At 49.6% G+C, this 115044-nt stretch carries 113 protein-coding genes, 4 tRNA genes, 1 rRNA gene, 1 other RNA gene, 1 pseudogene and 1 other annotated feature (1 of these 121 only partly in view); of the genes and pseudogenes, 65 read left to right on the plus strand and 55 right to left on the minus strand.

The features are described 5' to 3' along the window. From ACXAJH_RS07150 to tadA, 8 genes are all read right to left on the minus strand, one after another. Window positions 1-191: ribosomal RNA gene (locus tag ACXAJH_RS07150) — 16S ribosomal RNA — on the minus strand; the annotation flags it as partial. 421 nt (window positions 192-612) lie between these two features. Then, complete coding sequence (locus ACXAJH_RS07155) at window positions 613-876, minus strand: pro-sigmaK processing inhibitor BofA family protein (RefSeq protein WP_474970182.1); 264 nt, start codon at window positions 874-876, stop codon at window positions 613-615. A 71-nt stretch (window positions 877-947) separates the two neighbouring features. Continuing rightward, on the minus strand, window positions 948-1163 hold the full coding sequence (locus ACXAJH_RS07160; protein ID WP_474970181.1) for a YaaL family protein: 216 nt from the start codon (window positions 1161-1163) through the stop codon (window positions 948-950). 15 nt (window positions 1164-1178) lie between these two features. Next, a complete protein-coding gene (recR, locus tag ACXAJH_RS07165; protein WP_027955826.1) occupies window positions 1179-1775 on the minus strand; it encodes a recombination mediator RecR in 597 nt (198 codons plus the stop codon). Between the two features lie 11 nt (window positions 1776-1786). After that, window positions 1787-2104, minus strand: a complete 318-nt coding sequence (locus ACXAJH_RS07170) for a YbaB/EbfC family nucleoid-associated protein (RefSeq protein ID WP_474970180.1) — start codon at window positions 2102-2104, stop codon at window positions 1787-1789. 24 nt (window positions 2105-2128) lie between these two features. Beyond that, window positions 2129-3853 (minus strand): DNA polymerase III subunit gamma/tau, encoded by a 1725-nt coding sequence (gene dnaX / locus ACXAJH_RS07175; protein WP_474990705.1) that lies wholly within the window; start codon window positions 3851-3853, stop codon window positions 2129-2131. A gap of 187 nt (window positions 3854-4040) precedes the next feature. Beyond that, an RNA gene (gene ffs, locus ACXAJH_RS07180) (signal recognition particle sRNA large type) lies at window positions 4041-4306 on the minus strand. 50 nt (window positions 4307-4356) lie between these two features. Continuing rightward, window positions 4357-4836 (minus strand): tRNA adenosine(34) deaminase TadA, encoded by a 480-nt coding sequence (tadA, locus tag ACXAJH_RS07185; protein ID WP_474970178.1) that lies wholly within the window; start codon window positions 4834-4836, stop codon window positions 4357-4359. A gap of 133 nt (window positions 4837-4969) precedes the next feature. Between tadA and ACXAJH_RS07190 the strand changes: the two genes are divergently transcribed. Then, window positions 4970-6259, plus strand: a complete 1290-nt coding sequence (locus ACXAJH_RS07190) for a glycosyl hydrolase family 18 protein (RefSeq protein ID WP_474970462.1) — start codon at window positions 4970-4972, stop codon at window positions 6257-6259. A 13-nt stretch (window positions 6260-6272) separates the two neighbouring features. Here ACXAJH_RS07190 and ACXAJH_RS07195 read toward each other — a convergent pair whose 3' ends face one another. From ACXAJH_RS07195 to acsA, 5 genes are all read right to left on the minus strand, one after another. Then, the gene (locus ACXAJH_RS07195; protein ID WP_474970622.1) at window positions 6273-7058 is read right to left on the minus strand and encodes a DUF3891 family protein; all 786 of its coding nucleotides are present in this window, start codon (window positions 7056-7058) and stop codon (window positions 6273-6275) included. 146 nt (window positions 7059-7204) lie between these two features. After that, complete coding sequence (locus tag ACXAJH_RS07200) at window positions 7205-7717, minus strand: type 1 glutamine amidotransferase domain-containing protein (RefSeq protein ID WP_027955832.1); 513 nt, start codon at window positions 7715-7717, stop codon at window positions 7205-7207. 93 nt (window positions 7718-7810) lie between these two features. After that, complete coding sequence (locus tag ACXAJH_RS07205; RefSeq protein WP_474970176.1) at window positions 7811-9130, minus strand: lysine N(6)-hydroxylase/L-ornithine N(5)-oxygenase family protein; 1320 nt, start codon at window positions 9128-9130, stop codon at window positions 7811-7813. Window positions 9131-9169: 39 nt separating this feature from the next. Continuing rightward, window positions 9170-10468, minus strand: coding sequence for a purine/pyrimidine permease (locus ACXAJH_RS07210; protein WP_474993482.1), 1299 nt, complete (start codon window positions 10466-10468; stop codon window positions 9170-9172). 102 nt (window positions 10469-10570) lie between these two features. Beyond that, entirely contained in the window at window positions 10571-12280 is a 1710-nt protein-coding gene (gene acsA / locus ACXAJH_RS07215; protein WP_474970174.1) for an acetate--CoA ligase, read from the minus strand. Window positions 12281-12624: 344 nt separating this feature from the next. Between acsA and queF the strand changes: the two genes are divergently transcribed. Beyond that, a complete protein-coding gene (queF, locus tag ACXAJH_RS07220; protein WP_474970625.1) occupies window positions 12625-13119 on the plus strand; it encodes a preQ(1) synthase in 495 nt (164 codons plus the stop codon). A gap of 72 nt (window positions 13120-13191) precedes the next feature. Here the strand turns inward: queF and aldA are convergent, their stop codons facing one another. The 4 genes from aldA to ACXAJH_RS07240 form a co-directional block, all read right to left on the minus strand. Continuing rightward, on the minus strand, window positions 13192-14643 hold the full coding sequence (gene aldA, locus ACXAJH_RS07225; protein WP_474993483.1) for an aldehyde dehydrogenase: 1452 nt from the start codon (window positions 14641-14643) through the stop codon (window positions 13192-13194). A 118-nt stretch (window positions 14644-14761) separates the two neighbouring features. Continuing rightward, a complete protein-coding gene (locus tag ACXAJH_RS07230; protein ID WP_160890095.1) occupies window positions 14762-15013 on the minus strand; it encodes a hypothetical protein in 252 nt (83 codons plus the stop codon). Window positions 15014-15111: 98 nt separating this feature from the next. Beyond that, window positions 15112-15216, minus strand: coding sequence for a YjcZ family sporulation protein (locus ACXAJH_RS07235; protein WP_084163164.1), 105 nt, complete (start codon window positions 15214-15216; stop codon window positions 15112-15114). Between the two features lie 104 nt (window positions 15217-15320). Then, on the minus strand, window positions 15321-15977 hold the full coding sequence (locus ACXAJH_RS07240) for a M50 family metallopeptidase (protein ID WP_474993485.1): 657 nt from the start codon (window positions 15975-15977) through the stop codon (window positions 15321-15323). Window positions 15978-16052: 75 nt separating this feature from the next. Here ACXAJH_RS07240 and modA point away from each other — a divergent pair, with 75 nt between their 5' ends. From modA to ACXAJH_RS07260, 4 genes are read left to right on the plus strand one after another with little or no spacing between them, the layout of a single operon-like run. Continuing rightward, window positions 16053-16832, plus strand: a complete 780-nt coding sequence (modA, locus tag ACXAJH_RS07245; protein WP_474970169.1) for a molybdate ABC transporter substrate-binding protein — start codon at window positions 16053-16055, stop codon at window positions 16830-16832. Next, on the plus strand, window positions 16832-17512 hold the full coding sequence (gene modB, locus ACXAJH_RS07250) for a molybdate ABC transporter permease subunit (RefSeq protein ID WP_474970461.1): 681 nt from the start codon (window positions 16832-16834) through the stop codon (window positions 17510-17512). Before modA ends, modB begins: the two co-directional genes overlap by 1 nt. Window positions 17513-17548: 36 nt before the next feature. Further along, window positions 17549-18160 (plus strand): NAD(P)-dependent oxidoreductase, encoded by a 612-nt coding sequence (locus ACXAJH_RS07255; protein WP_474970168.1) that lies wholly within the window; start codon window positions 17549-17551, stop codon window positions 18158-18160. A gap of 23 nt (window positions 18161-18183) precedes the next feature. Then, a complete protein-coding gene (locus tag ACXAJH_RS07260; RefSeq protein ID WP_474970167.1) occupies window positions 18184-18636 on the plus strand; it encodes an NUDIX hydrolase in 453 nt (150 codons plus the stop codon). Between the two features lie 59 nt (window positions 18637-18695). Here the strand turns inward: ACXAJH_RS07260 and ACXAJH_RS07265 are convergent, their stop codons facing one another. Beyond that, window positions 18696-19379, minus strand: coding sequence for a deoxynucleoside kinase (locus tag ACXAJH_RS07265; RefSeq protein WP_027955844.1), 684 nt, complete (start codon window positions 19377-19379; stop codon window positions 18696-18698). Then, window positions 19376-20017, minus strand: a complete 642-nt coding sequence (locus ACXAJH_RS07270) for a deoxynucleoside kinase (protein WP_027955845.1) — start codon at window positions 20015-20017, stop codon at window positions 19376-19378. Before ACXAJH_RS07270 ends, ACXAJH_RS07265 begins: the two co-directional genes overlap by 4 nt. Before the next feature lie 216 nt (window positions 20018-20233). On the opposite strand from ACXAJH_RS07270, the gene ACXAJH_RS07275 reads away from it, so the two are divergent. Continuing rightward, window positions 20234-20306, plus strand: a tRNA-Arg gene (locus ACXAJH_RS07275). Window positions 20307-20452: 146 nt separating this feature from the next. Here ACXAJH_RS07275 and ACXAJH_RS07280 read toward each other — a convergent pair. The 6 genes from ACXAJH_RS07280 to guaB form a co-directional block, all read right to left on the minus strand. Next, window positions 20453-20545, minus strand: a tRNA-Ser gene (locus ACXAJH_RS07280). Window positions 20546-20741: 196 nt separating this feature from the next. Then, complete coding sequence (gene serS, locus ACXAJH_RS07285; RefSeq protein ID WP_474970165.1) at window positions 20742-22016, minus strand: serine--tRNA ligase; 1275 nt, start codon at window positions 22014-22016, stop codon at window positions 20742-20744. Window positions 22017-22060: 44 nt separating this feature from the next. After that, window positions 22061-22274, minus strand: a binding site (T-box leader). Window positions 22275-22309: 35 nt separating this feature from the next. Further along, on the minus strand, window positions 22310-22900 hold the full coding sequence (gene pdxT / locus ACXAJH_RS07290; protein ID WP_474970164.1) for a pyridoxal 5'-phosphate synthase glutaminase subunit PdxT: 591 nt from the start codon (window positions 22898-22900) through the stop codon (window positions 22310-22312). A 17-nt stretch (window positions 22901-22917) separates the two neighbouring features. Beyond that, entirely contained in the window at window positions 22918-23802 is an 885-nt protein-coding gene (gene pdxS / locus ACXAJH_RS07295) for a pyridoxal 5'-phosphate synthase lyase subunit PdxS (protein ID WP_027955848.1), read from the minus strand. 119 nt (window positions 23803-23921) lie between these two features. Then, the gene (locus ACXAJH_RS07300; protein WP_474970163.1) at window positions 23922-25253 is read right to left on the minus strand and encodes a serine hydrolase; all 1332 of its coding nucleotides are present in this window, start codon (window positions 25251-25253) and stop codon (window positions 23922-23924) included. A gap of 94 nt (window positions 25254-25347) precedes the next feature. Then, window positions 25348-26817: an IMP dehydrogenase gene (gene guaB, locus ACXAJH_RS07305; protein WP_206934994.1), complete on the minus strand. Its 1470-nt coding sequence runs from the start codon at window positions 26815-26817 to the stop codon at window positions 25348-25350. 53 nt (window positions 26818-26870) lie between these two features. Here guaB and ACXAJH_RS07310 point away from each other — a divergent pair, with 53 nt between their 5' ends. Further along, complete coding sequence (locus ACXAJH_RS07310) at window positions 26871-27704, plus strand: YaaC family protein (protein ID WP_474970630.1); 834 nt, start codon at window positions 26871-26873, stop codon at window positions 27702-27704. Window positions 27705-27722: 18 nt separating this feature from the next. Here ACXAJH_RS07310 and ACXAJH_RS07315 read toward each other — a convergent pair whose 3' ends face one another. The 8 genes from ACXAJH_RS07315 to dnaA form a co-directional block, all read right to left on the minus strand. After that, window positions 27723-28823 (minus strand): HD-GYP domain-containing protein, encoded by a 1101-nt coding sequence (locus tag ACXAJH_RS07315; RefSeq protein ID WP_474993487.1) that lies wholly within the window; start codon window positions 28821-28823, stop codon window positions 27723-27725. 74 nt (window positions 28824-28897) lie between these two features. Then, window positions 28898-31438: a DNA gyrase subunit A gene (gyrA, locus tag ACXAJH_RS07320; RefSeq protein WP_474970160.1), complete on the minus strand. Its 2541-nt coding sequence runs from the start codon at window positions 31436-31438 to the stop codon at window positions 28898-28900. 72 nt (window positions 31439-31510) lie between these two features. Then, complete coding sequence (gyrB, locus tag ACXAJH_RS07325; protein WP_474970159.1) at window positions 31511-33433, minus strand: DNA topoisomerase (ATP-hydrolyzing) subunit B; 1923 nt, start codon at window positions 33431-33433, stop codon at window positions 31511-31513. 63 nt (window positions 33434-33496) lie between these two features. Continuing rightward, a complete protein-coding gene (gene remB / locus ACXAJH_RS07330; RefSeq protein WP_027955855.1) occupies window positions 33497-33781 on the minus strand; it encodes an extracellular matrix regulator RemB in 285 nt (94 codons plus the stop codon). A gap of 10 nt (window positions 33782-33791) precedes the next feature. Next, on the minus strand, window positions 33792-34910 hold the full coding sequence (gene recF, locus ACXAJH_RS07335; protein ID WP_027955856.1) for a DNA replication/repair protein RecF: 1119 nt from the start codon (window positions 34908-34910) through the stop codon (window positions 33792-33794). A 12-nt stretch (window positions 34911-34922) separates the two neighbouring features. Then, window positions 34923-35144, minus strand: a complete 222-nt coding sequence (gene yaaA, locus ACXAJH_RS07340) for a S4 domain-containing protein YaaA (protein WP_474993489.1) — start codon at window positions 35142-35144, stop codon at window positions 34923-34925. A 260-nt stretch (window positions 35145-35404) separates the two neighbouring features. After that, window positions 35405-36544, minus strand: a complete 1140-nt coding sequence (dnaN, locus tag ACXAJH_RS07345) for a DNA polymerase III subunit beta (RefSeq protein ID WP_474970158.1) — start codon at window positions 36542-36544, stop codon at window positions 35405-35407. Between the two features lie 174 nt (window positions 36545-36718). Then, window positions 36719-38074, minus strand: coding sequence for a chromosomal replication initiator protein DnaA (dnaA, locus tag ACXAJH_RS07350; protein ID WP_027955859.1), 1356 nt, complete (start codon window positions 38072-38074; stop codon window positions 36719-36721). A gap of 671 nt (window positions 38075-38745) precedes the next feature. Between dnaA and rpmH the strand changes: the two genes are divergently transcribed. From rpmH to ACXAJH_RS07390, 8 genes are all read left to right on the plus strand, one after another. After that, window positions 38746-38883: a 50S ribosomal protein L34 gene (rpmH, locus tag ACXAJH_RS07355; RefSeq protein ID WP_084163166.1), complete on the plus strand. Its 138-nt coding sequence runs from the start codon at window positions 38746-38748 to the stop codon at window positions 38881-38883. A gap of 169 nt (window positions 38884-39052) precedes the next feature. Next, entirely contained in the window at window positions 39053-39406 is a 354-nt protein-coding gene (gene rnpA, locus ACXAJH_RS07360; RefSeq protein WP_027955860.1) for a ribonuclease P protein component, read from the plus strand. A 104-nt stretch (window positions 39407-39510) separates the two neighbouring features. Continuing rightward, complete coding sequence (spoIIIJ, locus tag ACXAJH_RS07365) at window positions 39511-40272, plus strand: YidC family membrane integrase SpoIIIJ (protein WP_474970157.1); 762 nt, start codon at window positions 39511-39513, stop codon at window positions 40270-40272. Then, window positions 40269-40883, plus strand: coding sequence for an RNA-binding cell elongation regulator Jag/EloR (jag, locus tag ACXAJH_RS07370; protein WP_474970156.1), 615 nt, complete (start codon window positions 40269-40271; stop codon window positions 40881-40883). Before spoIIIJ ends, jag begins: the two co-directional genes overlap by 4 nt. Window positions 40884-41144: 261 nt before the next feature. After that, the gene (gene mnmE, locus ACXAJH_RS07375; protein ID WP_474970155.1) at window positions 41145-42521 is read left to right on the plus strand and encodes a tRNA uridine-5-carboxymethylaminomethyl(34) synthesis GTPase MnmE; all 1377 of its coding nucleotides are present in this window, start codon (window positions 41145-41147) and stop codon (window positions 42519-42521) included. A gap of 59 nt (window positions 42522-42580) precedes the next feature. Beyond that, window positions 42581-44470, plus strand: coding sequence for a tRNA uridine-5-carboxymethylaminomethyl(34) synthesis enzyme MnmG (mnmG, locus tag ACXAJH_RS07380; RefSeq protein ID WP_474970154.1), 1890 nt, complete (start codon window positions 42581-42583; stop codon window positions 44468-44470). 17 nt (window positions 44471-44487) lie between these two features. After that, entirely contained in the window at window positions 44488-45204 is a 717-nt protein-coding gene (rsmG, locus tag ACXAJH_RS07385) for a 16S rRNA (guanine(527)-N(7))-methyltransferase RsmG (RefSeq protein WP_474970153.1), read from the plus strand. Window positions 45205-45258: 54 nt separating this feature from the next. Further along, a complete protein-coding gene (locus tag ACXAJH_RS07390) occupies window positions 45259-45750 on the plus strand; it encodes a metallophosphoesterase family protein (RefSeq protein WP_474970152.1) in 492 nt (163 codons plus the stop codon). Here the strand turns inward: ACXAJH_RS07390 and nei are convergent. The 5 genes from nei to ACXAJH_RS07415 all read right to left on the minus strand — a co-directional run bounded on the left by nei (window position 45747) and on the right by ACXAJH_RS07415 (window position 49193). Further along, complete coding sequence (gene nei, locus ACXAJH_RS07395) at window positions 45747-46577, minus strand: endonuclease VIII (RefSeq protein WP_474970151.1); 831 nt, start codon at window positions 46575-46577, stop codon at window positions 45747-45749. The two genes, ACXAJH_RS07390 and nei, sit on opposite strands and share 4 nt — an antisense overlap. 16 nt (window positions 46578-46593) lie before the next feature. Next, window positions 46594-47463, minus strand: a complete 870-nt coding sequence (locus ACXAJH_RS07400; RefSeq protein WP_474970150.1) for an SDR family oxidoreductase — start codon at window positions 47461-47463, stop codon at window positions 46594-46596. Between the two features lie 75 nt (window positions 47464-47538). Beyond that, a complete protein-coding gene (locus ACXAJH_RS07405; RefSeq protein ID WP_474970149.1) occupies window positions 47539-48006 on the minus strand; it encodes a hypothetical protein in 468 nt (155 codons plus the stop codon). Between the two features lie 22 nt (window positions 48007-48028). Further along, window positions 48029-49015: a DUF3231 family protein gene (locus ACXAJH_RS07410; protein ID WP_474970148.1), complete on the minus strand. Its 987-nt coding sequence runs from the start codon at window positions 49013-49015 to the stop codon at window positions 48029-48031. Continuing rightward, window positions 48987-49193 (minus strand): hypothetical protein, encoded by a 207-nt coding sequence (locus ACXAJH_RS07415; protein WP_474970147.1) that lies wholly within the window; start codon window positions 49191-49193, stop codon window positions 48987-48989. Before ACXAJH_RS07415 ends, ACXAJH_RS07410 begins: the two co-directional genes overlap by 29 nt. Before the next feature lie 105 nt (window positions 49194-49298). Here ACXAJH_RS07415 and ACXAJH_RS07420 point away from each other — a divergent pair, with 105 nt between their 5' ends. The 3 genes from ACXAJH_RS07420 to ACXAJH_RS07430 are packed head-to-tail and all read left to right on the plus strand — an operon-like array spanning window position 49299 to window position 52996. Beyond that, window positions 49299-50810 (plus strand): spore germination protein, encoded by a 1512-nt coding sequence (locus ACXAJH_RS07420; protein ID WP_474970146.1) that lies wholly within the window; start codon window positions 49299-49301, stop codon window positions 50808-50810. Then, entirely contained in the window at window positions 50803-51918 is a 1116-nt protein-coding gene (locus tag ACXAJH_RS07425; RefSeq protein ID WP_474970145.1) for a GerAB/ArcD/ProY family transporter, read from the plus strand. Before ACXAJH_RS07420 ends, ACXAJH_RS07425 begins: the two co-directional genes overlap by 8 nt. Then, window positions 51908-52996 carry a Ger(x)C family spore germination protein gene (locus ACXAJH_RS07430; protein ID WP_474970144.1) on the plus strand — a complete coding sequence of 363 codons (1089 nt, stop codon included), beginning with the start codon at window positions 51908-51910 and terminating at the stop codon, window positions 52994-52996. Before ACXAJH_RS07425 ends, ACXAJH_RS07430 begins: the two co-directional genes overlap by 11 nt. Before the next feature lie 393 nt (window positions 52997-53389). On the opposite strand, the gene splB is transcribed toward ACXAJH_RS07430, so the two are convergent. Together splB and ACXAJH_RS07440 are read right to left on the minus strand one after the other, a co-directional pair. Then, on the minus strand, window positions 53390-54418 hold the full coding sequence (gene splB / locus ACXAJH_RS07435) for a spore photoproduct lyase (RefSeq protein WP_474970143.1): 1029 nt from the start codon (window positions 54416-54418) through the stop codon (window positions 53390-53392). Next, complete coding sequence (locus ACXAJH_RS07440; protein ID WP_474970142.1) at window positions 54412-54672, minus strand: transcriptional regulator SplA domain-containing protein; 261 nt, start codon at window positions 54670-54672, stop codon at window positions 54412-54414. Before ACXAJH_RS07440 ends, splB begins: the two co-directional genes overlap by 7 nt. 156 nt (window positions 54673-54828) lie before the next feature. Between ACXAJH_RS07440 and ACXAJH_RS07445 the strand changes: the two genes are divergently transcribed. The 5 genes from ACXAJH_RS07445 to ACXAJH_RS07465 all read left to right on the plus strand — a co-directional run bounded on the left by ACXAJH_RS07445 (window position 54829) and on the right by ACXAJH_RS07465 (window position 59038). Continuing rightward, on the plus strand, window positions 54829-55371 hold the full coding sequence (locus tag ACXAJH_RS07445) for a GNAT family N-acetyltransferase (protein WP_474993491.1): 543 nt from the start codon (window positions 54829-54831) through the stop codon (window positions 55369-55371). Window positions 55372-55707: 336 nt separating this feature from the next. Continuing rightward, the gene (gene noc / locus ACXAJH_RS07450; RefSeq protein ID WP_474970140.1) at window positions 55708-56571 is read left to right on the plus strand and encodes a nucleoid occlusion protein; all 864 of its coding nucleotides are present in this window, start codon (window positions 55708-55710) and stop codon (window positions 56569-56571) included. Window positions 56572-56683: 112 nt separating this feature from the next. Beyond that, complete coding sequence (locus ACXAJH_RS07455; protein WP_027955880.1) at window positions 56684-57457, plus strand: ParA family protein; 774 nt, start codon at window positions 56684-56686, stop codon at window positions 57455-57457. Further along, window positions 57438-58271, plus strand: a complete 834-nt coding sequence (locus ACXAJH_RS07460) for a ParB/RepB/Spo0J family partition protein (protein ID WP_474993493.1) — start codon at window positions 57438-57440, stop codon at window positions 58269-58271. The genes ACXAJH_RS07455 and ACXAJH_RS07460 overlap by 20 nt, the downstream gene beginning before the upstream one ends. A gap of 62 nt (window positions 58272-58333) precedes the next feature. Then, window positions 58334-59038, plus strand: a complete 705-nt coding sequence (locus ACXAJH_RS07465) for a DUF554 domain-containing protein (protein WP_474970138.1) — start codon at window positions 58334-58336, stop codon at window positions 59036-59038. A 2-nt stretch (window positions 59039-59040) separates the two neighbouring features. Here the strand turns inward: ACXAJH_RS07465 and yyaC are convergent, their stop codons facing one another. Then, window positions 59041-59667, minus strand: coding sequence for a spore protease YyaC (yyaC, locus tag ACXAJH_RS07470; RefSeq protein WP_474970137.1), 627 nt, complete (start codon window positions 59665-59667; stop codon window positions 59041-59043). An 89-nt stretch (window positions 59668-59756) separates the two neighbouring features. On the opposite strand from yyaC, the gene ACXAJH_RS07475 reads away from it, so the two are divergent. The 7 genes from ACXAJH_RS07475 to rpsR all read left to right on the plus strand — a co-directional run bounded on the left by ACXAJH_RS07475 (window position 59757) and on the right by rpsR (window position 64463). Further along, window positions 59757-60776 (plus strand): YkvI family membrane protein, encoded by a 1020-nt coding sequence (locus tag ACXAJH_RS07475; protein ID WP_474970136.1) that lies wholly within the window; start codon window positions 59757-59759, stop codon window positions 60774-60776. Between the two features lie 50 nt (window positions 60777-60826). After that, window positions 60827-61735: a mechanosensitive ion channel family protein gene (locus ACXAJH_RS07480; RefSeq protein ID WP_474970135.1), complete on the plus strand. Its 909-nt coding sequence runs from the start codon at window positions 60827-60829 to the stop codon at window positions 61733-61735. 14 nt (window positions 61736-61749) lie between these two features. Beyond that, complete coding sequence (locus tag ACXAJH_RS07485; RefSeq protein ID WP_474970134.1) at window positions 61750-61944, plus strand: DUF951 domain-containing protein; 195 nt, start codon at window positions 61750-61752, stop codon at window positions 61942-61944. 241 nt (window positions 61945-62185) lie between these two features. Then, on the plus strand, window positions 62186-63283 hold the full coding sequence (ychF, locus tag ACXAJH_RS07490) for a redox-regulated ATPase YchF (protein ID WP_474970133.1): 1098 nt from the start codon (window positions 62186-62188) through the stop codon (window positions 63281-63283). Between the two features lie 136 nt (window positions 63284-63419). Further along, window positions 63420-63713: a 30S ribosomal protein S6 gene (gene rpsF / locus ACXAJH_RS07495; protein ID WP_027955888.1), complete on the plus strand. Its 294-nt coding sequence runs from the start codon at window positions 63420-63422 to the stop codon at window positions 63711-63713. Window positions 63714-63725: 12 nt separating this feature from the next. After that, window positions 63726-64214 carry a single-stranded DNA-binding protein gene (gene ssb, locus ACXAJH_RS07500; protein WP_027955889.1) on the plus strand — a complete coding sequence of 163 codons (489 nt, stop codon included), beginning with the start codon at window positions 63726-63728 and terminating at the stop codon, window positions 64212-64214. A 21-nt stretch (window positions 64215-64235) separates the two neighbouring features. Beyond that, entirely contained in the window at window positions 64236-64463 is a 228-nt protein-coding gene (rpsR, locus tag ACXAJH_RS07505) for a 30S ribosomal protein S18 (RefSeq protein WP_027955890.1), read from the plus strand. A 56-nt stretch (window positions 64464-64519) separates the two neighbouring features. Here rpsR and ACXAJH_RS07510 read toward each other — a convergent pair whose 3' ends face one another. Beyond that, window positions 64520-64957 carry an Rrf2 family transcriptional regulator gene (locus ACXAJH_RS07510; protein ID WP_474970640.1) on the minus strand — a complete coding sequence of 146 codons (438 nt, stop codon included), beginning with the start codon at window positions 64955-64957 and terminating at the stop codon, window positions 64520-64522. Between the two features lie 179 nt (window positions 64958-65136). Here ACXAJH_RS07510 and hmpA point away from each other — a divergent pair, with 179 nt between their 5' ends. Then, window positions 65137-66360 carry an NO-inducible flavohemoprotein gene (hmpA, locus tag ACXAJH_RS07515; protein ID WP_474993495.1) on the plus strand — a complete coding sequence of 408 codons (1224 nt, stop codon included), beginning with the start codon at window positions 65137-65139 and terminating at the stop codon, window positions 66358-66360. A gap of 2 nt (window positions 66361-66362) precedes the next feature. Here the strand turns inward: hmpA and ACXAJH_RS07520 are convergent, their stop codons facing one another. After that, complete coding sequence (locus tag ACXAJH_RS07520) at window positions 66363-66995, minus strand: YczE/YyaS/YitT family protein (RefSeq protein ID WP_474993497.1); 633 nt, start codon at window positions 66993-66995, stop codon at window positions 66363-66365. Window positions 66996-67522: 527 nt separating this feature from the next. Continuing rightward, a complete protein-coding gene (locus ACXAJH_RS07525; protein WP_474994112.1) occupies window positions 67523-69172 on the minus strand; it encodes a peptide ABC transporter substrate-binding protein in 1650 nt (549 codons plus the stop codon). Window positions 69173-69475: 303 nt separating this feature from the next. Between ACXAJH_RS07525 and ACXAJH_RS07530 the strand changes: the two genes are divergently transcribed. The 3 genes from ACXAJH_RS07530 (at window position 69476) to ACXAJH_RS07540 (ending at window position 74247) form a co-directional block, all read left to right on the plus strand. Next, the gene (locus tag ACXAJH_RS07530) at window positions 69476-70636 is read left to right on the plus strand and encodes a pyridoxal-phosphate-dependent aminotransferase family protein (protein WP_474993498.1); all 1161 of its coding nucleotides are present in this window, start codon (window positions 69476-69478) and stop codon (window positions 70634-70636) included. Window positions 70637-70639: 3 nt separating this feature from the next. Further along, window positions 70640-72226, plus strand: coding sequence for a phosphoglycerate dehydrogenase (gene serA, locus ACXAJH_RS07535; RefSeq protein ID WP_474970128.1), 1587 nt, complete (start codon window positions 70640-70642; stop codon window positions 72224-72226). 503 nt (window positions 72227-72729) lie between these two features. Then, entirely contained in the window at window positions 72730-74247 is a 1518-nt protein-coding gene (locus ACXAJH_RS07540; protein WP_474970127.1) for an AbgT family transporter, read from the plus strand. 459 nt (window positions 74248-74706) lie between these two features. On the opposite strand, the gene ACXAJH_RS07545 is transcribed toward ACXAJH_RS07540, so the two are convergent. After that, a complete protein-coding gene (locus ACXAJH_RS07545) occupies window positions 74707-75522 on the minus strand; it encodes a histidinol-phosphatase HisJ family protein (protein ID WP_474993499.1) in 816 nt (271 codons plus the stop codon). Window positions 75523-75680: 158 nt separating this feature from the next. Here ACXAJH_RS07545 and ACXAJH_RS07550 point away from each other — a divergent pair, with 158 nt between their 5' ends. From ACXAJH_RS07550 to dnaB, 4 genes are all read left to right on the plus strand, one after another. Continuing rightward, the gene (locus tag ACXAJH_RS07550) at window positions 75681-76634 is read left to right on the plus strand and encodes a YybS family protein (protein ID WP_474990642.1); all 954 of its coding nucleotides are present in this window, start codon (window positions 75681-75683) and stop codon (window positions 76632-76634) included. Between the two features lie 29 nt (window positions 76635-76663). After that, window positions 76664-78637 (plus strand): DHH family phosphoesterase, encoded by a 1974-nt coding sequence (locus ACXAJH_RS07555; protein WP_474993500.1) that lies wholly within the window; start codon window positions 76664-76666, stop codon window positions 78635-78637. Further along, window positions 78634-79080 (plus strand): 50S ribosomal protein L9, encoded by a 447-nt coding sequence (gene rplI / locus ACXAJH_RS07560; protein WP_474970123.1) that lies wholly within the window; start codon window positions 78634-78636, stop codon window positions 79078-79080. The genes ACXAJH_RS07555 and rplI overlap by 4 nt, the downstream gene beginning before the upstream one ends. A 134-nt stretch (window positions 79081-79214) precedes the next feature. Then, complete coding sequence (gene dnaB, locus ACXAJH_RS07565; protein WP_035532384.1) at window positions 79215-80576, plus strand: replicative DNA helicase; 1362 nt, start codon at window positions 79215-79217, stop codon at window positions 80574-80576. Between the two features lie 140 nt (window positions 80577-80716). Here the strand turns inward: dnaB and ACXAJH_RS07570 are convergent, their stop codons facing one another. Beyond that, entirely contained in the window at window positions 80717-81571 is an 855-nt protein-coding gene (locus ACXAJH_RS07570; RefSeq protein WP_474993501.1) for a Cof-type HAD-IIB family hydrolase, read from the minus strand. Continuing rightward, window positions 81562-82344: a DeoR/GlpR family DNA-binding transcription regulator gene (locus ACXAJH_RS07575; RefSeq protein ID WP_474970121.1), complete on the minus strand. Its 783-nt coding sequence runs from the start codon at window positions 82342-82344 to the stop codon at window positions 81562-81564. The genes ACXAJH_RS07570 and ACXAJH_RS07575 overlap by 10 nt, the downstream gene beginning before the upstream one ends. A 239-nt stretch (window positions 82345-82583) precedes the next feature. Between ACXAJH_RS07575 and ACXAJH_RS07580 the strand changes: the two genes are divergently transcribed. Together ACXAJH_RS07580 and ACXAJH_RS07585 are read left to right on the plus strand one after the other, a co-directional pair. Continuing rightward, entirely contained in the window at window positions 82584-83873 is a 1290-nt protein-coding gene (locus ACXAJH_RS07580) for an adenylosuccinate synthase (RefSeq protein WP_027955905.1), read from the plus strand. A 72-nt stretch (window positions 83874-83945) separates the two neighbouring features. Then, window positions 83946-84503: an LOG family protein gene (locus tag ACXAJH_RS07585; protein ID WP_474993502.1), complete on the plus strand. Its 558-nt coding sequence runs from the start codon at window positions 83946-83948 to the stop codon at window positions 84501-84503. Between the two features lie 14 nt (window positions 84504-84517). Here the strand turns inward: ACXAJH_RS07585 and ACXAJH_RS07590 are convergent, their stop codons facing one another. Then, the gene (locus ACXAJH_RS07590) at window positions 84518-85003 is read right to left on the minus strand and encodes a hypothetical protein (RefSeq protein WP_474990638.1); all 486 of its coding nucleotides are present in this window, start codon (window positions 85001-85003) and stop codon (window positions 84518-84520) included. A 138-nt stretch (window positions 85004-85141) separates the two neighbouring features. Between ACXAJH_RS07590 and ACXAJH_RS07595 the strand changes: the two genes are divergently transcribed. The 9 genes from ACXAJH_RS07595 to ACXAJH_RS07635 all read left to right on the plus strand — a co-directional run bounded on the left by ACXAJH_RS07595 (window position 85142) and on the right by ACXAJH_RS07635 (window position 94096). After that, window positions 85142-85218: transfer RNA gene (locus ACXAJH_RS07595), tRNA-Asp, on the plus strand. A gap of 123 nt (window positions 85219-85341) precedes the next feature. Further along, window positions 85342-85414: transfer RNA gene (locus ACXAJH_RS07600), tRNA-Phe, on the plus strand. A 283-nt stretch (window positions 85415-85697) separates the two neighbouring features. Beyond that, window positions 85698-86936: a peptidoglycan DD-metalloendopeptidase family protein gene (locus ACXAJH_RS07605; protein WP_474993504.1), complete on the plus strand. Its 1239-nt coding sequence runs from the start codon at window positions 85698-85700 to the stop codon at window positions 86934-86936. Window positions 86937-87114: 178 nt separating this feature from the next. Beyond that, window positions 87115-87819 (plus strand): response regulator YycF, encoded by a 705-nt coding sequence (yycF, locus tag ACXAJH_RS07610; RefSeq protein WP_027955909.1) that lies wholly within the window; start codon window positions 87115-87117, stop codon window positions 87817-87819. A 4-nt stretch (window positions 87820-87823) separates the two neighbouring features. After that, on the plus strand, window positions 87824-89671 hold the full coding sequence (gene walK / locus ACXAJH_RS07615; protein WP_474993506.1) for a cell wall metabolism sensor histidine kinase WalK: 1848 nt from the start codon (window positions 87824-87826) through the stop codon (window positions 89669-89671). Continuing rightward, window positions 89668-91047: a YycH family regulatory protein gene (locus ACXAJH_RS07620; protein ID WP_474970116.1), complete on the plus strand. Its 1380-nt coding sequence runs from the start codon at window positions 89668-89670 to the stop codon at window positions 91045-91047. Before walK ends, ACXAJH_RS07620 begins: the two co-directional genes overlap by 4 nt. Before the next feature lie 19 nt (window positions 91048-91066). Then, window positions 91067-91978: a two-component system regulatory protein YycI gene (gene yycI / locus ACXAJH_RS07625; RefSeq protein ID WP_027955912.1), complete on the plus strand. Its 912-nt coding sequence runs from the start codon at window positions 91067-91069 to the stop codon at window positions 91976-91978. A 17-nt stretch (window positions 91979-91995) separates the two neighbouring features. Then, window positions 91996-92790: an MBL fold metallo-hydrolase gene (locus tag ACXAJH_RS07630; RefSeq protein WP_027955913.1), complete on the plus strand. Its 795-nt coding sequence runs from the start codon at window positions 91996-91998 to the stop codon at window positions 92788-92790. 79 nt (window positions 92791-92869) lie between these two features. Further along, window positions 92870-94096 carry a S1C family serine protease gene (locus ACXAJH_RS07635; RefSeq protein WP_474970115.1) on the plus strand — a complete coding sequence of 409 codons (1227 nt, stop codon included), beginning with the start codon at window positions 92870-92872 and terminating at the stop codon, window positions 94094-94096. Between the two features lie 386 nt (window positions 94097-94482). Here the strand turns inward: ACXAJH_RS07635 and ACXAJH_RS07640 are convergent, their stop codons facing one another. Further along, entirely contained in the window at window positions 94483-95187 is a 705-nt protein-coding gene (locus tag ACXAJH_RS07640; protein WP_474993508.1) for a DUF2306 domain-containing protein, read from the minus strand. Between the two features lie 369 nt (window positions 95188-95556). Here ACXAJH_RS07640 and ACXAJH_RS07645 point away from each other — a divergent pair, with 369 nt between their 5' ends. The 4 genes from ACXAJH_RS07645 to xylE all read left to right on the plus strand — a co-directional run bounded on the left by ACXAJH_RS07645 (window position 95557) and on the right by xylE (window position 100004). Further along, window positions 95557-96576, plus strand: a complete 1020-nt coding sequence (locus tag ACXAJH_RS07645) for a Gfo/Idh/MocA family oxidoreductase (RefSeq protein WP_474970113.1) — start codon at window positions 95557-95559, stop codon at window positions 96574-96576. A gap of 48 nt (window positions 96577-96624) precedes the next feature. Continuing rightward, complete coding sequence (locus ACXAJH_RS07650) at window positions 96625-97635, plus strand: LacI family DNA-binding transcriptional regulator (RefSeq protein WP_474970112.1); 1011 nt, start codon at window positions 96625-96627, stop codon at window positions 97633-97635. Window positions 97636-97667: 32 nt separating this feature from the next. Next, a complete protein-coding gene (locus ACXAJH_RS07655) occupies window positions 97668-98495 on the plus strand; it encodes a sugar phosphate isomerase/epimerase family protein (RefSeq protein WP_474993510.1) in 828 nt (275 codons plus the stop codon). 66 nt (window positions 98496-98561) lie between these two features. Continuing rightward, window positions 98562-100004 (plus strand): D-xylose transporter XylE, encoded by a 1443-nt coding sequence (gene xylE, locus ACXAJH_RS07660; RefSeq protein ID WP_202411455.1) that lies wholly within the window; start codon window positions 98562-98564, stop codon window positions 100002-100004. Window positions 100005-100225: 221 nt separating this feature from the next. On the opposite strand, the gene ACXAJH_RS07665 is transcribed toward xylE, so the two are convergent. Then, a complete protein-coding gene (locus ACXAJH_RS07665) occupies window positions 100226-101569 on the minus strand; it encodes an alanine/glycine:cation symporter family protein (RefSeq protein WP_474993511.1) in 1344 nt (447 codons plus the stop codon). Window positions 101570-101757: 188 nt separating this feature from the next. Between ACXAJH_RS07665 and ACXAJH_RS07670 the strand changes: the two are divergent. After that, window positions 101758-101865, plus strand: a pseudogene (locus tag ACXAJH_RS07670) (beta-eliminating lyase-related protein); the annotation flags it as partial. Window positions 101866-101937: 72 nt separating this feature from the next. Then, the gene (locus ACXAJH_RS07675; RefSeq protein WP_474993513.1) at window positions 101938-102513 is read left to right on the plus strand and encodes a hypothetical protein; all 576 of its coding nucleotides are present in this window, start codon (window positions 101938-101940) and stop codon (window positions 102511-102513) included. 87 nt (window positions 102514-102600) lie between these two features. On the opposite strand, the gene ACXAJH_RS07680 is transcribed toward ACXAJH_RS07675, so the two are convergent. After that, entirely contained in the window at window positions 102601-103959 is a 1359-nt protein-coding gene (locus ACXAJH_RS07680; RefSeq protein WP_474993514.1) for an FAD-dependent oxidoreductase, read from the minus strand. 147 nt (window positions 103960-104106) lie between these two features. Continuing rightward, window positions 104107-104388: a hypothetical protein gene (locus ACXAJH_RS07685; RefSeq protein ID WP_474993516.1), complete on the minus strand. Its 282-nt coding sequence runs from the start codon at window positions 104386-104388 to the stop codon at window positions 104107-104109. Between the two features lie 237 nt (window positions 104389-104625). On the opposite strand from ACXAJH_RS07685, the gene ACXAJH_RS07690 reads away from it, so the two are divergent. Continuing rightward, entirely contained in the window at window positions 104626-105750 is a 1125-nt protein-coding gene (locus ACXAJH_RS07690) for an endonuclease (RefSeq protein WP_474993517.1), read from the plus strand. Between the two features lie 220 nt (window positions 105751-105970). Here ACXAJH_RS07690 and ACXAJH_RS07695 read toward each other — a convergent pair whose 3' ends face one another. Next, window positions 105971-106207: a hypothetical protein gene (locus tag ACXAJH_RS07695; RefSeq protein ID WP_160890064.1), complete on the minus strand. Its 237-nt coding sequence runs from the start codon at window positions 106205-106207 to the stop codon at window positions 105971-105973. A gap of 334 nt (window positions 106208-106541) precedes the next feature. On the opposite strand from ACXAJH_RS07695, the gene ACXAJH_RS07700 reads away from it, so the two are divergent. Continuing rightward, the gene (locus ACXAJH_RS07700; RefSeq protein WP_474993519.1) at window positions 106542-107009 is read left to right on the plus strand and encodes an NUDIX hydrolase; all 468 of its coding nucleotides are present in this window, start codon (window positions 106542-106544) and stop codon (window positions 107007-107009) included. 55 nt (window positions 107010-107064) lie between these two features. Beyond that, on the plus strand, window positions 107065-108333 hold the full coding sequence (locus tag ACXAJH_RS07705) for a M48 family metallopeptidase (protein ID WP_474993521.1): 1269 nt from the start codon (window positions 107065-107067) through the stop codon (window positions 108331-108333). 35 nt (window positions 108334-108368) lie between these two features. Here ACXAJH_RS07705 and ACXAJH_RS07710 read toward each other — a convergent pair whose 3' ends face one another. Both ACXAJH_RS07710 and ACXAJH_RS07715 read right to left on the minus strand, forming a co-directional pair. Further along, window positions 108369-108890 carry a PilZ domain-containing protein gene (locus ACXAJH_RS07710; RefSeq protein ID WP_474993523.1) on the minus strand — a complete coding sequence of 174 codons (522 nt, stop codon included), beginning with the start codon at window positions 108888-108890 and terminating at the stop codon, window positions 108369-108371. 234 nt (window positions 108891-109124) lie between these two features. Beyond that, window positions 109125-109268, minus strand: coding sequence for a LapA family protein (locus ACXAJH_RS07715; protein ID WP_474970658.1), 144 nt, complete (start codon window positions 109266-109268; stop codon window positions 109125-109127). Between the two features lie 132 nt (window positions 109269-109400). Here ACXAJH_RS07715 and ACXAJH_RS07720 point away from each other — a divergent pair, with 132 nt between their 5' ends. The 6 genes from ACXAJH_RS07720 to ACXAJH_RS07745 form a co-directional block, all read left to right on the plus strand. Next, window positions 109401-110762, plus strand: coding sequence for a sigma-54 interaction domain-containing protein (locus tag ACXAJH_RS07720; RefSeq protein ID WP_474993525.1), 1362 nt, complete (start codon window positions 109401-109403; stop codon window positions 110760-110762). A gap of 194 nt (window positions 110763-110956) precedes the next feature. Further along, entirely contained in the window at window positions 110957-111652 is a 696-nt protein-coding gene (locus ACXAJH_RS07725) for a CoA transferase subunit A (protein ID WP_474994114.1), read from the plus strand. Between the two features lie 18 nt (window positions 111653-111670). Further along, window positions 111671-112351: a 3-oxoacid CoA-transferase subunit B gene (locus ACXAJH_RS07730; RefSeq protein ID WP_474993527.1), complete on the plus strand. Its 681-nt coding sequence runs from the start codon at window positions 111671-111673 to the stop codon at window positions 112349-112351. Between the two features lie 13 nt (window positions 112352-112364). Next, a complete protein-coding gene (locus ACXAJH_RS07735; protein WP_027955935.1) occupies window positions 112365-113141 on the plus strand; it encodes a 3-hydroxybutyrate dehydrogenase in 777 nt (258 codons plus the stop codon). A 17-nt stretch (window positions 113142-113158) separates the two neighbouring features. After that, window positions 113159-114337: a thiolase family protein gene (locus ACXAJH_RS07740; RefSeq protein WP_474993529.1), complete on the plus strand. Its 1179-nt coding sequence runs from the start codon at window positions 113159-113161 to the stop codon at window positions 114335-114337. Window positions 114338-114373: 36 nt separating this feature from the next. After that, window positions 114374-115044: the 5' portion of a GntP family permease gene (locus ACXAJH_RS07745; protein ID WP_160837508.1), read on the plus strand. It continues 613 nt past the right edge of the window; 671 of the gene's 1284 nt are visible here — the first part of the coding sequence; its start codon is at window positions 114374-114376; its stop codon lies off the right edge, out of view.

Raw genomic sequence — 115044 nt, forward strand, 5'->3', positions numbered from 1 at the left:
ACCCGGCATTAGCCCCGGTTTCCCGGGGTTATTCCGATCTTACAGGCAGGTTGCCCACGTGTTACTCACCCGTCCGCCGCTCGTTCCACGAGCTTCACCCCGAAGGGATCCGCTCGCTTCCCGCGCTCGACTTGCATGTATTAGGCACGCCGCCAGCGTTCGTCCTGAGCCAGGATCAAACTCTCCATAAAAGTAGTTTGACTTGCTCATTTGCACACCGAATGTGCTTGTTTCAAATTTCTTCATTAAAGAAGAAATGTTTTGACGTACTGGTTGGTTCGTTCAGTTTTCAAAGATCAAATGTTGTCGGCCGTTTGAAAACAGCGACTTAATCATCTTAACATGTGTTGTTTTTCATGTCAACAACTTTTTTCATTAAGTTGAGAAAGCGTTTGGCTGTCGTTTTTGGCGACAAATACTAATTTATCATGGGAAGCCGTTTGTGTCAACAACTTTTTTCATGATTCGTTTTGGCGTTTTTCAACACCGCGCCGCTCTCTTAAAGCGACAAGTAATAATTTATCACGGATACGAACCTAACGCAATAGTTTTTCGTTATTTTCTCATATTCTTTTTGTTCCACAAATAAAAGCGGCAGGAAACCCGCCGCTTTTATAAAACCCAGATATGAATGGCTGTTAACGACAGTACACCCGGAAGCCCTAAAAGAAGGGACACACCGGCTGTAAATCCATTGATTGGAATATGCAGCCCGAACTGCGCTCCAAACAGATTCACAAAAAACAGAAGAATAACGGCTACAATCAACCGCGTAAGCCCAGCCCCCAACCACTTCAACGGCTTCACAGGCATGCCGGTGATTAACAAAAGAGGTACAGCGAGACTCAACAATAATACGACCAGTATCGGATCCATAAAAAACCCCCTGTCTGATTAACTGCTCTGGGAACAGTATATGAAATCAGACAGGGGGCTAGTACAAAGGTTCAGGATAATGCGTTGATTCCTCTGTATCTTGCTTCTCTTAATAGATAGAAATACTTCGCTTTGACTAAAGCCAGATCGTTCAAACCTTCTTCACTCGGTTCAATGCTTTGTTCGATAATGGTGTTTAAGCTTTCCCATTCGTGTTTCATCTTCCTGATACGAAGGAGAAGCTCCTGATCCATTTCTTTTTTAATCTTCTTCTGTTTACCGAACAAATCCATCACCTTCTTCTATAGTTCTCTCCGACCTTCCAGCGCTTTCGACAACGTTACTTCATCGGCATACTCCAAATCGCCGCCGACTGGAAGTCCGTGGGCGATCCTTGTCATCCGAATCCCTGAAGGTTTAACAAGGCGGGAGATATACATCGCTGTGGCTTCCCCTTCAATGTTCGGATTCGTCGCCAGGATCAGTTCCTCGACTCCTTCATCCTTAAGCCGGTTGATTAGACTCTCGACATTGATATCCTCAGGTCCAATCCCGTCCATTGGTGAAATCGCCCCGTGAAGGACATGGTACTTCCCACTGAATTCCTTCATTTTCTCCATGGCGATTACATCCTTGGGATCCTGCACCACACATATCAGTTTTTCATCCCTTGATTCATCCTGACAGATGGAACATGGATCCTGGTCTGTAATATGGCCGCAGATCGAGCAGTGGGTCAGTTCACGCTTGGCATTGACGAGGGACTTGGCAAAGTCCAGCACGTCGTCTTCTTCCATCTCCAGCACGAAAAAAGCCAGGCGGACCGCCGTTTTCGGACCGATCCCTGGCAGCTTTGTAAAACTGTCAATCAGTTTTGATATTGGTTCCGGGTAATACATGAGAATTCCTCCTAGAACATTCCTCCAGGCATCCCTTTCGTGAATTGTCCCATAGTATCATTAGTCTTATCGTCCACTTGCTTGATGACATCATTCGTCGCCGTAATGATAAGGTCCTGCAGCATTTCCACATCATCCGGATCGACTACTTCCTCATCAATGACAACATCGGTAATTTCTTTTTTCCCGTTTGCCGCCACTTTAACCATACCGCCTCCTGCAGAAGCTTCAAAAGTCATCTCGTAAAGCTCTTCCTGAGCCTTCATCATTTTCTTCTGCATTTTCTGCATCTGTTTCATCATATTGTTCATGTTTCCACCACCACGCATGGGGCATTCCTCCTTGTGGGATTGTTAGTCCTGGATTTCAATCAGGTCATCCCCGAAGTGTTTTCGGGCTTCTGAAATATGCGGGTCCTCCTGGGGCTCCTGCGGCGTACTTTCTCCGTTTTCCTCCCCGTCCACTTCCGGCACTTCATCCGGAGCCTGTTTCTGCTTCCGGACATATTCCTCTCGCAGTTCCTGCCAATTCTGTTCAGGAATCGGAATGATTGTCATCGGCTTTCCTGCATACTCCGTCAAAAGGGGTTCGATCGTCTTTTGATGCTCCAGAGCCAGGGAGCAGTGAATATCATAGCGGAAAGCCAGGACGAGCGCCTTCGGTGATGCAGCCCGCGGTTTGCTGTTTAACAGTGTCGCATGAGCCGGCGCATTCTGCTGCTTGAGCGCCTCCATAAAGTCAGCCCAGCGACTCTGGATATTTTTAATCTCTTCCTTCGAAGCTTCACTCAGGACCTGCCTGATCCGCTCATATGGAACATTATACCCTTTTCTTCCTGATTTTGCAGGCGCACGTTTTTTAGCAGGCTGGGCAGAAGCCTGAGGCGCCGGTCCGCTTTCCTTTAGAGCTGCCAGCTGTTTTTCAAGCTCCTGGATTTTCCCGGACAGCTTTTCGACAGCACTGGAATCAACCGCCTGTGCTGACGGAGGACCTGCCTGTACTTCGACCATGTTCAGCATGGCGATTTCTATGAAGACTTTCGGACTTGTCGTCCATTTCATTTCCTGCTGACAGTGATTCAATTCACGGATCGCCTGCTGAATCCATCCGGCTGTGAGCTCTGTGGAAAGGTTCCGGAACGAATCATCCGGAATGGCACGTTCCAGGTTCTGTTCAAGGTCCGGAGCACTTTGATACAGCAGAAGGTCTCTTAAATAATAGATAAGATCGAAAACAAAACGGCCCGGATCTTTCCCCTGCTGGATCAGATCATCCACCGCTTCCAGAGCTGATCTGGCGTCTTGATCGTTCAAGGCTCTCAAGACAGCGGTAAGCTTCGCCTGCGATACGGACCCCGTCACAGCCAGGACATCGTCCATCGTCACTTCCTCTTCACTGTAGGAAACGGCCTGGTCCAACAGACTTAAGGCATCACGCATGCCGCCTTCTGCCGTTAGAGCAATGATTTCCAAAGCCTCAGGAACCACGGCAATCTCTTCCGCTGCTGTGATTTTCACCATCCGGTCGACCATCGACTTTTGGGAAATCCGTTTGAAGTCAAACCGCTGACACCTGGATATGATCGTCAACGGAATTTTGTGCGGTTCAGTCGTCGCCAGAATGAAGATCACGTGCTTTGGAGGTTCCTCCAATGTTTTCAAAAGGGCGTTGAACGCACCCATGGAAAGCATGTGAACCTCATCAATGATGTAGACCTTGTACGGCACCGCGCTCGGGGCATATTTGACCTTGTCCCTGATTTCACGTATCTGCTCCACCCCGTTGTTGGAAGCAGCGTCAATCTCTATGACATCAGAGATGGAGCCATCCTGGATGCCAAGACAGGCATCGCATTCATTACACGGCTCTTTCACAGGGGAGCGTTCGCAGTTGACGGCCTTTGCGAAAATTTTGGCCGCACTCGTTTTTCCCGTCCCCCTGGGTCCGGAAAATAAATACGCATGTGAAAACTTTTCCTGTACTATTGCGTTCTGCAGTGTCCGCGTAATGTGCGATTGCCCAACGACACCTTCAAAATCCCGGGGACGCCATACACGATATAAAGCCTGGTAGCTCATAAAACCGTTCTCCCTTTTTAGTTTCATTCCCATTATACCTGATAGACATTCCTGCTGTGAACCATTACCGGCAGACAAGAAGACAGTCAGGGGGATCGTCTATAAATGATAGAAAAAAGGAGCCGTTATGAACGTATCATAACGGCTCCCCTTATATGTGAATCATGTGTGTACGACTTATGTAATGCCGTGCACCCACCTTCGATGGCAGAGCCCTAAGCGTTACTTATGGTTGTGGCTCGACCCAGGCACTCCCGCGGCACACGGGAGGGTCAGCTTACTGCTGCTTCCTTCCGGACCTGACAGGGTTCACTGGTTCCCATTGCGCAGGACCTGAGTGTCAACACCACTCACATAAGGCAGACCTTAAAGCTGTGCCACCTCGGGTGGGAATTCGGCCTCGCTATAGCGGATTGCGAGTACAGGGCACCGCTACCTCCCCGCTTAGCACGGCATAAACAAGTATAGCGATTTTCAGCAGAAAATGCAATGGTTTCATACTGTTAATTATCTACAGCCGGTTTCTTTTTCTTCTTCGACCGGAGGCTGCGGAAAAAATGAGACAGCATCTCCCCGCATGCTTCTCCCAGAACACCGGGCACAACTTCAGATCGATGGTTGAAACGATTATCCTCCAAAAGCTGGTACAAGCTTCCGGCACAGCCGGCTTTAGGATCGGCCGCTCCGTATACGACCCGGGGAATTCTCGACTGCAGAATGGCTCCTGCACACATGGGGCAGGGCTCCAAGGTCACATATAACGTGCAGTCTTCCAGACGCCAGCTGCCCTCATGCTCATTGGCACGCTCAATTGCGATGAATTCGGCATGGGAAGAAGCGCGCTGGGATTGTTCGCGCTGATTGTACCCGGAAGCAATCACCTGATTGTCTTTGACGATAACAGCACCAATCGGCACTTCTCCTTCCGCCTCTGCTTTTTCCGCTTCCACCATGGCAAGCTCCATAAAGTGCTCATCTTCCATCCGGACCACCTCCTTTTCCTATAGAAAGACTGATAGAAAAAATCCTGTTCCTCGAATCCAGAAATGGATTTTAAGAATAAATCCGTTTTTTTGTTTCATACATTGATAAAGGATGAGAAAGGATGTGAGACATGTGCAGATTCATATTGTTCAAGAGGGAGACTCTGTGTATTCGATCGCCCGTCTTTATGATAGTACGCCAAACGACATCATCGAAGCAAACGAATTAGAGACGCCGGGAGAACTTGTCATCGGTCAGGCTCTTGTGGTTCCTATCGTCGGACAATACTATTTTGTTCAGTCGGGAGACAGTTTATATACGATTGCTGAACAATTCAATATGACGGCGGATCGCCTGGCAGCCGTCAATGGACTGAATACGGACAGCGCTCTCGCTGTCGGGCTGCGGCTTTATATTCCGGACCAGCCCCCGACACCGATTACGAGCAATGCGTACATTGAACCCTATGGAGGAACCGTCTCCGACACCCTCCGGCAGTCAGCAGAGAGCCGGGCCGTGAACCTGACTTATCTGGCCCCCTTCAGCTATGAAATCCAGGAGGACGGCACATTAAAAGCACCTCCGCTCGACAATTTCAAGGAAATTGCCAGGAAAAACGATGCGACTCTCATGATGGTCGTCACCAACCTGGCTGATGACGGGTTCAGTGCAGAATTGGGCAGAACAATTCTCAGCGACGAGGCCCTTCAAGACAAACTGCTCGATGAAATCATTCAAATTACGAAACAGGTAGGATTCAAGGATGTCCATTTTGATATGGAATTCCTTCCTCCGGATATGAAAGATTCCTATAATCAATTTCTTCGCAAAGCAAAACAGCGTCTATCCAAGGAAGGACTGCTCATTTCGACAGCGCTCGCTCCTAAAACGAGTGCCGACCAGAAAGGCGACTGGTATGAAGCCCACGATTATAAAGCCCACGGGGAAATCGTAGACTTCGTCGTCTTGATGACCTACGAATGGGGATACAGCGGCGGTCCGCCACGCGCCGTGTCTCCGATCGGCCCTGTCACAGATGTTGTGAATTATGCATTGTCGGAAATGCCGGCTCAGAAAATTCTGCTTGGCCAGAACCTCTATGGATATGACTGGACGCTTCCGTACGAACCCGGGGGAGAATTCGCCAAAGCCCTCAGTCCGCAGCAGGCCATTCAGACAGCCCGGAAAAATAATGTGGCAATTTCATACGACCAGAAGGAGCAGGCCCCCTATTTCACGTATACGGATGGAGATGGAAAAAAGCATGAGGTGTGGTTCGAAGACGCCAGATCCATACAAAAGAAATTCGATTTGATTAAGGAAAAGAACCTGCTTGGAATCAGTTACTGGAAGCTCGGACTATCCTTCCCCCAGAACTGGGTCCTTCTCAGCAATCAATTCAGCGTGAAAAAAAATCCATAAAAGAAGCCGCTTCTCATGAGAGAGGCGGCTTTTCTTCTTTTCCAACAAAGGTGACCGTGACCGGATCAATATCAGCCTCCTGGAAAGCCTTGGTCAATCCACGGCGCTGGATGTCCTCTTTCGATACTCTCCGGTAAGGAATCTGCACATGGAAGGACTGTTCAAATGGAAACGGATCGAGGACGACCTGACGTGCGCTGTCCCACTGCGGATATATCCCCTCCGGCGCAAAATCGAACGTCTGTCTGAACCCGTCCTTAAACCACGGGATTTCCTCTTCCTTCGGTGTTCCCGGTTCCTGCATACACACATACAAAGAAAGATCATCACAGAACTGAAGGCGTTTGAAGTGAAGATGATAGACGTCGTAGGGAATGTCCATTTCCATCCATTCATACAAATCCTTCCGCCGTTTCTCCTCCTGCTTCAGGAATTCGACAATCACAGGATCATGGCTGTCCTCCTGAAAGAAGGAGGCATAATGCATGCTGCACAGCATCCCTGCATAAAAGGACTGGGAAGCCACTTCTCCAATCCCACGCTCATAAGCCTGGAGTTTTTCCTGGAGCGGATAATCGACAAACGTATACGGGCGGTTCTTCTCTTCATTCCATAAAGGCTTCTCATCCAAAGGAATCCAGGCCCGGTCATGCTGACGGATGGCCCAGTCCGCTTCTTCCCTCAGCTTCGAGCGCAGCAGAAAATGATTTTTCCAATGATCAACGAGGCTTCCTGAAATGCCGGCATGTTCGTGCTGGGGTATCATGATGAAGTGGTCCGTCTTCTCAATAACAATCATAAACGATCCTCCTAGTTCTTCATCCATTATGTAGGCAGACTTGTCCTTCCATTATATAGGATCACACGACCACTCACCACCGCTGGATCCGATTGATAGAAAAAGAGCCGTGGGGAGAATCCCCCGCGGCCCCATGGTGACGCAGATTATTTAAGAAGTTTCAATGCTTCGCGGTTAAAGGCAGGGATGTCATCCGGCTGTCGGCTGGTCACCAGCTGATCCTGACAGACGACGACTTCCTGGTCCTTATAATCCACGCCCGCATACTCCATATCGACAGCGATGGATTTGAACCCTGTAGCTGTACGGCCTTCCAGTGTTTTAGCTGTAATCAACAGCTGAGGTCCGTGGCAGATGGCGAAGACAGGCTTCTTCTCATCCATAAAGTGTTTAGCGAAGGAAACGAACTTCTCATCTCCGCGGAGAATATCCGGGGAAAATCCGCCCGGGATGAACAAGGCATCAAAGTCTTCCGGTTTTACATCATCAATGGACGTATCGATTTTGACCGAGGCTTCTCCCTGCTTGCCTTCCACTTCTTTTCCGGCTTCCCATTCAATGGTTGTCACTTCATGACCTTCCTTGGAAAAGGCATCCGCCGGCTGTGTATATTCGACATCTTCAAAATGGGACGTTACGAGACATGCAATCTTACTCATGAAAACTCAACTCCTTGAAAGATTTGTCCATTATTTTTTCCATAGATTGTCTTCCCGTTTGGCAGGCTTTTAAACACCGGTGACAGGTTCAGGTTACTTCGGATGCTTCATGGAGAAGGTCTGGAATGTGGTATCCTTTTGATTTTTGTACACTTCCCTGCCGGCAATGGTGTTGATGATATGAACATTGCGGTGAACGGAAAGGCCGAGGTTCGTCGCCCCTGCTCCGTGGGAATGCACCAGGTTCGTCAAGGTGAAGAAGTGATGATCACGGCCGTCCTTGAATTCCAGATGGTAGTCACGGGACACCTTATACATCTGATCGGCCTCCCATTCGACCTGATCCTTATAGCGGTCCATAAACCATGAAGGAAGATGAGGCTTGTAGCCGGTGGCAAACACCACTTTGTCGGCATGATACGTATAGTCATACTCCTCCTGCCACTGGCGGCACTGAAGATCATAGCCCCCCTCTTCTGACGCTTCAATACCGTTGATCTCTGTCATCGGCTGGATAAGGACACGGCTGTCTTCCATCGCTGTCGTCCGGTGGTACAGTTTTGTATAAAGCCGTGTGAGCGTGTCCGGAGCAATCCCTTTACGGAGCGGATCAAGCGTACTCAACGCTTCTTTCCGCTGGTCAAAGCTCAGACTATGAAAATAATCCACATAATCAGGAGTAAACATCTCCTGGGCAAATTTTGCCGTATCGAGCTGGAACAATCCGCCCGATCTCGTCAAAAGCGTCACTTTCATATCACTGCGCTCCTGCTCCTCCAATAGATCAAGGAAAACTTCAAGTGCACTTTGACCGGAGCCGATAACCGCAACATGGCGCGACTTCAGCAGCTGATCCTTTTGGAACAGGTAACGGCTCGTATGAAGCACATCTTCATTCGGCAGGCGGTCCATGCCATCCAGGACGATCGGTTCGTTCCCAGTCCCCATCACGACGTGCCTGGACCGGTAATGCTTTCTTTCACCGGTCGTCGTCTCTTCGACAATCACTTCATAGTGCGGCGTCTTTTCTTCGTTATGATCGATCACATCTATAACCGTATGACCGAAGTGCAGGCCATCCACCTGACCAGCCACCCACTGCATATAATGATTGAACTCCTGTCTTGGAATTTCAAAGTGGCGGTGAAAGAAAAACGGAAACATACGGTTGTGTTCGTGCAGGTAATTGATAAATGTATAAGGACTCTTCGGATCAGCAAATGTTACAAGGTCGGCCAAAAACGGAACTTGAAGATCCATTTTTTCTATGAGCATGCCCGGATGCCAGTTGAACTCGATTGTCTGTTCAAAAAACAAACCGTCCACTTCGTCCGTCTGGTCGGCAAGTGCGGCAAGTCCAAGGTTGAAAGGCCCGATACCGATACCGATGATGTCTTTGATTTCTTCAGCCATAAAATACACTTCCTCTATCCATCCCATAAGCCGGGATAATTAATTTGGTTCCTTCCATAACTGGTTCAATGTAATGACGAGTACTGTTCCAATGAGAAGTCCATTGCTTAGAAGATTCTGCAGCACACCCGGGAGTCCTGTGAAGACGTCCGGCGGCAGAAACATCAGTCCGATCCCGAGCAGAAAAGACAGGCCTAGAATCGTCAGTTTCCGCTGATCGAGGGGTTCCATCGTCAAGTTCGACAAACCGAGGCCCATCAACTGTACAAACGTGGCTAAAAGCGCTGCATTCGCCACCGGAGCAGGCACAGAAGATATGAACCTGACCACAGGCGGAAAGAAAGACAGACCGGTCAGGAGCAGGGAAGCATAAAGGAACGGCTGCTTCCGTTTCTGTCCAGTCAGCTGCATAAATCCGGAGGAGGAAGCCAGCGAGACGTTGGCCACCGCAGAAAAAAGGGCGGTCAGGCCGTGGTTGATGCCCAGAAAGCCGCTCCCCCGGTTGATCTGCTCATATGTATACCGGGGCTTTCCATATATGGTCTGGCTGACAGCGATGACCGAAGCCACTAAATTCGACAGTAGAATCACGGCAGTAATCAATCCCAGAGGAAGAGTACCGAGAGTCATGGCCGGCGGTCCCCAGGCAAAAACTTCGGGAAGGGCAAACCACTCGACGGCTGTAGATTCAACGCCCTTCGCCGGAACAGCTATTTCATACAATACCCATCCTGCGCTGATCCCAATCAGGACAGCAAAACTTTTCATCCATCCCCGCCCAGTGATAGAAAGCCCGAGAACAAGGGCAAGCGTGACAAAAGCCGTCCACGCATCTGCCCCGTCAATACCCTCCGCTCCTTCCTGAAGGCCGAGCATCCCTTCAAGAAAGGTCCCGCTCAACTGAACGGTCAGCATAAATAAAAAAGCGCCGGTCACAAAAGGGGTAAAGACGAACAAAACCCGGTGGGACAATTTGAACAAGCCGAATAAAACTAAAAACAGTCCGGTCCACAGCATCGTCCCCTCCAGCACTTGAAGCGTCTCCATATAGGTATCCCCGTTCTGTTTTCCACTGAAAGCCATAACGGCAAAAATACTGATCCAAATACCGGCCGGACCTTCCATGATCGGAAGCTTATGACCGATCACTCCTTGAAGAAAGGATGCCGCCCCTACTACAAATAACGTCCGCTGCATCAACCCGGCAACCTCCGGAAAGGAAAGGCCGAACAAAGAACCGATCACGATCGGCAGGGCGACAGCACTTGCCAGAAGAAACACAAACCACTGGACGGTTTCCAGCGTCTCTGTCATCCATTGCGTTGATTGTTTTTCCATTCTATCCACCTGCTGTCTACACTGATTTTTCTACATAAAACGTCATCGTTCCACGTGAAACGACAAATAGAAAAGCACAGCGGAAGGCTGTGCTTTTCCTGCTTATTCTTCTAATGTGGACGTATCACCTGTCGGAAGCCCGAGCTCCCACGACTTCAATAACCGCCGCATGATTTTACCACTTCTCGTTTTCGGTATCGTGTCCTTGATTTCGATTTCACGAGGGGCGGCATGGGCGCTGAGTCCCTTTTTCACAAACTGGCGGATGTCCTCCAGCAGCTCATCGGACTGCTCGTATCCATCCCGCAGTGTTATAAAGGCTTTAATGATTTCGCCCCGCTCTGGATCGGGTTTACCGATGACCCCTGCTTCTGCCACCGCTTCATGTTCAATCAGTTTGCTTTCCACCTCAAAAGGCCCTACGCGTTCGCCGGACGTGTTGATCACATCATCCAGACGGCCCTGGAACCAGAAGTAGCCATCTTCATCCTTATAAGCACTGTCTCCGGAGACGTACCAGCCGTTCAGGAAGTAGCTTTCGTACTTTCCGGGGTTGTTCCAGACGGCACGCATCATGGACGGCCATCCTTCTTTAACAGCGAGGTTCCCCATCTGATTGTCCGGGAGTTCGTTTCCTTCGTTATCTACGATGGCGGCCTCAATACCCGGGAACGGCTTACCCATCGATCCCGGTCGAATATCCATTGCCGGATAGTTACAGATCAGCATCCCGCCGGTCTCCGTCATCCACCACGTATCATGGATCCGCAGATCAAAGGCGGATAATCCCCATGTCACAACTTCAGGGTTCAATGGTTCTCCCACACTCAATACATGTCGGAGTGATGATAAGTCATGCTTTCCTGCCGCCTCTTTACCAGCACTCAACAATTTACGGAAGGCTGTGGGCGCCGAATACCATACCGACACATCATAGGCCGCAATTGTCCCGTACCAGTCATCCGGGCTGAAACGTCCACCGCGGATCACGTTGGTCACTCCGTTGAGCCACGGGGCGAATATTCCGTAGCTTGTACCGGTCACCCACCCGGGATCGGCGGTACACCAGTACACGTCGCCTTCCTTCAGATCGAGCACCCATTTTCCGGTTTGATAGTGCTGGATCATCGCATTGTGAACGTGGTAGACACCCTTCGGCTTTCCTGTTGAACCGGAAGTATAATGAAGGAGCATTCCATCCTCCAAGTCGACCCATTCCACATCAAAAGATTCAGAGGCGGCCTTCATTTCCTCTTCATAGGAAATGTAGTTGCCAGGCGCTTCCCCGCCCACAAGGACAATCTGCTTCAAGTGCGGCAGATCATCGGCCGGTACACGCTCCAGCAAATCCGGTGTCGTGATCAGCATCGTCGCTTCGCTGTCCTCCAGACGATCCCGGACCGCCTGCTCCATAAAGGCTTCAAACAACGGGCCTGCGATCGCTCCCACCTTCAAAATACCAAAGAAAGCCGCATAAAATTCCGGGCTTCTCGGCATGAAAAGGAAGACGCGGTCCCCTTTTTCTATATGGTGTTTTTTCAACACGTTGGCAAATTGGTTACTTTTTCTGCTCAGGTCTGAGAAACTCAGCGTTTCCTCCCTGTCCGGTGCGGAATAAATCAACGCCGGCTGATCTTTCTTGTCCGGGTTTTCCGCATGGCGGTCAATCGCTTCATAAGCGGCATTGACCCGTCCGGTGTCGTTCCAAGTAAAATGCTGCTTTGCATCGTCCCACTGAAAATTTTCATACGTCTGCTTGTAGTTTTCCATGTTGTGATTGCCTGATCGAGCTGGAATTGGCTGCATGTCCATTAAATCACCTCATTAGAATGTTTTTTGTAAACGTTTTCTGCATGTGGCAAAACAAAGCTCTGAAGGAAATCAGAGCCGCGCATTTTTTCTGAAAATTTCACGAATTACTTCTATTGTAGGGGATTACGAATGATTTTTAAAGAGTATTCTCCAAAGATTTACAGAAACGGGTCAGATGCCGGAGGAAATTGACAGGTTTCTCCTCCCTTCTATATAATAAACCCAACAGAACAAAGAGGTTTCTTAGCCCACCCCTCTATAAAAAACTAAGGATGTAGACGACACAAGCCGCTGCCCTTAGAGGCAGCGGCTTTTTATTTTACTTATATGGAGGAGACGATATTATGCCAGGACGAAATGAAGAGGAGCTTCCCCTTTCCCTGCTCGGAAACCAGGGAACAAGCTATTCGTTTGAATACGATCCGGAGGTACTGGAAACGTTCGACAACCAGCATCCGAACCGTGATTACTTTGTTAAATTCAACTGTCCGGAATTCACCACGCTCTGTCCGAAAACGAGACAGCCGGATTTCGCGACGATTTACATCAGCTACATCCCCGATGTGAAGATGGTGGAAAGTAAATCACTCAAGCTTTATCTATTCAGTTTCCGCAATCACGGCGACTTCCATGAGGACAGTGTGAACACGATCATGAACGACCTGATTGACCTCATGGATCCGCGCTACATCGAAGTGTGGGGGAAATTCACACCACGAGGCGGTATTTCCATTGATCCGTTCTGTAACTATGGAAAGCCTGGAACAAAATATGAGCAGATGGCCGATCACCGTCTGATGAATCACGATCTCTACCCTGAAAAAGTCGACAACCGCTGAAGAAAGACCAAGCGTTCCGTCAGAGACGATCCTATACAAAGGAGCTGCCCCGGTGGGACAGCTCCTTTTGGTTTACTGTTTATCGTTTTTATACTGCATATAGACGACCTGGGTTACGAGGAAGTCTTCCATGCCGTGTTTACCATCGGCACCACCGAGGCCGGATTTCTTCATACCCGCATGATAGCCTTGAACAGCTTCGAAGTTTTCACGGTTCACGAATGTCTCCCCGAACTTCAGCTCGTTCACGACACGCATCGCTTCATTCATGTCTTCCGTATAAACAGAAGAGGACAGACCATATTCCGTGTCATTTCCTTTTTCAATCGCTTCATCCAGCGTCTTGAATGTGGAAATCGGGATGACCGGACCGAAAATCTCTTCATGCATAATGTTCATATCATGGGTGACATTCGTCAAAATGGTCGGCTTATAGAAGAACCCTTTGTCCATGTCTGCGCGTTCCCCGCCAATTTCAATGTGGGCACCAGCATCCACTGCCTCTTTGACCATGGATTCCACTTCTTCGATGCGGTCCATACTGACGAGCGGACCAACTTCGGCTTGTTTATTTTCACGCGGGTTACCAAGTGTTTTATTTTCGAAGTTATGACGCAGCTTGCTGATCAGTTCTTCTGCGACACTTTCGTGTACGTAGACACGCTCGGCGTTTGTACACGCCTGTCCATTATTAGCTAAACGGGAAGTCGTTATGTTTTCCGCCGCTACATCCAGGTCGGCGCTGGCTGTTACGATAGCCGGTGCTTTACCGCCGAGTTCAAGGTTGACCTTCGTAATATTCTGAGCAGCCGCTTCCATGACTTTCGTTCCGGCTCCCACACTTCCCGTCATCGTAATCATGTGGACATCTTTATGCTTGGCAAGGGTATTGCCGATTTCAGAGCCTGTTCCTGTGACAAGGTTGTAGACCCCTTTAGGAATATCCTCCATGCTGTCGATGATTTTCGTGAATTCGACAGCTGTATTCGGTGTCTGCTGACTTGGCTTCAAGACGAGGGTACAGCCGGTAACAAGCGCTGTCGCTACTTTTCTTGCCAGAATAAACATCGGGAAATTCCATGGGACGATTCCGGCTACGACACCAATCGGCTTTTTATAAATGAATATATTTTCGTTTGCACGATCACTCGGGACAATTTCCCCTTCAATACGACGGGCCCATTCCGACATATACCGGAAATAATCAATTGCGAGATCTATTTCTCCGCTGGCCAGCTCATAATCTTTCCCCTGCTCTTCCTGAAGAAGATCAATGAACCGGTCACGGTTTTCTTCAATTTTATCTCCAAGGCGCCGGACGATTTTACCGCGCTCGATATTCGGAGTCAGTTCCCAGCCCTTCTGCGCAGCAGCTGCTGCTTCCACTGCTTTGTTCACATCTTCCTCCGTCCCTTTGGGAATACGGGAGATGACTTCCTCTGTGGCTGGATTAACGACGTCAATCCAATCCGATCCATGTGACTGTGTATATTCACCATTCATGTATAATTGATGTTCCTTCATTGATGATCCTCCTCCATGCTTTTTGTCTCCTTCGTTCCACTTTGTTTCCTCAACTAAACGACAGAATGTGTTAAAGTTTCAGCGGACCATATAAAAAAGCCTTGAACGTCAAGGCTTCCTACCATTCTAGAATATATCCCTTCACCTGCTTCATTTCCCCGGATTCGACTTTTTGATCTCCCTGGAAATACGGGTGTTCTTCCTTCAGGTGATACGTGATCGTTTCAGGGTCCAGATAAAGCTTGTACTCCAAATCTGTGACTTTATGAAGCGTAATTCCAGGTACTGTGGTCTGGTCTTCCCCTTCGCGAACGAGAAGAATATCAATCTGGTTATATCCTTCCGTCAATAAATGTTCCTTTAAATCCATAGTGGACTCCCCCGTCCTTTTTTTATAGTACGTTTTACCCTTCCTGCACCTTATACAAACTTTATATATGTAAGAGCGGGAAAAATCCCGCTGTCTATTTAATAACCGTATCCACGGCCGCCCATGTAAGAAGCACCGATAATGATCAAAAGGATGAACAAAACAACCAACAGTGCGAAACCACCGCCGTATCCTCCGCTCATTTCTTCCCCTCCTCTCTTTCCTACCTTATTACCTTATTCAGGTGGATAAGGAAAGACAGGGCAGGTGCGGATTTTGAAAGAATTCCCCCCGTGTCTGCACATTTTCAAAAAGTAAAGACACGCTTCAGGGAAAGAAAAGCAAAATAGACAGCCTGAAGAAAGAACAGCACGCCCCATACCGGAGATGGGATGATCCGGAAGGCGCGGGCCAGATTGGCGGCATCACCAGCCTGCCCCGGAGACACGAAGCTGATCCACATGATTTCAAATGCACTGGTTACAGACTCGACAAGAACGAGGGAGGCGAGCAGAAGAAGGACATACTGCACAATCGTGTCATGCCCTGTCCGGAGCAGCCAGATAAAACCGGCACCAAAGGTCACAATCCAGAACACTCCATAGATATTCCGGACCCAGAAGAGCAGGTTCACAGCAAGGATGGCAAGCAGGATATACATCACCCATGACCAGTATCCCTTACTAATTAAATAGAAAAAAACAAAGGCTGTGAAGGAGGCCGCTATATATCCCGAAAGACTTGTCGCCACATGGCTCAGCCACGAACTGTGACCGGTCAGCGTAACACCGGACGTATTCGGGAATAAAGAGATATGCCTCACTTCCCCACCTGTCAATAAAGCTGTGAGAGAATGACCGGTTTCATGTATCATAGTATTCAAGACTGCAAAATATTTACCTGCTACGGGAAGCTGGGTCAACAAAAGCGCCAGAACCAGCGCGGTGATGATTTGGAGTTTCATGCTATTCAACCTTTCTTTATCATGGATGTTTTATGCCCTGTCACCGAATCAACAAAGGCCGAAAGGAGGCTGTTTATGAAAAAAAGCATATGGGCTGCTTCCGTAATCCTTCTCTTCTTTTCAGCCGGATGCGCGAGTGCCAGTGAAAAACCGACCGTGACCATAGCTGCTGCGGCCAGTTTGACAGATGCTATGGAGGAAATCGTTCCATCCTATGAAGAGGCCTACAACGTCGATGTGACCTTATTATTAGGAAGTTCCGGTAAGTTGGCACGTCAGATTGAGCAGGGGGCTCCTGTCGACGTTTTTCTATCTGCCGATACCCGATGGACGACCTACTTAAAAGAACGTGGATACACGGATGATGCGCAGATGGAAACCTTTGCGGAAAACCGGCTCGTCGTTATCAGTCATCAGGAACACGCAGCGGCCGGCTCCCTGGACGCATTGAAAAAGGCAGCGGAAGATCAAACGACAGCCATCGGTAACCCGGACAGCGTCCCTGCTGGTACATATACGAAACAGGCGTTGGAAACGATTCACCTTTGGGATCAGATGGAAGATGACATGGTCTTTGCCGGAGATGTCCGGCAGGTGCTCACTTATGTAGAATCCGGCGACGCGGACTATGGTGTCGTCTATGCCAGTGATGCCTTCACATCGGACAAGGTACACGTCACCGCAGAAGTCGACCCGTCTTTACATGAATCGATCATTTATCCTGCCGCCGTCATTACAAAAAGCCGGGCTGAGGAGGCCGCCTCTGACTTTATAACCTTCCTGTCTACAGAAGCGGCCGGTAAAACCTTAGAAAACTATGGTTTTACCGCTGCAGGGGATGAAACGAACGAATGATGAGCATCAGTCCTCTCCTGCTCTCCCTAAAAGTAGCAGCCATCGCCACCATGATCGTTTTCATATCCGGGACGCTTGCAGCACGATTGATTTCCCGGAAAATATTTCCCGGGAAAAGTTTACTGGAATCATTATTTCTCCTGCCTCTTGTCCTCCCGCCGACCGTCATTGGCTTTTGTCTTCTATATGCGTTCGGCAGGAATGGCTGGGCTGGGCGGTTATTGATGCACTGGTTTGACCTGCAGGTGGTGTTCAGCTGGACAGGAGCTGTCATCGCTTCCGCCGTCGTCTCCTTCCCGCTGATGTATCAAAGTGCGGCGGCTGCTTTTCAAAACTATGATACACAGCTGGAAAATGCGGCTCATAATCTTGGTGCTTCCAGAGCAAAGGTATTCTTCACGATCGCGCTGCCGCTGGCCTGGCCGGGACTGCTCGCCGGCCTTGTCATGACATTCGCCCGATCTCTCGGAGAATTCGGAGCGACGTTGATGGTGGCCGGCTATATTCCGGGAGAAACCGACACCATTCCTCTTGCCATCTACTTTGCCGTCGAATCCGGACGGATGGAGGAAGCTCTCCTTTGGGTGCTTACAATTATCGCACTCGGATTCAGTGCTGTATACTGGCTGCAGACATGGAGCAGACGGAAAATCAATTTTTTCAGGCATCATTCTTCCTGAATGGGCGTTTCTAAAATAAATCAATGAGGTGAGATCATGAAAATTGTTGTTTTTGGTTCTACCGGTGGAACAGGAAAGGCCTTTGTCGAACAAGCTCTGGAATCCGGCCATGACGTTACCGCTTTTCTGAGGGATCCCGAAAAGCTCCGCATAAATCATGAACGACTGAATAGGGTACAAGGGGACGCAAGGAATGAGGAGGATGTTCGCCAGGCCGTCCTCGGACAGGAGGCCATTGTCTCCTGTCTCGGTTCAGAATCGTTGAAAGACCGCAGCACCCTGACCACTATGACGGAAAACATCCTGACCGCTTCCGCGCAGCATAACATCAAGCGGCTTCTCTACGTCGCCTCTGCCGGGCTGTACAATGAAATTCCCGGACTGACCGGGTGGATGAGCCGGATAATTTTAAGAAACGTCCTGCACGATCACCGCCGGGCGGTCAATGCAATCATAGCAGCGGATATGGATTATACGATTGCCCGTCCGATGCGCCTCCTGGATGGACCTGTCACAGGGAATTACCGGACGTCCGAAACCGTGCCGCAGGAGGGCCGAAGCATTTCCAGAGGGGATGTGGCCCATTTTCTGCTTCACGCACTTGAAGAAGGCACCTATGTAAAGGAAACAACAGGACTCGCTGATTAACGCTTCGAAAGGAGAACAGCCATATGGGATATGTAGAAGATTTAAGGGCGCTTGTCGGTCACCGGCCGTTGATCTTCGTCGGGGCTGTCGTCGTTATCGTGGATGACCAGGGGCGCATCCTCCTGCAGCAGCGAACGTCCCCACACGGCGTCTGGGGGCTGCCCGGAGGATTGATGGAACTCGGGGAAAGCACGGAAGAAACAGCCAAACGGGAAGTGCTTGAGGAAACGGGGCTGACGGTCGACAAGCTGAACCTATTCAATGTGTACTCCGGGGCGGACCAATTTATCCGGGCTGATAATGGCGATGAGTTTTACGTTGTCACAACGGCCTATGATACGGACACATACTCCGGTGATTACCGCATGGACCCGAGAGAGTCGCTCCAGTTTAAGTTTACGCCGCCCGATAAGCTTCCTGCTTCCATGGTCGGCAGCCACCGGAAAATGATCCATGACTATTTAAAAAAACCATAAAAAAACCGGTACGATGATCAGCGGTGATCATCGTACCGGTTTCTTCATTTATACCCATATTACGTAAGCAGACGGCTGGAACGCCATTTACGGGACTGCTGGATAAAGTGACCGATTTTTTCAAGGACCGGCTCAATGCTGTTTTCATCATTGAGGACATCATAGTCCGCAATGTTCAGGCGCAGCACAGGGCAGGAATTGAAATTGTCGATCCAGTTGTCATAACGGTTGAACATTTCCTCCCAGTATTCGACAGGTGTTTCCTGTTCCATCGGACGTCCACGCTCTTTAATACGGCCGAGAACATCATCGAAGGAACCTTCCAGATAAATGAGAAGGTCAGGATGAGGGAAATAGGGCGTCATGACCATGGCATCGAACAGATTACGATACGTTTCATAATCCGTTCCTGACATCGTCCCTTTTTCATAGTGCATCCGGGCAAAGATGCCGGTATCCTCATAAATGGAACGGTCCTGGATGAATCCGCCCCCGTATTCGAAGATTTTCTTCTGCTCCTTGAAGCGTTCAGCCAGGAAATAAATCTGCAGGTGAAAACTCCAGCGTTCAAAATCCTGGTAAAATTTATCAAGATACGGATTGGTCTCCACTTTTTCAAAAGATGTCCGGAATTTGAGAGCATCCGCAATCGCATTCGTCATCGTAGATTTTCCGACACCGACGGTACCGGCAATCGTGATCACACTATCATGTGGAATACCGTAGCGTTCACGTGCATTCATTTGATAACTTCTCCTTTATTTAAATGCTGTTCAACTTGAGCAACAATGTAGTTTAAATCGTCCTGATGCTTTACGAAATCCAAATGATCTCCATTGAGGCGGATCACAGGAATGTCCGGATGCGAGGCTTCAAAATGGCTCATGAAATCCTCATAATCCTGGGAAAGCTGTTCAAGATAAGCGGGCTGAATATTGGCCTCCACATCACGGTTCCGCATACGGATGCGGTCCATCAATGTATCAAGGCTTGCATGAAGATAGACGACCATATTCGGTTTAGGCATATCATGTGTTAATATATCAAAAATCTGTGCGTATTTATCAAATTGTTCTTCTCTAAGGGTTCGACGGGCGAAAATCATATTTTTTGAAATATGATAATCCGCTACAACAGGCTTGCCAGCTTGCAGATATTTACGTTCAATGTCTTCCAGCTGCTTGAAACGATTGCAAAGGAAAAACATTTCCGTCTGGAAGCTCCATTCTTCAATATTGTCATAAAACTTGCCTAAAAACGGGTTCTCCTCAACGATTTCCTTTAACAAGTGAAAATCAAACTGGGAGGCGAGCTTTTTAGACAGAGACGTTTTCCCAACCCCAATGGGCCCTTCAACGGATATGAAAGGTAGATCTCCCATCGCTGTTCCTCCTTCAAACTCTATTCAAGCGGGATCAGCCGTTCAGCGGCCTACCCTTGTTCTTTTTCGACTACAAAAAACGATCCTTTTTGACAGACAGGTATCATTTTATCACATCCACCTGTCGGAAGTAACAGGCGGAGATGCATTTTCATCAAAAGGATTCCTTTGCAATCTCTGGATTCTTTAGTATAATATGACTCGTACGCTTCTCAGGCCCCCGTAGCTCAGGGGATAGAGCATCGGTTTCCTAAACCGTGTGCCGCAGGTTCGAATCCTGCCGGGGGCATTCTCTATAAACATCAGCACTCTGCCTGATCCAGGCAGGGTGTTTTTTTATATCAGCATCATTTGGGCAAAAAAAAATCGTTACACGTAGTAACGATTTCTGTTCTATAAATCTCCAATATTTATGCGCGATTGTTATAAATAAAATGGCGGAGGAGGAGGGATTCGAACCCCCGCGGGGCGTAAACCCCCTGGCGGTTTTCAAGACCGCTCCCTTCAGCCAAACTTGGGTACTCCTCCGTGTGACCGACAAGTAATATATTATCATGGCCTGTAGTGACCGTCAACACTCTCCGTAAATTTTTTATAAAAATTTGTCGAAAGGATCCAGATGATGCCACCTCGTAATTATACAAAGCCCCGGCGCTGCAGTCAAACCTGTGTCTCCCTATAATAAAGAGCGGCGTGGAGGCACTCCCGCCGCTCTTCTGCTGTTTTATCGGATGACTTCTTTTCCACCCATATATGGGCGGAGGACTTCCGGTACAACGACGGTACCGTCCGCCTGCTGATAATTCTCAAGAATAGCGGCGACGGTACGGCCGATCGCAAGGCCGGAACCGTTCAGCGTGTGGACAAATTCCGGCCGTCCTTTTTCTTCACGGCGGAAACGGATCCCGGCACGACGCGCCTGGAAATCCTCGAAGTTGGAGCAGGAGCTGATTTCCCGGTAGGTTTCCTGACTCGGGATCCACACTTCGATGTCGTATTTCTTGGCGGCTGTAAATCCAAGATCACCGGTACACATGCTCATGACGCGGTAGGGAAGCTTCAACAGCTGAAGGACCTTTTCAGCATGCCCGGTCAATTCCTCAAGCACATCGTAGGATTCCTCAGGTTTTGCCAGCTGGACAAGTTCGACTTTGTTGAACTGGTGCTGACGGATGAGTCCGCGCGTGTCACGTCCGGCAGAGCCGGCTTCAGAGCGGAAGTTGGTGCTGAAGGCGACAAATTTCTGCGGCAGGTCCTCGCTGGACAGAATCTCTTCCCTGTAGTAGTTCGTTACAGGCACCTCTGCGGTCGGGACAAGGAAGTAATCCCAGTCTTCAATCTTAAAGGCGTCTTCTTCGAATTTCGGCAGCTGGCCCGTTCCTGTCATAGATGTACGGTTGACCATCTGTGGCGGAAGCATTTCCTGATAGCCGTGATCATCGGCATGCAGGTCCATCATGAAGTTCAGCAGCGCACGCTCCAGGCGGGCACCGATGCCTTTATAGAAGACAAACCGGCTGCCGGTTACTTTTCCTGCGCGTTCAAAGTCGAGAATACCAAGGTCTGTGGCGATATCCCAGTGGGGTTTCGCTTCAAAATCAAAGACAGGCGTTTCTCCAGAGCGGCGGGCTTCGATGTTATCCTCTTCATCCTCTCCGACAGGTACGCTTTCATGAGGGATGTTCGGAATGGATAAGAGGAGCGTTTCCAACTTCTCTTCCACTTCCTTCAGCTCCGTGTCGAGCGTTTTGATACGGTCGCCGACTTCACGCATTTCCTTAATCTTGTCATCGGCGTCCTCTTTGTTTTTCTTCAGCTGGGAGATTTCCTTGGAAACGTCATTCCGGCGCGCCTTCAGCTCCTCAGTCTCCTGAATCAGCTCACGGCGCCGGCTGTCGAGTTCACCAAAGGCATCTAAATCAGAGAGATCTTCGCCCCGCTTCTCCAGCTTTGCTTTCACTTCATCAAAGTTCTGACGTAAAAATTTCATATCCAACATGTGTATGTCCTCCTTTTTTTCATATAAAAAAACTCCCGTCCCATATAAGGGACGAGAGCTTTGTTTATGCTTCCCGCGATACCACCCAGGTTGAAGGTTCATGACCTTCCGGCTCGACTCATAACGGTGAGGGGCCGGTCCAGCGTTATCAGCCGGACACTCAAGGATGGATTCACATGGCTCTTCCGTCAGTTTTCACCAGCCACTGACTCTCTGGAGGAAGAGGAACATGCTACTATGTCCTGTCATCGCGTTCATTCTTATTTGGTGATCTTAGATTAGCTGAATTCACCTTACATTGCAAGGCTTTTTCGGGATTGCTCCACCATTTTTACAAAATGTAAAACTAACCGGTGGTCATCTGTCAGTTCAGGGTGGAAGGAACAGGCGAGGTAATGGTCCTGCTGGGCAGCCACAATATGACCATCATAGCGGGCCAGTACCTTCGTCTCTTCTCCTACTCCCTCGATATAAGGAGCTCGAATGAACACAGCTGTAAACTGATCGGCGACTCCGTCGATATTCAGGTCGGCTTCAAAGCTTTCCCTTTGTCTGCCGAATGCATTACGGCGGACTTTGATATCCATGAGTCCGAGATGGACATCATACGAGCCGTCAATTTCAGAGGCAAGCAGGATCAACCCTGCACACGTACCGAAGATCGGCTTCCCCTGCTTTCCGAATTCACGGATCGGTTCAAGGAAGTCATACTTATCAATCAAACGGCGGATCGCTGTGCTTTCACCGCCGGGAATAATCAGTCCGTCAATGTCCTCCAGCTGTTCTTTTCTCTTAACAACAACGCCGGTGGCACCAGAGGCTTCTACGGAGCGGATGTGCTCACGAAAAGCTCCCTGCAGACCTAATACACCGATAGTAGTCATGCTGCATTCTCCTTTTCTTACTGACTGCGCTCCTGCATACGCTGATCAGGAGTAAGCGTGGACATTTCCATGCCTTTCATCGCTGTGCCGAGTCCTTTGGACAATTCACCGATCAGTTTGTAATCGTCGTAGTGAGTGGTAGCTTCTACAATCGCACGGGCAAACTGAGCAGGGTTGTTGGACTTGAAGATGCCGGAACCGACGAATACGCCGTCCGCACCAAGCTGCATCATAAGCGCAGCATCAGCTGGTGTCGCAATTCCGCCTGCAGCGAAGTTGACGACAGGAAGGCGGCCTTCTTCACGGATTTCCATAAGAAGGTCGAATGGTGCACCGTTTTCCTTGGCAAAGACCATCACTTCGTCTTCTGCAAGGCTTTGAAGGTGACGGATTTCTGATTGGATCTGACGCATATGGCGGACAGCTTCCACGATGTTTCCTGTTCCCGGCTCACCTTTTGTACGAAGCATAGAGGCGCCTTCACGGATACGGCGTGTAGCTTCACCGATGTTACGGCATCCGCAGACGAATGGAACCGTGTAATCATCTTTTTTGATATGGTAGATCTCATCAGCCGGAGTCAGTACTTCACTTTCATCGATGTAGTCGACACCCATCGCTTCAAGGACACGGGCTTCTGCAATATGGCCGATACGTGCTTTGGCCATGACAGGGATGGATACAGCATTCATCACTTCTTCAACAATTGTCGGGTCAGCCATACGAGCTACGCCGCCGGCCGCACGGATGTCGGCTGGAACACGCTCAAGGGCCATAACCGCCACCGCACCTGCTTCTTCTGCAATCTTCGCCTGCTCTGCATTGACAACGTCCATGATGACGCCGCCTTTCTGCATTTCAGCCATTCCACGTTTTACGCGATCAGTACCTGTTTGTGACATGTTAATTTCCTCCCTAACAGCTATATCGTTCAAGCATTTATTTTTGAATCATAGATTCTTACTCTCTATTGTATCGCATCTCAGCCTTAATTCCCACTCATTAAATAGGGATTTTACCGTTAGAACCAGCCTTTCACCATATCGACGGCCCCTGTGAAAATATCACTGAAGAATTCACCGATTCCACCAAGCATCAGCATGAACCAGTTGGCTTTCTCCACCGCTTCTGAAGTGACGATATCAACCGTCTGTCCTTCTTCCTTCACAAGGTTTCCGTAGCTTTCGTCCCCTGTATAGACAAGCTTGGCTGTTCCGACTTTCTGACCTTTCTCAACAGGCGCCACAAGCTCGCCGTCTTCGTTGAGCTGATCTTCAGAGATGACAAACTCCACCTCATATTGTTCTTGTTCGCCGCTCTTTAAAAGGGTGCTCAAAGCTTCACTCGTCTCAATCGCAACAGACTCTTCTTTTCCTTTCGTCACAGAAAGAGAATCCTGATCCTCAACTGTTTCACCGGCAGCCAGAAGTTCCTGCCTTGTAAACTGGTTGAATCCGTAATCAAGAAGCGTCCGTGTCTGATTGAAACGGGAGGAACGTGTTTCCGATTTCATCACAACAGAGATGAACCGCTGGCCATCACGCTCAGCTGTACCTGTAAATGTGTTGCCGGCAAGTTCTGTATAACCCGTCTTCAAGCCGTCCATACCTTCGTATTCAAACTGCTTCAAGTTCTGCCCCGGCATACCAGGAAGCATCCAGTTCCAGTTGGTCACCGTCTGATCGGCGAATTCCAATGTAGGCTTGCTGGAAACCTCCAGCGCTTCCGGATAGTCGTTCGTCAAATGATAAGCCAGCAAGGCCGCCGATTTGGCCGACATCATATTGGTGGCATCCGGATCAGTGCCTTCAGGATAGTTGTCCCCCAGATGGTTATTGTTCAACCCGGTGGCATTGACAAACTCATAATCCGGCAGTCCCATTTCCTCTGCCTTGGCATTCATCATCTTGACGAATTCGCCTTCGGTTCCAGCTACCAGTTCAGCAAGCGCAATCGTCGTTGCGTTATCCGAGTTGATCGCCATCGCTTCATAAAGCTCACGAACCGTGTATTGTTCATCTAAACGTAAGCCGACACCGGAGAATTCCGGATTGGCTGATATATCAAAAGCATACTGACTGACAGGGGTCTTCTGATCCCAGCTGATTTTCCCCTCTTCCACAGCCTCCATGACGAGATATTCCGTCATCATCTTCGTCATACTGGCCGGCGGCAGTGTCAAATCCGCTTCTTTCTCAAACAAAATTTTCCCGGTTTCTGCATCTACAAGTATCGCTGATTTTGCCCCAACATCTACGCTTGCGTATGTATGTCCGGGATTGGCACTTACAGCGAAAATCCCGATCAACAAGGACATGATTAAGGCGATAGATGTTTTAAATCTTTGTGTCACTTTCTCTACCTCCACCCTTTAATTATGCATCCCTGTTATTTTATCACATGCGTATATAAAAGAATAGACAGGGAATAGTCCCTGTCTATCTAGGTCAAACGGAGTAGTTCGGCGATTCTTTTGTAATCTGGACATCGTGGGGATGGCTCTCTCTGAGTCCTGCTCCTGTGATGCGTGTGAACTGGCTGTCCGATCTCAGAGAATCAAGATCCGGTGTTCCACAGTACCCCATACCAGAACGGAGACCGCCGAGCAGCTGGTGGATGCTGTCGGCCAGAGGTCCTTTATACGGCATACGGCCTTCAATGCCTTCCGGTACAAGCTTTTTCGATTCCGATTCGTTCTGGAAGTAACGGTCCTTGGAGCCGGACTCCATCGCACCGACGGAACCCATACCGCGGTACACTTTGAAACGGCGTCCTTGGAAGATTTCTGTTTCTCCAGGGCTTTCGGATACTCCGGCAAGCAGGCTTCCGAGCATAACCGCATGTCCACCGGCAGCAAGCGCTTTGACGATGTCACCGGAATATTTAATACCGCCGTCGGCAATGACCGGCTTACCAAGTTCCGCCGCTTCTCTCGCACAGTCATATACCGCTGTGATCTGCGGCACGCCGACACCAGCGACAACACGGGTCGTACAGATGGATCCAGGTCCGATACCGACTTTAACCACATCCGCTCCTGCTTCAATCAGTTCGCGGGTGGCATCAGGAGTCGCCACGTTTCCAGCGATAATGTTGACGTGCGGATGACGGTCGCGGATCCGTTTCACCTGTGCGATGACGCCCTGGGAGTGGCCGTGGGCTGTATCGACAACAAGAGCGTCCACACCCGCTTCGACAAGCTTATCAATCCGTGTCATCGCATCGGCTGTGACACCGACAGCGGCTGCACACAACAGGCGTCCCTGCTCATCCTTGGCCGACTGCGGGAATTCAATCACTTTCTCGATATCCTTGATGGTAATCAGACCTTTCAGGATACCCTGATTATCGACCATCGGCAGTTTCTCGATCTTATATTTCTGAAGAATCTTTTCAGCTTCATCGAGTGTTGTCCCTACAGGAGCTGTGACAAGGTTTTCGCTCGTCATCACTTCCTGGATCTGAATGGAATAGTCTTCAATAAAACGGAGGTCACGGTTTGTCAAAATGCCGACAAGCTTCTGCTCTTCTTCATTGTTCACAATCGGAACACCGGAAATCCTGAATTTGCCCATCAAATGCTCGGCATCAAACACCTGGTGCTCGGGAGTTAAAAAGAATGGATTCGTGATGACGCCGCTCTCGGAGCGTTTGACACGGTCGACGTGTTCCGCCTGCTCTTCAATAGACATGTTCTTATGAATAACACCAAGACCACCCTGGCGTGCCATTCCAATGGCCATCGCCGCTTCAGTCACAGTGTCCATACCGGCACTGATAATCGGCATGTTCAGCTTGAGCGTCGGTGAAAGTTCTGTCCTCAGGGATACATCGCGGGGCAGTACATCAGATTTCGCAGGTAAAAGCAGTACATCATCAAACGTTAATCCTTCTTTTGCAAACTTGTCTTCACGCATGCTTGACCTCTCCTTTTTCTTAAAAATAATCTGGGTATAAGTGGGTAAAATAAGTGGAACAGCAGGAAGCTACCATTTCTTATTGTTATTTACAATACGACAATGACCGCCCTTTTTCAACCATAAAAATGAAGGCGGAGCAGCGGATCAAGAAGGAGGGAAGAACGATCATGAGACGGCCGGATTCTTTTTTGCAGTACATGCAGGTAACTTCTCACACCCGTCCATTTCTGCATGCCTGCTATACGGATGGGAAGCATTCCAGAGTGGAGCACCATGCCTACAACAATGCGGAGCGGTTCATGTACGGCCTCACTCTCGGGGGAGAGTATGTCAGTTCTGCTTCCTCCACCCCCTTAAGTGTGCAGCCTCTACTTTTATATTACGGCCTGAACCATTATTTGAAGGCTTGTCTATTGACGGTGGATCCCGGCTATCCGGCTACAGCCAAAGTGCTTGCCCATGGTCTATCAACAAGGAAAAGAAAGAAACAGCAATACCGTTTTCTTGAAGATGAGATCCGAATTCAGCCGCACGGGCTGTTTCCCCATGCCGCGTTTCATCTGTTCGATTTTTCCGCAGAGAAAGAAAAGGCAGCCATGGATGAACTGCTCCGTCCTTTACCAGCTATGCAGGAGCTTTACTCGTTGAAAAAATGTCAGCTGGAACGTGAAGGGACGGCATGGCCGGAACTGCTCAGCTATTTCGCCGTTCTCTACAACCTCAGTATGCTCGTCCGCTATGAAGGGGATTGGTGGGGAGAGATGGAACAGATGCGGGACAGGGAGGATTACGTCTTTATCGTTCATTTTCTGCAGACCGCGATGGATCAGGTGCCGGCATTGATCAGCACATGGTTAAAAGACCGGCACCTGTCCATACAATGACAGAGGCCGGTCTTTGATTCAATCGTACACTTCTTCAATATGAAGCTGGAGATATTCCTTCAACTGGATGATATCCCCGGTTTCCAACAGCTTGATCATCGGCCGGGTCGGATGGGACATTTCCGCAAAAAGAACTTCCGCTTCCTGCTTATCCGAAAGGCGGACTTTTACGCCTGTTGAGAAATTGGCGATTTCTTTTTTCAGCGTTTCTATGACTTTATGGTCATACCTGCCGAAATGTTCATGCAGCAGTTCCTCTAATACTTTATACGGGGACTGCTTCGAACGGTAGATCCGCTCACTCGTCATCGCATGGAACATATCGCAGACAGCAATGATCTGGCTGAACGTATGAATCTTTTTCTTCGTCAGTCCAAGCGGATAGCCGGTGCCATCGAGACGCTCATGGTGCTGGAGGACGGCGAGTTTTGCCTGACTGCTCAGAGACGGAATGCGTTCAATGGCGCGGTAGGAATAGGTCGGATGATTTTTCACCTGTTCGTATTCCCGTTCCGTCAGGGCGCCCTGCTTATGAAGGATACGCTGATCGATTTTCGCCATTCCCGCATCGCACAGCACGCCGGCCAGGCCGACCTGAATCCACTCTCCGTAATGGAACCCAAGTTTAGAGGCCAGATATCCGGCCATCACGCCTGTCGCTATGCTGTGGTGATAGATATAGTCCTCGCTTGTGCTTAGATGATGAAGGTGAAAGACTTCCTTGGAAGCAGACGCCGTTCTTTCCAATAGAGGGACCATGACGCTGCGGACGGCTCCCATATCGACAGGCGACCCTCCCTGCCATGCACGGAACCACTCCCTGCACGCTTCGACGGCTTCCCTGTATTCATCCTGGAAGGAAAGAACGGCCTTCGTTTGCCTTCCGGAAAGAGAGGAGGCTGCAGAACCTTTCTTCTCTCCCGCTTCCCCGGCTGTAAATGGACGGCCGTCCACTTTACGGGTGGCCACCTCCACGTACTCGATTTGGAAGCTTTTCAAAACATCAATATGAACCGGGGTTAATGTCGTATTTTTAGGGATGATCGGTCGATGGGTACGCCCCATCACATCCTTGATAAGCAGGCAGCCGGTCTCCACTTTTTCAGAAGCCACTTTCATTATTTTCCTCCACCCTTCCAATAAGGTATAAAAAAAGCCGCCTGCCGCAAAGGGACAGGCGACGATCATGTGTTTTATGATTCATCTGAAGGATCTTCTGTTGTTTCCGGCTGACCTTCGACCACCGGCGTCTCTTCCGGAGACTCCGGGTCCATCAGCTCTGCTGCTTCCTCTTCTTCCTTCTCGGAATCCACTCGTGCAACCGTTGCAACTTCCTCCCCGTCGCCGAGGCGGATGAGACGGACACCTTGTGTGTTCCGGCCGGTTTCAGAGATGGTTTCCATCGGCATACGGATCAAGACGCCGCTTTCGGTGATGATCATGATATCCTCTTCACCGTTAATGGCTTTCGTTGCGACGACATAGCCATTTTTATCCGTCAGGTTACATGTGATGATTCCTTTACCACCACGGTTGGTGATGCGGTATTCATCTGCCGGTGTACGCTTGCCGTAACCTTTACTTGTCACGGTCAGCACCTGCAGGGAATCATCAACGATTTCCATGGATACGACATCATCGTCTTCACGGAGCGATATTCCCTTCACTCCTGCTGCTGTACGGCCCATGGCACGGATTTGATCTTCGTTGAAGCGGATCAGGTACCCGTTCTTCGTTCCAATCATAATGTCCTTGTTTCCATCTGTCAGGCGGACGGAAATCAATTCATCATCCTCACGCAGTCCAAGGGCAATCAGACCGCCTTTACGGATGTTGGCAAACTGGGAAAGGGTCGTCCGTTTGGTAATCCCGTTCTTCGTTGTGAAAACGAGATACCAGTCATCAGCGAATTCGTTGACGGAAATCACGGCGTTGATCCACTCATCACGCTCCACGTTCAGCATGTTGATGATCGGAATTCCTTTCGCTGTACGGCTGAACTCCGGTACTTCATAGCCCTTCGCCTTATAGACCTTCCCTTTGTTCGAGAAGAACAACAGCGTATTGTGGGTGGATGTGGAAAGCAGATGCTCCACAAAGTCCTCTTCATGGGTACCCATGCCCTGCACTCCGCGTCCGCCGCGGCGCTGGGAGCGGTAAGTGTTGGCCGGAAGACGCTTGATGTATCCCTGGTGGGTCAGAGTCACAATGACCGTCTCCTCAGGAATCAAGTCTTCGTCTTCAATGAAGTCTGTACCGCCGAGCACGATTTCTGTGCGGCGCTCATCATTGTAGCGCTCTTTAATATCCATCAGTTCCCCGCGGATGATTTCCAATACTTTCTCATCATCTGCAAGAATCGCTTTCAATTCAGCGATCAGCTTCATAATATCCTGGTATTCTTCTTCGATCTTTTCGCGCTCAAGACCAGTCAGACGCTGCAGACGCATATCAAGAATCGCCTGGGCCTGCTTTTCTGAAAGGCTGAAGCGTTCCATCAAGCCTGTGCGGGCGATTTCCGTCGTCTGGGATTCACGAATCAACGCGATCACTTCATCCAGATGATCAAGAGCAATTCGTAAACCAGCAAGGATGTGGGCCCGGGCTTCGGCCTTTTTCAGCTCATACTCTGTACGGCGCCGGATGACGACCTTCTGGTGATCCAGATAATATTCCAGGCACTGCTTCAAGTTAAGCACTCTCGGGTGGCCGTTGACGAGGGCGAGCATGTTAATGCCGAATGTGGACTGCAGGGCCGTCATTTTGTACAGGTTGTTCAGCAGTACATTCGGGTTGACGTCCCGGCGCAGTTCAATGACAATCCTCATGCCGTTCCGATCTGATTCGTCACGAAGATCGGTAATTCCGTCCACTTTCTTATCACGGGCGAGGTCGGCGATTTTTTCGACGAGCCGGGCTTTGTTCACCTGATAAGGAAGCTCGGTAACAATCAGGAATGGTTTACCATTGGACTGCTCTTCGATTTCCACATGGGCGCGGACGGTCAGGGAGCCTTTTCCGGTTTCGTACGCTTTACGAATCCCGCTTAAACCAAGAATTTTACCAGCTGTCGGGAAGTCCGGTCCGTAAATATGGTTCTCCATCAATTCCTGGATGGTAATCTCCGGATCCTTACTTAACGCCAGCACCGCGTCGATCACTTCCCCAAGCTGATGGGGCGGAATGTTGGTCGCCATACCGACGGCAATTCCTGATCCTCCGTTGACGAGAAGGTTCGGGAATTTGGCTGGAAGCACTTCCGGCTCCCGCTCCGTGCCATCGTAGTTGTCGTTGTAGTCTATCGTATCCTTGTTGATATCCCGGAGAATCTCCATGGAGATCTTCGACATCCGGGCTTCGGTGTAACGCATCGCTGCCGCTGCATCGCCATCGACAGAACCGAAGTTTCCGTGTCCGTCGACAAGCATATAGCGGTAGTTGAAGTCCTGCGCCATCCGCACCATCGTATCGTAAACGGCGGAATCACCGTGAGGGTGGTACTTACCGATCACCTCTCCGACAATACGTGCGGATTTCTTGTAAGCTTTGTCTGCATGCATACCGAGGTCGTGCATGGCATATAGTATTCTGCGGTGTACAGGTTTCAAACCGTCTCTGACATCAGGCAGAGCCCGGGCGACGATAACACTCATCGCATAGTCCAGGAAGGATGTCCGCATCTCCTGGCTGATATTGATTTCCTGCACGCGCGGGCGCTCGGGTTGATCGACCATTCTATTTACCTCCTAGTTGCCTTAAAGGAAGAGAGGAGCCTTATGAAAAAAGCTCCATCTCCGATCTATCTCTTACACATCAAGGTTCTGAACATACTGCGCATTTTCCTGAATGAAGTTACGACGCGGTTCCACTTTGTCTCCCATCAGGATATCAAACGTTTCATCCGCTCCAATCGCATCTTCCAGGCTGACCTGCAGCATCGTCCGTGTTTCCGGATCCATTGTCGTTTCCCAAAGCTGCTCCGGGTTCATCTCTCCAAGACCCTTATAACGCTGGACGCTTGGTTTCGGTGAACTGGACAGCTCCGCCAGTTTCGCATCCAGCTGTTTGTCGCTGTACGTGTAGTACACCGCTTTCCCCTGCTGGATTTTATAAAGAGGCGGCTGGGCAATGTAAATGTAGCCCGATTCGATCAGTGGACGCATGTAACGGTAGAAGAAAGTGAGAAGCAGCGTCCGGATATGGGCGCCGTCCACATCAGCATCCGTCATGATCACGATTTTATGGTAACGGGCTTTGGAAATATCAAATTCTTCCCCGATTCCTGTACCGAGGGCTGTAATAATGGCCCGGACCTCATTGTTGGACAGGATTTTATCAAGGCGGGCTTTTTCCACGTTGATGATTTTACCACGCAGCGGAAGAATCGCCTGGAAATGACGGTCCCTTCCCTGTTTGGCTGATCCACCCGCGGAGTCACCCTCAACAATATACAGTTCTGATATGTTGGCATCCTTGGAGGAGCAGTCCGCCAGTTTACCAGGCAGGTTGGAGACTTCCAGCGCGTTTTTACGACGTGTCAGTTCACGAGCTTTCTTCGCAGCCATACGGGCCCGGGAAGCCATCAGACCCTTTTCGACAATCGTCTTCGCCATCGTCGGGTTTTCAAACAGAAACTTTGAGAAGGATTCCGAGAACAGCGCATCGGTAACGGTACGGGCTTCACTGTTTCCGAGCTTCGTCTTCGTCTGCCCCTCAAACTGGGGATCCGGGTGCTTGATGGAAATAATCGCTGTCAGACCTTCACGAACGTCATCACCGGTCAGATTCGGGTCGGTCTCCTTGAACATACTGTTCTTTCTCGCGTAATCATTGATGACACGGGTCAGTCCGGTTTTAAATCCGGATTCGTGTGTCCCGCCCTCATACGTATGAATGTTGTTGGCATAGGAATAAATATTGCTGGCGAAACCGTCATTGTACTGCATAGCGATTTCGATCGAGATTTCATCCTGCTCCCCTTCGATGAAGAACGCATCATGAATCGCTTCACGGGTGCGGTTCATATGTTCAACGTAGGAAAGAATGCCTCCTTCGTAGTAGTAATCGACGGGATCTTCATCCGTACGTTTATCTTCAATCGTGATCGTCAGGCCTTTGTTCAAAAAGGCAAGCTCACGCAGCCGGTTGGCCAGGACCTCAAACTTGTATTCCTGCGTTTCCTGGAAGATTTCATCATCAGGGATGAAATGGATACGGGTACCGGTTTGATCGGTCTCCCCGACTACTTTCAAGTCTTCTTCCGGTACGCCGCGCTTGTAGGACTGGTAGTGGATCTGACCATCACGGTGGACGAAGACTTCCAGTTTTGTAGACAGGGCGTTTACGACAGAAGCACCAACACCGTGAAGTCCTCCGGAGACTTTATAACCGCCTCCGCCGAATTTACCTCCGGCGTGAAGAACCGTCAAAATAACCTCGACAGCCGGACGTCCGGTTTTTTCCTGAATACCGACAGGAATCCCGCGTCCGTTATCCGTAACGGTGATGCTGTTGTCTTTTTCAATCATGACCTGGATGTGGTCACAATGGCCGGCCATCGCTTCATCGATACTGTTATCGACAATTTCCCACACGAGGTGGTGCAGCCCTTTTTCATTGGTGGATCCAATGTACATGCCGGGACGCTTCCGAACAGCTTCCAGACCTTCAAGCACCTGTATCTGACTTTCATCATAGGTCTGCTGTTCTTCGATAATATCTTCCTTCATGGTACTCACCTACATTTCTCAAGTGGTTTGACAGTAATCTCTTACACCAAATGTTCTCTCTATCTATTCCATCGGCTCTTCGGAAAAATCCTCGAGCTTGTTCAGCGTCGTCATCATGTTCGCCCGCTTTTTCAGCGTGTACACGGAAAGAGGACTGAAATAAATAACATCACTGGTAATGACGATGGCTTTTGCCTGATGTTCCTGTGATTCTATGACGCGTCTGTTTTTCCGCTGGCTGACGATCATTTCCTCGATGATGGATGAGGAGGAAATCAAACTATGATCGATAATAGCCACGACATCCTTCGACTGAATCACATGATCATCCCCAATGTGAATAAACATGCGGTACACCTCATTTCTCTATCTCGATCGTTCCTTCTTTCACACGGAAAATGGCCGCTTCTTCCAAAGCTTCATGCTCAATCCCGTCGATGCTCGTAGTCGATACAAACGTCTGGACTTTCCCCTGGATTGTATGAAGCAGGTGGGACTGACGGAAATCATCCAGTTCGCTTAGAACATCATCCAGCAGCAGAATCGGATATTCTCCTACTTCACTATGAATCAGTTCAATTTCAGCGAGTTTCAAAGATAAGGCTGTCGTCCGCTGTTGACCTTGCGACCCGTATGTCTGGACGTCTTTTCCGTTTACGTAGAAAACCAGATCATCCCTGTGAGGGCCTGCCAAAGTGGTCCCCCGTTCGACTTCCTTCGTTTCGATTTCCTGGAACTTCTCTATATACGTCTTCTTTATTGTTTCCAAATTCATATCCTCTGATACTTTCACACTTGCATCATAGGAAATTTCAAGCTGTTCAAGGCTGCGGCTGATCCCTTCATGGATCGGACCTGCCCAGGATCTGAGAAGCTGGAGAAACTTGAAGCGTCGTTCAATGATGGTCACGGCGTGCTCCACAAGCTGCTCGGTCAAAATACCGAGCATCGTCCGGTCCGCCTGCGGTTTGCGCTGAAGATCCTTCAACAGGTGGTTCCGCTGCTTCAAAATCTTTTGATACTGCCCGAGGTGATAGATATAGGCAGGCTGGATCTGGCCGATTTCCATGTCAATAAACCGACGACGCACCTGAGGACTCCCTTTGACGAGATTCAAATCCTCAGGTGCAAACATGACAACATTCAAAGCGCCGATATAGTCACTGAGACGCTTCTGCTCAATATGATTCAACTTCGCTTTTTTCCCTTTGTTGGAAATGATGATCTCCAGAGGAAAGCGGCGGTTACGTTTATAGATCGTCCCTTTTATTTTACCATATTCCTGGTCCCACTGTATCAATTCTTTGTCCCGCGGCGTCCGGTGGGACCGGGTAAAGGCAAGCGTATAGATGGCTTCCATCAAATTCGTCTTTCCTTGGGCATTTTCACCAATAATCACATTGATCGTATGGTCGAAGCTCAATGAAAGCTGCTCGTAATTACGATAAGAACGCAGGGACAGCTCATGGATATACATAGATGGAGGGGGTTACCCTTCGCTTACAACTTTATAGATGCCGAATTCCTCAATCTCCACTGTATCGCCCACGTACAGTTTCCGTCCTCTGCGGTTTTCCGGTTCACCATTTACATTCACTTCAAATTCAGCCAGAAAAATTTTCACCATTCCACCAGATTCGACAACGTTCGCTAATTTCAGAAACTGCCCGAGTGGGATGTATTCTGTGCTGATTCCAATTTCTTCGCTCATATATTTTCACCCTATTTCATGAATTCACCTATCTCTATATTTTACTAAAGATAAAGGTGTAAGGAAAGTCCAATCCCTCGAACTCTTCTGCTGCCGGTTGTTTAAACCGGATATCCCCAATGTGGATAACTTCATTTCTTCTTCCCTGCGGTTTTCCACAGGTGCTTTTTCTGCGGATTCCTCCTGTTTTTGAGGACAAAAAGAAGAAGGTGCTCCTATGAAAGTTATCGAGCACCTTCTTTTATTCAACGTTTTATATTTTAGTATGTCCGTACGGGAAGAATCAGCTGAAGAATCTGATCATCATCAACCGGGCGGATCAGGAACGGACGCATGGCACCCGTAAATTCGACTTTGACTTGATCATAGTCGACGGCTTTCAGAGCGTCCATCATATATTTCGCACTGAAAGAGATTTTCAAGTCTTCCCCATCGACATCATTCGCCGTTACTTCTTCCACGACATTTCCGACTTCCGGTGAGTTCCCGGTAATTTCAAGATGGTTGGATTCTTTAGTCACAAGTCTTACGACGTTGTTGCGGTTCTCTTTTGCTAATAGAGAGGCACGGTCGACGGACTGAAGAAGATCCTTGGCATCGATCTTGACGACGGTTTTACTCTGCTCCGGAATCAAGCGGGATGTTTCTGGATAGTTTCCGTCCAGCAGACGGGACAGGAAGTATAAATGCTTCGTACGGAAAAGGACCTGGTTGTCTGTTACGCTGATTTCAATTTTATCATCCGAATCGTCAAGAATTTTATTCAATTCTGTCAGACTCTTTCCTGGAATGACGACCGCAGGCAGGGATTTTCCTTCAGGCTGGTCAAGAGAGACTTTCCTTGACGCCAGGCGGTGGCTGTCGGTTGCAATGAACTCAAGGCTGCCTTCATCCATTTTCACATGGACCCCTGTAAGAATCGGGCGCGTTTCTGAAGTGGATACAGCAAATACCGTCTGTCTGATCAGGTTTTTCAAAAGATCAATCGGCAGTTCAAAGCTGTCCTCCGTATGAAGCTGGGGAAGCTGTGGATATTCTTCAGGGTCCTGGCCGTTCAAGTGGAATTCTGCATTCCCTGAGCGGATCGTGACATTTCTCGACTCATCGCTGGTGATTTCCACCGTGTTCTGCGGGAGCTTTCTTACGATATCAGGAAAATACTTAGCCTGAAGAATAATGCTGCCTGGTTCAATATCTTCTGCATACACGATGCCATCTTCTTCTGCAGGGATAAAAGATTCGATCGAGATATCTGAATCACTGCCTGTTAATTTAATTCCTTCTGAAGTGGCTTCTAATTTCATTCCCGTTAAGATTGGAATCGTTGTTCTTGAAGATATGGCTTTCATGACATTCTGCACACTATCCATCAACTGATCCCGCTGGATGACAAATTTCATTTCCGAACACTCCTCCTAATGAGCTTGTATTATATATTTTTTTATAAAAAAGGTCGTAATAGTACTAGTATAGGCTGTGGAATTGTGGATAACCTTATCAAAGCCTTTATATGGCTTGTTATACACATGTGGATAGGTTGTTGATGAACCTGCAACTACTGTCCACATTATCCACTAGTGGGATTTAAGCTGCTCTTTGATTTCATCGAGCTCTTTTTGGAGCTGCTGATCATCCGCGACCATTTTTGAAATTTTTTCATGAGCATGAATGACGGTGGTATGGTCCCGGCCGCCGAACTCTTCCCCAATCTTCGGCAGAGAGAAGTCGGTCAGTTCTCTTGATAAATACATAGCGATCTGACGGGGGAAGGCTACGGATTTCGTCCGCTTTTTAGCAGGGAAATCTTCCAGCCTCACATTATATTTTTCTCCGACCATCTCCTGAATGGCTTCAATCGTAATCACCTTCGGCTTGGAGCTTGGAATAATATCCTTCAGCGCTTCAGCTGCCAGAGAGGCATTGATATCGCTGTTGATCAAGGAAGAGTAGGCAACGACACGAATCAAGGCGCCTTCCAGTTCACGGATGTTGGTGTCGATCTGGTTGGCGATGTAAAGCATGACTTCGTTCGGGATATCCAACCCTTCTGCCTTCGCTTTTTTCCTCAAAATCGCGATTCTTGTTTCCAGGTCCGGCGGTGTAATGTCTGTGATCAATCCCCATTCGAAGCGGGAACGCAGACGATCTTCCAGGGTCGGGATCTCTTTCGGCGGACGATCACTGGAGATGACGATCTGCTTGCTTTCCTCGTGGAGCGTATTAAATGTATGGAAGAATTCCTCCTGTGTCTGCTCTTTGCCTGCGAGGAACTGGATGTCATCAATAAGAAGGACATCAACGCTGCGGTACTTATTTCTGAAATTGACGGCCTTGTTGTCCCGGATCGAGTTGATGAATTCGTTCGTGAATTTTTCCGAGGACAGATAAACGACTTTGGCATTCGGATTATGATCAAGCACATAATGGCCGATGGCGTGCATCAGGTGTGTTTTCCCAAGCCCGACCCCTCCGTAGATGAACAGCGGGTTATAGGCTTTTGCCGGTGCTTCGGCTACAGCCAGTGAGGCTGCATGGGCGAAGCGGTTGCCGGATCCGATGACGAATGTATCAAAGGTATATTTGGAATTGAGCATGCTCTGAGGCGATTCTTCATTTCCGTTATTTTTTACATTCGGAACCTTTTTGGAAGACAGCTTCACGTCCTCCAGGGCATCGTCCTTGGACTCTGGAATGATGAACTTTGTTTCCAGTTCGGCCCCCGTTACCTCATATAATGTTTCTGTAATCAAGCTTTCGTATTGGTTTTCAAGCCAGTCTCTGGCGAATTCGTTTGGAGCGACGATTGTCAGCGTATTTTCACTAAGGGAGTCGGCTTTTGTCGCTTTAAGCCATGTTTCAAAGCTGGGCTTGCTTATTTTTTCTTTTATATGGTCCAGCGTATTGTTCCATAGTTCGTGGATGTTCTCCAAATTGTTTCACCCCTCTCTGTTTCATTGGAAAACAAAAACACCTTTCGTTCTCTTTTTCGAACGTAGCAAAAGGATCGAAAGGCGCTCGTATAAGGTTTGTATAAGGTTGTACATCCTCATCAGTGCTGCACGGGTGTGGATGTTTGAATGTTGATTTTACTAGACTTCCAGAGAGTTATTTTCATTGTCCACACGCTTGTGTATAACTACATAAACAGGTCTGTTAATAAATGTCCACATGTTATCCACAGTCTGTGGAAAAGATCTCAACTGTTTTGAAGTCAATCGCTGTTAAACACAAATATGATACCAGATAAAAACACGGCTTGCAATGGGGCGGCGTAACTTATCCACAATATCAAGGGCTTGTAGAAAACTTTCATCCACAGCACTGGATTTTGTGGTTTTCTTGTCGATATTTGTTGTGGACAGTCAAAAACCGCTGAAAAATTATACACAATGGCTGTGAATGTTCGTCATGTGAAAGGAATGAAGATCGCTGCCGGGGGCCTTTTTGATGTGTTATACTACAGCCTGTTATATAACGTCGTGCAGAATCGAAAAAAGGAAGATTGAAAATCGAGTTGACAATTCAGGGGTCATTTTATTATACTGTTCAAGACTGCCTTTTAATTGTTTTATTGGATTATTGCCCAGGAGGTGTATATATAATGAGTAAACGCACGTTTCAACCAAATAATCGTAAGCGTAAAAAAGTACACGGCTTCCGTTCACGCATGAGCTCTGCAAATGGACGTAAAGTTCTTGCACGCCGTCGTCGTAAAGGAAGAAAAGTTCTATCCGCATAGGCCACTGAAAACTATCAGTGGTCTTTTTTTCAGAATAGGGAAAGTCGAAAGTGGGGCGGATCGAACGTCCCGCTTTTATTTTAAGGATAATTTGAGAACGTTTTAACGGGATTGATCGGAATGTGAGGGCAGTATCTCCCTCTATGTTCACTCATCTGGAGGGTGTTCGATGAAGAAAGTAAATCGAATTAAGAAAAACGAGGAATTTCAGAAGGTCTTTCAAGGCGGCCAGTCTTTCGCCAACCGGCAGCTGGTGATCTACTACATGAAGAAAAAAGAGCAGACGCATTTCCGCATTGGTCTTTCCGTCAGCAAGAAGCTGGGACATGCGGTCAAGCGCAACCAGATTAAGCGCTACCTGCGCCAGGCCTTTCATGAGCTGGAAGACGATATCCATCCTCACTATGATCTGGTGGTCATTGCACGTAAGCCGGCCAGCCAGATGGATTTTCATGAAATAAAGAAAAGCCTGACCCATGTACTTATGAGGTCCAAGCTTCTAAATAAGAAAATTCGCACGTAATCGTTATAGAAAAAGGACAGTCATTAATGCTAAACTTATGATTGTCGTAGTACGATCGTTTTGATAGAAGAAAAAGTGAAGAGTCATTTAAGGAGGAAGGAACGTTGCGTAATAAAATGATAGCACTGCTTGCCATGGCGGGCGTGCTTACGTTCCTATCCGGGTGTACGCAGGTAAACCAGGAAATCAACTCGGATAGCACAGGTTTTTGGAACGAGTATATCGTATGGCCATTGTCTCAAACCCTACTATTTTTTGCGGACCTTTTCAGTGGCAGCTATGGATTGTCGATCATTGTTGTAACGATTATCATTCGATTGGTTCTGCTTCCGTTGAACGTTAAGCAGTTGAAAAGCTCCAAAGCGATGCAGGATATTCAACCGGAATTACAGAGTCTTCGTGAACAATATTCATCCAAGGATGCCCAGACACAGCAGAAGCTCCAGCAGGAGACGATGCAGCTGTTCCAAAAGCACGGCGTGAACCCGCTGGCGGGCTGTCTGCCGATCATCGTGCAGATGCCGATTTTGATCGGATTCTATCATGCCATTATGAGAACTTCGGAGATTCAGACGCATAACTTCCTATGGCTGGAACTCGGTTCATCCGATCCATTCCTGGCCATTTTGACAGCTGGAACGACCTTCCTGCAGCAAAAACTAATGATGGCGGGCGGCGCAGCAGCGCAGAACCCGCAGATGCAGATGATGCTTTATGTGATGCCGCTGATGATTGGTACATTCGCATTCTTCTTCCCATCTGCCCTTGCCCTGTACTGGATCGTCGGTAACATCGTTATGATTCTGCAGACGGTATTCATCCGTAAACCAATGATGAAAGATGCGACGGGAGGAGCAAGTGAGTGAAACAATTAACTGCTACGGGTCCATCCATTGATGAAGCGGTCCAATCTGCATTAGAACAATTACAGACATCAAAAGATCAAGTCACCATTGATATCATTGATGAAGGTAAAAAAGGATTTCTTGGGTTTGGTTCCAAACCAGCGATTGTCAAAGTAGCCATCAAGAAAAATCCTCTGCAGGATGCTGAAACATTCATCTATGAAGTAGCAGAACAAATGGGAGCTCCTGTTCAGGTCCATTCAGAAGTGCGGCAGCGGGATATCTTCCTCAACCTGGAGGGAGAACAGATCGCTGTCCTGATCGGCAAGCGTGGTCAGACATTGAATTCACTTCAATATCTGGCTCAGCTCGTCGTCAACCGTGAATCTGACGTTTTTTATACCGTTATGCTTGATGCAGAGGGGTATCGAAGCCGTCGGAAAGAAACACTTGAGAACCTGGCTGGACGGCTGGCAGATAAAGCGGTCCGGACGAACCGGGACGTACGGCTTGAGCCGATGCCTTCCTATGAAAGAAAAATCATTCACAATGCTTTGCAGCAGCATGACCAGGTGAAAACATCGTCGGACGGAAACGATCCGCGCCGGCATGTCGTCATTCACCCACGCTGATTTCAACAAATACTTCTGCCCGAAAAGCCGGCAGGAGTATTTTTTTGGCTGTACGGTTGTCCACAAGGGGTATTGGAGACCTCTTGCGGGGAAAAGATGATAGATGGCAGGTTATGCACATGTGGATAACCGCCTGATGCGGATTTCGGTCCGCATATCTTTTCAAAACACACGGGTGTGTGGTAAGGTAGTATGTTAGTGACTAGTGAAAAATATTTCGGATAACTATAGATAACCAATCATTCCAGGAGGTGAAAACGTATGGAAACAGATACAATAGCGGCGATTTCCACCCCGGTGGGGGAAGGAGCCATTGCCATCGTCCGTTTGAGCGGTCCCCAGGCTGTTTCGACAGCCGCCGGTCTTTTTCAAGGGAAGGATTTGAACAACGTTGATTCCCATACGATGCATTACGGAAAGATCATCGATCCGGAAACCGGTGAAATGGCAGAGGAAGTGATGGTTTCTGTCATGCGTGCCCCGAAAACATTTACGAGAGAAGACATCGTTGAGATCAACTGCCACGGTGGACTCGTGTCTGTGAACCGGGTGCTTGAAATCGCACTGGCTGCGGGATCCCGTCTTGCTGAACCGGGGGAATTCACGAAGCGTGCGTTTATGAACGGGCGGATCGATCTTTCCCAGGCCGAAGCGGTTATGGATCTGATCCGTGCCAAGACAGACCGGGCGATGGATGTTGCGCTGAAGCAGATGGATGGACGCCTGTCCAATCTGATTCACAATCTGCGTCAGAAGCTTTTAGAGACGCTTGCACACGTCGAAGTGAACATCGATTATCCGGAGTACGATGATGTCGAAGAAATGTCCCATGACATGATGGAGCAGAAAACGAAGGAAGTGCACGAGGAAGTCGAGCGGATCTTAGAGACGGCCAAGCAGGGCAAGATCCTGCGGGAAGGTCTCGGGACTGCGATTATCGGTCGTCCGAACGTCGGGAAGTCCTCATTGATGAACGCTCTTGTTCATGAAAACAAAGCCATCGTAACGGAAATCCCGGGGACGACGCGGGATGTCATCGAAGAGTATGTCAATGTCCGCGGGGTGCCTCTGCGGCTGATCGATACGGCGGGGATCAGGGAAACGGAAGATATCGTCGAACGGATTGGCGTGGAGCGCTCCCGTCAAGTGCTGAAGGAAGCCGATTTGATCCTGCTTGTGTTAAACTATGGCGATGAACTGACCGAGGAAGATGAGAAGTTGTTTGAAGCAATCAGCGACATGAATGTGATCGTCATCGTGAACAAAACCGATCTTGAGAAAAAGCTCGATCTTGATCGTGTGAAGGAGCTCGCGAACGATCAGCCGGTCATTACGACGGCGCTGATTCGCGAAGAAGGCATCGATCAGCTTGAGCAGGCAATCGGCGAGACCTTCTTTGAAGGAGATCTTGATGCCGGTGATATGACGTATGTCTCCAATGTCCGCCACGTGCAGCTGCTGAAGCAGGCCAAGCAGGCGCTTGAAGACGCACAAAACGGGATGGCAATGGGCGTCCCTCTGGATGTCGTTCAAATCGATGTGACCCGTACGTGGGAAATTCTCGGGGAGATCGTCGGTGAGTCGGTACATGACAGCCTGATTGATCAACTGTTCTCCCAGTTCTGTTTAGGTAAATAAGTGTTGGTTCGTAAATATAGAGTGATTTTGGAACAACTATTTAAAGGAGAGACATCCAAATGACATATGATGCAGGGCATTATGATGTAATAGTAATTGGTGCCGGTCACGCGGGCGTAGAGGCAGGACTTGCAGCAGCGCGCCGCGGGGCGAAGACATTGATGCTGACCCTGAACCTCGACCTTGTCGCCTTTATGCCGTGTAACCCGTCCATCGGGGGTCCGGCTAAGGGGATTGTCGTCCGGGAAATTGATGCATTAGGAGGCGCAATGGGTAAGGTGATTGATAAGACCCACATCCAGATGCGTCTATTGAACACGAGAAAAGGTCCAGCTGTGCGTGCGCTGCGTGCCCAGGCGGATAAGCCGCTTTATATCAAGGAAATGAAGCGTGTGCTTGAAAATCAGGAAAATCTGACGCTGCGCCAGGCGATGGTGAAGCAGCTGCTTGTCGAGGACGATCAGATAAAAGGTGTTGTCACAGAAACGAAGGCAGCGTACTATGCGCCGACGGTTATCGTAACGACAGGAACCTTCATGCGCGGACGCGTCATCATCGGTGACATATCCTATGAAAGTGGACCGAACAACCAGCGTTCCACCGTTTCTCTTTCCGAACAGCTGGAAGAGATGGGCATTGAGATGGTCCGCTTCAAGACTGGAACACCGATGCGCGTCAACAGCCATACCATTGATTATTCCAAAACGGAAATCCAGCCGGGGGAAGAAGAGCCGCGCTCCTTTTCCTATGAAACGACCGAATTCATTACGGATCAGATCCCTTGCTGGCTGACGTATACGAATGAAGACACGCACAAAATCATTAATGATAATCTCGGTCTCTCAGCGATGTACTCCGGGGCGATCAAAGGGACAGGGCCGCGCTACTGCCCGTCCATCGAAGATAAAATCGTCCGCTTCAATGATAAGCCGCGGCACCAGATTTTCCTTGAGCCGGAAGGTCGTGACACGGAGGAAGTGTACGTCCAGGGCTTGTCGACATCCCTGCCTGAATACGTCCAGAACGAAATGATGCGGACAGTACCGGGACTGGAAAACGCTGAAATCATGCGGGCCGGCTATGCGATCGAGTATGACTCCATCGTCCCTACACAGCTCTGGCCGACACTTGAAACGAAGAAAATTGATGGTCTTTTCACAGCTGGTCAGCTGAACGGAACGTCCGGCTATGAAGAAGCCGCGGGGCAGGGGCTGATGGCGGGAATCAACGCCGCTGCCAAAGCCCTTGATCTTGATACACTGATTCTTGACCGTTCCCAGGGCTATATCGGTGTCATGATTGATGACCTTGTCACAAAAGGAACCGGCGAGCCGTATCGTCTTTTGACGTCCCGTGCGGAATTCCGTCTCATGCTGCGTCATGATAATGCGGATCTCCGCCTGACCGAAATCGGGTATCAACTCGGGTTGATTCCTGAGGACCGCTACAACCGTTTCCTTGAGAAACAGCGTTTGATCGAAGACGAGAAAAAACGTCTCGATAAAGTGATTTTGAAGGAAACCGATGAGGTACAGGCCGTCATCGAAGAAGCCGGAGGCTCGAAACTGAAAGACGCCATCCGCGCGGTAGATCTCTTGAAACGTCCGGAAATGAATTACAGCCACATTGAGCGCTTAAGTGCCAGTGAGGTTCAACTGCCGGATGATGTCAAAGAGCAGGTTGAAATCCAAACGAAATATAACGGTTATATCAAGAAGGCGATCGAGCAGATTGACCGTATGAAGAAAATGGAAACGAAAAAAATTCCAGAGAACATCGATTACGATGCCATCCACGGTCTGGCTTCAGAAGCGCGTGACCGTCTGAAAGCGGTCCGTCCACTTTCAGTCGGACAGGCTTCCCGTGTATCCGGTGTGAACCCGGCGGATGTTTCCATCCTGCTTGTGTATATTGAGCAGGGCAGAATCGCTCGTGTGTCTGGAGAATAACTCGAAAGGATGGGTTTATGGATACGAACACCTTTCTGAACGCTTTAAAAGAACAAGGCATTGAACTAAATGAACAGCAGCAGCACCAGTTTCAGCGTTATTTCGAAATTCTCGTCGAGTGGAACGAAAAAATGAACCTGACCGCCATCACCGATCAGGAAGGCGTGTATTTGAAACACTTTTATGATTCTTTGACAGCTGCTTTTTACTATGATTTTTCCGAACCCCTCCGTATCTGTGATGTCGGAGCGGGGGCTGGTTTCCCTAGTCTGCCGCTGAAAATCGTCTTTCCGCATCTGAAGGTGACGATTGTCGATTCGTTGAAGAAACGGATCACGTTCCTGAATCACTTAGCCCACGAATTGGGGCTGGATGATGTCGCTTTTTACCATGATCGTGCCGAAAACTTCGGGAAAAACACGGGCTTTCGGGAAAGCTATGACCTGGTGATGGCCCGTGCCGTCGCCCGGATGTCCGTCCTCAGTGAGCTTTGTCTGCCGTTAACGCAGAAGGGCGGCCGCTTCATGGCTATGAAGGGACCGAACCTGAGAGACGAAATGGAAGAGGCCGAGATCGCTATTCAAACGGTCGGAGGCGAAGTGAAGGATATCTACACGTTCGAGCTTCCGGAAGAGGGCAGTGAACGGAATATTGCCATCGTTGAAAAACGGCGGAAGACACCGAAAAAATACCCGCGTAAAGCGGGCACACCGAATAAAACACCGATTCAATAACAGCAAGCCACTCTATCATAGACCGATAGGGTGGCTTTTTTAGGAGGGATCTATATGAAGATTGTCGCGCTGTCTGATACACATATGCCGAAAAAAGCGTCCCGTCTGCCTGATCGTCTGGTGACTGCGTTACAAGAAGCGGACCAGATCATTCATGCCGGCGACTGGCAGACGCCGGACGTTTTTGAAGAACTGAGCCGCTTTGCTCCTGTCACAGGGGTGTACGGTAACGTTGATGGTGAAGACATGAAAGAGATCGTGCCCGAACGACAGCTCGTAACGTGGGCCGGGTATTTCATCGGCGTCGTCCACGGACACGGGGATAAGAAAACGACGGAAAAGCGGGCGGTGGAAGCTTTTCAGGAACATCCCCCGGACCTTATTATTTACGGCCATTCCCACATCCCTGTTCTCCGTTACTTTAAAAAGACACTGCTGTTCAATCCCGGATCCATTACGGACAAACGCCGGCTGCCTTTCTATTCTTTTGGTATTCTTACCCTTGGGGAGGAGGGCATTCATGCCGAGCATATCTTTTTCCGCTAGCGTTCCGGGTGTTTTTGACACGTCGGACAGTAATAGAGCCTTCTGGAAGCCGCCTGGATCTTTTCGATTTCTGTGCCATCGATCCGACAGGACTTACCTGCCCGGTTGAACACCCAGTGACGGTAGTCCCGGCGCTTGATGCCCTGTTTTTTCAACTGACCGGCCAGTTCAAGATCATTCGTGATGCCTTTATGGCGGTACGACTGCCATGTCAGGTCGATCGACGCTTCGGCGGCTTTCCGAAGCTGTTCCTCTGAACAATCAGAAGGGCGGGCGGAAGGGGAGATGCCGGCCTTGAATAGGATTTCACTGCGCAGATAGTTGCCGATTCCAGCGATAAATGATTGATCGAGCAGCAGGGACGTCCATTTGCGGTTCCGGAACCTCCTGCTGATGAAGCGTTCGAACAGAACTTCTGCTGTTACCGGTTCACTGAGCAGGTCCGGCCCAGTCTTCCGGATAAACGGGTGTTCCTCTGCCTCCTCTGTGCGGAGCACTTCAATATCCGAGGAACTGTATAGCAGGGCGGACTTTTTTTCATTGTGCAGCGCAAGGCGGAGCTGGCGGTTGGTGTCCGGATAGTTATAGGCGTTCCGGATCATCCATTTGCCGTACAGCTGATTGTGCGAATAAATCGTGTAGCCCCTTTGAAAGCGGATGAGCATCGCTTTTCCCTTCGTATCCACTTTTTCAACGACATCCCCCTGTAAAATCTCCTCATATTCCTGTAATCGCTCAAAGGCGAAAAAAAGGTCGAGCACAGCCCGACCTTTGAGTGCTTTTTCTACTTGATCCGCAGCACGGCGGATTTCCGGTCCTTCCGGCATAGGTCTCTTCCTCTCCTCAGCTGGACGTGAACATGCCGCCGTTGATATGGATAAACTGTCCGGTGATATACGTAGAGTCATCAGAGGCCAGCAGCACATAGCTTCCGACGTGCTCCACCGGCTGTCCCGGGCGTCCCATCGGGGTGTTGGTACCGAATTGTTCCACTTTATCCTCAGAAAAGGTGGATGGAATGAGTGGTGTCCAAATCGGCCCCGGCGCAATCCCGTTGACGCGGATGCCTTTATCGACAAGCTGTTTCGCCATTGAACGTGTGAACGCAACGACCGCGCCTTTCGTAGCTGTATAGTCCACAAGATCGGGGTTTCCGACATAAGGGTTGACGGAAGCTGTATTGATGATGGAACTTCCCTGCTTCAAATGAGGCAGGGCAGCTTTCGTCATATGGAAGACCGAATAGATATTCGTTTTAAATGTACGCTCCAGCTGCTCCGTTGAAATATTCAGCAGGTCGTCGGTCGGATGCTGTTCAGCTGCGTTGTTCACAAGAATATCAAGCTGACCGAGTTCCTTCACGGTTCTTTCCACGGCTTCCTGACAGACGGACTCCTCGCCGACGTCCCCGGCAATCAAAATCGCCCGGCGTCCTTCGGCTTCGACCTGCTTCTTCGTATATTCCGCATCTTCATGCTCTTCTAAGTAGGAAATCGCTACATCGGCGCCTTCTTTCGCATAACCGATGGCGACGGAACGACCGATGCCGCTGTCGCCGCCTGTGATCAATGCGACTTTCCCCTGCAGCTTATTTCCGCTTTTGTAATCGTCATCCGCCTGGAGGGGAGATGGGTTCATCGCTCCCTCTGTACCTGGCTGCCGCTCCTGCTCCTGACCCGGTTGACCTTGTGTCTGACGTTCTTGTCGATTCATTTCAATTCCTCCTCCAACTTGTTTTAGTGTGCTCATTCCACCATCATGGAATGTTCAAACAAGCCGGGGGCATATTCAGGAGGAATGATCAGCATAACGGAGAAGCAGCCTCCTCAGAATCAGGCCGCTTCCAATACCTGGGATAAGGAAGAGTATCGGCAGCCAGATCGGTCCGATCAATACGCCGAATAAGCGAAGAGTGGATGAAAAAATCAATCCCACCGTGACGAAGTAGGCAGAAAAAGCAAACGGAAGGAATGAATAGGCCGGAACCTTTCCATCGGCATGGGCATAGGCATCCCATACGGCAAACATATAGATACACGGATAAAACATGAGCCACTGGTAATGGGTCACATCGACCGCTTTGGCGATATCCCCGTGAAAGCTGTGTATGATGGCCATATTGAAGCGGCTGTTGTAGTTCAAAATCACTTCAATGATGATAAAGGAGAGCCCTTTGATAAAATGTCCGTTCAGGATCTGCCCGAACCCCGGGAACGCAATACTCCATAGTATAATTTCCAATCGTTTTTCCTTCATGTCTATTCCTCTTCCGCTGAGTTTATTGGATGAGTCTCTGTCTGTCCGGTGCCTGCGGAGGCTCTTCAAACCAGCCGTTCTCAATCATAATATCCAAGCCGTCTTTTCCGTAGATGGCCGCTTCCAGCATGAGCTTGTGATAGTGATAGACGATGTCATAGCGCAGACTTACGGCTGCCCCGTTGACATAGTTCCCCTGCCCGGCGGATATGAGGACGCTGATCATATACATCATGAGCCTGTCGGAAAATACCGGGTCGGTACTCGTAGTCAATAAACTCGCAGATGTCATGGGAACGGTGATTCCAGAATTCTCAAGGATATTGGAAAGGCAGATCCGATGATCGATGGAGATGCGTTTTCCACGTCTCATATACTTTTTCACGGTTTTATTTTTGCTGGTCTGCCCGAAGGCCTGACAGACCACTTCCCCGAGGGCATTGTTTTTGACGTTCTCATAAATATGGGTGATTTCTATCGTATTCAAGGAACGCTTGTGAAACGGATGGTAGTAGGCTTTGCTTTCGATGTATTCCGTCTCATTCAGAACTTCAATTTGAGGAGCTCTCGTATAGATCCCTTTTTCAAGCGCCGTGCGCACGCTCAGATTGTAGAGTTTATCCTGCTGATCGATCCGATTGGTAAAGAAAGCGCGGACATCACTATTCGCAGAAGCCCCGAGGGAGTAGCCGTCCGACGTTAGTCCGACTTTTCCCATATGCTCTAAAAACGACAAAATAAAGGCATCCGTAAACAATTTCTTCGCCCTCGGGTTTAAATCGTCGAGGGAAAATCCGTTGGGGACAGGGAGACAGGCTTTCTGGAAAAATGTCCTGCACGTTTCGATTCCCTTATCCGCCAGATCCCTCGACAGCTGGATCAGTGGTTTTACTTCCTCATCCTCACATGTATTTTTCAAGTATTCGAGTACAGGGACGGCCATACTGTTCTGGATGTACTGCGTCCACAGCAGCCCGATTTCATTGGCTGTTAGTTTCTTCTCCGGCATTGCGTTTTCCCTCCTGCGTATCTTTATCTTCATGGCGGTAAAGAAGGAGCCATGGTAGGAATATGAAATTCACAAGAAATCCATAGATCAACATTTTGGCGAGCCAGTCGACTACAAACAGGGTCGAAACAAAGATGCAGACGATCAAAAACAATGGGGAAAGATAGGCATAAAGCATGTCGCGCCCTCCTTAATCCCCCTTATCCTGTCCGCTTGAGTATAAATTATTACGAGGTGCGGATGATAAGAGAGAAGAAGTCAGACTTAACGTAAGGAGCTCATCATGTGGAAATGGATGCGGAAAAACAAAAAAAAGCAGGGCGGGCAGAAGCCGTCGTATAACCAGAGCGACACGCTGCCTGAATTTATTGAAGTGCTGGGTCATTCCGAGGATTTCATTCAATTTGAACTCGACGGAATGACCCGATGTACCGTTTCCTACTTGAAGACGATGAGCGATTCGAAAATTTTGAACCGTTCTGTGCTCACCACGTTGAACAGTCATGCCCTGCACGGATTGAAGGAAATCAAAGAGACGATTCCTGTTGAGAACGTTCTGATTACTGATGATCTGAAAGTGATCCAGACGAAAGTGATGTTCGGTTACATTATGATCCAAGTGAAATCCTCTATGGAACAGGTGCTCCTCGTTCCGGCGGTTTCCTTGGAATCGAGAGATGTGAGCATACCGGAAGTCGAATTCAGTGTTGTCGGGCCGAAGGAAGCATTTGTGGAAACGATCAATACCAACATCAATCTGATCCGGAAACGACTGCCGCTTCCGCAGCTGACCGTGAAAGAACTGCAGGTGGGCAAAATGACGAGCACCCGGACCGCTGTCGTTTACGTAGACGGGATAGCGGATCAGGATAACGTTGAAACCGTCATTCAAAGACTCCAGGATATCGAGTATGACCAGTTGATCGACAGCTCGTTCGTCACACAGATGATTGCTGATAACAATCATTCTCCCTTTCCCCAGCTGCTTGATACGGAAAGGCCGGACAGGGTCGTCTCAAGCCTTGTTGAAGGAAAAGTAGCCATTTTAGTCGATGGATCACCTCACGCCCTCACGTGTCCGACAACGGTCGTCGAGTTTTTCGGGGCCTCGGATGATTACTTTCTACCGTGGCATCTGGCTTCCGTGTTCCGGCTGATCCGCTTATTTGCCGTTATCTTTTCCGTTCTCAGCACACCTTTATATGTCGCTGTTCTGACGTATCATTTCGAGATGATTCCCCCTGAGTTGATGGCTACCATTGTTTCGTCAAGGTCCGACATCCCTTTTCCGCCGATCCTTGAAGTGATCATCCTTGAATTGACGATTGAACTCCTCCGGGAAGCGGGAGCACGGCTTCCAACGAAAATCGGGCAGACCATCGGTATCGTAGGTGGTATCGTAATCGGTACCGCAGCTGTTGACGCCGGATTGACGAGTAATGTACTCCTGATCATCGTCGCACTGAGCGCCCTTGCTTCCTTTACGACGCCGGTCTATCAAATTGGTAATACCATCCGGCTGATCCGCTTTCCGTTTTTAATGGGTGCGCAGCTCTGGGGACTCGTCGGGGTTTCGATGTGTATGGTTTTCTTTATCGGCCATTTGATCAAGCTCCAGTCTATCGGTCGTCCATTTTTTGAACCGTTGTATCCGCTCCGGTTCAAAGATTTGAAAGATGCCTTTATCCGCCTGCCTTTTACCAAACAGGTGGACCGTCCGGTATTGATGAGATCCGAAGACCCAAAGCGTATGAATGAAGACAGGGCGAAAGCAAAGAGGGATATTGATGAATAAATTAAATGAAAACCAAGGATTGAACATATCGGAAAACTATCTGGTGAGCCCCTTTTATGTCTTTTTCATCATTTTTACGATGCAGGTGGGAATCGGAATTCTCGGGTTTGAGCGGTACTTAGTGGAAAAAGCCGGGTTTGATGCATGGATATCGGTACTGGCTGCAGGCGTATTTCTGCACATCCTCGTATGGATGATGTACCGTCTCCTTCAAAATGGAGGCGGAGATATCGTCCATATCCATAAGCAGGTGTTCGGGAAATATATCGGCGGTTTTCTAAGTCTTCTCTTTGCGGCTTACGCGCTGCTGTTGTCATTTGATGTCATGATTACGTTTATTGAAGTGATCAAGGTGTGGATGTTCCCCGGGCTCCAGGTCTGGATTTTTGCTTTTGTCATGATCGGCCTCGTCTACTACATCGTTTCCGGTGGGTTCCGGGTGATTACCGGGATTGCACTCATCAGCGTCGTGATCGGGCTGCCGATTCTGCTGCTGAAATTTTTCCCGATTCAGGCAGGACACACGATGAACATCTATCCGAATATCAACCACAGCCCCGGTCAGATTCTTGCCGCAGCAAAGCAGAGTGCGCTCAGCTTTCTGGGCCTTGAATTTCTATTGATCTTCTATCCCTTTATCAAAAACCCGGCTAAATCGAAAAAATGGGCCCACTTTGCCGTGTTTTACACGACGATGCTTTATTTCATCAGTGTCCTCGTCACGTTTGTCTATTTTAGTGAGGAACAGTTGAAACAGGTCGTATGGGGGACGATTTCGACATGGAAGATTGTCGAATTTCCTTTTATCGAACGTTTTGAATATGTAGGGATTGCGATGTGGCTGTATGTGATCCTGCCCAACATCTGTATCGGCATCTGGGGGGCGACGCGTGTAATGAAAAGAATCTTCCCTGTGAAGCAGATTCACTTTTTAAGAGTTGTCTGTATCTCCCTGTTCTTTCCCGTCGCTTTAGTTGCAGGCCGCGACCCGATCAACGCCATTAACAATTTTGCCGGCACGGTCGGTTTTTACGTTCTGCTTTACATCCCGGTTCTTCTTTTATTAAAAATGATCTCGGACAAAGTGAGGAAGCGATATGAAAATTAAGTGGAACGTACTGGTTTTGATCAGCAGCTTCTTTCTTTTCACAGGTTGTGTGCCCAGCAAGAGCGTTGAAGAAAATGCCATCGTCCAAATATCCGGCTATGATAAAGGCGGCGATAAAGGAAGGATTAAAGGGACTGTATCCATCCCCCAGTACGGCAAAAGTGAGAAGAAAACCGCCGCCTCTGAGCTTTACTTAACCGTTGATGCCAACTCCATCAAGGATGTGGAGAAGGAAATCCAGAAACAATCCTCCAAACCGATTTCCATCGGAAAACTGGCAGTCACGTTGTACAGCATGGAGCTGGCTCAGGAAGGCATTTCCGACGTCATAGACGTGCTGAGCAGGGACGCCCGTCTAAGCCGGAACATGTATCTCGGTATTGTGGATGGACAGACGCAGGACTTGATTGAGAATGGATACACACAGGATGAGACAACGTCCAAGCACCTGCAGGGATTGATTGAGAATAATGTCCATCACAACTTTCCATCGACAAGCCTGCACGAATTTTTATATGCCTACTTTGCGATTGGTATGGATCCCTATCTCCCGATTTTGTCGAAAAAGGAGACGTTTGTAGAAGTCTCCGGCATTGCTTTTTTCGATAAGGGAAAAGTCGTAACCACGCTCTCGGATGCGAAAGTCTTTACATTCAAAATGATGAAAGAGAATTTCGCGAGGGGAATGCAGGACCTCCCTTTTCAAAATGGAACCATCATGCTGGATAATATCGGTTCGACAGTGGATTACAAACTGACGGGCACGCCGGAAAACCCCGGTGTGGACATCCACGTGAAATTGGAATCGGAAGTGAATGAAATGGTCGGGGTGGAGGAAAAGCCGTCGCCGAAGCTTGCAAAAGAAATGGAAGATGCATTTGTGGAGTATTTCAAGACGAATGCCGGGGAGATGATCGAATTGTTCAAGAAGGAAGGCATTGATCCGCTTGGTCTCGGTCATTTTGCTAAAACGAGAACGAGACACTTTGATGAAAAACGGTGGGAGGATCTTTATCCGGATATGGATATCCAGTTCACCGTCGATGTGGAAATTACCGAATACGGCATCTTCTCCTGATTTGAATGTGAAACAAAAAAAGGCCTCTGGATGGAGGCCTTCAGCTTGTAGAGAAACCACTGTTTCTTTAACAAGCTTTTTTCTTTCCTACCGCCAGGAGCGAAAGCCCCTTCCCTTTCCGCAGACGAGCGCCCGAGCTTCCTCGCAAAACCCATGCTCGGCGATCTCGGCCCACTCGTTCTTCCGCAGGAGTGGAAGGGGCACCGCTCCTTGGGAAGTCTTTGCAATATTTTGGAAGGCGACCCCCCTTCCAAGTCAGCTGAGGGCGTGCCCACGGCATTCATCCACCGATAAGCGGAAAGCGACCCTTCACACGACAAATGAACAACTCTAACTGGTTAACACAGGCTTTTGCTACAGCCAAAAGGCCTCTATATGGAGGCCTTTTTTGTTTCACGTGAAATATTCAAGGCTTGCTTCAGGGAAGTATTTGGCAATGTAGCCGCCGAGGACATTCTTCATCTCTTCCTGTTCATCTTTTTGGTAGACGTACTTTCCGATGCCATAGCGCCCCCATTTGTATTTGCGTTTCTCTTCGTCCATTTCAAGTTTTGTCATCGGATAGTTTTTCTGAATGACGCGTTTGGCCGGTTTTGTAAACCGGTGCTGGATCAGTTCAAACGTCAGATCCTGTACAGCGTGGTCCGGGAGTCTGTCCTGAAGTTTTTCAAACAACTCTTTGTACCCTGCCTTCCAATCTTCATACAGATAGATCGGGGCGATGATGAAGCCCAGCGGGTAACCGGCTTCGGCCACTTTCACGGCGGCACCGATACGGTCATCGAGCCTTGATGTGCCCGGCTCCAAATATTTAATGACATAATCAGCATTCATACTGAAGCGGAACCGTGTGCGTCCGTTATGCTTCGCATCCAACAGGTGATCCACATGCGCGAATTTTGTCACGAACCGGAGCTGACCGTATTCAGACTGCCCGAAATATTCGATCGCCCGTTTCAAGGAATGAGTCAAGTGATCGACGCCGACAATGTCAGACGTACAGGAGGCTTCAAAGCGGGTCATTTCCGGTGCCCGCTCCTTCATGTACTGCTCCGCAGAGTCGAGCACTTCATCGACGTTCACATACGTACGGATATACGGCTTGCTGCCCATCGTCGTCTGCAGGTAACAATAATGGCAGTGGCCCATACAGCCTGTCGCAAGAGGGATGGCATATTCTGCTGACGGCTTGGACGTATCAAATTTCAATGTTTTTCTTACACCGACGACAAGGGTGGATTTGGCTATCCGGTACTTTTGGAAATCATTTTCCCCCGGCAGGTTCCGGACCTGGTTATGGGAGGTGGTTTCCCGGATTTCAATTCCCATGTCTTCGAATTTTTCCTTTAATTCCCGGCCTAAGGGGTATTCCAGGGCCCGGGGTTCAATATAAACAAGTTCTGGTACGAATGGCTTTACCACAGCTGTCCCTCCGATTCAGCCCCGCCGCCGAAGGCATCGTAATAGGCCCTTTCCGCTTCGCCTTCGGAAGCATACACAGCGATGTTTTCGTCGAGTGGAAAATACGTTTCGTACAAAAACAGAGCCAGTTCGCCCGGCTGTTCCGGATTATTGACGACGGCTGCTTCCTGTACATTCGCCACATCATACGTGTGTGGATTGCGGTAGATGACATATACGACATCTCCCGCCTTATAGGACGGTTGAATTTCCATACGGACACCTGCTCTCATAAAATTGGTTATGCTGCTATTCCTTGTCCATTTGTGCTCATGTTTCCACTAAGCCAGCTTTTTTATTATGAAATTCGATGTTAATAAAAGGAATTCCAGTCTCCTGTCCAGAAAAGGGAAAGCAGGAGGATGAGATGTATGACATGGCTTTTGAGAACAGAACGTCTGATGTTAGAGCCTTTTACAGAAGATCTAATAGAGAAAACGGCAGAACTCGCGGGAGATCCGGAAGTGGCGGCAACGACATTCGTTCCCCATCCCTATACGATCGAACACGCGAAGGAATGGATCGCTTCCCATGATTCCTGGATGGAGGAAAAGAAAGCTTTTCCTTTTGCCGTAAAGCAGAAGAAAGATGATGGACTGCTGGGGACGATGACGCTCCGTATCGATGAGGCACACCAAAAAGGCGAACTCGCCTATTGGATCGGCCGGCCCTACTGGGGACACGGCTATGGATCCGAAGCAGCCCGGCGGGTCGTCCGGTTCGGTTTGGAGGACATCGGCCTGCACCGTATCTGGGCTGCAGCGATTTCCGACAACCCGGCCTCTACGCGCGTCATGCAAAAAGCCGGTCTCACTTACGAAGGAACCTTGAAGGAGGATATGCTTCATAGAGGGGAATTCAAGGATATTGACGTGTACGGACTCGTTCGTGGATCACAGCGACGTTCCATGTGAAACAAAAGCGCCTGCTTTCAGGCGTTTTTTTGCTAGGCACAGGCATAGAACAAAATTTATCGACGAAATCTGTCATAGGGAGAGAAAGGGAAAAACGCATCAAACCGGCACGGATTTTCAAGGATCCCGCCGGTTTCGACAGGGGAAGGATGTAAAATCTTCGTTCATCAAGATACTTTTCCCTGTATAAATGTGATAAAATAATGAGAGAAAAGAAAACGGCATACGTGTGCGCAGCAGCGTCTACAGCCTGCGGCGCTTTTTATGTTTCAAACCATTCCTTTCATTCTTAATAATAAAGGCGTATGCTTGATCGTATAAAGGTGGTGTCTGATCGTGTTACATCCTTTTGGTCGTTTATTCGGGCTTGGGGACAAACCGGAATCGGATAATGACAACAATGAGGAACAAGGCTACAGTCCCGATGAAGTTGTACAGGTTCCCGTAGATCGTGTACAGCCTAACCGCTATCAGCCACGAGCGATTTTTAACAGCGAGAAGATCAGCGAACTTGCCCAGACGATACATACGCATGGGATGATTCAGCCGATCGTTCTCCGTCGGTTAAATGAAGAAGAATATGAATTGATTGCCGGTGAACGCCGGTGGCGCGCTGTCCAGTCACTCGGATGGGAGACCGTACCGGCGATCATCCGTGATATGAATGACTCCCAGACGGCGTCGGTGGCCTTGATTGAGAACCTGCAGCGGGAGGAATTAACCGTCATTGAAGAAGCGCTCGCCTATGCGAAGCTGATTGAGCTTCATCAACTGACACAGGAGGCCCTGGCTCAGCGTCTCGGTAAAAGCCAGTCGACCATTGCGAACAAAATCCGGCTTCTGAAGCTGCCGGAATCCGTCCAGCAGGCCATCATGGACAAGCAGATTACGGAGCGTCACGCCCGTGCCCTGATCGCGTTAAAGGATCCGGAAGTACAGGAACAGGTACTGAAGGAAATCATTGAAAAGCAGCTGAACGTAAAGCAGACGGAGGAACGGATTGCCAAGCTTTCCGATCCAAAACCGAAGAAAAAGAAACCTACCCTCAAAGGGGTGAACAAGGATATGCGGATTGCGATGAATACGATCCGCCAGTCGTTGAATATGGTGACAGATACCGGAATCGATCTGGAAACAGACGAGCAGGATCATGATGATTATTATCAAATCACCATTAAAATTCCGAAGAAAAAATCATAACGTCCCGTACCCATCTTGACTTTTTTAGTGGAGATGGGGCTTTTTTTAAGCTGTTCCGCCTATTTTCCGGGGGAAATGGTAGAATTATACTAAAACAGAGGCAGGTGACACCATGGGGAAAGTGATTTCCATCGCAAATCAAAAGGGCGGCGTCGGTAAAACGACGACAGCCGTCAATTTAAGTGCATGCTTGGCTTATCTCCATCATAAAGTCCTTTTAGTTGATATCGACCCGCAGGGAAACGCCACGAGCGGGATAGGTGTGGAAAAGGGGGAAGTGGATCAATGCATCTACAACGTTCTCATCGATGATGTGAAGGCGGACAAGGTCCGGACGGAAACGCTCGTGCAGAACCTCGATGCCATCCCCGCCACCATCCAGCTTGCCGGTGCAGAAATTGAACTGGTGCGGACGATTTCAAGAGAAGCGCAGTTGAAAAAGTCCATGGATCAATTGAAAGCGGATTACGACTATATCATTATTGACTGTCCGCCCTCTTTAGGCCTTTTGACGTTGAACGCCCTGACCGCTTCTGATACGGTATTAATTCCAGTCCAGTGTGAATATTATGCGCTTGAAGGATTGAGCCAGTTGTTGAACACCATCCGGCTTGTCCAGAAGCATTTAAATAAGCAGCTGATGATTGAAGGGGTCCTGCTGACGATGCTCGATGCCAGGACCAACCTCGGCATCCAGGTGATCGAAGAAGTGAAAAAATATTTCCAGGATAAGGTCTATCAATCGATCATCCCCCGTAATGTCCGGTTGAGCGAAGCTCCCAGCCACGGACGTCCGGCAATCCTGTATGATCCGAAATCAAGAGGAGCAGAAGTCTATTTAGAATTAGCAAAGGAAGTGATTACAAATGGTGAGAGGGTTAGGTAGAGGGCTGGATTCTCTGATTACCGGCTCCATGGAGGATGATGAACTGATTGATGTGTCTGTGGGCGCATGCCGGCCGAACCCGTACCAGCCCCGCAGACAGTTCGATCAAGAGGCCCTTGACGGACTTCAGCAGTCGATTGAAACCCACGGTATCCTCCAGCCTTTAATTGTCCGGAAAAGCATCAAAGGCTATGAGATTATTGCTGGTGAGCGCCGTCTGCGGGCAGCCAGGCAGGCGGAGCTGGAGACGGTTCCTGCCATCGTCAAGAATCTGACGGATGAGGAAATGATGGAGCTGGCTCTGCTGGAGAACCTGCAGCGTGAAGATCTCTCCCCGGTGGAGGAAGCCCGTTCCTATGAAAAGCTGATCAAGGAACTGAACGTCACGCAGGAAATTCTGTCCAAACGACTCGGGAAAAGCCGCTCGCACATTGCCAATCTCATCCGTCTTTTGTCGCTTCCACAGGAAGTGATCGAGCTGATCGAATCCGGCAGCCTCTCCATGGGCCATGGACGGGCTCTGCTCGGGTTGAAAGACCGGTCGGAGCAGGTTACACTCGCCGGCCGGATCGTCAAAGAATCCCTCAATGTCCGGCAGGTGGAGCGGCTGATCCACGAAAAGAACCAGACACGTGCGAAAGATAAAAAGCAGCCGAAACCGGCCGATGTGTTTTTGAAGGAGCGGGAAACCGATCTGAGAAACCGGCTCGGTACGGCTGTGAAAATCCAAAAAGGCCGTCGGAAAGGGAAAATTGAGATCGAATTTACCAATGAAGCGGATTTGGAGAGAATTCTCGATATGTTCCAGGAGTAACGCGTACAGACCAGGGGCCTCAGGGTCTCTGGTTTATTTTTGTGTGAGGAGGTCGAAAGCCGATGGTTTTAACAGGAGCTCTCGTCAATGGACTCTGTATCGCTGTAGGTACAGGGCTTGGTCTATTTTTCACAAAAATCCCTGAGCGGTTTAAGGAAACGGTCATGAACGGGATCGGTCTTGCCGTTCTTTTGATCGGGCTGCAGATGGCGTTCGAAACAGAAAACATCGTCATCGTTCTGCTTAGTCTGCTGCTCGGCGGCTTGATCGGGGAGGCAGCTTCTCTTGAGGAAAAGCTGCAGTCCACAGGCCGGTGGCTGGAGGAAAAATTCAGCCGCCCGGGTCAGGAAACACGGATCGCACAAGGATTCATCACCGCCTCCCTCATTTTCGTCATCGGGGCGCTGGCGGTTCTGGGTGCCCTGGATAGTGGTCTGCGCCAGGACCATGAAGTGCTGATCACAAAAGGGATCATCGACGGATTCGTGGCGCTCGTCCTGACCTCGACGCTCGGATTCGGCGTGTTGTTTTCTGTCGTACCCGTCGTGTTATATGAAGGAGGCATCGCCCTCCTGGCGACGCAGATCAATGCCTGGGTGCCGGAAGCGATCCTTGATCAATTCATCGTGGAAATGACGGCAGCCGGCGGTCTGCTGATCACAGCCATCGGGCTGAATATGCTGAATATAACCAAAATCCGCACAGCCAACCTGCTGCCTTCGCTGCTGATGGTTGGAGTGATTCTCTGGGTCTACCAGTGGTTTTAATGTTACTGGATCCGTTTGTGAATGACCGGCCGGGACGTTGTGAACGCCTGGAACGGCCGTGTCTCCATGCTTGTTTTCTTCCGCTTCGCTTCGGTCATCTGAATGGCTGCGGCCACTTTAGCCGCCATCTGCATGACGACGTGAAGCCGTGTGTTCTGCAGGACGACATGCTCCATGAATCCACTGACATTGACCATCCCGCTGATATGGATCTGCCCTACCGGGGGCAGGTCCTTTTTTAATGCGGAGCCCGGGTTCAAGGACCCTTTACCGAGAACAACGGAACCGACAGAGGAAGATTTGCCGAGGCAGGCGTCAACAGCGAGAATGTACGGGTTTACATGTTCCCGGTGGATGGCAGACAGCCGTTCTTTCAGGTTCAGGGCGTGAAGCGGTTCTTCCAGTGTGCCATATATATGGAAGGTATCCAGTAATTGATCGTGAAGCATCGACCCGACGAGCGGACCGAAGGAATCTCCCGTGGAACGGTCGGTTCCGATACAGGCGACGACAATGTCCTTCGACGGGGGAAGCCAGTCATTCAAATAGTCGGCAAGCTGATCACTCATGGCCGGGTCTTCAGTGCTGACGCGTTTCTCTTCTTTGGAAAACTTGTCCTTGAAATTCATAGCTTCTCCTCCAGACACATAGTAGTAACAGTATATAAGGTTGTCCTTGGTTCTATACGTCGCAAATACATAGATGTGGAGGAACGGTCATGATAAAAGCGGGTTGTAAGTGGATGTTTTTGATTGTCGGAACGATGATAGGGGCCGGCTATGCTTCCGGAAGAGAGCTGTGGCAGTTTTTTGGTGATGACAGCAGTCTGGCCATCCTCTTGTTTTCGATTATGTTCATCTTCTGCTGCTGGGTGATTTTGTCAATCAGTTTCAAGCTGGAAAGCGGCCATTATCTCCCTGTCCTCCGCGCGGTCGTCGGCCGTCGTCTGACCGGCGTATATGACTGGATGATCATCGTCTATCTGTTTACGACGACGGTCATTATGCTGGCAGGCAGTGGAGCGACCCTGCAGGCCTTCAACTTCTCTTATAAGTTCGGGGTCGTTCTGATTATCATTCCGCTTATTCTCCTGTTTGTATGGGACGTCAAAGGGATCGTCGTCGTGAACAGCTTTGTTCTGCCGCTGCTGATTGCAGGTCTGTTATTCGTCCTCATCTTATTCATCAAAGATCAGGACCTGTCCCTTTTCGGCCATGTGCATGAGATGAGCAACTGGCTGGCGGCGTTTCCTTTTACCGCACTGAACATCCTGCCTTTGATTGCTGTCCTCGGGGCGATCGGCAACCAGGTCAGACGCAAAGGAGAGATCTGGGTGGCCAGTATCGGAAGCGGTGTGGTCCTCGGAGTCGTTTCCTACCTCTATAACAACAGTCTGATCCAAATTGCAGAAGACATCATTTTGTATGAAATCCCCCTTTTCGCGATTCTTAAACATTATCCGTACGAAATGATGATCTTCATGTCGGTGATGCTCTGGATTGCCATTTTCACCACCGCGGCCTCCGGCACACTCGGGCTCGTCACAAGGTTCCGGGATTACGTCCGGCAGCCGCTCTGGATTCTGGCGATGATGGTGATTGCCATCATGCTTCCTTTCACTTCTTTCGGTTTCTCCACGTTAATTGAATACTTGTATCCGCTGTACGGCATCCTGAATTTATACGTGCTCCTTGCCCTTCTTTTATACCCCGTTCTTTCCAGATTCAAAATTCGCTGAAAACCTGTTAAAATGAATGTCATATTCATAGACGTACAGGAGGGAAAGCGGTGAGTGAGCCAACGAAAGCTGTGGAGGATGCCAAAACACAGTGGGAGGAACTTGTCAGTTATGTCAAAGATCCGGAGATTTGGTGGAGTTACGGAATCGGCGCGTTGAAGATCATTATGATCATTGTGCTGTCTCTGCTGATTATCCGGATCGGGCGCGGTTTGATTGCGCAGTTTTTTGCGAATAAACGCAGGGGGCCATTTCAAATTACCCAGCGCCGGGAAGCGACGCTGAACAAGCTGGTCGTCAATGCGTTGTCCTATGTCGTCTACTTTGTTGCCTTTATTATGATTTTGGAGACGCTGACGATCAACATCGCTGCACTCCTTGCCGGTGCCGGTGTAGCAGGCCTTGCGATCGGCTTCGGGGCCCAGAACCTTGTGCGCGACGTGATTTCCGGCTTCTTCATTATCTTTGAAGATCAGTTTTCCGTCGGCGACTATATCCAGACCTCCGGTGTCGAAGGCTTCGTCGAAGAAGTCGGTCTCCGGACGTGTAAGGTGAAAGCATGGACAGGCGAAGTCCATATTCTGCCGAACGGCAATGTAACTCAGGTGACCAACTATTCCATGCACAACAGTGTGGCGGTCGTCGATGTGAAAGTGGCCTATGAGGAGGACATCGAGCGGGCCGAGCAGGTCATTTCAAAACTGCTTGAGGAACTGCCGGAACGTTATGAGGAAATCATCACTATGCCGGAACTCCTTGGTGTTCAGAACCTCGGAGCATCGGAAGTCGTGATGCGTGTGATCGCTGAGGTTAACCCGATGGAGCACTGGGCGGTGGCACGGGTGATCCGTAAAGAAGTGAAAAACCGGCTGAATCAGGAAGGCATTGAAATTCCGTTTCCTCGTATGGTCATGTATTCCCGGCATAACGAGAACGAGAATGAAGCGGTCGATCAATAAGGAGGAGCACAGTTATGGCAGAGAAATCCTATCAACTCAATGATGTGGTGGAGATGAAAAAACCGCACCCCTGCGGCGAGAACCGCTGGAAAATCATCCGCATGGGGGCGGATATCCGGATCAAATGTGAAGGCTGCGGACACAGTGTCCTCGTCCCGCGCCGGAAGTTTGAAACGAAGATGAAAAAAGTGCTGGAACCGAGTGAATGAACGAAAGCCTTCCCTTTGACAGGGGAGGTTTTTTTATGGAAAGAGGAAAAAAAGGACAAACTTCCATTATTCGGTCTGTTTCTTTGCAAAGGGTGAATTTGTTATAGTGGAAAATGGACTTTTGGGCTGTGCTTTTCCCCGTAAGGACGGGACGGCGCAGGTTGTTATTTTCAAGTACAGAATCTATAATAAAGTGGACTAACATGCATGTATGTAAATCCTTAAGGAGTGAAAGTCTCATATGGCACTAACAGCTGGAATCGTAGGTTTACCGAACGTAGGGAAATCTACGTTGTTTAACGCAATTACACAGGCAGGCGCTTTATCCGCCAACTATCCGTTCGCCACAATAGATCCGAACGTCGGGATCGTGGAAGTACCGGATTCGCGGCTGGAAAAGCTGACCGAGCTCGTGAACCCTAAGAAAACTGTTCCGACCGCATTTGAGTTTACTGATATCGCCGGCATCGTCAAAGGCGCAAGTAAAGGGGAAGGTCTCGGCAACCAGTTCCTCTCCCATATCCGCCAGGTGGATGCGATCTGCCACGTTGTACGCGCATTCGAAGATGAAAACATCACCCACGTTTCCGGTCAGGTCGATCCGATTACCGATATCGAAACGATCAACCTCGAACTGATCCTAGCCGACCTTGAGACGGTTTCGAAGCGTCTGGACCGTGTAGCTAAGCTTGCCCGTCAGAAGGACAAGGACGCCGTTGCTGAATATGCCGTTCTTGAAAAGCTGAAGGAAGCATTGGAAGCTGAAACACCCGCCCGCGCTGTCGAATTCAGCACCGATCAGGAAAAAGTCGTGAAAGGTCTCCATCTTTTAACTTCCAAGCCTATCCTCTATGTGGCTAACGTAAGTGAAGATGAAATTGGCGAAGGTGACAATGACAAAGTGAAGCAGATCCGTGAATTTGCGGCTAAAGAGAACGCAGAAGTCATTGTCGTCTGTGCAAAAATCGAGTCTGAAATCGCTGAGCTTGATGGCGATGAAAAGGACGAATTCCTGGACGATCTTGGAATCGAGGAATCCGGTCTTGATCAATTGATCAAAGCGACCTACAACCTGCTCGGCCTGGCGACATATTTTACTGCCGGCGAACAGGAAGTGCGCGCCTGGACCTTTAAGGAAGGCATGACCGCTCCACAGGCGGCCGGTATCATTCACACGGACTTCGAGCGCGGCTTCATCCGTGCTGAGACAGTGTCCTATGAGGATCTGGTTGATGCTGGAACAATGGGCGTTGCTCGTGACCGCGGCCGTGTCCGCCTTGAAGGAAAAGAATATCTGGTCAAAGACGGCGACGTCATCCATTTCCGTTTCAACGTATAAACGGGGAACCTTCCGCAAAAGGTTGTAAAGTGGGGACAAGTTTGTTACAATACTATATTGTGAGTAATTAAACGAATTACTCCTTGCTCCTCTTTACGAAAAAGGAGCCGTTAAGTCCATAAGGAGGTGAAAACGGATGAATAGAAAATACGAAATCATGTATATCATCCGCCCAGATATCGAGGAGGAAGCGAAAACGTCTGTCAAAGATCGTTTCAGCAAAATCCTTACAGATAACGGAGCGGAGATCCAGGAAGTTAAAGAACTAGGCAAGCGCCGTCTTGCTTACGAAATTAACGACCACCGTGATGGAATCTACGTAACAGTTGATTTCAACGGTACACGTGAAGCGATCAATGAATTCGACCGTCAGGCGAAGTTCACGGATGATATTATCCGCCACATCGCAGTACGCGAAGATGACAAATAAGGAGTGATTCTGGTGTTAAATCGTGTCGTACTAGCCGGCAGATTGACGAAGGATCCTGATTTACGCTATACGCCAAACGGAGTAGCTGTCGCCAACTTTACGATCGCTGTCAACCGCCCGTTCTCAAACAATCAGGGAGATCGCGATGCCGATTTCATCAACTGTGTCGTTTGGAGAAGAGCAGCGGAGAACCTTGCGAATTTCATGAGTAAAGGCAGTCTTGTCGGAGTGGACGGACGTCTACAGTCCCGCAGTTTCGACAATCAGGAAGGCAAGCGTGTGTTTGTAACCGAAGTCGTTGCAGACAGCGTACAATTCCTTGAATCCAAGGGTGGTTCTTCGCAGGGCGGAGGAAACCGTGGAGGTTCAGGATACCAGCCAAATCAGAATCAACCATCAGGAAACAACTTCGGTTCCAATAATAATAATCAACGAAACGATGATCCATTCGCAGATAATGGCGAACCCATCGATATATCAGATGACGATCTACCATTTTAATCAGAAAGGAGTGAATGCTACATGGCACGTCGTGGACGCGGAAAACGTAAAAAGGTGTGTTTCTTCACAGCTAACGGAATCACACACATCGACTATAAAGATGTTGATTTGCTGAAACGTTTCGTCTCTGACCGTGGAAAAATTCTTCCTCGTCGAGTAACTGGAACTTCTGCTAAATATCAGCGTAAATTGACAAAAGCGATCAAACGCTCTCGTCAAATGGCCCTGCTTCCTTACTCTACTGAGTAATAGCAGCGTTACTAAAAACCGTGAAGTCTTTTATAGACTTCACGGTTTTTTTATGTTCAGGCGAGCCCCATCAGCTTCTGCAGTTCTCCCCGATTATCCAGTAAGTCCGCCAGTGTATAGCTGTCCAGCACTTGAAAGAATGCGGCCAGAGCTTCGTGCAGGGCACGTTTCAGCCGGCACGCCGGTGTAAGGACGCAGTAATCCGATCCACAGTCAAAGCACTCCAACAGATGGAAATTATCCTCCATCGCCCGTACGACGCTTCCAATATTTATATCTTTCGGTTCTTCAGCCAGACGAATTCCTCCAGCTCTTCCCCGGATCGTTTCAATCAGACCGAGCCTGCTCAATTCATGAATGATTTTCCCCAGATGGTTTTCAGATATATGAAACACCTCGGAAATTTCCTTTTTGTTCGCCAGGGCACCGTCTTCCTTGGACCCGGCAAACATCAGTACCCTCAGGGCATAATCCGTATATTTCTTTAGCTGCATGTCCGGCACCCCTTCTTGTTTTCTATTTCTTTTATCATACCACATGCATTTCTATGAAAAGGGGAGAGAAGACTGCCTTCGAATTGTCAAATCTTTTTGTGGAAAAGACGTTGCAGAAGAATTATCTTTCGATACAATAAAGGTGTATATAAAATACATCTTTTAAAGGGGTTTGAATGATGACCAATCACGTTAAACATCCACTTGATGAAAGAACGGTACGGATTATTAAGGCAACGGTTCCTGTGCTGGAGGAGCATGGAGAGACGATTACGACCTTGTTTTACAAACGACTTTTTGAAAATTATCCGGAGCTTAGAAATATCTTCAACCAGACCCACCAACGGGCGGGAGATCAGCCGAGAGCCCTGGCAAATATGGTTTACATGGCAGCTCTTCATATCGAAAACCTTGGCGAGGTGCTTCCTCAGGTCAGAACAGTTGCGGAAAAGCATCGAAGCTTGAATGTTCAGCCGGAACATTACCCCATTGTTGGTGAATATCTGCTGAAAGCGATGAAGGAAGTGCTTGGCGAGCAGGCGACGGATGAAGTTATTGAAGCCTGGGGAGAGGCTTATGGTGTCATTGCAGGTGTTTTCATCGATGTCGAAAAAGACTTATATGAAGCAGCGGAGGATCAGAAAGGTGGCTGGTCAGACTGGAGGTTGATGCAGGTCGTTGATAAAGTGAAGGAAAGTGATGAAATGACGTCCTTTTACCTGGAGCCGGAAGACGAGCGCCCACTGCCCCGTTACAAAGCTGGTCAATACATTACGGTGAAAGCTGAGATCGAAGGAGAGTCCTATGATCATCTTCGTCAGTACAGCTTATCTGATGCTCCGGGCAGTGATCATTTCAGAATCACCGTCAAACGTGAGGCAGGATCCGAGGATGTTCCAGCCGGAATCGTTTCAACGTGGCTGCATGACCATGTGAATGTTGGAGATACGCTTCCAGTAAGCGTTCCGGCCGGTGATTTCCACCTGGATGACCGTAAGCGTCCGCTCGTTCTGATCAGCGGAGGGGCAGGATTGACTCCATTGATGAGCATGCAGAAGGAAGCTGCAGCCCGGCAGCCAGAACGGGATATTTATGTTATTCATGCGGCTAGGAACGGCAGGGTGCACGCATTCAAAGAGGATATGCTGAAAGAGAAGTCCTGCTTCGTTTATGAACAGCCGACAGAAGAAGATATCCGCTCGGACGCGTTTCATGAGCGGGGCTTCGTTGATTTGGATATCCTTCAGCGTACGGTTCCGAAAGATGCTGAATTTTATTTCTGCGGACCGAAGGGGTTTATGACAGCGGTGTACAGGAGTCTGACCGAGTGGGGTGTGAAGGAGGATGCGATGCACTATGAATTTTTCGGTCCTCAGGAAGCATTGGTACTGAGAGAATCGTAACGTTACGATTCTCTCAGTGGAGTGGCCTGGAAGGTACGCTGGTCGAACTGGTCGATCATCTTCATAAAGATGTTAATGGTATACCCGCTGAAAATGGTGATGATCACGGTGCCGATTCCCACGGCTCCTCCGAACAAGGCCGCCAGAATGACAAGAATGATGCTGATGAAGGCTCTCGATATCGAAACGTTCCATCCTGTTAAATCCTTAATCACAAGCATCATCCGGTCGAAGGGATTCGGTGCGAAATCTGCCTGAAGGTTCATCGCAATCCCGAAACCGGCAATGATCATGCCGCTGATCAGGCAGATAAACTGTACGGCTGCTGTTTCCGGCTGGATGGATTCTCTTAGAAGAAACACCCAGAAATCAATCCCTGCCCCTGTCATCAGGGAGGTGATGACAGCGAAAAGTTCCGGTTTTTTCTTCGATGCCGCCGCATTAAACAGGATCATCGTCAGGCCGACAACAATTTCCCAGCTGCCGATTGTCAATCCGAATGTCCGGTGCAGTCCTACAAGAAGGGCGTCAAAAGGAGAGGTACCGAGGGAGGATTGAATCGTCAAGGCAATACCGGCGGTCATAATGAAAAGGCCTGCCATATAATACAAGCCTCGGATGTAATGGCGTTTCATGACACCACCCCTTTTCTCGTTATCCTTAGACTATACAGCGGGAGTCACCCGTATTTCAAGAGGGAGGGTGTAAATGAAAGTAAAAAAGCAGGAGCTTATCGCTCCTGCCTTTCAAGCTGGTGAGTGAGGAACCTTGACCACCATTTGGGTAGAACGGTCACGTTCCGCTTATCGGTGGATGCCTGCCGCGGGCACGGCCTCAGCTGACTTGGGCAGAAAGAACACCTGCCCAAGTTAGCTGAGGCTTGTGCTGTTCCCGCAGGCGTCACCACCGAACGCTCCTCGTGACTTCACCAAATGATGAAGGATATGAAGTTTCTAAACGATCCTTGTTTTACAAGAACATGCCGCACGGGTCATGACAGGAACCCTGAACGATGTGTTGTATACGTGCAGGGAGACGTCCACTTACCGTAATCGAAAGCATTTTACTTGAATAAGGAAGACTGGAGGCGTTGGGGTAAATGGGAGTTATCTACATATAAAAAAGCAGGAGCTTATTGCTCCTGCTTTCTCTATGATATCTATTACTCTTCAACGTAAGCCCACTTGAATTCGAATTCAGGACCTGTTGCTGTAGAATATACGCCTTTGATGGACGGGCGGAACAGCTGTGCTTTGGCATCCTGATAGATAGGAGCCACGGCCTGATCTTCTTCAAGAAGCAGCTTCTCGGCTTCCAGGAAGGTTTCAAAACGCTTCGCCGGATCCTGGGCATACTCTGAATTGGCTTTGTCAATTAAGCTGTCATACTCTTCGCTGGAGTACGCCATGTTGTTGTTCTGACCATCTGTCAAATACATGTTCAAGTACGTGTTCGGGTCCACGTAGTCCGGTCCCCACGTAGCCGCTTCGATTTCGAATTCGGAATTGTTGTCACGGCGGACACGTTCCTTAAATGGTACTTCCAGAAGCTTGATCGTCAGGCCGTCCAGGTTTTCTTCTAGCTGGTTTTGGTAATACGCAAGGGCATCTTTGGATGTCCCTGTATCATCACCCAGCAGCTCGATTTCAACAGAATCTGTACCAAGTTCCTCAAGCGCCTTGCTCCAGTGCTCTTTTGCTTTCTCAACATTGGATTCTACAAGCGGCCCTTGTGCCTCGCGGAAATCTTCCTCACTGTCCGGCATGGACACGAAGTTGGATGGGACATAACCTTCTGCCGGAACAGATCCGTCATTCAGGATAACATCGACAAGACCTTGACGGTCGATCCCGTAGGAAATGGCCTTACGTACGTTTACATTGGCTAGCGCCTCGTTATTTTCCTGATTGAACTTGAAGAAATATAAGTATGGTTTTTCGACGACGTTGAACGCTTCGTTCGTACGATACTGGTCGACAAATTCCGCGTTCAATTCTGTCTGATCAATTTCACCGGACTCATAAAGGTTCACACCGGTGGAAACTTCTTTTACGACTTTGGCATTGATTTTCTCAAGCTGCACCGTTTCGTTATCCCAGTAGGAATCGCTCTTTTCGATCGACCAGCCTTCGCCGTGGCTCCATTCAGTCATTTCGAACGGTCCGTTGGAAATGGTATATTCCGCTTCTGTTGCGAACTTGTCCCCTTGTTCTTCAACATACTCCTGATTGAGCGGCATGAACGTGATGAAGACCGTCATGGACTCAAAGTAAGGAACCGGCTTTTCCAGTTCGACTTCAAGCGTTTTATCATCGACAGCTGTTGCTCCGAGGTCTTCCAGAGAAGCTTCCCCGTTGCTGATTTCAGTTGCATTTTTAATGATGCCACCAAGGAAGTATGGACCGTACTCGGATCCCACTTCCGGATCAACCGCTCTTCTCCACGCATAAACGAAATCGTCAGCGGTAACCGGGTCGCCGTTTGACCATTCGGCGTCACGCAGGTTGAATGTCCACGTCAGGCCGTCTTCGCTCACTTCAGAGCTTTCCGCCATTCCGTTGACAAGCTGGCTGTTTTCATCGAGTCGGTAAAGTCCCTCGTAGGTTTCCCCTGCCCATTGGAATCCGACGGAATCCGTAATCAAGGACGGGTCCATGCTTGGGATCTCACTTTTTGATGTAATCGTGATTTCCTGTTCTCCCGAAGCACTGCTTTCTTCTGTTCCTTCTGATGTTTCCTCATTACCTTCCCCTGATTCAGAAGATGTTTCGCTGTCCCCGCCGCTGCACGCTGCCAGTACAAGCACAAACATCAATCCGAAAAGCACCAACAGATGTTTTCTCAAAGTGACTCCCCCTATAGTTTAAATTTTCTAAAAATAATTACTTTTTGAATTATACAAATAAATAAGAAAAAAAGCAAAGTCTATTTTTGTCTAATCCTTTGGCATACGCGGGAAAACACCGGCTTATCCTGCTTTAAACAGAATATTCCCATTACATTGACATCGGGTTTACTTCTGATAGGATTATAGAATATCCAAATTCTTTTCTAACGTTTTAACGCGTCTAAAAGATGAAAAGAGAGCATTGAATAAATAGGAGGTACAAGTCGAATGAAGCGTGAATGGGATTTGCTTCATACTCCGGGACCGACGCCGATCCCGCCGAGTGTGGACCGCAGTATGAGTCAGCCGATGATTGGACACAGAGGAGAAAAATGCAAGGAATTGATGCAGGACATCGCCCCGAGGTTGAAGCCGGTCTTCGGTACATCCGGTGACGTTCTCGTTATAACAGGAAGCGGGACGTCCGCGCTGGAATCTGCTGTCGTCAATGTCACCCAGCCGGGAGATGAAGTGCTTGTCGTTGTGGCCGGTGCGTTCGGTGATCGTTTTGCCCAGATTTGTCAAACCTATGAATTGAATGTCCACCGCCTCGATGTCACATGGGGAGAGGCTGTAAAGGTCGATCAGGTGACACAGGCCCTCCAGGAGAACCCGGATATCAAGGCTGTATTCGTGACGCACTGTGAAACATCGACCGGAGTCATGCACCCGGTGGAGGCCGTCGCTGAAAAAGTGAAGGAAGTCAGTGAGGCGCTTGTTATTGTTGATGGTGTCTCTTCGATCGGCGGCGCTGGTTTGAATATGGACGCCTCTGGAATCGATATCTTAGTCTCCGGTTCGCAAAAGGCGATGATGCTCCCGGCGGGTCTTGCGTTTGTTGCCGTAGCGGATGCTGCATGGACAGTCATCGATCAGAATCCGAGACCGCGTTTTTATTTGGATCTGCGCGTCTACCGTAAGCAGCTGATGGCCGGTCAGACCCCGTACACTCCTGCTCTTTCCCTGCTGTTCGGCCTGCAGGAAGCGCTGCGTCTTTTAGAGGAAGAAACGTTGGAAAAAGTGTATGAACGTCATGCATTAATGAAGCAGATGACACGTGAAGCGTTTCAGGCTCTTCAGATTCCTCTGCTCGTTTCCGATGGAGAGGCATCCACGACGGTCACCTCCGTCCGGCCGGAAACGTTCGAAGCCGAGCAGTTGAGAAAACTGGCAAGAGAAGAATTCGGCCTGCAGCTTGCCGGCGGACAGAAACAGCTGAAGGGCGAAATCTTCCGTGTCGGTCACATGGGGTACTCCCGTCCGGCCAATGTTCTGCAGTATATCGGCATTATCGAAATCATTCTGAAGCACCTTGGTCATACGTTTGAACCGGGTGCGGGTACAGCAGCAGCTCAGGCGGCGTACCTCGATTTTACAAGGGAGGATTAATCCATGCACCGAGTGTTAATTAGTGATCCATTGAGTGAGGAAGGCATTAAACCGCTCCGTGAAGCGGATGATATCGAAATCATTAAGGAAACGTCCTTGTCCCATGAGGAACTGTTGGAAGCGGTCGGCTCCGCAGAAGCATTGATTGTCCGCAGTCAGACGCAGGTAACGCGTGAAGTCATTGAACATGGAACCCACCTGAAAATCATCGGCCGTGCCGGTGTCGGTGTTGATAACATCGATTTGGATGCGGCCACCGACAATGGTGTGATTGTCGTGAACGCCCCGGATGGCAATACGATTTCCACAGCCGAACACACCATGGCGATGCTCATGTCTCTGGCCCGCAACATCCCGCAGGCGTATCACCAGCTTCAGCAGAAACGCTGGGAACGCAAGAAATTCGTCGGTGTGGAGCTGAAGGATAAAGTGCTTGGAATTGTAGGCTTCGGAAGGATCGGCCGCGAGGTGGCCCAGCGCGCCAAAGGGCACCGCATGAAAGTCGTTGCCTTCGATCCTTTTCTTAATGAAGAAAAAGCACAGAAGGCAGGCGTCACCCACGGTACACTGGAAGAAGTACTCCAGCAGGCGGATTTCCTGACTGTACATACGCCGCTGATTGAAAAAACGAAGCACTTGATTAATGAAGAAGCGATTGCACTCATGAAAGACGGTGCCCGTATTTTGAACTGTGCCCGCGGAGGAATCGTGGAAGAGAATGCTTTATATGAAGCAGTTAAATCCGGGAAAATTGCGGGAGCGGCTCTCGATGTATTTGAAGAAGAACCGGCTACGGAGCATCCGCTGCTGTCCCTGCCTGAAGTGATTGCCACTCCTCACCTCGGTGCAAGTACCGTGGAAGCGCAGGAAAACGTGGCGACCGATGTCAGTGCCGACGTCCTTGAACTGCTGCGCGGAGGAACCGTGAGAAATCCGGTCAACCTGCCTTCGGTGTCTACCGAAATGATGGAGAAGCTGTCGCCATACTTTACGCTTTCCGAACGACTCGGTTCGTTTGTGTCCCGCATTGCAGAAGGCACCTTTGAAAAAATCAATGTCTACTACAGTGGGGAACTGCTCGACATCGATACGACGCCGCTGACGAGAATTGCGGTGAAAGGTATCCTCGGTCGATACATCGGCAGCCGGGTCAACGATGTTAACGCCTATAAAACAGCGGCAGATAAAGGCATTACAATCAATGAGCAGAAGTCTACGAAAACGAAAGGCTTCACGAACCTCATTACGGTGGAAATTGAAACCGATCAGGAAACACGCAGTGCAGCCGGTACCCGCTTGAATGGACTTGGAGCGAGGATCGTGCAGCTCGACCAATATTCCATTGATATCGTTCCGGAAGGTCATTTGATTGTTATTCACCATACGGACCAGCCTGGAGCCATCGGGCGTGTCGGCAGCCTGCTTGCCGAGCAGGACGTCAACATTGCAACGATGCAGGTGGGACGTGCGAATGAAGGTGGAGAAGCGGTCATGGTCTTAACCGTCGATAAAGCCATAGATAAGCAGGCGGCTGATCAGCTTTCTGAGATTGCCGACATCCGTCAGGTGGATTATTTAACCCTCAAATAACCAAAAGACCGGCCTGAGCAGACCGGTCTCAGCTTGTAGAGAAACCTCTGGTTCTTTACAAGCTTTTTTTCTGTCTTACCGCCAGGAGCATAAGCCCTTCCCTTTCCGCGCCCGCTCTTCCTCGCAAAACCCACGCTCAGCGATCCCGGCCCACTCGTTCTTCCGGAACGGTCTGCGGCCCATACGTAATTGGAAAAAGTTCATTTTCGATTATTTTCTGTCTAATAATTAGGGGTCGATCTTCTGTTGAACGGAAAATCGTTCTCTTTTTTTGGTGAGGTTACGAGGAGCATCCACCGATAAGTGGAACGAGGCCGCTCCGTATAGGGGGAACTTTATAAGGAGGAACGGACGATCTTGCCGTCTAATCGTCTGCCAGTGGGTTCATTTTGGTGTGGTTTTTGTAAAAGTGAATCATAAACTTTGACTTTGAGACAATCCCTTGTTAAATTTAATGCCGACCTTATTTGTAAGTATTAAATAAAAAAACAAGGAGGACCATTATGAATGCTCAACAAAAAGAAGCTTCTGCCCCGAAAAAGCTTCTCTTCCGTATATTAGACGGGATCGAGTGGCTGGGGAATAAACTGCCCTCTCCTTTGCTGCTGTTTGCCATTCTGGCAGCGCTTGTCGTGGTGATTTCCGGCATCTTTTCCGGTGTATCTGTCACCAACCCGACCTCAGGAGAAGTGGTCGAAGTCAAAAACCTATTCAGTCTCAGTGGACTGGATTATATATTCAACAGTGCCGTTGAAAATTTCATCGGTTTTCCGCCACTTGGCGCTGTTCTTGTAACGATGCTTGGTATCGGGCTTGCGGAACAGACAGGATTGATCAACGCCTCACTGAAGGGCATCGTCTTTTCCTTCCCGCGCCGCCTGCTTACAGCTGCGCTTGTATTTGCCGGTGTCATGTCCAGTGTGGCGGTTAACGCCGGATATGTTGTTCTTCCGCCGCTTGGCGCTGTCCTGTTCCTGGGACTGGGACGTCATCCGCTTGCCGGTCTGGCTGCGGCCTTCGCTGGTGTGTCTGGTGGTTTCGGTGCCAACCTGGCGCTGACGTCCACGGATGCCATTCTGCTTGAGTTGACGGCTGATGCGGCCGGTACCATTGACCCTGCCTACGCTGATACGATCACGGTGACGATGAACTATTTCTTTGCCGCTGCTTCGGTTGCGTTGATTACGATTGTCGGTACATTCGTAACTGATAAAATTGTAGAACCGCGTCTTGGCACTTATAAAGGGGACGAAGCCGGGGAGATTGATGAACTGACAGCCCTGGAGAAAAAAGGGATGCGCCGGGCCGGTATCGGTTTCCTGCTTACCTTCGCTTTGATGGCCTATCTTTCGTTCGGGCCGCTGCGCGGGGACGGGGCTTATATCGAATCACCGTTCTTCAACGCCCTGGTCTTTGTCATTTTCATCCTGTTCCTCGTCCCGGGACTGATTTACGGGATAGTCGTCAAGGAGATTACCAATGACAAAGACTTGACCAAGCTGTTAGGAAAAACGATGGCCACGATGAGCGGCTACATCGCTCTCGCCTTTACGGCTGGTCAGTTTATCGCTTACTTCCGTGAGACCAACCTTGGAACGGTCATCGCTTTCAGAGGCGCCGATTTTCTTGATTCCACAGGGTTTGACGGTATCGGGTTGATTCTGACGTTCCTCGGCCTGACGATGGTCGTCAACTTCTTTATCGGAAGTTCTTCGGCGAAATGGACGATTCTTGCACCGGTGTTCGTGCCGATCATGATGAATCTCGGATATTCCCCGGAATTCACGACACTGCTGTACCGGATCGCGGACTCTGTGACCAACATGATCACCCCGCTGCTCTTGTACTTCCCGGTGGTCATTGCATTTGCTCAGCGTTATGACAAGAAGCTCGGCATCGGTACCCTCATCTCCATGATGATTCCGTATTCGGTCGCCTTCCTGCTTGCATGGCTGCTGCTCTTGCTCGTCTGGGTCATTCTTGGCATCCCAGTCGGACCAGGAGCTCCAATCAGCTATTAATGAATCAACACAGATCATGAAAAAAAGGCCGGACTCCTTATAAGGAGTCCGGCCTTTCAGTCTGTAGAAAAAGTTCGTCCTATCCAGTTAGAGTTGTCCGCATGTCGTGTTCAGGGGGACACGTTCCGCTTATCGGTGGATGCTTGCCGCGGGCACGGCCTCAGCTAAATTGGTCAAGAAAACCATTTGACCAATTGGATCTTCGGCTCGCGCTGTTCCCGCAGGCGTCACCACCGAACGCTCCTCGTGCCGACGCCTGTGGGAAAACAGCTTTACCCTCTGATAAAAGAGAACGTTGAGCATCGCTCCTTCGCCGTTTTATAGGACATTACAGGGGTCGTTACTGCCGCTTGCGTGGGAAAAATCCTATCCATGACCAGGTATTGGAGTCACTAGAAAAAAAGTTTTTCTCCAAGCTGAAAAGGCCGGATGCTCGTCGAGGGCGCCCGGCCTTTTTAATTACCCGATCGGATGACGTTCAGCTTTTCGGTTCGTAAATGTATGGACATGCGAATAGCCGGCTGATTTCGCAAGGTCGATGGCGGCATCATAGCGGTAGCCGATATGGTCCGGCTTATGGGCATCGGAGCAGAGAACGATTCCAACTCCGGCTTCCTTACAGATCCTCAGTAGATCAGGATCAGGATACAGCTCTCCGACCGGTTTTCTCAGACCTGCGGTACTGATTTCAATCAACGTATTCGTAGAAGCCAGTGCTTCCGCCGCCCGCCTGTACTGCCCGATAAGAAAATCACGGTCATCCGGACGGTAGCCGAATACTTTGATCACATCGATATGGCCGACAAAGTCGAACAGTCCGGATTCAGCGAGGGTGACGACGCGGTCAAAGTACTGCTCATAGACGTCTTTCAAATCTCTTTTTTCATATTCCTCTCGGTAAATGGCCAGATCGATGCCCCAGTCGTCGATCCAGTGCACGGAACCGATCACATAATCGAAAGGATGGTTTTCGATAAAGGCTTCCATCTCTTTTTCCTTACCAGGCATATAATCCATCTCGATGCCCATTTTAATGGGAAGTCCCTGCTTTTCGGCTTCATCAAACATCTGCTGGTAGGTGTCGAAATCGAGGGTCCGCCGGTTGTTGACCCACGGATTGGAGAGAATCTCTTTTGTCTCCTGGAAAAAATACGCATGTTCAGAAATGCCTAATTCCTGAATGCCTTCGTTTTTTGCTTTTTGTATGTAGGTTCTCAGATAGTCGACGTCTAAATTTCCTGTTTCAGCCATATGCACGTGATAATCGGTCAGCATGAATATCCTCCTCAGGTGGAATTTCATTCATCATACCAGACTCACACCTGTTCACCAAGACAGAACAGGTGTGAGTAAACAACAACCCGTACAAACCGTACATATGTTAAAATAGGGAGGTTAAGACAGCGCGAAAAAAGTCGAGGTGCAACCTGAATATGAACAACTCAAAAAGAATAACCGAAGGGGCTTTAATGGCAGGGATATATCTGCTATTGTTATTGGTAATTATTTTCCTGCCGGGAGGAATCGGATCGTTACTGCTGTTCGTTCTGCCGGTGCCATACATTTATTACAGCAGCCGTCACGGCTGGAAGCCCGGCCTGCTCCTGTTTTGTTTAACGATGATCTTCAGTCTGCTGATCGTTCCGGTCCTTTCCATTCCCTTTACACTCACAGCGGGAATCGGGGGCGTGGCATCCGGCGGCGTCCTGCATGCCGGCCGTTCAGCCTATGAGTCTCTTGCTCTTGGAACCGTCGGGTATACGGGAGGACTTGTCCTCGGTATGGGGCTTGTCCAGCTGCTTCTCGGCATCAATCTTATTGATGAACTGACCGCAGGGATGAGCGATAGTTTAGACACGGTGGAATCTACGATGGGTATCTTCGGACAAGGGGACAGCTCAGAGGAAGCTGTGGACACAGTCCGTGAAGCGATCACCTTCATCCCAGACATCATCCCAAGTATTTTCGTCATGACAAGCGTCATCACGGCCTTGATCAGTTTGTGGCTGACGTTCAAGCTCATGAACAGAATCGAAAATAAATCCTATGCCTTTGCTTCGTTTAAAAATTTCCGATTGCCGACGTCTATTCTGTGGTATTACTTCTTTGCGATGATTTTGAACTATGTGGTGACAGACCGGGAAGGCTGGGTGTACTTCGGAGCCATCAACGTCTTCATTGTGGCGGGCACACTGCTTGCCATCCAAGGCTTTTCATTCGTCTTCTATTACGCATCACAGAAGAAGTGGCCGAAGGCTGTACCTGTCCTGGTGATCGTTTTTTCATTACTTTCTCCGGGATTGATCATGTATCTTGTTCGAATTTTAGGTATAATTGACTTAGGATTTCCACTGCGCAGCTATGTCAGTGAGAAGAAAAAAAACTAGCTCGGAGAAGATGGTAGGAGCTGAATGCAATGCCGAACTTTTTTAAGAAACCAACGATGAGCGGACACTTATGGATCATCTATGCGATTTCCTTAATTCTGCTCGGGTTTATCTGGTATTATCAGTGGATGCTCGGGTTATTGATGACGCTGTTCCTTGCTGCATCGATATTCTACAGTGTCCGCACCGAACAGCACATGATCAATGAAACCGAAGAATATATATCGACCCTTTCCTACCGGGTGAAAAAGGTGGGCGAGGAAGCTCTGTTGGAAATGCCGATCGGAATTATCCTGTACAGCGAGAATTACACCGTCGAATGGGCCAACCCGTACATGAACCGGTTCACGAATGAGGATACGGTCGTCGGCGAATCGCTGAAAAAGCTGTCGGATCAGCTGATTCCTGCTTTGAAGGAAGAGGAGGATGAGGTGTGGATTACGATCGACGGCTATAAATTCCAGACGGTTGTCAAACGGGAGGAGCGCCTGCTTTATCTGTTTGACCGGACACAGCAGACCGAGATTCATAACCGTTATGAAAATGAACAGACGGTACTTGCGATCATCTTCCTTGATAACTATGAGGAAATTACGCAGGGAATGGATGATACAGCGAAAAGCCATATCAATTCCCAGGTAACCTCCATTCTGAACAAATGGGCCGGGGACTACGGCATCTACTTGAAACGCACTTCACAGGAACGGTTTATGGCTGTGATGAACCAAGAGATTCTTTACACGCTTGAAAAAGCGAAGTTCGAAATCCTGGATGATGTCCGCGAACTGATTACCGATCAGAACGTTCCACTGACACTGAGTTTCGGTATCGGTGTCGGGCCGATCAGCCTGCCTGAACTCGGGGAGCTGTCTCAGTCGAGTCTGGATCTTGCTCTCGGCCGCGGCGGCGACCAGGTGGCCATCAAGGATGATTCCGGGAAGGTCCGCTTCTACGGCGGTAAAACCAACCCGATGGAGAAACGGACGCGTGTACGGGCACGAGTCATCTCCCACGCTATGAAGGAGCTCGTCCAGGCGAGTGAAAAGGTCTTGATTATGGGACATAAATCCCCGGATATGGACTCGATCGGGGCTTCCATCGGCATACTGAAAATCGCTCAGGCCAACGACAAAAAAGCAGCCATCGTCCTGGATCCGGATGATATCGATACAGGCGTGCAGCGGATGGTCGAAGAGATTGAAAAGGATGAAGACTTGTGGGAGTACTTCATCCCGCCGGAAGATGCGCTCGAAATGGTGACGAACAATACACTGCTCGTCGTCGTCGATACGCACAAACCATCCATGGTCATGGAGGAAAAACTGCTGTCGAAGACCGAGCATGTCGTCGTCATCGATCACCACCGGCGGGCGGAGGAGTTCATCAAGGATCCGACGCTCGTCTACATGGAGCCATATGCTTCTTCCACGGCCGAGCTTGTCACCGAGCTTTTGGAATATCAACCGAAGAAGCTGAAGCTGTCCATGCTTGAATCGACGGCCCTGCTTGCCGGGATCATCGTCGATACGAAGAGTTTCACACTCCGTACGGGCTCACGAACGTTTGATGCCGCTTCCTACCTGCGTTCCAAAGGAGCGGATACCGTCCAGGTCCAGAAATTCATGAAAGAAGATCTGGATGTCTATGTAAGACGGAGCAAGTTGATTGAGAAGGCATCCATATATAGAGATGGGATAGCCATATCAACAGGCGACCACGGTGAATCCTATGGTCCTGTCATCATCGCTCAAGCGGCAGATACGCTGCTTACGATGAGTGGAATCGTCGCATCGTTTGTCATATCTGAACGCAGTGACGGCCGAATCGGCATCAGTGCCCGCTCCCTCGGCGACATCAACGTCCAGATCATCATGGAGAAGATGAATGGCGGGGGTCACCTGACCAATGCGGCGACACAGCTGGAAGACACAACGATTGAAGATGCCAGAGATTTGCTGCAGGATATTATTGACGAATATTTTGAAGGGGGAGACACAGAATGAAAGTCATATTCAAAACGGATGTAAAAGGTAAAGGGAAAAAAGGCGAAATTAAAGAAGTGAACGACGGTTATGCACGTAACTACCTTCTGAAGAACAACCTGGCTGTCGAGGCGACCAAAGGCAACATGCAGGCACAAAAAGCCAAGGATGCCAAGGTTGAGCAGCAGGCTCAGGAAGAAGTGGAGGAAGCGAAGCGCCTCAAGGCTCAGCTCGCTGATCTGGAAGTGAAGCTTGATGCGAAATCCGGCGACAGCGGCCGTCTTTTCGGGTCGATTACGAGCAAGCAGATCGCCGAGCAGTTGAAGAAGGATCACAATATCAAGATCGACAAACGGAAAATTGAGCTGGATGATCCGATCCGTACGCTTGGATACTCCAACGTTCCTGTAAAGCTTCACCCGGAAGTGACAGGCACAATCCGTGTCCACATCGCTGAAAAATAAATGTATCAAAGAGGCGCCCTGTCCATTGTCCGGATGAACAGGGCGCTTTTCTGCCCTTTCCGCCATATGGACAGCGGTCAGAATATGAGTTAATATGATGTATTGGTGTTAACGATTTAGAGGAGGAAAAGCTAGTGAGTGAAATGTGGAACGACCGTACCCCGCCTCATAATATAGAAGCAGAGCAGGCGGTGCTCGGTGCGATCTTTTTAGAACCTGAAGCAATGTCGACAGCCGCAGAAAATTTACTTCCGGAAGATTTTTATCGAGCAAGCCACCAGCGGATATTCGAGGTGATGCTGACGCTTGCGGACAGAGGCGAGCCAATCGACCTGGTTACGGTCACCACGGCTCTTTCCAACAATAAGGTGTTGGAGGAGGTCGGCGGGGTTTCCTATCTGACAGATATTGCAAACTCGGTGCCGACCGCAGCCAACGTCGGTTATTATACGAACATCGTCGGTGAAAAATCGACGCTCCGCAGTTTGATCCGAACCGCTACGAACATTGTGACGACAGGATATTCGGAGGAAGAAGAGATTGACGATGTCCTGAACTCCGCAGAGAAGGACATCTTAGAAGTCTCCCAGCGGAAAAATTCCAGTGCGTTCAAAAGCATTAAAGACGTCCTGATCGATGTGTATGACAACATTGAACAGCTGCACATGAACGATGGATCGACGACAGGTATTCCGACGGGCTACCGTGACCTCGATCACATCACCTCCGGTTTCCAGCGGAATGATTTGATCATTATCGCTGCGCGTCCATCGATGGGTAAGACGGCCTTCGCCTTGAACATCGCCCAGAACGTCGCCGTGCACACAGATGAGAACGTGGCCATCTTCAGTTTGGAGATGGGGGCTGACCAGCTCGTTTCCCGTATGCTCTGCGCAGAAGGAAACATCGATGCCCAGCGTCTGCGTACCGGAAGCCTGGAAACGGAAGACTGGAACAAGTTGACGATGGCGATGGGAAGCTTGTCCAACGCCGGCATCTACATTGACGACACCCCCGGGGTGCGCGTGAGTGAAATCCGCTCCAAATGCCGCCGCCTGAAGCAGGAACACGGCCTCGGCATGATTTTGATCGACTACCTGCAGTTGATCCAGGGAAGCGCGAATTCCAAAGAAAACCGTCAGCAGGAGGTTTCTGAAATCTCCCGTTCCCTGAAAGGTCTGGCCCGTGAGCTGAACGTGCCGTTGATTGCCCTGTCCCAGCTCTCCCGGGGTGTGGAATCCCGTCAGGATAAACGCCCGATGATGTCGGACCTTCGTGAATCAGGATCGATTGAGCAGGATGCTGATATCGTCGGATTCCTTTATCGTGATGACTATTATGATAAAGAATCCGAAAGCCAGAACATCATTGAAATCATTATCGCTAAACAGCGTAACGGCCCGGTCGGAAACGTCGAACTGGCCTTCGTGAAGGAGTACAACAAGTTCGTCGACCTTGACCACCGTTATACCGATGCCGATATACCACCGGCCTGACAAGAGAAAGAAACGAAAAGACGCTCACATCCAGAGGGGAGATCTGGAGGAGCGTCTTTTTTATCAGCTTCTGTGAAGCCATGTATGATGATCACCACCCATCACGCCTCCCGGAGAGTCACGCTGGGTCGTGGGTGATCTTAAGAAAAGTAGTGGGTGATGGCGTAGGCTGCGCCATCCTCATCATTGGATTTCGTGATGTAATCGCTTGCTTCTTTCACATCACGGACTGCGTTTTCCATGGCTGCGCTTCTTCCAGCGGCCTTCAGCATGGAAAGGTCGTTATGACTGTCTCCGACGGCCGCTGTCCGGTGCATCGGAATATCAAGGTGCTCCGCTACGGATCTTAAGGCATTGCCCTTGGAGGCTGTTCGGTCTTCCAGTTCAAAATTATGCTCCGCAGAGCTCACCATCGTGAACGATGGATGGTCACGGAACTTCTTTCTGCCTTTTTCGAGTTTATCCAGGTCGAACGTGAAAGCGAGGATGTTGTACATCGGGTCCTTGGACTCGACGATCTCCTCATAAGATTCGACAAAAGCGAAGCCGTTTTGGCTGAACTGCTTATCCAGTGCATGCCTCAAGCTCTGCTGATCAGTTTCCGGATTGGCGCTGATGAGGCGGTCCATCTCCACGTGAAGGAGTTCCCGTCCATTCTGCGGCGTGTAAATCGATGAGCCGCTGAACACCTCATAATAATAATCCTCCTGCTCCAGCCACTCCAAGGCTTCCCCGGCATCCTGCCGATTCAGTGCTTTTTCTTCAAACAAGGTGCCGTCCGGTGTATGGATGACGGCTCCGTTTGCACTGATGACCCATGGCTGGAGGGGAAGACTGGAAAAAATCTTCTGGACATCGAAGTAGGCCCGGCCTGTCGCAATAACGATTTCCACGCCGTTTTCCCGTGCGTTCTTCAGCGCTTCTGCATTTCCGTCACTGATCGAATTTTCCTTGTTCAAAAGCGTTCCGTCGAGATCGATGGCAATCAAGTCCATAAATCCTTCTCCTCCTCTTCTGTGACAATCAATTCTACTCCGCATTCCTTCAATAGACGCTGGAAAGGTTCCTCCGGTGCCTGATCGGTAATGATCATGTCGATATCCTCCAGTCCTGCAAACGTAAAGAATTCCGTCATCCCGAATTTCGTATGATCAGCAAGGACGATCACTTCCCCGGCCTGCTTGATCATATTTTTCTTCACCATCCCGTCCTCTTCATGTCCGAGGGTCAGTCCGTGTTCAGAGATGCCCACTACGCCGATGAAGGCTTTATCAACATGATAGCTTTTCAGGCGTTCAATGACAGAAGCGCCGTAAAGGAACTGGTGCTCCTTCTGCAGGTAGCCTCCGAGGAGCTGGATGGAGACGAGACCGACATTGGAGAGAATATCCGCCTGGTGAATCGAATTGGTGATCACCTTGATCTCCATCGGTGAGATCTGACTGGCGCAGGCCTGTACGGTCGTGGATGTGTCTAAAATGATATGATCCCCCGAATGGATCAGCGAAGCTGCTTTTCTGCCGATTTCCTGTTTTTCATAGGATACAGCCTTCAAACGATGGGTATAATCCTGAATAGCCGCATGAGTTTTCGGCAGGATGGCCCCGCCCCGCGTCCGTACAATGGCTTTGCGCTCTTCCAGCTTCACCAGGTCACGCCTGGCGGTATCTCGTGAAATGTCGAACATCTCACACATTTGATCAATCGTGATGCGGCGGTTGTTTTTTAAGTATTCAATGACGCCGATCAGTCTTTCTTCCTGATACATGGGAGAACCCCTTCCATATCTATCCTCTTGTAAGTGATTATAAGTAATTTTATAATCAAAATCAATGGATAATAAGTTTTATTAAGTTGTTAGAAAAGCCTGATATATAGGCTATTATCGAACATTGAAATATTTTATTGAAATTAATGTTCGGATTCAGCGTTGACTTTCACGTCGGGAATTGGTAAACTGACGAAGGAAATTCAAACCAATAACCAAATTCATTGCGGAGGTGCCTTATGTCTTCAGTAGTTGTAGTCGGAACCCAGTGGGGGGACGAAGGTAAAGGCAAAATTACCGATTTTCTTTCACAAAATGCCGAAGTGGTTGCGCGTTACCAAGGTGGTAACAATGCGGGACACACGATTAAATTTGACGGAATAACTTATAAACTTCACCTGATTCCATCAGGGATTTTCTTTGATGATAAAATCTGCGTACTCGGAAATGGCATGGTCATTGATCCGAAAGCGCTTCTTGAGGAATTGAAATACCTTCACGATAAAGGTGTTTCCACAGACAACCTGCGGATCAGCAACCGTGCGCACGTCATTCTTCCTTACCACTTGAAGCTGGATGCGCTTCAGGAAGAGGAAAAGGGCGCCAATAAGATCGGAACGACGAAAAAAGGAATTGGACCGGCTTATATGGACAAAGCGGCCCGTACAGGAATCCGCATTGCCGATCTCATGGACAAGGAGAGCTTCCGTGAGAAACTGGAGCAGAACCTTGCCGAGAAGAACCGTCTGTTCGAAAAAGTGTATGAAACAGAACCGTTCACCGTGGATGAAATTCTTGATGAATACTACGAGTATGGTCAGAAGATTGCTTCTTATGTATGCGATACCTCTGTCGTCCTGAATGACAACCTTGATGACGGCCGCCGCGTCCTTTTCGAAGGCGCCCAGGGTGTGATGCTCGATATCGACCAGGGAACTTACCCGTTCGTCACATCCTCCAACCCGATTGCCGGTGGAGTTACGATCGGTTCCGGTGTCGGTCCATCTAAAATCAAGCACGTTGTCGGTGTATCCAAAGCCTATACGACGCGTGTCGGCGACGGTCCATTCCCGACGGAGCTTGAAAACGAAACCGGCGACCAAATCCGCGAAGTCGGCCGTGAATACGGAACGACAACAGGACGTCCGCGCCGTGTCGGCTGGTTCGACAGTGTTGTTGTCCGCCACGCCCGCCGTGTGAGCGGAATCACGGATCTTTCCCTGAATTCGATTGATGTGCTGACAGGCATCGAAACGCTGAAGATTTGTACGGCCTATAAGTACAAAGGTGAAATCATCGAGGAGTTCCCGGCCAGCTTGAAAGTTCTCGCTGAATGTGAACCGGTCTATGAAGAAATGCCGGGCTGGACGGAAGACATCACGGGTGTGAAAAACCTGAGCGAACTGCCGGCCAATGCACGCCATTACATCGAACGTGTGTCACAGCTGACAGGAATTCCGCTTTCTGTCTTCTCTGTTGGTCCTGACCGTTCCCAAACGAACGTCGTCCGCAGTGTGTACAGCGAATAATCAACGAGCACCTGGCTGTTATCAGTCAGGTGTTTTTGTATAGGATAACGATAAAGGAAAGGAGTGTTTCATGTGAAACGCATTTGTATTTTTGCCGGGTCAAGTGCCGGAAGCAGCCCGGTCTTCGCTGAACAGACAAAAATTCTCGGACAGGCCCTCGCTTCCCGTGGGATTGAACTCGTCTACGGAGGAGCCCGGAGCGGTCTGATGGGCGCTGTGGCTGATGAAGTCCTTGCACATGGCGGGTCCGTTACAGGCGTCATGCCGACACATCTTTTTGATAAAGAAGTTCCCCACCCGGATATTACGAAAATGATTGAAGTGGACACTCTCCATGAGCGAAAAGCGAAAATGAGTGAACTGGCTGATGGGTTCATCGCTCTTCCCGGCGGCTTCGGTACGCTTGAGGAATTGTTTGAAACGGTCAGCTGGGCACAAATCGGCATTCATCAGAAGCCTGTCGCCCTCTTCAACATCGAAGGGTATTATACCTCTGTGATGAAGCTCGTGGAACACAGTGTCCAGGCCGGATTCGTGAAAGAGAAGCACCAGGACTTGATGGCAGCCTCTTCGGATCCGCACCAGCTTTTGGATGAAATGGAAGCAAAAGAAAAACCGGGCCTTCGCTGAGGTCCGGTTCCTTCTTATACGTGAATCGTTTTTGAAAAGATCAACCCGAAGTACCGGTATGTCACTTTAATTTTGCTGATGGTTGTTTCTTCGGCAATGCTCAGGCCATAGATGGTGGCAGGGGCTGGATCAGTGGCAGCGGCAACGGTTTTAGCAGCAAGAGGAGAGGTATCGGGTCCTAGTGAGAATGAGGTGAAATCCTGCGTGCGTTGGTTCTCACCGAGGAGCGCATGTGTATCCGTAAGGGTGAAACCTTGTTCTGTGTCGCTGATCTGAACATTCACGTGGGAAGGAGCTTCATCATCATTAATGGAAACATCCGTAATGTGGATACTTCCCAGCATGCTTTTGTTTCCTAAAGCAACAATGACCGACTGTTTGTCCTCTGTCGATCCAATCGATCCGTGCTCAAGCGGCGGATTCAGCTTCAGATAGGCAATGAACGATACCAATAAAAAGATAAGGGCGTAAACCAGATAGCGGAACCATATCCTCGTCAACGAGATCCTCCTTTCTATGTATAATGGCAGCTGTTCAGACAAAGGACTGAAGAATATCTTACATTCTATGAAATTTACTATTGCTTCCCCTTTGACCGTGTGGTACGATAGATATCGTTGCGGTGAACGAGCCGTATTGGTCCGGTAGTTCAGTTGGTTAGAATGCCTGCCTGTCACGCAGGAGGTCGCGGGTTCGAGTCCCGTCCGGACCGCCATTTTCATTATATCATTCTGTGTGGTCGAATTCACACGTAATGTGATTCAGTAATGGAAAGAAGAAGTCGAAAGCTCAGTAATTGCAGGAGCTTCATCGGTTTTGAAAAATTTCATCTTCCTATGGCTCGGTAGCTCAGTCGGTAGAGCAACGGACTGAAAATCCGTGTGTCGGCGGTTCGATTCCGTCCCGAGCCACTTCTTTAAAAAGCCTGTAGAGGAACTTTATGTTCTTCTGCAGGCTTTTTTGTGTTCATTTACAGGAAAATATTATCCGTGTTTCCACATCCTCATTTTGATGCTAATTTATATCAATATATATAAGATTATTATCTATTTCGTAAAATTGCCAGGAAAATTATATCTTTTTTACAAGTTTTAAAATCTATTTTATTAAAAGTTTGGCTATGATAGATTAATGAAAGTGAATTTTACATTTTTTTATAGATCGATACACATAAAAATCCAGGGGGAAGGAAACATGTGGAAGAAGGTTGTCATCACGGGAATTGGAATCGCTGTACTCGGAGTCGGAACGGTTTATGCAGAGCAGTCCATGCAGACCGTTTATCACGTCCAGATGGATGGCCGGGAGATCGGTACCGTGACAGAGAAAGCTGTTGTTCAGGATGAACTGGAAGCATTGGTGAAACAGAAGGAAGAGCAACATGAGGATTGGAACTTGACGGTGGCTGAAGATATTACATTCAAGCCGGAGCGCGTCTTTTCTATTGAAGCAGACGAGGGAGAGGTGCTTGAACGCCTGGAGCAGGACGTGTCGTACGCGGTGGAAGCGGTACAAGTCCAAGTGAATGGGCAGTCCATCGCTTACCTTCCGGAGGCCGGAGATGTAGAGGAAGTGATGGAGACGTTAAAAGCGGAATACGTCAATGACGAGCGCGGCTCGGAGGAAGAGGACGTGTCTGCCGGCGCAACAGAACTTGAAAACGTCTACGTCAATGGTGTGATCGACTATGCCCCTGTTCAAGCGGCTCCTTCGTCCATCAATACCGTAGAGGAGACGGTGGACCGCATTCAAACCGGTAACATGTCAGAGCAGGTGTCGCTGAGCAGCGGCGAACCGCTGGTCGATGTGATCGTAACCGAACAGGAACGGGAAGCAGAAATGATTGCCCACAAGGTCGAAGTCCGGAATACGGATGCCCTGTATGAAGGAGAAACGGAAATCCATCAAGAAGGACAGGATGGGAAGAAGGAAACCTTGATTCAGACGGTGACGGAAAACGGCGAGACCACAGAGGAGGAAGTCCTTGAAGAGGAAGTCGTCGAGGATCCCGTCACACAAGTCGTGTTGAAAGGCACGAAGCCGTCGCCATCCACCGGATCCGGGAATTTTGTGTGGCCGGCAGTCGGAGGAGTCATTACGAGTAAACAGGGAGAACGCTGGGGGCGTTATCACAAAGGGATCGATATCGCCGGCGTTTCCGATCTGACCATCAAAGCTGCCGATCACGGGAAGGTGACCGAAGCCGGTTACCAGGAGAGCTTTGGAAACAAAGTCGTCATTGATCACGGCAACGGCTATGAGACACTGTATGCCCACCTGTCTTCCATCGATGTCCAGGTGGGGGACACGGTTCAGCAGGGTGAAAAAATCGGGGATATGGGAACGACCGGCCATTCCACCGGTGTCCATCTCCACTTTGAAGTGCATAAGGATGGCGGCCTGGAAAACCCGCTTTCCCACGTATCTCAATAATGAAAAGCCGCTATGCAGAGTCATAGCGGCTTTTTTCATGGGAATGACTAATCATGGAGACCTATAGATAGGATGAACGGATGATTTCCTGTCGTGTCTTCAGATGAAATAAGACATTTAGCAGGAAATAAGTTAAAATGAGGGAAAGAACAGAAGTCGATGAAAGGGATGAGACAAGATGGCTCAAAAGATCTTAGTTGTAGACGATGAAAAACCAATTGCTGATATATTGAAGTTCAACCTTGAAAAGGAAGGCTATGAAGTCGTGTGTGCCTATGATGGGGACGAAGCGATCGCTAAAGCGGATGAGGAAGAGCCGGAACTGATTCTGCTTGATATTATGCTTCCGAATAAAGATGGCAATGAAGTGTGCCGGGAAGTGCGTAAGCGCCACAATATGCCGATCATCATGCTGACGGCTAAAGACGCTGAAATTGATAAAGTGCTCGGACTGGAAATGGGTGCGGATGATTATGTAACGAAACCGTTCAGCAACCGTGAACTGATTGCCCGTGTCAAAGCGAACCTGCGCCGCCAGCAGCAGGAGCCCGAGGATTCCTCCCAGCAGACGAAGGATATTGAAATCGGCCGCCTGGCGATCCATCCGGATGCTTATACGGTGACGCGTGATGGGACATATATCGAGCTTACCCATCGTGAATTCGAGCTGCTTCACTACTTAGCCCGCCATATCGGACAGGTGATGACGCGTGAACACCTGCTTGAAACCGTATGGGGTTACGATTACTACGGTGATGTCCGTACCGTTGATGTGACTGTCCGCCGTCTCCGTGAAAAAATTGAGGAGAACCCGAGTAACCCGATGTGGATCGTGACACGACGAGGGGTCGGCTACTATTTGAGAAATCCAGAGCAGGACTGACTTTATGAAGAAAGTGGGTTTCTTTCAGTCGGTCCGGCTGAAGCTGATTGTTGTTTATATACTGCTTTTATTATTAGGCATCCAAGTGATTGGGGCCTATTTTGTTGGTCAGCTTGATAATCAGCTGACAAGCAATTTCACCAGTTCCATCGATAACCAGCTGAATTCTCTGACTTTCAGCCTGCAGAATGCGTTTAACGCCGAACGGGACGAAGACAGCCCGACACTGGAGGATGAAGTGCAGGGGCTGATCAGTGACTTTATAGAAGAAACGCAGAGCATCAATCCCCGCAAACTGCAGATTTTGAACAGCAACTCCAACATCATCGCCTCGGTCGGCAACCGGGATGATTCATCGGATATCGGAAAAAAGGTCACGGATTACCAGCTGACTAACGTGCTGGTTATCGGTGAGGCGACCGAACCGAAGTTCAAGCGGGAAGAGGGCAGCAATGACCGCGTGTATGTAGGCACGCGCCCGATCACCGATGAAACGGGCGAGGAAGTCCTCGGTCTTCTCCATTATGAAATCTACGGGGATGAAATCTCGACACAGATGCAGGAGATCAGCAGTATTTTTGCCAAAGGGACGGTCTTAGCCATCGTCGTAACGGCTCTGCTCGGGATTTTGGTGGCCCGGACCATTACGAAGCCGCTGACGGAAATGAAGCGTCAGGCCCAGATTATGGCGACGGGTGACTTTTCCCAGAAGGTCAATGTCCGGGGAAATGATGAAATCGGCGAACTGGGGCATGCGTTCAACGATATGAATGATAAATTGAAGCTGGCTCAGGCGACTACCGAAGGAGAGCGGCGGAAGCTGAGTTCCGTGCTTTCCAACATGTCGGACGGCGTCATTGCCACGGACCGGCTGGGCGCGATAATTTTAATGAACGCGCCGGCTTCCAAGTTGGTCGGCCAGCGCTTTGAGGATATCCAGGGGCAGTCGCTCATCGATGTGCTCGATTTGAGCGACCAGATTGAAGAAATGGACGAAGTCGAAGAAACCAACTCGATGATTATCGATTTGAGCAACGACGATGATCATCTGTTATTGAAAGCGAATTTCTCGGTGGTGGAGGATGAAAACAATGAAATGGACGGATTCATCACGGTAATCAGTGATGTTACCGAGCAGCAGCGCGTCGAGCAGGAGCGCCGCGAATTCGTTTCCAATGTTTCCCACGAACTCCGCACACCATTGACGACGATGCGCAGCTACATCGAAGCACTGAACGATGGAGCATGGCAGGATCCGGAGATCGCTCCGCGCTTCCTTGATGTCACCCAGAATGAAACGGACCGGATGATCCGGCTCGTCAACGATCTGCTCCAGCTGACGAAAATGGATCATAAAGAAACGACCCTTATGAAAGAACGGGTGGAATTCGTCAGCTTCTATGAAAGCATTATCGAGCGCTTTGAAATGAACAAGGATGATAAAGTGAACTTCGTCCGCAGCCTGACGAAGAAAAAGATGCATGTATGGATCGATAAGGATAAAATCACCCAGGTGCTGGATAATGTGATTTCCAACGCCATCAAGTATTCCCCGGAAGGCGGGCGGATTACCTTTGAAGCCTCTTCAACGCGGAAACAGCTGCGTGTCAGCATTACCGATGAAGGCGTCGGGATGCCGCCGGATACGGTCGATAAAATCTTCGACCGCTTTTACCGTGTAGATAAATCAAGGGCCCGGGAAATGGGCGGTACTGGTCTTGGTCTTGCAATTGCCCGGGAAATAATTGATGCCCACCACGGGAAAATATGGGCGGAAAGCCGTGAAGGGAAAGGAACAACCGTTTACTTTACCCTCCCGCTCATGAGTCAGAAGCGGAGGGATAAATCATGAATAGAGAAACGTTGAAGTCAATCATTCTCGTTATTCTGATTGCCTTCAGTCTCGTGTTGACCGTCGCCCTCTGGAGTTACCAGCCGGCTTCGGAAACGTTGGAAGAGGGTGGAAGCACAGCCGACAACAAGCTGGAAGGCCTCGGCACCGAAAAGGATCTTTCCGAGTTATTGATTCCTGAACTGGTCGTCTATCATGAAAATGAAGGACACTTCACATTTCCTGAACCGAATGGAAAGACGAGCTTTAATGACCAATTCAAAAAATGGTCGTTATCCAATTTTGATACAACACCCGGTGAAATCGATCTGAATACGATCGAAAAAGGCGTAGAAGTCATTTTTCCGACCTCTCTTCCGTTAAAAGTGATCAAAGACCTGTTTACCGTCAACAACAATGTCATTCTTGATAATATCAATAAGAATTTTGAACGGGTATTCCTTATCCAAAATGAGGAACGCTCTTCCTCTACTTATGAGCTTTGGTTCGTCCAGGCCGGCAGCCAGGGGGATGAAGTCACCTTGAAGGCAAGTGTCAATGCGAGTGCAGGGGACAAAGCACTGAAGGCGTTCGAAGATCGGAACGACCTGACGGAAATTGTCCGTCTTGCCGATGAAATGCCGGCCGTCGACGCCGCGAATACCGGCGCCAATCATATCTATCTGCCGAAGGATGATATTTCTGTGCCTCAGGTCGTCCTGCAGACGACGGCTGTGCCGGTCACACCGCTGCAGAATGATTTGTTCCCTTCGCCATCCAGCACCATCTTCTATGAGGCGGGAGAAGGAATCAAACGGACGAAAACGAATGACCGGAGGCTGGATCAGAAAATGGATGACCGGCTGATGGAGTTTCTATTTTTAACAACGAAGAGTATCAATGAATCCGGGATGACCGAATATGACCTGCTGACGAAAAGTGTGCAGGACATCAACAGTCATCTTGGCTGGACAAATGAATTCAGGATCGAATCCTTATCCACCGGGCTGGATGAACTGAAATACCGGATGTATTTCAATGAATTCCCGGTCATGGAAGACGAGGCTACAGAAGGGTTCGCGCAGATATCCATGACGTATGAGGATAGTGACATCCAAAGCTACGACCGGCCGCTGATCAAGTTCGTACGGACGCCGTATGAAACAGATTCCATGGCTGAACTGCAGTCTGTCGATGAAGTCATTAATCAAGTACAGAATTCCAACACGTATGACTTCAACAGCATCAAAAATATCGGGATTCGCTACACGTTGGAAGAGCAGACGAACAATCTGGCGTACAACTTGATACCGGAATGGTATATCGAAACGGAATCCGAAAGCTGGGCACCATTATTCAAGGAAGAGCCGATGCCGAATGGCGACGCGGCACCTTAAGAGGAAGGCGGGATAACGAATGCAGTGGGGCCAGATAAAATTGTTGTTCATCCTCAGCTTCTTGATTCTCGACCTTTTCCTCTTGCAGCAGTTTATCACCAAACAGTCGCAGGATGTTCTGGGACAGATTTCAACAGCTGAAGAAAATATTGAAACCGAGCTTGAAGAAGATGGCATAACGATCGCCGATGACGCCAACCCGCAGGAGCCGGGAGAAGTGTCGACGATCAAGTCCTCAGGCAGCACGTTCTCTGATGAAATTCTTGGACAGATCGAAGATATGGACGAAGAAAACCAGACCGTCGAAGTGCTGAATGAAAACCGAGTACTGAAAGTCGAACTGGACGAGCCGGTTCCTGTCACAAAGGATAATTTGATCGAAAAAGTCCGGGCGCTCGTGCCGTTCTATTCCCAGTATTCGTTCTGGGGATGGAATGAAGAAAAAGGAGCAGCGCTGTTTTTCCAGAAAGCCAACGACCGGACGATCTACTTCAATAACAGCGGATCCCTGCTCGTCTCGATTGAGGACGGGGAGATTACCGGTTATGTAGCGACGATGCTTGCGTTCAATGAAGGGGAAATGATCATTGATTCCGAACAGGACGGGGCGGTTATAGCGCCCCTCAGTGCAATGAGAAATCTCCGTAACCAGGGGATGCTGAAGAGCGGAGACGAAGTGACCTCGATGAGCATCGGGTATTACACAGAAATTTTTGTTGAACCGAGTGAGGAAAAAGGGGAGCAGGTCTTTGCCCCTGCCTGGAAAGTGACCGTCAATGGAGAACGCAGCCACTTTGTCTATGCTTTGTCGGGCGGCGTCATTGATGTCGAAGAAGGAGAATTTATCGAAGAAGAGTTACAAACGTACAATCTGCAGGAAAATCCATTAGAAAGTACGACAGAGGAGAACGAAGAAAGTGAAAACAATTAAATGGAGTGTCTTACATCATGACCTTACGCTTTAGTGTACTGGCTTCAGGCAGTACGGGGAACGCGTTTTTTATTGAATCAGGGGACGAACGGATTTTGGTGGACGCCGGCTTGAGCGGCAAAAAAATGGAAGGGTTGATGGAGCAGGTGGACATCGACCCCGCATCGCTGTCGCGGATCCTCGTCACGCACGAGCACAGTGATCATATTAAGGGGCTCGGCATCATGGCGCGCCGCTACAACCTGCCTGTTTATGCCAACGAGAAGACGTGGCAGGCGATGGAAGGGCAGATCGGCAAGCTGTCTCTGGACCAGAAGTTCCTTTTCGGAATGGAGGAAGTGCAGACATTCGGGGGCATCGATGTGGAAAGCTTCGCGGTATCCCATGATGCGGCGGATCCGATGTTTTATACGTTCCATCAGGACGGGAAAAAAGTGGCGCTGGTCACCGACCTCGGCTACGTGTCGGAGCGCATCAAAAAGACAGTGGAAGGCGCCGACGCCTATGTGTTTGAATCCAATCATGATGTCAGCATGCTTCGGATGGGACGGTATCCTTGGAATGTGAAACGGCGGATCCTCGGCGATTCCGGGCACGTTTCCAATGAAGATGCCGCGCTTGCCTTGACGGATATCATCACCGATCAGACGAAGCGGATCTACCTGGCCCACCTGAGTCTGGATAACAATATGAAGGACTTAGCCCGGATGTCCGTCTCCAACATTCTTGAGGAGCGTGGTTTCGAGCTGGGCACGAAAGTAGCGCTGTATGATACTGATCCCGCTGAAGCCACACCGATTTTTGAGGTTTAAAAGGTTTGATTTAGTTAAACATAAGGGAACAATACCTATTGAAGTTCATAGGAACGAAGGAAAGGTAAGGTGAAGCGGAGTGGGTTATTACGATGACCATTCACCCCAGACACAGCAGAAAAGAACCCGCAGGCGCTGGGTCATGCCGACCATCGTCGGAGGTGTTCTGGGTGCTGTGCTCGTCCTGCTTGCTCTCCCGGCACTCGTTCAGACCGAGCTGCTTCCATACGATATGACGATTCCGGAGGATGAAAGCGGCCTTGTGGAGGACAACCAAGGCCTGACCGGCGATACGAAGAGTGTATCTGTGGATGTAACGACACAGATTACCGATGTCGTCGAACAGGTCACACCGACGGTTGTCGGCGTCGTCAATCTGCAGACGAGGGAGAATTTCTGGCAGGAAGGCGCAGAGGATTCCTCCCAACAGGCAGGCGTCGGTTCCGGTGTCATTTATAAAAAGGAAGACGGGACCGCTTATGTGGTAACGAACAACCACGTTATTGAAGGCGCCAGTGAAATCGAAGTCGTTCTCGCCGATGAAACAAGGATCACAGCCGAATTGATCGGCGGCGATGTCTTCACAGATCTCGCAGTATTGAAAATGCCGGGGGATCAGGTGGAGCAGGTGGCTGAGCTTGGCAGTTCTGAAGATCTGAAAGTCGGTGAACCGGCTATTGCTATCGGGAACCCGCTCGGCTTGAGTTTCGCCGGATCCGTCACGCAGGGCATCATCAGCGGAAAAGAACGGGCCATTCCGCAGGATTTCAACGGAGACGGCCTGGAAGACTGGCAGGCGGAAGTCATCCAGACCGACGCCGCCATCAACCCCGGAAACAGTGGAGGGGCGTTGATCAATATCGAAGGACAGCTGATCGGAATCAACTCGATGAAAATTGCCCAGTCCTCTGTAGAAGGGATCGGTTTTGCCATTCCGATCGATTCAGCCAAGCCGATCATCGATGAGCTGGAGCAGAAAGGGCAGGTCGACCGCCCTTATATCGGCATTGAAGCCTATGGCCTGAATGAAGTGCCGACATCCGAATGGGGCAATACGTTGAACCTTCCTGAGGACGTGGAAGGCGGCCTTTACATCCGCAGCATCCGGCAGATGTCACCAGCCGCAAAAGCCGGACTGGAGCCACTTGATGTCATTACCGCTCTTGATGGCGAACCAGTTGAGGATATCATTGACCTCAGAAAGTATTTGTACAATGAGAAAAATCCTGGCGAAGAGATGGAAATCACCTACTACCGTGATGGACAGCAGCAGACAACATCCATTACCCTCGGCTCACAGGAATAAATCATGAAAAAGAGTACCTTCGTTGTGAAGGTACTCTTTTTATGGTCAGGAATCGACATTCTTCTCTTTTGTTCAACATATGATTATCCACAGCCTGTGTATAGAGTTCTGGATAACTGTCATATATGGTAGGGAACATATATTCCGATACCATATAGCCATCAGCCATGTGAATATGTGGATAAAATCTGTGTATAACCTGTTTATATCTAAGGGGAGCCTGTGAATATCAGAAAATTAACAAGGTTTGTGCATAAGTCTGTGGACAATTGTGGGTAACTGCTTTCGTTAGTGGCTGTTTTCCACATGTGTATGAATTTCAAACGTTCTCTCCATCGGTTCTGTGAAAAAAATGTCTAATGCTAACGTCATTCGTGAGTACCTGTTTAAGAGGCTGACTTTTTAACTCTTGGAAGATTGAATTTCCTGCGGTAATAGAAATTGAAGCTGTAAATCAGAGGAGTCAGGACTGCCGCCGGCAGAAACCAGAGCCAGATGCTCACACTTGAGATATTCAATAATCTTGGAGCACCAAAAACGACAAAAGCCGTAATGGTGGCGATTGAGCAGCCGATCAAGTTTCCGTAATGCTCAAAATACCAGTGCATTTTTGTTTTGGGAGGGGTGAGCCAATAGGAAAGCTGACCACATCCGAGCACGAGGCCCAGGATCGGGAAAAATTTCAGCAGGGCAAAATTATCGATCCAGCCGACCACCATAGTAACGAGGGACATGATGACGAGCAGACCGGATATCCCCAAATCATAAGGGTTGCGGTGAGCGTCTGTCCGGCGTTTGAAGCGGAGTACACGGATGCCCATCCAGGCTGTCGCTGCACTCAAGACGGCGATAAACAAAAGAAAAAAGGAAAAAGCCTGTTCGGCTGATGATCTTTCCTGATCGATAAACAGGCGGTACAACCCCATGAACAGCGCACTGCCCGCGACTGTATACATGGCCCAGACGTATACCCAGCCGATTTTGCGGTGCGCACGGCCGCCTTTTTTCGTGACGAGGGGAATCCAGAATACGGTGAGCGCGGTAAACCCTGCGGCAATATGAAGCATGAGTATGATTGAAAATAAAGACATGATTTTCACTCCTCTCTACTCTACCAGTTATACGGAGCGTAAGAAGGGAATTCCTGCATTCTTAACGATTTTTACAAAGAAACGACAAATCCTTGGTCACAGGACACGGGTTTGTCGTTTTATGTGGAGGGGTGATGAACGATGTCTTAGGAAACATTCACATAAAAAAGGAAAGAACTTTCCTCATGAAACATATTCCGTCTTGTGTTGTTGTTTATCCCTTGATTTAAACGAATCTTCTTGCTCTTTAATAAAACTTTTAGTTTTCAAACAATTTAAAATTCTGTTTGACTAGCTTTATGAAAAGGTTTACAATCCAAGTTAAGGAAAGTTCTTTCCTAAATTTTATTTATCTAGGAGGCGTTTGTTTTGAATACATTGAACATTGGATTGATCGGAGCAGGAAGAATGGGGGCCTTTCACGGAGAAACCATAGCCCAGCGTTTACCCGGCGCACAATTGTATGCGGTTGCAGATCCGGTACCCAACGCAGCAGAGCAGCTTGTCCACACGCTGAATACAACAGCGAAGGTGTACACCGATCCTTTGGAATTGATCAAGGACCCTGAAGTAGAGGCTGTTGTCATCGTGTCTCCGGCAAAAACGCATGCTGCGAATGTTCTTGCTGCCATCCGCCATGGGAAAGCGGTTTTCTGTGAGAAGCCGATGGCAATTACAATGGAGGAAGCGGATGAAATCGTTCAGGCGGCGGATGAGCATCAAACATTCCTTCAAGTTGGTTTCAACCGTCGTTTTGAAAAAGGTTTCCGGGCTGCGCACCGGGAGATAACGGAAGGTCACATCGGTACACCACAGCTGCTGAAATCGAATACGAGGGATCCGGAGCTTCAGGGAGCAGAGTCGAAGCCGCAGTGGACGATTTTCCTGGAGACGCTCATCCACGATTTTGACGCCCTCCGCTACTTGAACCCGGGCGCGCAGCCGGTGGAAGTCTATGTGGCCGCTGATGCGCTTGTCCGTCCTGACCTTAAGGAAAGCGGCCTGCTGGATACAGCCGTAGCGACGATCAAGTTTGATAACGGCGCCATTGCAACAGCAGAAGCAAGCTTCCAGGCTGTGTATGGATATGACGTCAGAGCCGAAGTTTTCGGATCTGACGGGATGATTACAGCCGGAGGCATCCGCGAATCCAGTATGACACGTTATAATAAGGACGGAGTCAGCTATGATACAAGCCGTTATGACCAGCATTTATTGTTCGAGGCGTATGTAGAAGAGCTGCGGGCCTTCGTCGACGGTGTCGTACACAAGCATCCTTCCTATGCGACAGCTGAAGATGCCAGATGGGCACTGAAGATTGCGCTTGCCTGTATTGAATCCGTCCAGACGAATCAGCCTGTTCAAATACCAAAACCAGCACTCGTTTAACCATAAGCTGCCCTCACTCAGGCAGCAGAGAGAAAGGGGCAGCAAATAATGAAAGTCACCATTTATGATGTAGCAGAAAAAGCCAGCGTATCGATTTCCACCGTATCCAAGGTGTTGAATGAAAAAGGAAACATTAACGAAAAAACGAAACAGCGGGTATACGACGCCATCAAGGCGCTCGATTATAAGCCGAGTGTCGTCCTTTCTGTCCAAAAAGCAATGAAGACGATCGGTGTCCTCATCCCGGATATCTCCAATCCGTTCATGGCGGAAGTGACGAGAGCCGTGGAGGACAGCGGCCGGAAGAAAGGCTTCAACGTCATGATCTGCAGTACAGACAACGATCCGGATAAGGAAGAGGAATATATCACGATGCTGCAGCAAAAATACCTCGACGGCATGATTATCGCCACCGGCTTGAAAAACAGCCGTGCGCTGAACAAGCTGAAGAAAAGTGAAGTTCCTGTTGTACTGCTGACGAGGGACGTCCCTAAGTTTCCAGCGCATTCGGTGATGGTGGATGATTTTCAGGGCGGCTATGATGCAGGAACTCACTTGGCTGAACTTGGACACAAACAGGTGGCGGCCTTGATGGAGGATGTAGATGTACCGTCCATCAAACAGCGTTTTTATGGATTGAAAGAAGCCCTCCAGGCCTGCGGCGTGCCTATGACGGAAGCGTTCACACGCTATGCTCCCCATTCGCTTGCCGAAAGTAAACAAGCGGCGCTTGATCTGCTGTCACAGGAAAGCGCTCCTACAGCCATTTTTGCATCCACCGAGATTCTGGCCGTCGGCGTTCTGCAGGCAGCCAAGGAAAAAGGGCTGAAGGTGCCGGAGGATTTATCCGTCATCGGGTTTGATAACAGCATCCTTGCCCAGGTTACCGATCCGCAGCTGACGACGATCGGCCAGCCGGCTCAGAAAATGGGGGAAAAAGCGATTGAGCTGTTCGTCGAAGAGCTCCTTAATAAGAAGGAGCAGGAAGAAAAAATCGTACAGCGGCTGGTACTCACCCCGTCGCTGATCGAACGGGAATCAACCGCCCGTCTTACATAGAACAGACGGGAACTATAGAACGGAGGAATCCAATGTATCGAGATTACGGCTTGTGTTTATGGACGTTTGGAGAGATCGATTTTGATAAGAAGTGCCGCCTTGCTGCTGATATAGGGGTGGACGGCGTGGAAGTACAGGGGGATGTCTCCCGGAACCCGAAAGAGCTGAAGGGTGTTCTCGACCAGTACGGGCTTAAAATTTTATCCATCACCCCGGACAATGTCGATATATCCAGTGCCGAAGATCAAGTGAGAAAGGAAGCGGTCCAATACTTCCTGGATCTGATCAGCTGGGCCGATGAGCTCGGTGCGGACAGAATCTGCCTGCATGGTGACGTCGGGAAAGTCCGCGGCAGCGGCGACGAAGAGAAGGACTGGCAGCTTCTTGTAGAAAGCACCTCTGAAATTATGAAAAAAGCGGAAGACCACAACATGGAAGTGGTGTTTGAAGTCTTGAACCGGTATGAAAACCACCAGGTCGTTACAGGAAAAGAAGCCCTGGAACTGATTGAATCGGTGGGGAGCTCCTATTTGAAGGTGCTGCTTGATGCTTACCATATGAATATTGAAGAAAAGAACCCGGCCGGGGCGTTGAAGGCAGCCGGTCGCCAGCTTGGGGTCTATCACATCGCCGACTCGAACAGACAGGCTGTCGGAAACGGCAGCGCCGATCTGGCAGAGCAGGTTCAGGCACTCGATGACATCGGCTATCAAGGACCGATCATCATGGAAATGACCGCTGCAGGACCGGATCCGTTCACACCGGTCAAAGGCGCTGATTATCTGGATGTGGTCACCGGCTATTACGAGACGTCACTTAAGAAATTGAAGCAGTGGGAAGGCGCAGAGGTCAAAGGCTGACAGCCACTTGAAATTTGAAAGCGCTGTCTATATCACATTACGTATAAAGGTGGGGTTCACGTAATTATGACAAAGCATTTGAAGTATATGATCTTTTTATCTGTCGTCGCTGCTTTAGGCGGGTTGTTGTTCGGATATGATACGGCTGTCATTTCGGGTGCGGAGCAGTCGCTTGAGGTGTATTTCATCGACAGTCTAGGCCTGAACAGCTTGTTCCAGGGATTGACGGTCTCCAGTGCCTTATTCGGATGTATCATCGGCGGACTGATCAGCGGAGTGCTTTCCAACCGCATCGGACGGAGGAATTCCCTCATTACAGCCGCTGTCCTGTTCTTTTTGTCCGCTCTGCTTTCGGCGTATCCTGAATTTTTATTTTTCACGAAAGGCGATCCATCCATCGGACTTTTCATTATGTTTAACCTGTACCGCATTATCGGCGGGATTGGTGTCGGACTGGCCTCCGGTCTTGGACCGCTTTACATCAGTGAAACATCACCGGCCAAGATCCGCGGCAAGCTGGTGACGCTGAACAACCTGGCCATCATTTTCGGTATGCTCGTCGTCTATATCATCAACTGGCGGATTGCTGCCGGACAGAGTACCGCGTGGATCCATGATATCGGCTGGCGCTATATGTTCGCTTCTGAAGCCATCCCTGCGCTGTTATTTTTCGGATTGTTATTCTTAGTACCGGAAACACCGCGCTACTTAATCTTGAAAAACAAAGACGAAAAAGCGATGGATATTTTAACGAAGGTCAACGGCTCAAAAGAAAAGGCGAAAGCGATCTTCGATGAGATCAAAGAAACCGTTCAGAAGGAAGGCACGAAGAAAGCACGCGTCTTTTCCTACGGCAAGCTTGTCGTCATCGTCGGAATTTTACTGGCTGCTGCCCAGCAGTTCGTCGGTATCAACGTTATCCTGTACTACGCGCCGCGTATTTTCGCCAACATGGGAGCATCGGCAGACGGATCGATGATGCAGACCGTTCTGATTGGTGTTGTCAACTTCATTTTCGTATTGATTGCGCTGTTGCTTGTTGAAAAAGTCGGAAGAAAACCGCTCCTGCTGATCGGATCGGTCGGTATGGGTGTGGGGATGTTCGGGATATCCGCCCTGTCCTTCGCTGATTCACTTGGACTTGGCGCATTATTGTTCATTCTGCTGTACGTCGCTTTTTATAACCTTTCCTTCGGACCGCTCGTCTGGGTGCTGGCATCGGAATTGTTCCCGAACAAGATTCGCGGACAGGTCATGGCGATTACCGTTGTAGCGAACTGGGGAAGTAACTTGTTGATTTCATCCACATTCCCGTCGCTGCTTGAAATCGGTGCAGGCGTCGCCTACGGTTTCTACGGCGTGATGTGTGTCCTTTCCTTCCTATTCGTCTGGAAGCTCGTTCCGGAAACGAAAGGAAAAACACTCGAGGAAATTGAAGAACATTGGACAAGCAAAGCGGAGGATCAATCATCTGCAGCCTATTCTACACTGGAAGAAAGAAAAGCTTAACTGAAAGCGGTTATAGAAAGAGGGATATACAATGGAGCGTTATTCATGTGAAGGTGACTTGGAAGGACCCCTTTTCGTATACGAGTTTCGACCAAAAAACAGCACACGAAAGGATCCAGCCAAATCAGAATCATTTTATCACATGCGTTCCGGAAGAAAAAAGCAAACGCACTGAGGATAGAAAAAAAGCCAGCCCGGCATCAGGCTGGCTTTTTTCTGTTTCAGGAGTGAAGACGGTCGCTGTTCCACGTCTTTTTGATGATTTTCGTTAAGGCAAGGACAGCGATCAAGTTAGGAACCACCATCAATGCATTGAACGTATCGGCCATCTGCCAGACGAATTCCACCTGGACGACGGCTCCTGTGACGATAAACAGCAGCACGAACGCACGGTATGCCGGTACGGCTTTTTCCCCGAACAGGAACTTCACGTTCACCTCTCCGAAGAAGGCCCAGCCGAGGATCGTCGTAAAGGCGAAGAACAAGAGGCAGATCGCGATAAACGGAATACCGAATTCACCGAGTCCGCGGGCAAACCCTTCCTGCGTAATCGCACTTCCCTCAAGCCCTGTTTTATGGGCATCGGTTACAAGGACGACGAGGGCGGTCATCGTACAGATGATCACGGTATCGATGAATACACCGACCATGGCCACCAGCCCTTGGTGGGACGGGCGCTTCACTTGAGCGACGGCATGGGCGTGCGGGGTGGAACCCATACCCGCTTCGTTCGAGAACAAGCCGCGGGCAATGCCGTAACGGATCGCTTCTTTCACCGTTGCACCGAGTACACCACCGCCAGCGGCTTCCGGACTAATCGCAGCCTGTACGATCAGCTGCAGCATCGGCAGCACCTGATCCCAGTACTGCACCATAATGACGAGGCTTCCGCCGATGTACAACAGCGCCATGACGGGTACGACATTTCCGGCAAAGGTGGAAATCCGGTCAATCCCGCCGAATAAAATAAGACCGATTAAAATAGCAATCACAATACCAAGACCGAGATTGAGACCGAACGAGGAGGCATCCAGCGCCTGATTCATCGCTGTAGCGATCGCGTTGGACTGCACCATGTTTCCGACAAAGCCGAGCGCAATGATGATGGCTACAGCGAAAAAGCCGGCCAGCCACTTGCTGCCAAGACCGTCACGGATGTAATAGGCCGGACCACCGTGGACGGATCCATTTTTCTTTACCTTATAGAGCTGGGCGAGGACCGCTTCGGCAAAAATCGTCGCCATGCCGAAGAACGAGCTGATCCACATCCAGAAAATCGCACCGGGTCCACCGGCAGCGATCGCTGTGGCGACACCAGCCAGGTTTCCGGTTCCGACCTGCGCAGAAATCGATGTGGCGAGCGCTTTGAATGAATGGATGCCTTCCTGTTTTTCCTTTTTGAAAAGCGGTGCGAAGGTAATCTTGAAGCCTTTACCAAGGAAGCGCACCTGGATGAAGCGGAGCTGGAAGGTGAGCCATACACCGGTTCCGAGAAGGAAGACGAGCATGACAGGTCCCCAGAGAACACTGTTTATATCTTTAAAAAGTTGCGTCAACTGTTCCACTTTTTTAATGTCCTTTCTTTCTTTAATGTATAACCATAAAAAAGAGTATCGCACGTGGAAGCGTTTCACAGCAAGTGACATTTATTGAAAACTCGGCGATTTGAAGCGATTTTCGACTGTTTTTTGACACGGCCGTCTTTTCCTTTTGTCAGATCCTTCTATACAATAGAAGAAAAAGGGGAGAGACGATGATCGATTTACGAAGCGATACAGTAACCAAACCAACGGAAGCGATGCGCCGGGCCGCATATGAAGCGGAGGTGGGGGATGATGTGTATGAAGAGGATCCCCATATTCCAATGTAATTAAATGTAGGTAGATGAAGAAAAAACTCCTGAAGCCAACCGACAGAAAGAAGGTGACTATATATGATGAAGCGTTATTTCATTCGTGCATTGTGGACGATGATCCTATCGACTCTTCGATTTTTTACTCATTTAATGGTTCGAAAAAGGAACATATTGAATAGAAAGAAGAAACCATACAAAGAAACGGTCAAAAACATGAAATTTTTAGAGGAAATGCTAGTAGAGAATAACTACTTAGACAAGAATTATCATGACCTGACTGATAAAATGAATCACAAAGCAGCTCAGAAGGCTATCAATGCTTTTGTATCTAAAAAGGAGAAGCGGGAAGATGAAGACTTCTATTTTCTTGTGGCTCAAGAATGGGTCAAGGAGTTGGATAAGAAAAGCTTCTGGACTTCTCTTATTTTTTTAGGTTTGTTCTTTGCTTTATGCGGTGCTACGATCGGGCTCACTCAAATCGTGGGAGACATTCAAGGGAACGCCGTGTGGGTTATATTTACAGCTCTCTTCTCCTCCATCGTCCTTGGCATTTTCAATTCCCTGCGGAGCCGAGGGTGGAGAAGGTGGTCCATGTTTTCGGCCCACGTACTGACCATTTCATGTTTCTTCTTTCTCATTATCATCTTTAGTTAGTACTGATGTTATAAAAAATTCTTGTATGAGCGCGATCCGTACATAAATAAATCAAACCCCCGTGAATGGGCACGGGGGTTTCGTTTATTAGACAAGGGCTGGTGTTCGGTTGTAATCCTGCTGCGCTTCAAGTCCCGCCTTGTTCAAGAAGTTCCACGGCTGGTTGAAGTGCGGCTGGAAAAAGAAATCGACGTAAGCAAGCTGGTCGATCGTCATCCCGGCCTGAATGCAGACGCTCATCGTATTGATGGACTGCGTCACATCGGCTTTGGACAGCACCTGGGCGCCGAGAATCTTCCTTGTTTCCGGATCGATCGTCACTTTCAGCTTCACATTTTCCGCTGTCGGCATGAACGCCGGGCGGTGAGTATCTTCTATTGTGAAACTTTTCACATGAACATCTAAAAGTTGAGCAGATGTTTCTGTCAGCCCTGTGGATGCCATGTTGTAGTCGTAAATGTGCAGCCCGGATGTACCCTGGGTGCCTCCGTGGGGCATGACCGGCTCCATGATGTTACGGGCGGCGAGTGTTCCCATACGGACCGCGTTCGTTGCGAGCGGGATATAGGCATGTTTTCCAGTCGGGTTGTACGTCACGGCACAGCAGTCTCCTGCTGCGAAGATATCAGGGTGGCTCGTCTGCATATATTCATTGACGATGATTGCACCGTTATCGAGCATGTCGACGATTCCTTTGACAAGATCGGTGTTCGGACGGAACCCGACACACATGATGACAAGATCGGTCTCATAGCTTCTGCTGTTCGTGATCACACGCCCGACCTGGCCGTCGCTGCCTTCAAACCGCTGGACGGTTTCATTCATCGCTAACGTCATGCCGCGGTTTATGAAGTCCTCTTCGACGATGGATGTGAATGCCTCATCCAGATATTTGTTCAAAATCCGGTCGGCACCATCAATCAATGTCACCTCTTTGCCTGCTTTTTCAAAGGCTTCAACAAGCTCGACACCGATATAACCAGCTCCAACGACGGTCACTTTTTCAGCGTGTGCAGCCCGTTCAATGATGGTATTCGCCTGGTTGTAGTTTTTCGCAAGCAGAATGTTCTCAAGATCGATGCCTTCGATCGGCGGTGTCACCGGCCATGATCCGGTCGTGATCACTAATTTATCATAGGAATCGGTGAGATGTTCACCGGTCACAAGGTTCTCAGCATAGATCGTTTTCGCTTCAGCATCAATGGCTTTCACGTCATGCTGCATCCGGATCGTAACGCCGAGCTTCTGCAGCTCCTCCGGAGAAGAATAAAAGAGTCCCTGCGGGTCTTCGACGACTCCGCCGACATAGAGAGCGAGTCCACAGGATAGAAAGGAGACGTTATCGTTTCGTTCATAAACGGTAATCTGAGCTTCAGGATACATGGTCGCCATATTCGTCACCGCAGCGGTTCCTGCGTGGGTACTTCCAATTACTGCAATCTTCATGGAATAGATCCTCCTTATAAGCTCATGTGAAATACTTCACATGTTAACTGTAATTGTATTATAAGACGGATCGAAGAAGAATACAACCCTTTTGCTCACTATTTCACAAAATAAAAATAACCCGCCGGAAAGCCGGCGGGTCAGGGGTTATTCCTTATCCTTGCGGGGGAACGTTTTATTTTTCACTTTCTTGAAGGCTTCAGAGGACGTATCCACCGTTTTGTCGATGGCTTCGGTGCTTTTTTCGGACGCTTTTTTAATGATGTTCCCCGATGAATCGACGGTTTTGCCAATCAATCCGCCTTCACCGGTAATCGATTTGATGACCTTCCCGGACGAATCGATCGTCTGGTGGACAATGTTGTTGGCCTCTTTGGCCACCTGCTTGAAGAAGCCGTCTTTTTCCTTAGAGCTGCGCTTTTCACTCATGTGAACATCTCCTCCTTGGAATCAATGGCTTACCCTTTATACATATGTACCCGTGATGTTCCTATGACAGGAGAAAAGAAATCTGATTCGGACGTCATGCGCCGGAGGTCCTCATTATGAAGCGGATGTTAACGCTCTGTGAGAATCGTGCTAACTTCACGGTTTCAGGCAGGAAATCAAAGGTCGATATGGAAAGAAGCGGTGTAAGGCCACATGACAAACAAGGGAGTGTACATGATGAAGAAATTATTTTTGATTGTCTTTAGTCTTGTCTTTTTTACCGGGGGGCCAGCTGTAAGCGCCGCTGGAAACCTGTCTGTCCAGGAAGCGATGCAGACGTCCAACGGGTCCGATGTGACTGTTGAAGGGTACATCGTCGGCGTACCGGTATCCCAGTCGACCGTGGAGCAGAACGATTTTTCCTCCAATTATGCTCTTGCGCTTGCGGATGACGCCGGTGAAACGGATATGAATGACATGATTCTGGTCAAGTTGGATTCTGAATACCGCTATGAATGGGGACTTCAGAACAACCCCGGATTGATGGGTGAAAAAATCGTCGTGGACGGCACCCGTGATGCCTACTTCGGCCATGAAGGCGTCGAATACGTAAGCTCGATCGCCAAAACGTCCGGCGACTGCGGCGGCGACACCGGGAGCGGGGACGGAGACGGCTCGACGTCCGATGACTACTACAGCAGTGCGGATGGATTAACAGGAGATGCATTGAAGCAGGAGCTGCACAACGTCATCGACGATCACAATGAGCTTACATATTCCGACGTATGGGATGCGCTTCGCCATACTGATGAAGATCCGAGCAACACAGGCAATGTCCTGCTCCTGTATACAGGGAACTCGATGTCCAAGTATGACAACGGCGGGTATGTCGATGATTGGAACCGCGAGCACGTCTGGGCGAAGTCCCACGGCGATTTCGGCACAAGCATGGGAGCCGGCACCGACATTCATCACCTGCGTCCGACCGATGTATCGGTGAACTCTGCCCGCAGCAACCTAGATTTTGATAATGGCGGATCCGCTTATGCCGACGCTCCGGATACGTATTCAGACAGTGACTCCTGGGAGCCCCGTGATGAGGTCAAAGGGGATGTGGCCCGGATGATTTTCTATATGGCCGTCCGCTACGAAGGCGATCAGGGCGAACTGGACCTTGAAATTGCGGATTACACCGGTACGAGCGGTCCATACTTAGGGAAGCTTTCCACATTGAAACAGTGGCACGAGAGCGATCCGGTCGACAGCTTTGAGCGTAACCGGAACGAGATCATTTTCAGTGACTATCAAGGCAACCGCAACCCGTTCATCGACCACCCGGAATATGTGGAACAGATCTGGTAAAGAGAAACCCCCGGAAGCGACCTGCTTCCGGGGGTTCTGCATTCTTTCATTCTTACAGCAGCAACATCAGTCATGATGAGTGCTATTGTATCTGAACTTATGTAAACGTATCTCCAACCTGTTAGAGTTCTTCATGATATTCTTCCTTGTTGTACAACCGGAAGATACATTGATTCAGTCCCGGAAAGTGGGGGACTTAACAAAAAGCTGCTCCGGTTTTTTACGAACGATTTTTCTTCAACATCTGGTAGGTACCAAGGACAAGCAGTACAGCTGCGACGATGAGTTCGGTCCTGAATATCATGGGAAAGCCAGTGAAGACATGCGCCTCCATCGGTCCGCCACTCCCCAAAGTCTCTAAGTTCTGCAACATGAGCCATTGGCTGTACATCATCACTATACTGTAATGAACAAAAGAACCGAATAAAAGAAAGACACCATATTTTATAAAGTTCACGTTATATCACCTCCTCTTCTAAACCACACTTCTGTCATCTAATTATTCATGGATTACCTGAGACAGACAACCCTGGGAAAGCAACTAATAATAAACGATTTTATTCCAAAACAGTATCTTCCGTCTTAAAGTCCTTTTTGGGAACTTTTCTTATATGCTGATAAAAAGGGAGGGGAGCACCAGCCGGCCTTCTGTTTACCCATATATCCTTGAATAGGTGGAAATCCTTATATTCATTTAAGTCACAGCTGCTCCAAAAAAATAAAGGACTCCCGCCCCCGTCCGGCGTAAGTAATAGGAATGGGATTTGTTAACGAAAAAAGGGGGCAGACGGATGGATGTACGATTCCGCAGCGACGGCCGGTTTTTCAATCACCGCGCCGCCGGCATACTGATCGAGCAGGGGCATGTGCTGTTACATAAACAAAAGAAAGATGCCCACTGGTCCCTGCCGGGTGGTGGCATTGAGCTCGGCGAGGATTCGATGAATACGATCATCCGTGAGATGAGGGAGGAACTCGGCTGGGAGGTCGAGGTCGAGCGTACGGTCTGGATTGCCGAAAGCTTTTTCCCTCACCGCGGGGAAGCGCTTCATGAGGTGGCTTTTTACTATGCGCTGGAAACGAAGGAGCCACAGTTCAGGACCGGTCCTTTTTCCGGTAAAGAAGGCGATCGTCTTATCTATCAGTGGATGGCTCTCGATGATTTGTCCCTGCATGAGGTGAAGCCGTCGTTTCTTAAAAAGTCGCTGCTGGAAATTCCGGATCATCTGATGCATCTGATCCTGAAGGAAACGTTCTAAGCGGGCGGACGGGCTCGTACACTATGACGAATGCGTATGTCAGGGAGGGCAGGCAGTGAAGAAAAAATTTATCACGTGGACGTTTATTCTCTACGGCCTCTATAGTCTGGTGCTGGGCCTGTATTTTTTCCAGTGGGCAAACCCCGGCGTGCCTCCGGAATACGAAGGGACCGCCGCCGATCCGGCGACATTTATGACCGCAAGGGAGCTTGAACTCAGTCAGGAATACTCGACCTATCAGAACTTCCTCTCCTTTCTCGGCGAGCCGTTGGAGTGGATCGTCTACCTCGGTGTGATGATTTTCGGCGCGTCGATCGTCTTCAAGCAGTTCGGGGAGAAGGTGTCACGCTTCCGCATCATCCAGATTCCGTTGTTTGTGCTGCTGTTATCGACGCTGACATCGATCCTGCTATTCCCGATCGATTACGTAAAGCGGCGCTTGTCGGTGGAGTACGGCATTTCCACCCAGAGCTTTTCAAGCTGGATGCGCGATGAGCTGATCAGCTTCTGGATCGGCTGGCTCATCATGGCCGTTCTCATTACTGTCTTATATTTCCTCATGAAAAAATTCGAAAAGCGCTGGTGGCTGATCGCCTGGCTGCTGATGATCCCGTTTCTCATTTTCATGATGTACCTGCAGCCGGTCGTCATCGACCCGCTGTATAATGATTTCGGTGAACTGCAGGACAAACAGCTCGAGGAAAAAATTCTCACACTCGCCGATGAAGCGGATATTCCTGCTGATCGTGTTTATGAAGTGAACATGTCGGAGAAAACGAACAGCATGAACGCTTATGTGAATGGCATCGGATCCAATCTCCGCATCGTCTTATGGGATACGACCCTGAACCGGCTTCAGGAAAACGAAGTGCTTTTCATCATGGCGCATGAAATCGGCCACTACGTCATGAACCACCTGTATTGGAATCTTGCCGGGGCCATCTTCGCCACCTTCCTTGGCCTGCTGGCGACCTATCATCTGCTGCGGTGGAGCGTCCGGCGCTACGGAGAAAAACTCGGCTTCACGAAAGTGTCCGACATTGCCAGTCTGCCGATGTTTTATTTGATCCTGACGTTGCTCTCTTTCCTTGCAAGTCCTGTGGAGCTTGCGATATCACGCAATGCGGAAGCGGATGCCGACCGTTATGCGATCGAGATGACACAGGATACGGAAGCGGCCGTCGGGTCCTTCCAGGAGCTCACCGTCAACGGTTTGAGTGACGTCGATCCACCGGCGCTTGTGAAATACCTGCGCTACGGACATCCGACGATGATGGAGCGGATCCATATGCTCGAAAACTATGAACTGAGCGAAGAGAAGTAGGCAAGAGCCTCCGGGTGTCCGGGGGCTTGTTCTATTCAGAGTGCCTTTTTATTTTTCACAATCTGCAGCTGATACAGGATGCGCGCCAGGCGCTCCCGGTTCTTTTCGCTGATTTCGATGAACTCCACCCCATAGACAACGGCGGAGCTTGATAACTCCTCGTGTTTCCGGGCCATCCGGGCCTGCAGGTCAAACTCTTCGTCGTTCAAGAAAAAGTGCAGCGCAATGGTGATGTTCTCCTGGATGGGGATGTTGTACGGTGATGAAAATTTCAATCCGGTGAGGCTGATGTTTTCGATGTAGCCGATAAAGTATTTCTGGTTCAAGGCTTTGAACCGTTTGGTATCGATATCAATGATGATGATTTTACTTTCGACATGGGGTACATCGACCCGGAGGCTTCTTTGGACGTAAGGATGATTCGATGGGGGACCGCTTCTTTTCGGGGCGTCGTCTGCTGATGGAGTGGCCACGGTTTTTCTTTTGAACAAATCTTTCATTATCATCACGGCGAATACGACAATGATCAGGGCTTCTGCCCATACGATATAAACCAAGACAACCACCTCGTAACCCTTCTAGTTTATCCCGGTTCTCTCTCTGACTGGCCCGGGCTGAAATGTTGGATGCACGCAGTCTCTTGGTTTTCCTTCTTTTTAGAGGGCCTCACACTCCTTTTTGGGTATTTTTATCTATATTATTGCATGATAAAGGTATTTGCTTTTACATATCCCATGTTTATTTCAGGAAAAGCTGTTATTTTTACTAAAACATAGGAAGAGTATAACCTATTATAAGGAATGGTCCTCGTCTCTTTCCCGCTCCAGACGGTCCAACCGCTCCTTCAACCTCTTATTCTCTTTTTTCGCCTGTTCCGCTGTATAAAAGGCACCGACGGCCAAAGATAAGGCCATCCAGCTCCACAACCAATCCATATCAAACACCTCCTTTTCCCATCCTATCATAGTAAAAAAAGGAGGCGGGGTATCTAGCCACTACGGGACTCTTTTGATAGACTCAAAGTAGCGACTATTGAAAACGTTATCATAGTAAAGGAGTGACCCAGGATGCCATCGATGCTTGAGGAGCGCAATCATGTGCTGGAAACGCTGTTTGGCAATGTGAAGCACTGTATCGTCGTCGTCGACCGGGACGGCCGGATTTCCTATATGAATGAAAGCTACGGCCGGTTTTTGGAAGTGGATCCAAAAGAGATCGCCGGCCGCCACGTCACCGAAGTGATCGAGAATACGCGGATGCACATCGTCGTCGACACCGGGGGGGAGGAGATGGCCGATCTCCAGAAGATCCGTGGCGACTATATGATCGCCCACCGGATTCCGCTCCAGGAGGACGGCGAGGTGATCGGTGCCCTCGGCATGGTGCTGTTCCGTGATACCGATGAATGGAAAATCATGAACACCCACATCAAGGACCTCCTGCTTGAGCTCGAGACGTACCGCAGCCAGATGCAGCACGTGAACGGTGCCAAGTATTCGCTTCATGACATCATCACCACCTCACCGGAAGTGCTGCAGGTCAAGGAAAAGATCCGCAAAACCGCCTACAGCGACGTGTCGGTGCTCGTTCGCGGCGAAAGCGGGACAGGGAAGGAATTGTTCGCCCACAGCATCCATCACTTGAGTGAGCGGAGTCAGCAGCCGTTCATCAAGGTGAACTGTGCGGCCATCCCGGAGCATTTGATCGAAGCGGAGCTGTTTGGCTACCAGGAAGGGGCATTTACCGGAGCGAAAAAAGGCGGTAAGCCGGGCAAATTTCAGCTCGCCCACGGCGGCACGCTGTTTCTTGATGAAATCGGCGACATGCCGCTCCACGCCCAGGTGAAAATCCTCCGTGCCCTGCAGGAAGGCGAAATCGAAGCGGTCGGCGCAGAGAAGCCGCAGGCCATCGACGTCCGCATCATCGCTGCCACCAACCGGCCGCTCGAAGCGCTTATCAAGGAGGACAAATTCCGGGAGGATCTCTTCTACCGCATCAATGTCGTCCAGATCGATATTCCTCCGCTCCGCAGACGCCGAGGCGACATCAAGGTGCTCACGAAGTTTTTGTTGAAAAAGCTCAGTGACCGGACCGGCAAACGGGTCGAGACGCTCGCCCCGGACGTGGAGGCTCTTTTTAACAAACACGACTGGCCGGGGAATGTCCGTGAACTGGAAAACGTCATCGAATCCGCCATTCATATGACCGACGACGGGGAAATCCGTTACCGAGATCTGCCGGATTATCTGTCATCATCCGGAAACGGCCAGCGCGCCGGACAGACGCTCAAGGACGTCGTCGAGGAAGCGGAAAAAACGGCGATCCTCCGCGCGATCGAAGAAGCAGACGGTGACAAGTGCACAGCCGCCGACCGCCTCGGCATCGGCAAATCAAGCCTGTATGACAAAGTGAAAAAGTACGACCTGTAAGCCATTCCAGATTTCAGGAATCCGTTCCGGAAATCCGGAATGGGTTTTTTTATGCCATTTTGTAAGGGTTTTCATGAATAACGAATCAGTTTTTCCATAAATCCGGAAATCAAAAAAACAGATGCCTTTAGTACCGCGTTTGAAAAGTTGGCATGAAACTTGCATGTAGAAGAGTGGAAGGGGTGGAAACCAATATGAAACACATTCACACATCATTTCAGGAAGCTGTTAAGGACATACAAGATCACTCAACGATTATGGTCGGAGGATTCGGACTCGTCGGAATCCCGGAAAATCTCATTTTGGCACTCGTCGAATCGAACGTGAAGCATCTCACCGTCATCAGCAACAACTGCGGGGTCGACGACTGGGGTCTCGGCCTGCTTTTGGAAAACAAACAGATTGATAAGATGATCGGCTCCTACGTCGGCGAAAACAAGGAATTCGAACGTCAGGTGCTCGCAGGCGAACTGGAAGTCGAACTCACGCCGCAGGGAACGCTCGCCGAACGCATCCGCGCAGGCGGCGCCGGCATCCCGGCCTTCTACACACCGGCAGGCGTCGGAACACCGATCGCCGAAGGAAAAGAAGTGCGCACCTTCGACGGCAGGGACTATCTGCTGCAGACCGGACTTACCGCTGATGTCAGCCTCGTCCGTGCCCTGAAGGGAGACAAGCACGGCAACCTCATTTATAACAAAACGGCGCGCAACTTCAACCCGATGATGGCCGCTGCTGGTGCGGTCACGATCGCCGAAGTCGAAGAGCTGGTCGAGCCGGGCGAACTGCATGCCGATCAGATCCACACGCCGGGCATCTACGTACAGGGACTCATTGAAGGACAGCAGGAAAAACGCATCGAACGCCGGACCGTACGCACTCACGCATAACAAAAAGGAGGGGCTATTATGGCCGTAGAAATGGATAAAGCGGCAGTCAGGGAACTGATTGCCCGACGTGCTGAAAAGGAAATTGAAAGCGATTACTATGTGAACCTTGGAATCGGAATGCCGACGATGGTCGCCAACTACATTGATTCCGATAAGGAAGTGGTCCTGCAGTCGGAAAACGGGCTGCTCGGCATCGGACGCTCTCCGTATGAAGAGGAAGTCGACCCGGACTTGATCAACGCCGGAAAGGAAACCGTCACCGCTTCCATCGGGGCCGCCTACTGTGACAGTGCCGAATCGTTCGCGATGATCCGCGGTGAGCACCTCGACCTTGCGATTTTAGGCGGGATGGAAGTCGCAGAGAACGGTGATCTCGCCAACTGGATGATCCCCGGAAAAATGATCAAAGGCATGGGCGGGGCGATGGATATCGTCCACGGTTCCAAAAAAGTCGTCATCATCATGGACCACGTGAATAAGCACGGTGATCCGAAAATCCTGAAGGCATGCCGTCTCCCGCTCACAGGAAAAGGCGTCGTCGACCGCATCATCACCGAGCGTGCCGTTATGGACATAACAGAGGAAGGTCTGAAGCTGATCGAAATCGCCGAAGGCTGGACAGTGGATGAAATCAAGGCATCGACAGAAGCGGATCTGATTGTCAGCGACGAACTGATGACAATCCAGTCCAACACGTGAGGAGGAACACCGGATGGTAGAAAATAAAGTCGTCTTCATTACAGGCGCGGCCAGCGGCATCGGCTATGAAATCGGCACCGAATTCGCGAAGAACGGCGCCAAGGTCGCCCTGAGCGATATAAACGAGGAAAAAGTGAAGGAAGCCGAAAAGCAGCTATCTTCAGAAGGATATGACGTTACTGGTCTCGTCTGCGATGTGACGAAGGAAAAGGATATCCAGGACGCCATTGATGCAACCGTGGACAAGTACGGTCGTCTCGACGTGCTCGTCAACAACGCCGGCCTCCAGCACGTTTCGTCCATCGAGGAGTTTCCGACAGAGAAGTTCGAGCTGATTACGAAGATCATGCTCGTTGCGCCGTTCATGGCGACAAAGCATGTATTCCCGATTATGAAAAAGCAGGGCTTCGGCCGCATCCTCAACATGGCCTCCATCAACGGCCTGATTGGATTCGCAGGCAAGTCCGCCTACAACAGCGCCAAGCACGGCGTCATCGGTCTCACAAAAGTGACCGCTCTGGAAGGCGCGGAGGACGGCATCACCGTCAACGCCATCTGCCCAGGCTATGTCGATACACCGCTCGTCCGCAACCAGCTTGAGGATCTCGCCAACAACCGCGGCGTCTCGCTCGATAAGGCACTCGAGGAAGTCATCTACCCGCTCGTGCCGCAGAAGCGTCTTCTAAAAGTTCAGGAAATCGCCGACTACGCGCTGTTTTTAGCCAGTGACAAAGCGAAAGGCATTACCGGTCAGGCGGCTGTCATCGACGGCGGCTATACGACTCAGTAACCGAAAGGGGTATTTCAATGAAATCCGTATATATCGTAGAAGGAGCGCGCACGCCGTTCGGCACGTTCGGCGGCGCCCTCAAGGACGTGGAGCCGACAGACCTCGGCATCACTGCAGGAAAAGAAGCGCTGAAGCGGAGCGGCATCGATGCCGGCAGCATCGACTTTTCCGTCATCGGCAACGTTATTCATTCATCTCAAAATGCACCGTACATGGCGCGCCACATCGCGCTGAAAACAGGCATCCCGATGGAAAGCCCGGCCCTTGCCGTCAACCGCCTCTGCGGTTCGGGCATGCAGTCCGTTGTTTCCGCAGCACAGTCAATCCTGCTTGGCGAAGGGGAAACCGCGCTTGCCGGCGGTGTCGACAGCATGAGTCTCGCTCCGTACGCCCTGCGCGGCAGCCGTTTTGGTACGAAGCTCGGCACACCGAAGGTCGATGATATGCTCTGGTCTGCGCTTACCGATGAGTACATCGGTGCCGGCATGGGCATGACAGGGGAGAATCTGGCCGAGCGTTATGAAATCTCGCGCGAAGCCCAGGATGAATATGCGACCCGCAGTCACCAGCGTGCCGCCGAAGCCCGCCGCTCCGGCCGGTTTGCTGAGGAAATCGCTCCGGTGGAAGTGAAGGGACGCAAAGGCATGACCGTCGTCGATCAGGACGAGCACATACGGGAAGACACGAATTCAGAAAAACTGGCCAAGCTGAAGCCCGCCTTCAAAAAAGACGGCAGTGTCACAGGCGGAAACGCGAGCGGCATCAATGACGGTGCAGGAGCGGTCGTTCTGGCCAGCGAAAACTACGTTCAGGAACACAGCTTAAGCCCTGTGGCAAGAATCGTTTCCTGGTCCGTGGCCGGTGTGGATCCGCACTACATGGGCATCGGTCCTGCGCCGGCGATCCGTCAGGCGCTTGAAAAAGCGGAGCTCTCCCTTGAGGATATGGATCTTATCGAAGTGAACGAAGCCTTTGCCGCGCAGTATCTGGCGGTGGAAAAAGAGCTCGGCCTCGACCGTGAAAAAGTGAACGTCAACGGCGGCGCCATCGCGCTCGGCCACCCGGTCGGCGCCAGCGGGACCCGCGTGTTGTATACGATGATCAAGGAACTGAAGCGCCGCGGCGGACGCTATGGAGTCGCTTCACTCTGCATCGGAGGCGGACAGGGGATTGCCATGGTCGTCGAAACCGTCTAAAATCTTAACGTAAAAATCATTTAGGGGGAAACACCAATGTTCGGGATATTACTCGGCCTCATCGTCCTGATGGCGCTCGCCTACCTCGGCTGGTCGATCATCTGGGTCGCACCGATCGCTGCCGGCGTCGTCGCCGTCACCGGCGGTCTCGACCTGCTCGATGCATATAAAGATACGTACATGGGCGGCTTTGTCGCCTTTGCGAAATCATGGTTCCCGGTCTTCATGCTCGGGGCGATCTTCGGAAAACTGATGGAGGACACCGGCATGGCCCGCTCGGTCGCCGTCGCATTCACAAAAGTGATCGGCACCAAGCGCGCCATTCTCGGCGTACTCGTCTCCGCCGCCGTCTTAACGTACGGCGGGGTGAGCTTGTTCGTCGTCGTCTTCGCGGTCTATCCGCTCGCCTTATCACTGTTCCGGGAAGCCAACATCAGCCGGAAGCTCATACCAGCGACCGTCGGGCTCGGCGCCTTCACCTTCACGATGACGGCCCTGCCTGGTACACCGCAGATCCAAAACCTCATTCCAATGGAATACTTCGGTACAACCGCATCCGCGGCCCCGGTCATGGGGATCGTCGCCGCCATCATCATGGCGGTCGGAGGCTATTTGTACCTGCGCTTTAGAGAGAAACAACTGCGCGACAGAGGCGACATCTTCGTCGAACCGGAAGATAAAAGTTCACTCGGTGACGTGGAGCGCGA

Source organism: Halobacillus sp. ABD4_316 (assembly GCF_056161385.1).

What these genes read in the sequence shown, in the direction of transcription:
- ACXAJH_RS07155 (WP_474970182.1), bottom strand. Translation starts at nt 876, where the DNA reads ATGGATCCGATACTGGTCGTATTATTGTTGAGTCTCGCTGTACCTCTT.
- recR (WP_027955826.1), bottom strand. Translation starts at nt 1,775, where the DNA reads ATGTATTACCCGGAACCAATATCAAAACTGATTGACAGTTTTACAAAG.
- ACXAJH_RS07170 (WP_474970180.1), bottom strand. Translation starts at nt 2,104, where the DNA reads ATGCGTGGTGGTGGAAACATGAACAATATGATGAAACAGATGCAGAAA.
- dnaX (WP_474990705.1), bottom strand. Translation starts at nt 3,853, where the DNA reads ATGAGCTACCAGGCTTTATATCGTGTATGGCGTCCCCGGGATTTTGAA.
- tadA (WP_474970178.1), bottom strand. Translation starts at nt 4,836, where the DNA reads ATGGAAGATGAGCACTTTATGGAGCTTGCCATGGTGGAAGCGGAAAAA.
- ACXAJH_RS07195 (WP_474970622.1), bottom strand. Translation starts at nt 7,058, where the DNA reads ATGATTGTTATTGAGAAGACGGACCACTTCATCATGATACCCCAGCAC.
- ACXAJH_RS07200 (WP_027955832.1), bottom strand. Translation starts at nt 7,717, where the DNA reads ATGAGTAAGATTGCATGTCTCGTAACGTCCCATTTTGAAGATGTCGAA.
- ACXAJH_RS07205 (WP_474970176.1), bottom strand. Translation starts at nt 9,130, where the DNA reads ATGGCTGAAGAAATCAAAGACATCATCGGTATCGGTATCGGGCCTTTC.
- ACXAJH_RS07210 (WP_474993482.1), bottom strand. Translation starts at nt 10,468, where the DNA reads ATGGAAAAACAATCAACGCAATGGATGACAGAGACGCTGGAAACCGTC.
- acsA (WP_474970174.1), bottom strand. Translation starts at nt 12,280, where the DNA reads ATGGACATGCAGCCAATTCCAGCTCGATCAGGCAATCACAACATGGAA.
- queF (WP_474970625.1), top strand. Translation starts at nt 12,625, where the DNA reads ATGCCAGGACGAAATGAAGAGGAGCTTCCCCTTTCCCTGCTCGGAAAC.
- aldA (WP_474993483.1), bottom strand. Translation starts at nt 14,643, where the DNA reads ATGAAGGAACATCAATTATACATGAATGGTGAATATACACAGTCACAT.
- ACXAJH_RS07230 (WP_160890095.1), bottom strand. Translation starts at nt 15,013, where the DNA reads ATGGATTTAAAGGAACATTTATTGACGGAAGGATATAACCAGATTGAT.
- ACXAJH_RS07235 (WP_084163164.1), bottom strand. Translation starts at nt 15,216, where the DNA reads ATGAGCGGAGGATACGGCGGTGGTTTCGCACTGTTGGTTGTTTTGTTC.
- ACXAJH_RS07240 (WP_474993485.1), bottom strand. Translation starts at nt 15,977, where the DNA reads ATGAAACTCCAAATCATCACCGCGCTGGTTCTGGCGCTTTTGTTGACC.
- modA (WP_474970169.1), top strand. Translation starts at nt 16,053, where the DNA reads ATGAAAAAAAGCATATGGGCTGCTTCCGTAATCCTTCTCTTCTTTTCA.
- modB (WP_474970461.1), top strand. Translation starts at nt 16,832, where the DNA reads ATGAGCATCAGTCCTCTCCTGCTCTCCCTAAAAGTAGCAGCCATCGCC.
- ACXAJH_RS07255 (WP_474970168.1), top strand. Translation starts at nt 17,549, where the DNA reads ATGAAAATTGTTGTTTTTGGTTCTACCGGTGGAACAGGAAAGGCCTTT.
- ACXAJH_RS07260 (WP_474970167.1), top strand. Translation starts at nt 18,184, where the DNA reads ATGGGATATGTAGAAGATTTAAGGGCGCTTGTCGGTCACCGGCCGTTG.
- ACXAJH_RS07265 (WP_027955844.1), bottom strand. Translation starts at nt 19,379, where the DNA reads ATGAATGCACGTGAACGCTACGGTATTCCACATGATAGTGTGATCACG.
- ACXAJH_RS07270 (WP_027955845.1), bottom strand. Translation starts at nt 20,017, where the DNA reads ATGGGAGATCTACCTTTCATATCCGTTGAAGGGCCCATTGGGGTTGGG.
- serS (WP_474970165.1), bottom strand. Translation starts at nt 22,016, where the DNA reads ATGTTGGATATGAAATTTTTACGTCAGAACTTTGATGAAGTGAAAGCA.
- pdxT (WP_474970164.1), bottom strand. Translation starts at nt 22,900, where the DNA reads ATGACTACTATCGGTGTATTAGGTCTGCAGGGAGCTTTTCGTGAGCAC.
- pdxS (WP_027955848.1), bottom strand. Translation starts at nt 23,802, where the DNA reads ATGTCACAAACAGGTACTGATCGCGTAAAACGTGGAATGGCTGAAATG.
- guaB (WP_206934994.1), bottom strand. Translation starts at nt 26,817, where the DNA reads ATGCGTGAAGACAAGTTTGCAAAAGAAGGATTAACGTTTGATGATGTA.
- ACXAJH_RS07315 (WP_474993487.1), bottom strand. Translation starts at nt 28,823, where the DNA reads ATGAAAGTGGCTTCTGAAAAAGTGGAGACCGGCTGCCTGCTTATCAAG.
- gyrA (WP_474970160.1), bottom strand. Translation starts at nt 31,438, where the DNA reads ATGGTCGATCAACCCGAGCGCCCGCGCGTGCAGGAAATCAATATCAGC.
- gyrB (WP_474970159.1), bottom strand. Translation starts at nt 33,433, where the DNA reads ATGAAGGAAGATATTATCGAAGAACAGCAGACCTATGATGAAAGTCAG.
- remB (WP_027955855.1), bottom strand. Translation starts at nt 33,781, where the DNA reads ATGTTTATTCACATTGGGGATGATCATGTGATTCAGTCGAAGGATGTC.
- recF (WP_027955856.1), bottom strand. Translation starts at nt 34,910, where the DNA reads ATGTATATCCATGAGCTGTCCCTGCGTTCTTATCGTAATTACGAGCAG.
- yaaA (WP_474993489.1), bottom strand. Translation starts at nt 35,144, where the DNA reads ATGAGCGAAGAAATTGGAATCAGCACAGAATACATCCCACTCGGGCAG.
- dnaN (WP_474970158.1), bottom strand. Translation starts at nt 36,544, where the DNA reads ATGAAATTTGTCATCCAGCGGGATCAGTTGATGGATAGTGTGCAGAAT.
- rpmH (WP_084163166.1), top strand. Translation starts at nt 38,746, where the DNA reads ATGAGTAAACGCACGTTTCAACCAAATAATCGTAAGCGTAAAAAAGTA.
- rnpA (WP_027955860.1), top strand. Translation starts at nt 39,053, where the DNA reads ATGAAGAAAGTAAATCGAATTAAGAAAAACGAGGAATTTCAGAAGGTC.
- mnmE (WP_474970155.1), top strand. Translation starts at nt 41,145, where the DNA reads ATGGAAACAGATACAATAGCGGCGATTTCCACCCCGGTGGGGGAAGGA.
- mnmG (WP_474970154.1), top strand. Translation starts at nt 42,581, where the DNA reads ATGACATATGATGCAGGGCATTATGATGTAATAGTAATTGGTGCCGGT.
- rsmG (WP_474970153.1), top strand. Translation starts at nt 44,488, where the DNA reads ATGGATACGAACACCTTTCTGAACGCTTTAAAAGAACAAGGCATTGAA.
- ACXAJH_RS07390 (WP_474970152.1), top strand. Translation starts at nt 45,259, where the DNA reads ATGAAGATTGTCGCGCTGTCTGATACACATATGCCGAAAAAAGCGTCC.
- nei (WP_474970151.1), bottom strand. Translation starts at nt 46,577, where the DNA reads ATGCCGGAAGGACCGGAAATCCGCCGTGCTGCGGATCAAGTAGAAAAA.
- ACXAJH_RS07400 (WP_474970150.1), bottom strand. Translation starts at nt 47,463, where the DNA reads ATGAATCGACAAGAACGTCAGACACAAGGTCAACCGGGTCAGGAGCAG.
- ACXAJH_RS07405 (WP_474970149.1), bottom strand. Translation starts at nt 48,006, where the DNA reads ATGAAGGAAAAACGATTGGAAATTATACTATGGAGTATTGCGTTCCCG.
- ACXAJH_RS07410 (WP_474970148.1), bottom strand. Translation starts at nt 49,015, where the DNA reads ATGCCGGAGAAGAAACTAACAGCCAATGAAATCGGGCTGCTGTGGACG.
- ACXAJH_RS07415 (WP_474970147.1), bottom strand. Translation starts at nt 49,193, where the DNA reads ATGCTTTATGCCTATCTTTCCCCATTGTTTTTGATCGTCTGCATCTTT.
- ACXAJH_RS07420 (WP_474970146.1), top strand. Translation starts at nt 49,299, where the DNA reads ATGTGGAAATGGATGCGGAAAAACAAAAAAAAGCAGGGCGGGCAGAAG.
- ACXAJH_RS07425 (WP_474970145.1), top strand. Translation starts at nt 50,803, where the DNA reads ATGAATAAATTAAATGAAAACCAAGGATTGAACATATCGGAAAACTAT.
- ACXAJH_RS07430 (WP_474970144.1), top strand. Translation starts at nt 51,908, where the DNA reads ATGAAAATTAAGTGGAACGTACTGGTTTTGATCAGCAGCTTCTTTCTT.
- ACXAJH_RS07440 (WP_474970142.1), bottom strand. Translation starts at nt 54,672, where the DNA reads ATGGAAATTCAACCGTCCTATAAGGCGGGAGATGTCGTATATGTCATC.
- ACXAJH_RS07445 (WP_474993491.1), top strand. Translation starts at nt 54,829, where the DNA reads ATGACATGGCTTTTGAGAACAGAACGTCTGATGTTAGAGCCTTTTACA.
- ACXAJH_RS07455 (WP_027955880.1), top strand. Translation starts at nt 56,684, where the DNA reads ATGGGGAAAGTGATTTCCATCGCAAATCAAAAGGGCGGCGTCGGTAAA.
- ACXAJH_RS07460 (WP_474993493.1), top strand. Translation starts at nt 57,438, where the DNA reads ATGGTGAGAGGGTTAGGTAGAGGGCTGGATTCTCTGATTACCGGCTCC.
- ACXAJH_RS07465 (WP_474970138.1), top strand. Translation starts at nt 58,334, where the DNA reads ATGGTTTTAACAGGAGCTCTCGTCAATGGACTCTGTATCGCTGTAGGT.
- yyaC (WP_474970137.1), bottom strand. Translation starts at nt 59,667, where the DNA reads ATGAATTTCAAGGACAAGTTTTCCAAAGAAGAGAAACGCGTCAGCACT.
- ACXAJH_RS07475 (WP_474970136.1), top strand. Translation starts at nt 59,757, where the DNA reads ATGATAAAAGCGGGTTGTAAGTGGATGTTTTTGATTGTCGGAACGATG.
- ACXAJH_RS07485 (WP_474970134.1), top strand. Translation starts at nt 61,750, where the DNA reads ATGGCAGAGAAATCCTATCAACTCAATGATGTGGTGGAGATGAAAAAA.
- ychF (WP_474970133.1), top strand. Translation starts at nt 62,186, where the DNA reads ATGGCACTAACAGCTGGAATCGTAGGTTTACCGAACGTAGGGAAATCT.
- rpsF (WP_027955888.1), top strand. Translation starts at nt 63,420, where the DNA reads ATGAATAGAAAATACGAAATCATGTATATCATCCGCCCAGATATCGAG.
- rpsR (WP_027955890.1), top strand. Translation starts at nt 64,236, where the DNA reads ATGGCACGTCGTGGACGCGGAAAACGTAAAAAGGTGTGTTTCTTCACA.
- ACXAJH_RS07510 (WP_474970640.1), bottom strand. Translation starts at nt 64,957, where the DNA reads ATGCAGCTAAAGAAATATACGGATTATGCCCTGAGGGTACTGATGTTT.
- hmpA (WP_474993495.1), top strand. Translation starts at nt 65,137, where the DNA reads ATGACCAATCACGTTAAACATCCACTTGATGAAAGAACGGTACGGATT.
- ACXAJH_RS07520 (WP_474993497.1), bottom strand. Translation starts at nt 66,995, where the DNA reads ATGAAACGCCATTACATCCGAGGCTTGTATTATATGGCAGGCCTTTTC.
- ACXAJH_RS07525 (WP_474994112.1), bottom strand. Translation starts at nt 69,172, where the DNA reads ATGTTTGTGCTTGTACTGGCAGCGTGCAGCGGCGGGGACAGCGAAACA.
- ACXAJH_RS07530 (WP_474993498.1), top strand. Translation starts at nt 69,476, where the DNA reads ATGAAGCGTGAATGGGATTTGCTTCATACTCCGGGACCGACGCCGATC.
- serA (WP_474970128.1), top strand. Translation starts at nt 70,640, where the DNA reads ATGCACCGAGTGTTAATTAGTGATCCATTGAGTGAGGAAGGCATTAAA.
- ACXAJH_RS07540 (WP_474970127.1), top strand. Translation starts at nt 72,730, where the DNA reads ATGAATGCTCAACAAAAAGAAGCTTCTGCCCCGAAAAAGCTTCTCTTC.
- ACXAJH_RS07545 (WP_474993499.1), bottom strand. Translation starts at nt 75,522, where the DNA reads ATGCTGACCGATTATCACGTGCATATGGCTGAAACAGGAAATTTAGAC.
- ACXAJH_RS07550 (WP_474990642.1), top strand. Translation starts at nt 75,681, where the DNA reads ATGAACAACTCAAAAAGAATAACCGAAGGGGCTTTAATGGCAGGGATA.
- ACXAJH_RS07555 (WP_474993500.1), top strand. Translation starts at nt 76,664, where the DNA reads ATGCCGAACTTTTTTAAGAAACCAACGATGAGCGGACACTTATGGATC.
- rplI (WP_474970123.1), top strand. Translation starts at nt 78,634, where the DNA reads ATGAAAGTCATATTCAAAACGGATGTAAAAGGTAAAGGGAAAAAAGGC.
- ACXAJH_RS07570 (WP_474993501.1), bottom strand. Translation starts at nt 81,571, where the DNA reads ATGGACTTGATTGCCATCGATCTCGACGGAACGCTTTTGAACAAGGAA.
- ACXAJH_RS07575 (WP_474970121.1), bottom strand. Translation starts at nt 82,344, where the DNA reads ATGTATCAGGAAGAAAGACTGATCGGCGTCATTGAATACTTAAAAAAC.
- ACXAJH_RS07580 (WP_027955905.1), top strand. Translation starts at nt 82,584, where the DNA reads ATGTCTTCAGTAGTTGTAGTCGGAACCCAGTGGGGGGACGAAGGTAAA.
- ACXAJH_RS07605 (WP_474993504.1), top strand. Translation starts at nt 85,698, where the DNA reads ATGTGGAAGAAGGTTGTCATCACGGGAATTGGAATCGCTGTACTCGGA.
- yycF (WP_027955909.1), top strand. Translation starts at nt 87,115, where the DNA reads ATGGCTCAAAAGATCTTAGTTGTAGACGATGAAAAACCAATTGCTGAT.
- walK (WP_474993506.1), top strand. Translation starts at nt 87,824, where the DNA reads ATGAAGAAAGTGGGTTTCTTTCAGTCGGTCCGGCTGAAGCTGATTGTT.
- ACXAJH_RS07620 (WP_474970116.1), top strand. Translation starts at nt 89,668, where the DNA reads ATGAATAGAGAAACGTTGAAGTCAATCATTCTCGTTATTCTGATTGCC.
- yycI (WP_027955912.1), top strand. Translation starts at nt 91,067, where the DNA reads ATGCAGTGGGGCCAGATAAAATTGTTGTTCATCCTCAGCTTCTTGATT.
- ACXAJH_RS07630 (WP_027955913.1), top strand. Translation starts at nt 91,996, where the DNA reads ATGACCTTACGCTTTAGTGTACTGGCTTCAGGCAGTACGGGGAACGCG.
- ACXAJH_RS07640 (WP_474993508.1), bottom strand. Translation starts at nt 95,187, where the DNA reads ATGTCTTTATTTTCAATCATACTCATGCTTCATATTGCCGCAGGGTTT.
- ACXAJH_RS07650 (WP_474970112.1), top strand. Translation starts at nt 96,625, where the DNA reads ATGAAAGTCACCATTTATGATGTAGCAGAAAAAGCCAGCGTATCGATT.
- ACXAJH_RS07655 (WP_474993510.1), top strand. Translation starts at nt 97,668, where the DNA reads ATGTATCGAGATTACGGCTTGTGTTTATGGACGTTTGGAGAGATCGAT.
- xylE (WP_202411455.1), top strand. Translation starts at nt 98,562, where the DNA reads ATGACAAAGCATTTGAAGTATATGATCTTTTTATCTGTCGTCGCTGCT.
- ACXAJH_RS07675 (WP_474993513.1), top strand. Translation starts at nt 101,938, where the DNA reads ATGATGAAGCGTTATTTCATTCGTGCATTGTGGACGATGATCCTATCG.
- ACXAJH_RS07680 (WP_474993514.1), bottom strand. Translation starts at nt 103,959, where the DNA reads ATGAAGATTGCAGTAATTGGAAGTACCCACGCAGGAACCGCTGCGGTG.
- ACXAJH_RS07685 (WP_474993516.1), bottom strand. Translation starts at nt 104,388, where the DNA reads ATGAGTGAAAAGCGCAGCTCTAAGGAAAAAGACGGCTTCTTCAAGCAG.
- ACXAJH_RS07690 (WP_474993517.1), top strand. Translation starts at nt 104,626, where the DNA reads ATGAAGAAATTATTTTTGATTGTCTTTAGTCTTGTCTTTTTTACCGGG.
- ACXAJH_RS07700 (WP_474993519.1), top strand. Translation starts at nt 106,542, where the DNA reads ATGGATGTACGATTCCGCAGCGACGGCCGGTTTTTCAATCACCGCGCC.
- ACXAJH_RS07715 (WP_474970658.1), bottom strand. Translation starts at nt 109,268, where the DNA reads ATGGATTGGTTGTGGAGCTGGATGGCCTTATCTTTGGCCGTCGGTGCC.
- ACXAJH_RS07720 (WP_474993525.1), top strand. Translation starts at nt 109,401, where the DNA reads ATGCCATCGATGCTTGAGGAGCGCAATCATGTGCTGGAAACGCTGTTT.
- ACXAJH_RS07725 (WP_474994114.1), top strand. Translation starts at nt 110,957, where the DNA reads ATGAAACACATTCACACATCATTTCAGGAAGCTGTTAAGGACATACAA.
- ACXAJH_RS07730 (WP_474993527.1), top strand. Translation starts at nt 111,671, where the DNA reads ATGGCCGTAGAAATGGATAAAGCGGCAGTCAGGGAACTGATTGCCCGA.
- ACXAJH_RS07735 (WP_027955935.1), top strand. Translation starts at nt 112,365, where the DNA reads ATGGTAGAAAATAAAGTCGTCTTCATTACAGGCGCGGCCAGCGGCATC.
- ACXAJH_RS07740 (WP_474993529.1), top strand. Translation starts at nt 113,159, where the DNA reads ATGAAATCCGTATATATCGTAGAAGGAGCGCGCACGCCGTTCGGCACG.